The following is a 114,490-nucleotide window of genomic DNA, read 5'->3' as shown; positions in this document are numbered from 1 at the left end:
CCTTCGTCGATCGGCTGCGGCGCGAGCTGCACATGGGCGAGTTCGATCGTTTCCCGCTGACCTATATCATGGAGGCCGCCGACGATATCTCGTACTGCGTGGCCGATCTGGAAGACGCGGTGGAGAAGAGCATTTTCACCGTCGAGCAGCTGTATCAGCACCTGATTCAGGAGTGGGGCGAAGTGGCGCCGGGCGATCTGTTCGACAAGACCGTCGCCAGCGCGTTTCGCAAGATCGATCGCGGCGGCGCGCGGCGCAGCGCGGAAGATCAGTTCTTCATGTATCTGCGGGTGTTTACCGTGGCGCGGCTGGTGCCGCACGCGGCGCAGCGCTTTATCGACAATCTGGACGCGGTCTATCAGGGCAGTTTCAATCAGGCGCTGCTGGAGGATTCCAGCCCGGCGTACCGGCTGCTGAAAATATTTAAAAATGTGGCGTTCAAGCACGTGTTCAACCACCCGGAGGTCGAGCAGCTCGAGCTGCAAGGCTACCGGGTGATCAGCGGCCTGCTGGACATTTACAGCCCGCTGCTGGCGATGTCGCTGGCGGACTTCAGCCAGCTGGTGCGCGAGGACAGTCACCGCGCTTACCCGATCGAAACGCGCCTGTTCCACAAGCTGTCCACCAAGCATCGGCTGGCGTATGCGGAGGCGGTAGAGGGGCTGCAGCATTTATCGCCGGAGCAGCAAGCCATTCGGGAATATTATTTCCGCGCCCGTTTATTGCAGGACTATATCAGCGGAATGACCGACCTTTACGCCTATGATGAATATCGTCGATTAATGGCGGCGGAATAATTCAACTGAAGAATAATTGTCAGCAATTCCAACCGGTTGGCTGTCTCGACTTTTGTAAAGACGGACAATATTTGTTTACTATTGCCAATCATCTGTGCCGGAACTTCGGGCTATTAATTAACTCTGAATAAGCACGCAAGACGGCCATTCTTTTTGAACGACTTTATAAGAGACACACAGATGAAAAAAACCGCATTAGTTCTGAGCGCACTGGCATTCAGTATCGGTATGGCGATGGGCCCGGTCACGGCCAGCGCCGCTGAAACCGCCTCTTCCAACACCCAACAGCTGCCGAGCCTGGCGCCGATGCTGGAAAAGGTGATGCCTTCCGTGGTGAGCATTAACGTTGAGGGCAGCACCACGGTCAATACGCCGCGCATGCCGCAGCAGTTCCAACAGTTCTTCGGCGAAGATTCGCCGTTCTGCCAGGACGGTTCGCCATTCCAGGGCTCGCCGATGTGTCAGGGCGGCGAACAGCCAGGGCCGGATGGCCAGCCGCAGGGCACGCAGCAGAAATTCCAGGCGCTGGGCGCCGGGGTGGTCATCGATGCCGCCAAGGGCTATGTGGTGACCAATAACCACGTGGTGGACAACGCCAACAAGATCCAGGTGCAGCTGAGTGACGGCCGCCGTTTCGACGCCAAGGTGATCGGCAAGGATCCGCGTTCCGATATCGCGTTGATCCAGCTGAAAGACTTCAAGAATCTGACGGCGATCAAGATGGCGGATTCCGATCAGCTGCGCGTCGGCGATTACACCGTGGCGATCGGCAACCCGTACGGGCTGGGTGAAACCGCCACTTCGGGCATCGTATCCGCCCTGGGGCGCAGCGGCTTGAACATCGAAAACTACGAAAACTTCATCCAGACCGATGCGGCGATCAACCGCGGTAACTCCGGCGGCGCGCTGGTTAACCTGAACGGCGAGCTGATCGGCATCAACACCGCGATCCTGGCGCCGGACGGCGGCAACATCGGTATCGGCTTCGCCATTCCGAGCAACATGGTGAAAAACCTGACGGCGCAAATGGTCGAATATGGCCAGGTGAAACGCGGCGAGCTGGGCATCATGGGCACCGAGCTGAACTCTGAGCTGGCCAAGGCGATGAAGGTCGACGCGCAGCGCGGGGCCTTCGTCAGCCAGGTGATGCCGAAGTCTTCCGCCGCGAAGGCGGGCATCAAGGCCGGCGACGTGATCGTCACCATGAACGGCAAGGCCATCTCCAGCTTCGCCTCGTTCCGGGCGGAGATCGGCACGCTGCCGGTCGGCAGCAAGATGTCGCTGGGCATTATTCGCGACGGCAAACCGGTGACGATTGACGTCACGCTGGAGCAAAGCGCGCAGACTCAGGTGGCCTCGGGCAATATCTACACCGGCATCGAAGGCGCCGAGCTGAGCAACACCCAGGTCGGCAATGTGAAGGGCGTCAAGGTCGATAGCGTGAAAGCCGGCAGCGCCGCGGCGCGCATCGGCCTGAAAAAGGGCGATGTGATCCTGGGCGTGAACCAGCAGCCAATCCAGAACCTGGGCGAGCTGCGTAAAATCCTCGACAGCAAGCCGTCGGTGCTGGCGTTGAATATCCAGCGCGGCGAAAGCCAGCTGTACCTGCTGGCGCAGTGATAGGCGTCTGGCGTTAAAAAGAAAGGCACGCTGCGGCGTGCCTTTTTGCGTTACGGCCTGAGGATTCAGGCCGGTTGCGTCAGATGCGCACGCGCCGCGTGGATCACCAGTTCAATCTCATCCAACAGCTCCAGCCACTCCGGCTCCAGCTCGTCGTTGGTGACGCCCTGGCGCAGCTGCCGCTCGAGGTAGAAACACAGTTGCTTGAGGCGCGGCACGCCGCTGTAGCTGCAGCTGCCGTGCAGCTTATGGACCAGATCGAGGATCTCGTCGTCATGCTGGCCGTCGAGCAGCGCCTGTACCCGTTCGCGCACCTGCGGCAGGAAATCGAGCAGCATTTGCAGCAGATCGCGCGCCAGGTCCGGTTTGTTGGCCGCCTGACGCAGCGCCAGCGGCCAGTCGAGCGACAGCGGTGCGTCGTCGGCGATGGCGTTTTCCACGTCGCCGCTGTGGTAGCGCGACAGCACGCGGGTCAGCATTTTCTCGTCGATCGGTTTGGCCAGATAGTCGTCCATCCCGGCCTGCAGCAGGTGCTCGCGCTCGCCGCTGGCGGCATGGGCGGTAACGGCGACGATCGGCGTGGAGTTGTGATGCGGCAGCTGGCGGATCAGCTCGCTGGCGTGAATGCCGTCCATCTTCGGCATCTGAATGTCCATCAGGATCAGATCCAGCACGTTGTCGCGCGCCAGCGCCAGCGCTTCCTCACCGCTCTCGCACAGCAGGGTTTTTTCTACCTGTTCCCCCAGCAGCGTGCCGATCAGCTTCAGGTTGGCCGGGTTGTCGTCAACCGCCATCACCGTCAGCGGCAGGCGTTTACGCTCAGGCTGCGCGGTGAGGCGTGCCGGCGCTTCCATCCGGAGCAGAGGGAACAGTCGGGTGCTGGTGATCGGCTTGATCAGACAGCCGAGCGCGCCTTGTTGTTTAAGCAGCTCGGCGTCGATCTGCGCCTGGCACGGCAGCGCCAGAATCACCCGATCGGCCAGCTTCAGCGAGGCCAGCAATTTGTCCTCGTGCTGCGCCATGTTGTCGCGGAACGGGATGGGCACGCCGGCCAGCAGGAAGTCATAGTGGCCTGGCGGCAACTGGCCCAGCGTCGGCGAGTGGGTGATCACCAGCTGCGTGATGCTGAGCATGTTGAGCGTCGCCTGCGCCGCCGTCGGGTTGGACTCGATATAGGCGAGCGTTTTGCCGCTCAGATCCGGCAGGCTCGGCGCCAGCGACAGCATGCCCTCGTTCAGATCCAGCGTGATGTGGAACCAGAAGGTCGAGCCGCGGTTCAACTGGCTGTGGAAGCAGATATCGCCCCCCATTTCTTTCACCAGTTTTTGCGTGATCACCAGCCCCAGCCCGGTACCGCCGTGGCGGCGGGAGATGCTGGCGTCCGCCTGACGGAACGCCTGGAACAGCTGCGACTGCTGGCGTTCGGAGATGCCGATGCCGGTGTCGTGGATCTGCACTTCCACCTCAACCCTGCGATCCAGCTGTTTGCGCAGCTCGACGCGAATGTCGATATTGCCGGTTTCGGTGAACTTGATGGCGTTGCCCAGCAGGTTGGTGATGATTTGCTGCAGACGCAGCGAGTCGCCGATCACCTGCTCCGGCACGTCGTTGTGCACATCCAGCGTCAGCTCCAGCCCCTTGTCGTGGGCGCTGGGCGCCAGCAACACCACCACTTCGTCCAGCGTTTCACGCAGGGCGAAAGGAATATGCTCCAGCACCAGCTTACCGGCTTCCAGCTTGGAGAAGTCCAGCACATCGTTGATGATGGTCAGCAGGTTGTTGGCCGAGCGTTCGATGGTCTGCAAATAATCGGTCTGAGTCGCGCTCAGATCGGTTTTCAGCATCTGGCGGGTGAAGCCGATCACGCCGTTGAGCGGAGTACGCAGCTCGTGCGACATGTTGGCCAGGAATTCAGACTTGATGCGCGCCGCCTCCTGCGCGCGTTTTTTCGCCAGATCCAGCTCGACGTTCTGGATTTCCATCTGCTCCAGGGTTTCACGCAGGTCGGAGGTGGCCTGATCGATGTTCTGCTGCATCTCTTCGTGATAGGCGGTGAGCGACATCGCCATCGAGTTGATGCCGTTCTTCAGCATGTGCAGCTCGCCGAGCATGTAGCCCTCCACGCGGCTGTCGAGCTGGCCGCGGCGGATGCGGTCGACGGTGTTCACCATGTTGCGGATCGGGCCGGTCACGTCGCGCATCAGCCGGTAAGCGAACAGGATAGCGATGCACATGCACAGCAACAGCAGCAGGGTGGAGACGAACACCTCTTTATATTGCTGCAGCCGCACCGACTGCAGATCCAGCTCGATCGCCACATAGCCCAGGTTGTTGTCGGGGTGGCTGCCGCCGTCAGCGGTTTCATCCGGATACTGGCTTTCCGACAGGATCGGCGTTCGCAGGATCAGCGAATCGCCGCGTCGGGTGAGCATCAGCTCGGTGGGCAACGGCACGCCTTTCGGCAGCTGTAGCTGAGCGAAGTTGTGATGATAATTGGAGGTGACGAACAAATTGTTCTGCGCATCGAACACGGTGATCGAACGCACGATGTCCGAATGGCGGCGGTGCAACAGACTGACCAACTGCCTGACCGATTCGCGGCTGCGGAACGTCATGCCGTACTCGCTGGCCACCGCCAGCGGCTCGATGATGCTGGCGCCGGCGTCGACCAGTTGCTCCTGCAGCTCGTTATAGCGGTGCACCACGAAGAAGGTGCTGAGCAGCAAACCAATCAGCAAGGTCGGGGCCAGAATCAGGATCATCATGCGTGCACGCAGGCTGTATTTGGTCATGGGATTCCAATGTGGGAGAATTGACAGCTGACACTAGCTTAATGAACCAGCACACAATCGACAAATATGGCGCAATTCTACTCTCCCAAACGCCGCGTGACGACCCGGCAGAGCTCACAAATCTTCACCGTGACGGTGAGCGATCTCGATCCTTTCGGCCAGGGCGTGGCGCGCTACGACGGCAAAGCGGTGTTCGTGCCGGGCGTATTGCCGGGCGAGCAGGCGGAAATCCAGCTGACCGAAGATAAGCGCCAGTTCGCCAAAGGCAAGCTCAAGCGCCTGCTGAGCCGCAGCCCACAGCGGGTGGCACCGCGCTGCCCGCATTTCGGCGTGTGCGGCGGCTGCCAGCAGCAGCATGCGGATGAGGCGCTGCAACAGCAGAGCAAGGCGGCGGCGCTGGTGCGCATGATCGCGCGCGAAACCGGGGTGACCCCGCAGCAGGAGCCGGTGATCGCCGGCCCGGAATACGGTTATCGACGTCGCGCCCGCCTGAGCCTGGCGTGGCAGCCCAAGCCGCAGCGCCTGATGATGGGCTTTCGACAAGCGGCCTCCAGCGAGCTAGTGGCGGTGGATCACTGCCCGGTGCTGCGGCCGGAGCTGGAACGGCTGCTGGCGCCGGTGCGCGCCTGCCTGAGCGGGCTGCAGGCGGTACGGCGGCTGGGGCATGTAGAGCTGGTGCTGGCGGATAACGGCCCGCTGCTGGTGCTGCGCCATCTCGACGCGCTGAAAGAGGCGGATCGGCAGGCGCTGTTGGCGTTTGGCGAGCGGGAAAACCTCGCCGTTTACCTGGCGCCGGACAGCGATCGCGTGGAAAAACTGTGCGGTGACACGCCGTATTATCAGGTTGACGGGCTACGCTTAGACTTCAGTCCGCGCGACTTTATTCAGGTCAATGACGCCGTAAACCAACAAATGGTGGCGCAGGCCCTTGAATGGCTCGACATTCAACCCAATGATCGGGTGCTGGACCTGTTCTGCGGCATGGGCAATTTTACCCTGCCGCTGGCGCGCCGCGCCGCTGCGGTGGTGGGCATCGAAGGTGTTGCCACGCTGGTAGCGAATGGGCAATATAATGCACATAAGAATAAGCTGAATAATGCGTCGTTCTTCCACGAGAATCTGGAGGACGACGTTGCGCGGCAACCTTGGGCAGCACAAGGGTTTGATAAGGTGATGCTGGATCCCGCTCGCGCCGGTGCGGCCGGGGTGATGTCACACATTGTAAAACTGGCGCCGGCGCGGGTGGTGTATGTTTCCTGTAACCCCACCACGCTGGCTCGCGACAGCAAAGTGCTGTTGAGCGCCGGTTATCGTCTTGCGCGCGTGCGGATGTTGGATATGTTTCCGCACACGGGGCATCTTGAATCAATGGCGCTGTTTATCAACGAGCGCGCGCCAGAGGTCGCTGCAAAGTAGGGAGAAGTTATGGTTGCGGTAAGAAGTGCACATCTGAATACGGCGGGTGAGTTCGCTCTCGATGAGTGGATAGCCGGCTTGGGGCTACCTAACCCGCAGTCATGTGAGCGATTGGCCGCAACCTGGCGTTATTGTGAGCAGCAGACCCAGAATCACCCCGACGCCTCGCTGCTGCTGTGGCGTGGTCTGGAGATGGTGGAAATCCTCTCGACGCTGAGCATGGACAACGACAGCATGCGCGCTGCGCTGCTGTTCCCGCTGGTGGACGCCGGCATCGTGCAGGAAGAGACCCTGACCGAAGCGTTCGGCAAGGGCATCGTCGCCCTGGTGCACGGCGTGCGCGACATGGATGCCATTCGCCAACTGAAAGCCACCCAAAACGACTCGATGGCCTCCGAACAGGTCGACAACGTGCGCCGCATGCTGTTGGCGATGGTAGAGGATTTCCGCTGCGTGGTCATCAAGCTGGCGGAGCGCATCGCTCACCTGCGCGAGGTGAAAGACGCGCCGGAAGACGAGCGCGTGCTGGCGGCGAAAGAGTGTTCCAACATCTATGCCCCGCTGGCCAACCGGCTCGGCATCGGCCAGCTGAAGTGGGAACTGGAAGATTTCTGCTTCCGCTACCTGCATCCGGAAGAATACAAGCGCATCGCCAAGCTGTTGCATGAGCGCCGCATCGATCGCGAACAGTTCATCGACGATTTCGTCGCCGGGCTGCGCGCCGAAATGGCCAGCGAAGGCATTCGGGTGGAGATCTACGGCCGGCCAAAACACATCTACAGCATCTGGCGCAAGATGCAGAAAAAGCACCTGGCGTTCGACGAACTGTTCGACGTGCGCGCGGTGCGCATCGTGGCGGAGCGCCTGCAGGATTGCTATGCGGCGTTGGGCATCGTGCATACCCACTTCCGCCATCTGCCGGACGAGTTCGACGACTACGTCGCCAACCCGAAACCCAACGGCTACCAGTCTATCCACACCGTGGTGCTGGGGCCGCGCGGCAAAACCGTCGAGATTCAGATCCGCACCCGGCAAATGCATGAAGACGCCGAGCTGGGCGTGGCCGCGCACTGGAAGTACAAAGAGGGCGCGGGCGTGACCGTGCGCTCCGGCTACGAAGAACGCATCGCCTGGCTGCGCAAGCTCATCGCCTGGCAGGAAGAGATGGCGGACTCCGGCGAGATGCTCGACGAAGTGCGCAGCCAGGTGTTCGACGATCGGGTGTATGTGTTTACGCCGAAAGGCGACGTGGTGGATCTGCCGGCCGGCTCCACGCCGCTCGATTTCGCCTACCACATTCACAGCGACGTCGGCCACCGTTGCATCGGCGCCAAGATCGGCGGCCGCATCGTGCCGTTTACCTATCAGCTGAAGATGGGCGACCAGATTGAGATTATCACCCAGAAGCAGCCGAACCCGAGCCGCGACTGGCTGAACCCGAACCTGGGGTATGTCACCACCAGCCGCGGGCGCTCGAAGATCCACAACTGGTTCCGCAAGCAGGATCGCGACAAGAACATTCTCGCCGGCCGCCAGATGCTGGACAACGAACTGGAACACCTCGGCATCAGCCTGAAAGAGGCCGAGAAGCTGCTGATCCCGCGCTACAACATGAACTCGCTGGACGAGGTATTGGCGGCGATCGGCGGCGGGGACATTCGCCTGAACCAGATGGTGAATTACCTGCAGGGCAAGTTCAACAAGCCGAGCGCCGAAGAACAGGATCGCGAGGCGCTGCGCCAGCTGGTGCAGCAGAAAGCGCCGCCGCCGGCCCGCAACAAGGATAACGGCCGAGTGGTAGTGGAGGGCGTGGGCAACCTGATGCACCACATCGCCCGCTGCTGCCAGCCGATCCCGGGTGACGACATCGTCGGCTTTATCACCCAGGGGCGCGGTATTTCGATCCACCGGGCGGACTGCGATCAGCTGGTCGATCTGCAATCGCACGCGCCGGAGCGCATCGTCGACGCGGTATGGGGTGAAAGCTACTCCAGCGGTTATTCGCTGGTGGTGCGCGTGATGGCCAACGATCGCAGCGGGCTACTGCGCGACATTACCACCATTCTGGCCAACGAAAAGGTCAACGTACTGGGCGTCGCCAGCCGCAGTGACACCAAGAAACAGTTGGCCACCATCGACATGGATATCGAAATCTACAACCAGCAGGTGCTGAGCCGGGTGCTGGCGAAGCTGAACCAGCTGCCGGACGTGATAGACGCCAAGCGTCTGCACGGCAACTAAGCCCACATCGCCTTTCGGGCCGTATCAATAGTGGATGCGGCCCGAAATCCATGAATTCGGCGGGCGCTCCCCTGCGCCCCCATGCTTTCTCAGAGATTTTTTATGACCCAATCCACTCCGCTGCAGCGTCTGCTGAACATCATGAAAACGCTGCGCGACCCGCAGATCGGCTGCTCGTGGGACCGCAAGCAAACCTTCGCCACCATCGCGCCCTACACGCTGGAAGAGACTTACGAAGTGCTGGACGCCATCGAGCGGCAGGACTATGCCGATTTGCGCGACGAGCTGGGCGACTTGCTGTTTCAGGTGGTGTTTTACGCCCAGATGGGGCAGGAGCAGGGGCTGTTCGATTTTGATGAGGTGTGCACCGCCATCAGCGACAAGCTGGAGCGGCGTCACCCGCACATTTTCGGCGATGCCGAGGGCGGAGACAGCGAAGCCGTGGCGGCGCGCTGGGAGCAGCTGAAGGCCGGCGAGCGCGCCGAGAAAGCGCTGCACTCGGTGCTGGACGACATTCCGCAGGCGCTGCCGGCGTTGATGAAAGCGCACAAGATCCAAAAACGCTGCGCCTCGGTCGGCTTCGACTGGAACACCCTGGGCCCGGTGCTGGACAAAGTGTACGAAGAGATCGACGAAGTGATGCACGAAGCCCGCCAGGCGGTGGTCGACGAGAGCAAGCTGGAAGAGGAGATCGGCGATCTGCTGTTCGCCACGGTGAACCTGTCGCGCCATTTAGGCCACAAGGCGGAGAACGCATTGCAGGCGGCGAACCGCAAGTTCGAGCGCCGCTTCCGCCAGGTAGAAGCGATCGTCAAGCAAAGCGGGCTGCGGCTTGAAGACGCCACGCTGGAGCAGATGGAAGAGGCCTGGCAGCAGGTGAAACGTCAGGAAAGCTGAATCGCCGCGACAATGTTGATCGCCGACAAGGTTCGCTTGAGCTGAAACGGTTAAGCTTGCGGTCAGGTTAGAGGCGCATGGCTGCCGGCGGCAGCAAAAGGGCAACAAACTGAAATCTAAGGTGTTTTATCGCTCCTGAGGGGCGGTAAAAAGAAATTTTCTCTGCTAACTCTTTGTTTTACCTGGAGGGTTTATGCGGCGCCGGCGGAGTAAACCCTGATGAACACGGGAGGGCGGCCGAGATGATGGACAGCAAAACGATCGTTTGTAGGTCAGGAGAGGTTCGGGTATACTACTTTCCCGTCCTGGTTCTTCCATCGTCTTTAAACCTAAACTCTCAGGTTCAGCATGACAACTAATTATATTTTTGTGACCGGCGGGGTCGTATCCTCTCTGGGTAAAGGCATTGCCGCAGCCTCTCTGGCGGCTATTCTTGAAGCCCGTGGCCTCAACGTTACCATCATGAAACTGGACCCGTACATCAACGTGGATCCGGGCACCATGAGCCCGATTCAGCATGGGGAAGTTTTCGTCACCGAAGACGGCGCAGAAACCGATCTGGATTTGGGTCACTACGAGCGCTTCATCCGCACCAAAATGTCGCGTCGCAACAACTTCACCACCGGCCGCATCTACTCCGACGTGCTGCGTAAAGAACGCCGCGGCGACTATCTGGGTGCGACCGTGCAGGTCATTCCGCACATCACCAACGCGATCAAAGAGCGCATCATCGAAGGTGGCGAAGGCCACGATGTGGTGCTGGTGGAAATCGGCGGCACCGTCGGCGATATCGAATCGCTGCCGTTCCTCGAAGCTATCCGTCAGATGGCGGTGGAAGTGGGCCGCGAGCACACTCTGTACATGCACCTGACGCTGGTGCCGTACATGGCGGCGGCCGGCGAAGTGAAAACTAAGCCGACCCAGCATTCCGTAAAAGAGCTGCTTTCCATCGGTATTCAGCCGGATGTGCTGATTTGCCGTTCCGATCGCGCGGTTCCTGCTAACGAACGCGCTAAAATCGCGCTTTTCTGCAACGTGCCGGAAAAAGCGGTTATCTCTCTGAAAGACGTTGATTCTATTTATAAAATCCCAGGCCTATTGAAATCTCAGGGGCTGGACGATTATATTTGTAAACGATTCAGCTTGAACGCACCGGAAGCCAACCTGGCCGAATGGGAACAGGTGATCTACGAAGAAGCCAATCCGGGCGGCGAAGTGACCATCGGTATGGTCGGCAAATATGTTGAGCTGCCGGACGCCTACAAGTCGGTGATCGAAGCGTTGAAGCATGGCGGGCTGAAAAACCGTCTGACCGTGAACATCAAGCTGATCGATTCGCAGGACGTGGAAACCCGCGGCGTGGAAGTGCTGAAAGGGCTGGACGCGATCCTGATCCCGGGCGGCTTCGGTTACCGCGGCGTGGAAGGCAAAGTGATGACCGCACGCTATGCGCGCGAGAACAACATTCCTTACCTGGGCATTTGCCTGGGCATGCAGGTGGCGCTGATGGAGTTCGCTCGCAACGTGGCGGGCATGGAAAACGCCAACTCCACCGAGTTTATGCCAGACTGTAAGTACCCGGTGGTGGCGTTGATCACCGAATGGCGCGACGAAGACGGCAACGTCGAAGTGCGCAGCGAAGAAAGCGATTTGGGCGGCACGATGCGCGTAGGTGGCCAACAGTGCAACCTGATCGACAACAGCCTGGTGCGTCAGCTGTATGGCGAACCGACCATTGTCGAGCGTCACCGTCACCGTTACGAAGTTAACAACATGCTGTTGAAGCAGATCGAAGCCGCAGGGCTGCGTGTCGCCGGTCGTTCCGCCGACAACAAGCTGGTCGAGATCATTGAACTGCCGAATCACCCGTGGTTTGTAGCCTGTCAGTTCCACCCGGAATTTACGTCTACGCCGCGTGATGGGCATCCGCTGTTCGCCGGCTTCGTGAAAGCCGCAGGCGAGCATCAGAAGCGCCAGGTGAAATAAAATATTTGGTAGGCGGCGCGCGGTGAGAACCGCGCGCTGTTTGTCTGGAGTTTTAGTTTAACTTGTACTGAGGAAAACCTAATGTCCAAAATCGTTAAAGTCATCGGTCGTGAAATCATCGACTCCCGCGGTAACCCGACTGTTGAAGCCGAAGTTCATCTGGAAGGCGGTTTCGTCGGCCTGGCTGCTGCGCCGTCAGGTGCTTCTACCGGTTCCCGCGAAGCGCTGGAACTGCGTGACGGTGACAAGTCTCGTTTCCTGGGTAAAGGCGTACTGAAAGCCGTTGCTGCAGTAAACGGTCCGATTGCTCAGGCAGTACTGGGTAAAGATGCCAAAGACCAGGCGAACATCGACAAGATCATGATCGAGCTGGACGGCACCGAAAACAAATCCAACTTCGGCGCCAACGCCATTCTGGCGGTTTCCCTGGCAGCAGCGAAAGCGGCCGCAGCTTCTAAAGGCATGCCGCTGTACGAGCACATCGCTGAACTGAACGGCACCCCAGGCAAATTCTCCATGCCACTGCCGATGATGAACATCATCAACGGCGGCGAGCACGCTGACAACAACGTCGACATTCAGGAATTCATGATTCAGCCGGTTGGCGCGAAAACCCTGAAAGAAGCGGTGCGCATCGGTTCTGAAGTGTTCCACCACCTGGCGAAAGTCCTGAAAGCCAAAGGCATGAACACCGCCGTGGGCGACGAAGGCGGCTACGCGCCAAACCTGGGTTCCAACGCCGAAGCGCTGGCGGTTATCGCTGAAGCGGTAAAAGCGGCGGGCTACGAGCTGGGCAAAGACGTCACTCTGGCGATGGACTGCGCGGCTTCCGAATTCTACAAAGACGGTAAATACGTGCTGGCCGGCGAAGGCAACAAAGCCTTCACTTCCGAAGAGTTCACTCACTTCCTGGAAGATCTGACCAAACAGTACCCAATCGTGTCTATCGAAGACGGCCTGGATGAATCCGACTGGGCGGGCTTCGCTTACCAGACCAAAGTTCTGGGCGACAAAATCCAGCTGGTGGGCGACGATCTGTTCGTTACCAACACCAAGATCCTGAAAGAAGGCATCGAGAAAGGCATCGCTAACTCCATCCTGATCAAATTCAACCAGATCGGTTCTCTGACCGAAACTCTGGCGGCTATCAAGATGGCGAAAGACGCCGGCTACACCGCGGTGATCTCTCACCGTTCCGGTGAAACCGAAGACGCGACCATCGCCGACCTGGCGGTAGGGACTGCGGCTGGCCAGATCAAAACCGGTTCCATGAGCCGTTCTGACCGCGTTGCCAAGTACAACCAACTGATCCGTATCGAAGAAGCGCTGGGCGACCGTGCGCCGTTCAACGGCCTGAAAGAAGTTAAAGGCCAGTAAGTTCGACCGATTCGGTTGTTAAATAAAAACCCGCTGCGGCGGGTTTTTTTATGGCCGGCGTTTGGCCAAAAGCGCATTAAAAAACCCGCCGCAGCGGGTTTTATCAGAAGCGAGCGTTACATCTGCTGCGTTGCCGCGGTCACCGGCGAACCCCCGCCTTTCTTGCGCACCCACAGCCAGTAAGCCACGGTGAGTAAAGCGATCCACACCAGCCCGACGTACAGCGCGATGCGGCTCTCTTCGAAGTAGCCGAGCAGGCCGATGACGAATGCCATAAAGGCGGTCGCCAATGCCGGCGCCACCGGCCACCACGGCACCGGGAAGCTCAACTGACGAGTTTCTTCCGGCGACAGCGTGCGGCGCATGACGATCTGCGACAGCAGGATCATCAGCCACACCCAGACGGTGGCGAAGGTGGCGATCGAGGCGATGATCATGAAGACCTTCTCCGGGATCAGGTAGTTGAGCACCACCGCCAGCAGCAGGGCGACCGACATCACCAGCACCGTCATCCACGGCACGCCGCTGGCGGTCAGTTTGGTGAAGCTGCGCGGCGCCTGGCCGTCCTGCGCCATGCCGTACATCATGCGGCCGGCGCCGAAGATGTCGCTGTTGATGGCCGAGATGGCGGCGGTGATCACCACCACGTTCAGCACGTTGGCGGCGGAGCTGATGCCGAGGTTGCTGAAGATCTCAACGAACGGGCTGCCGTTCTGGCCGATGCTGTTCCACGGGTAGATCGCCATCAGCACCGTCAGCGTCAGCACGTAAAACAGCAGGATGCGCACCGGCACGGCGTTGATCGCTTTCGGCAGCACTTTGGCGGGGTCTTTCGCCTCGCTGGCGGTAATGCCGATGATCTCGATGCCGCCGAAGGCGAACATCACCACCGCCAATGACGCGACCACGCCGCCGATGCCGTTGGGCATAAAGCCGCCGTGCTGCCACAGGTTACTGATACCGGTAGCGTGCTGGGCTTGGCCGAAGCCGAACAGCATCACCGCCGCGCCGCCTACGATCATCGCCACGATGGCGGCGACCTTGACCAGCGACAGCCAGAATTCCAGCTCGCCGAACACCTTGACGCTGCACAAATTGAGCGCGCCGATAAACAGAATGATGCTGAGCACCCAGACCCACTGGGCGACGTCCGGGAACCACAGCCCCATATAAATGCCGAAGGCGGTGACGTCCGCCAGGGCGACGATCACCATTTCGAAGGTGTAGGTCCAACCGGTGAGGAACCCGGCCAGCGGGCCGAGATAGTGGCTGGCGTAGTGGCCGAACGAGCCGGAAACCGGCTGGTGCACCGCCATTTCACCCAGCGCGCGCATCACCATGAACACCGCTGCGCCCCCCACCAGGTAGGCCAGCAGCACGGCCGGGCCGGCCAGCTGGATGGCGCCGGCGGAGCCGTAGAACAGGCCGGTACCGATCGCCGAGCCGAGAGCCATGAAACGGATGTGCCGCGCGTTTAGTCCGCGTCTGAGTTGTGTTGTTTCGTTACGCATGTTGCTTCCCGTTAAGTGTTTGCCGAACAGGCACGCGCTGCCCGCGCCGGGTGGAACGCACCCGGCGGGGCAGAACAAACTGCGTGATTCAGTGTGTGATGATTATGCCTGGCTAGGCAGCAGCGCCGCAGGCAGCAGCGATGTCAGGTGACCGGCCGCCAAGAGTTGGCTGGCGGCTTCAATGTCGGGGGCGAAGAAACGATCCTTGTCGTAGAAACTGACATGCTCGCGCAGCAGACGGCGCGCCTGCTCCAGACCTTCCGAGGTCTTCAGGCCGTTGCGAAAATCCAGGCCCTGGCAGGCGGCCAGCCATTCGACCGCCAGAATGCCGCGCACGTTGTCCGCCATGATCCACAGGCGGCGACCGGCGGCCGGCGCCATGGAAACGTGGTCTTCCTGGTTGGCGGAGGTCGGAATGCTGTCGACGCTCGACGGGTGCGCCAGCGCTTTGTTTTCGCTGGCCAGCGCCGCGGCGGTCACCTGGGCGATCATGAAGCCGGAGTTCACGCCGCCGTTTTCCACCAGGAACGGTGGCAGTTGCGACATGTGTTTGTCCATCATCAGCGAGATGCGGCGCTCGGACAGCGAACCGATTTCGGCGAACGCCAGCGCCAGGTTATCGGCGGCCATCGCCACCGGCTCGGCGTGGAAGTTGCCGCCGGACAGCACGTCGCCCTGTTCGGCGAACACCAGCGGGTTATCCGAGACGGCGTTGGCTTCAATTTCCAGCACCTCGGCGGCCTGGCGGATCTGCGTCAGGCAGGCGCCCATCACCTGCGGCTGGCAGCGCAGGGAGTAAGGATCCTGCACTTTTTCGCAGTTGCGATGCGAGTCGGAGACTTCGCTGCGCGCGCCGAGCAGGTGGCGGTAGGCGAGGGCGGCGTCGATCTGGCCGCGCTGGCCGCGCACCTCGTGGATGCGCGCATCGAACGGGCTGCGAGAGCCCAGCGCCGCTTCCACCGTCAGGCTGCCCGCCACGGTCGCGGCGGCGAACAGGTCTTCGGCATCGAACAGGCCGCGCAGCGCGAAGGCGGCGGAGACCTGGGTGCCGTTCAGCAGCGCCAGGCCCTCTTTCGCCGCCAGCGTCAGCGGTTTCAGGCCGGCCTTAGCCAGCGCTTCGGTCGCCGGCAGCCATTGGCCCTGATGGCGCGCCTGGCCTTCGCCCAGCAGCACCAGGCTCATGTGCGCCAGCGGCGCCAGGTCGCCGGAGGCGCCGACCGAGCCCTTCAGCGGAATATGCGGATAAACTTCGGCGTTGACCAGCGCGATCAGCGCCTGGATGACTTCCAGACGAATGCCGGAGAAGCCGCGCGACAGGCTGTTGATCTTCAGCACCATGATCAGGCGCACCAGGTTGTCGTCGGTCGGCTCGCCCACGCCGGCGGCGTGCGACAGCACGATCGAACGCTGCAGGTTTTCCAGATCGTCGCGGGCGATGCGCGTCGAAGCCAGCAGGCCAAACCCGGTATTGATGCCGTAAGTGGTGCGGTTTTCTTCAACGATGCGTTCCACGCAGGCCACGCTCTGCTGGATTGGCGCGTAGGCGTTGTCGTCCAGCGTCAGCGTCACCGGGTGTTGATAGACGTCGCGTAGCTGGGCCAGCGTCAGTTTGCCTGGGCGAATAGTCAGCGCTTTCATGCTTTTTCTCCTTGGGTCGCGGCAACCATCGGCAGGTTCAGGCCTTGCTCACGGGCGCAGTCGATAGCGATATCGTAACCGGCGTCGGCGTGACGCATGACCCCGGTAGCCGGGTCATTGTGCAGGACGCGAGCGATGCGCTCGGCGGCTTCGTCGGTGCCGTCGCAGACGATCACCATGCCGGAGTGTTGGGAGAAGCCCATGCCGACGCCGCCGCCGTGGTGCAGGGAAACCCAGGTGGCGCCGCTGGCGGTGTTCAGCAGGGCGTTGAGCAACGGCCAGTCGGAAACCGCATCGGAGCCGTCTTTCATCGCTTCGGTTTCACGGTTCGGGCTGGAAACGGAGCCGGAATCCAGGTGGTCGCGGCCGATGACGATCGGGGCGGACAGTTCGCCGCGGCGCACCATCTCGTTGAACGCCAGGCCCAGCTTGGCGCGCTGGCCGAGGCCAACCCAGCAGATGCGCGCCGGCAGGCCCTGGAAGCTGATGCGCTCGCGCGCCATGTCCAGCCAGCGATGCAGGTGTTCGTCATCCGGGATCAGCTCTTTCACCATGGCATCGGTTTTGTAGATGTCCTGCGGATCGCCGGACAGCGCTGCCCAGCGGAATGGCCCGATGCCGCGGCAGAACAGCGGACGGATGTAGGCCGGCACGAAGCCCGGGAAGTCGAAGGCGTTGTCGACGCCGGTTTCTTTCGCCATCTGGCGAATGTTGTTGCCGTAGTCGAAGGTCGGCACGCCCATCTGCTGGAAGGCCAGCATGGCTTTGACGTGATCGGCCATCGACTGCTTGGCGGCGGCGACCACTTTGGCCGGTTCGGTCTGGGCGCGCTGGCGATATTCTTCCCAGCTCCAGCCTTTCGGCAGGTAGCCGTTCAGCGGATCGTGGGCGCTGGTCTGATCGGTGACCATGTCCGGGCGCACGCCGCGGCGAACCAGCTCAGGCAGGATTTCCGCCGCGTTGCCGCACAGGGCGATGGAGATGGCTTTGCCCTCCGAGGTGTATTTTTTGATGCGTGCCAGCGCGTCGTCCAAATCTTTAGCCTGCTCATCGACGTAGCGGGTTTTCAGGCGGAAATCGATGCGGCTCTGCTGACATTCGATGTTCAGCGAGCAGGCGCCCGCCAGCGTCGCGGCCAGCGGCTGCGCGCCACCCATGCCGCCCAGGCCGGCGGTCAGCACCCAGCGGCCCTGCAGGCTGCCGTCGTAATGCTGGCGGCCCGCTTCGACGAAGGTCTCATAGGTGCCCTGAACGATGCCCTGGCTGCCGATGTAGATCCAGCTGCCGGCGGTCATCTGGCCGTACATGGCCAGGCCTTTGGCGTCCAGTTCGTTGAAGTGTTCCCAGGTCGCCCAGTGCGGCACCAGGTTGGAGTTGGCGATCAGCACGCGCGGCGCGTTGCTGTGGGTTTTGAAGACGCCGACCGGCTTGCCGGACTGCACCAGCAGGGTTTCGTCTTCTTCCAGCGTTTTCAGCGTTTCGACGATCTTGTCGTAGCAATCCCAGTCGCGCGCGGCGCGGCCGATGCCGCCGTACACCACCAGCTCGTGTGGGTTCTCCGCAACTTCAGGATCGAGGTTGTTCATCAGCATGCGTAACGGCGCTTCGGTCAGCCAGCTTTTTGCGTTTAATTGTGTGCCGCGTGGCGCGCGTACATCGACATTGCGAACTTTGTTATTTGTAGTCACAGCAGTTTCCTCAAACAGTATCGGTGCAGATTCCATGCCGCGGTGGGGGATGAGTACCACGGCATAACAATGCGTAGGGTTTATTAACATATACTTGTATGTACAAGCATATGCAACACTGACCAGTTGCCGCTTAAAAGTGGCATAAGAAAAAGTTATTTTCTTTTTATATCAGTTTGATATGCGATTTTTTATCTCCGGCTTCATGTATGGAAAGCCGGAGAAAAGTGAGCTGTTCGGCAAAAATGAATTAAAAATGACTCATTTTTGGGCGGCTAGTCACAATATTTTTACAGACTGATTACAGTTGCGGCCAGGGGATAAACAAACCCTATCGCCGCAGGGAAAAAGCCCGCCGTCGGTGGCGGGCTTATCAGGGTCAGGCCGCCGGTTGCAGCGTCGGTTTGCGGCTCATTTTGCATACCGTGGCGATGGCGGCGATCAGCGCCGGCACGCACAGGAACATCAGGATGCTCTGCACCTCCCACTGCATCGCCAGCAGTTGGGCGCCCATCATGGTGCCGGCGACGCCGCCGAAGCGGCCGATGCCCTGCATCCAGGCGATGCCGGTGGCGCGGCTGTGGGTGGGGTAGAAGGTGGCCGCCAGCGTTTGCAGCCCGGACTGCGCGCCGTTCATGGTGACGCCCATCAGGAAGATGAAGGCGCCCAGCAGCACGATGTGTTTGTCCTCGGTCGCCATCGCCACGATCAGCAGGGCAGTGGCGACAAAGCCGCTCGAGACCACCTTATGCGCGTTCCAGCGATCCATCAGCCAGCCGGCCACCAGGATGCCAAGCGTGCCGCCGAAGGTGAACAGCGAGGTGAGCATCGCCGATTGCTCCAGCTGGTAACCCAGCCCCTGCATCAGGATCGGCATCCAGCTCAGCAACACGTAGTAGATTACCAGCCCCATAAAGTAGGTCAGCCACAGCATCAGCGTGCCGAGCAGGTAAGGGCGGCTGAACAGCAGGCCGACGCTGGTCTTGGTGTGCGTCAGCTTCTCTTCGTACAGGTAAAAACGCGTCACGCCGTCCAGGCTCTGGTTGACGAAGCGCTGTGCGATGCGCTTGATCTTCGCCGCATCCTGCCCGCGGTTGACCATGTATTTGACCGATTCCGGCAGCAGCAGGATCAGCAAAACCGTCAACGCCAGCGGCGCAATGGCGCCGAGCAGCAGCACGCTGTGCCAGCCGTAGCTCGGGATCAGCCACGATGAAATGGCGCCGCCGCCGGCCGCGCCCAGCGGGAAACCGCAGTACATGGTGTTGATCGCCAGCGAACGGCAGCGCTGCGGCGCGTATTCGGAGATCAGCGTGATGGCGTTGGGCATCGCCGCTCCCAGCCCGAGGCCGGTGAGAAAGCGCCACAGCGTCAGGCTGTTGAGCGAGCCGGCGTAGGCGGTGGCCAGGCTCGACAGGCCGAAGAACAGGCAGGAAAACACCAGCACGCGTTTGCGGCCGATGCGGTCGGAGATTGGTCCGGCGATCAGCGCGCCGAGCGACAGCCCCAGCAGCGCGGCGCTCAGCACCGGCCCCAGATCCTGTTTGACGATGCCCCAGTCTTTGGCGACCGAGGGGGCGATATAGCCCATGGCGGCGGTATCGAAACCGTCGATGGCGAGGATCAGGAATCCGAGAATGATCAGGGTCCAGTGAAACAGCGAAAACTTGCTGTCGTCGATGGCCTGCTGAATGTTCAACTCGCTGGTGGAATGAGTCATGGCACCCTCTAAACGCAGATGTAGTCGTGATGGATGGAACGTGGCCGAAACTGGCGCTCGGCTTGTGTTTGCTTGTATATACATCTGCGCGTCGGCGCTTTATGTCAAATATATTTATCTTATGCGTTAAATAAATGTTGTTTTTGCGAAGCAGGTTACACCGTGAATGAAAGGCCAAAGCCCGACTCACAAATTAAATGAACGCCATGGGTGGTGAGATATGCTGGCGGCGGCGCGGAGAATAAAATTTAATACAATGTTGGCCGTTTGGTCGCCGGGCCGGAATCTGCGATAATCGCTTTTTACTTTTCCAAATTGAGAAACCGATGCAGTACCCGATCAATGAGATGTTCCAAACCTTGCAGGGCGAAGGCTTTTTCACCGGCGTGCCGGCCATTTTTATCCGCTTGCAGGGCTGCCCGGTAGGGTGCAGTTGGTGCGACACCAAACATACCTGGGAAAAGGAAGCCAATCGGGAAGTCGACCTGCAACGGATCCTGGTCAAAACAGAAGAGAGCGACGCCTGGGGCAACGCCAGCGCCGAGCAGCTGCTGGCAGTGATGCGCCAACAAGGTTACACCGCGCGCCATGTGGTGATCACCGGCGGCGAACCCTGCATCTACGATCTGGCGCCGCTGACCGAGCTGTTCGAACAGCATGGCTACGGCTGCCAGATTGAGACTAGCGGCACCCACGACATTCGCTGTTCCGCCAACACCTGGGTGACGGTTTCGCCGAAGGTGAATATGCGCGGCGGCATGAAGGTGCTGGATCAGGCGCTGCGGCGCGCCGACGAGGTGAAGCATCCGGTGGCGCGCGAGCGCGACATCGAGGCGCTGGACGCGCTGCTGGCGACGCTGCAGGACGACAAGGCGCGCATTATCGCGCTGCAGCCGATCAGCCAGAAAGAAGAGGCGACCCGCCTGTGCATCGAAACCTGTATCGCGCGCAACTGGCGGCTGTCGATGCAGACCCACAAGTATCTGAACATCGCCTAAAATCAGGGCGCCCTTGGGCGCCCTTTCTTTTAACCTTTATATACGCATCCCGCAGTACAGGTCTCTTTCACCATCACCGCAGTCAGTTCCGGCAACTGGGGCTTGAGCTGCTGCCAAATCCAGGCGGCGAGCACTTCGCTGGTGGGATTTTCCAATCCTGGAATATCGTTCAGATAATGGTGATCCAGCCGCTCCCAGATCGGGGAAAACACAGCCTTGAGCTCGGCGAAATCCATCACCCAACCGGTGTGGGGATCCACTTCACCGGTCACTTCCAGACGCACCATAAACGAATGCCCATGCAGACGGCCGCACTTATGGCCCTCCGGCACGTGGGGCAAACGGTGTGCGGCTTCAAACTGAAAATCTTTAAACAGCGTGGTTGCCATTATTACGGCCTCATTGACTCAAAAACCGCCGCATAGTACCGGAAAGCGCGTCTGCTTGCCATTTATACCGTTATGGTCTACCGCCACGGCAAACGCATCCGGTTAACACTTTTTTTGTTTGGTGTTTGCGGCACCTATCGGCTGGGGTAATGAGCCGAAATGTTGAACGGTGAAAAAACGATGAAAAAAAGCGCTTTAATTTCATCTGGATAAAAAACTTTGTTTAACGGTTTAAGCGTTATCCCTTACCGGAAAAACAGCTTAGTCATTTTGGTTATGATTTATTGCTATCCCTTATTTAATCGTTGCTATTCTGCTCGGTAACCTTACAAACTCTCCTGATCTTTTCCGCACACCCGACGCAGCGAAGAGACAGCGACTGACACTGGCGCGCGCCTGGCAGGAAAGGCGCTAAGTATAGGAAATAAGTACAGCAATGACGACTCAGGCTCCTCCAACATCTTTGCTCCCGCTGACGCCCGAACAGCTGGCGCGCTTGCAGGCGACGATCGGCGACTATTCGCCGACGCAGCTGGCGTGGCTGTCCGGCTATTTTTGGGGCATGGTCAATCAACAGCCCGGAGCCGTGGCCATTGCGCCTGTCGCCCCTGCGGCTGCCGCCGGCATCACCATCATTTCCGCTTCGCAGACCGGCAATGCGCGCCGCCTGGCGGAGCAGCTGCGCGACGATCTGCTGGCCGCCAATCTGAGCGCCACGCTGATCAGCGCCGGCGACTACAAGTTCAAGCAGATAGCTCAAGAGCGCCTGCTGGTGATCGTCGCCTCTACGCAGGGGGAAGGCGAGCCGGCGGAAGAAGCGGTGGCGCTGCATAAATTCCTGTTCTCGAAGAAGGCGCCGAAGCTGAATGACACCGCTTTTGCGGTGTTCGGGCTGGGCGACACCTCTTATGAGAATTTCTGCCAGTCTGGTAAGGATTTCGACGGCAAGCTGGCCGAGCTGGGCGCCGAGCGCCTGGTGGAGCGCGTGGACGCCGACGTGGAGTACCAGGAACTGGCCGCCGCCTGGCGCAAACAGGTGGTGTCGGTGCTGAAGGCGCGCGCGCCGGCGGAAAGCGCCGCACCGGGCGTGTTGGCCAGCGGCGCGGTCGATCTGATCGACAGCAGCCCGTACAGCAAGGAACAACCGCTTACCGCCCAGCTTGCGGTCAATCAGAAAATTACCGGCCGCGCGTCGGATAAAGACGTGCGCCATATTGAAATCGATCTGGGCGACTCCGGTTTGCGCTATCAGCCGGGCGATGCGCTCGGCGTATGGTTCGACAACGATCCGGCGCTGGTGGACGAACTGGTGCAGCTGTTGTGGCTGAAAGGCGACGAGCCGGTCGAGGTGGAAGGGCAAACCCTGCCGCTGGCGCAGGCGCTGCGCAGCCATTTCGAACTGACGCAGAACACCACGCCGATCGTCGATAAATACGCCGCGCTGTCGCGCGACGAAACGCTGATCGGCCTGCTGGCGGATAAAGCCGCACTGCAGCAGTACGCGCACAACACGCCGATCGTCGACATGGTGCGTCAGGCGCCGGCGGATCTGAGCGCCGAACAGCTGGTCGGCCTGCTGCGCCCGCTGACGCCGCGTCTGTACTCCATCGCCTCTTCGCAGGCGGAGAACGAAAGCGAAGTCCACATCACCGTGGGCGTGGTGCGTTACGACATCGACGGGCGCGCCCGCAGCGGCGGCGCCTCCGGCTTCCTGGCGGATCGCCTGGAGGAAGACGGCGACGTGCGGGTGTTTATCGAACACAACGACAACTTCCGCCTGCCGGCCAACCCGGAAACGCCGGTGATCATGATTGGCCCGGGCACCGGCATCGCGCCGTTCCGCGCCTTTATGCAGCAGCGCGACGCCGACGGCGCCGGCGGCAAAAACTGGCTGTTCTTCGGCAACCCGCACTTCACCGAAGATTTCCTGTATCAGGTCGAATGGCAGCGCTACGTGAAAGATGGCCTGCTGACCCGCATCGATCTGGCCTGGTCCCGCGACCAGCAACATAAAATATACGTACAAGACAAACTGCGCGAACAGGGCGCGGAAGTGTGGCGCTGGATTCAGGAAGGCGCGCACATTTACGTCTGCGGCGATGCCAATCGCATGGCGAAAGACGTGGAAAACACATTACTGGAACTGGTGGCCGAGCACGGTGGCATGGATACCGAGCAGGCGGATGAATTTTTAAGTGAGCTGCGCCTTGAGCGCCGTTATCAGCGAGATGTTTACTGATGAGTGATAAACACCCCGGGCCTTTGGTAGTCGAAGGCAAACTGGCCGATGCGGAGCGCATGAAGAAGGAGAGCCACTTCCTGCGCGGCACCATCGCCGAAGATTTGAACGACGGCCTGACCGGCGGCTTCAACGGCGACAACTTCCTGCTGATCCGTTTTCACGGCATGTATCAGCAGGATGACCGCGACATTCGCGCCGAACGCGCCGAGCAGAAGCTGGAGCCGCGCCACGCCATGATGCTGCGCTGCCGCCTGCCGGGCGGCATCATCAGCCCTCAGCAGTGGCTGGGCATCGACAAGTTCGCGCAGGAGAGCACGCTGTACGGCAGCATTCGCATCACCAACCGCCAGACGTTCCAGTTTCACGGCATTCTGAAAGGCAACGTCAAACCGGTGCACCAGCTGCTGAACCGCCTGGGGCTGGACGCGTTGGCGACCGCCAACGACGTTAACCGCAACGTGCTGTGCACCTCCAACCCGGTGGAATCCGAGCTGCATCAGGAAGCCTACGAGTGGGCGAAGAAGATCTCCGAACACCTGCTGCCGCGCACCCGTGCCTACGCTGAGGTGTGGCTGGATCAGGAGAAGGTGGCCACCACCGACGAAGAGCCGATTCTGGGGCCGACCTACCTGCCGCGCAAATTCAAAACCACGGTGGTGATCCCGCCGCAGAACGACGTCGATCTGCACGCCAACGACATGAACTTCGTGGCGATCGCCGAAAACGGCAAGCTGGTAGGCTTCAACCTGCTGGTGGGCGGCGGGCTGTCCATCGAACACGGCAACAAGAAGACCTACGCGCGGCAGGCCAGCGAATTCGGCTACATTCCGCTCGAGCATACGCTGGCGGTGGCGGAAGCGGTGGTGACCACGCAGCGCGACTGGGGCAACCGCACCGATCGCAAGAACGCCAAAACCAAATACACGCTGGAGCGCGTCGGGGTGGACGTTTTCCGCGCCGAAGTGGAAAAGCGCGCCGGTATCACCTTCGCGCCGGTCCGGCCGTATGAATTCACCGGCCGCGGCGATCGCATCGGTTGGGTGAAGGGCATCGACGATCAATGGCACCTGACGCTGTTTATCGAGAACGGCCGCCTACTGGACTATCCGGGGCGTCCGCTGAAGACCGGCATGGCGGAGATCGCCAAGATCCATAAAGGCGACTTCCGTCTGACGGCGAACCAAAACGTGATCATCGCCGGCGTGCCGGCAAGCGAGAAGGCGAAGATCGAAGCCCTGGCGCGCGATCATGGCCTGATCGACGACGAGATCAGCGAGCAACGCAAGAACTCGATGGCCTGCGTATCGTTCCCGACCTGCCCGTTGGCGATGGCGGAGGCCGAGCGCTTCCTGCCGCAGTTCGTCACCAAGGTGGAAGGGATCATGCATCGGCACGGGGTGGGCGACGAGCATATCGTGCTGCGCATCACCGGCTGCCCGAACGGCTGCGGCCGCGCGCTGCTGGCGGAGCTGGGGCTGGTGGGCAAGGCGGTCGGCCGCTATAACCTGCATTTGGGCGGCAACCGCGAAGGCACGCGCATTCCGCGCATGTACCGCGAGAACATCAGCGAAGACGAGATCCTGAACGAGATCGACCTGCTGGTGGGGCGCTGGGCGAAGGAGCGCAACGCCGGCGAAGGCTTCGGCGACTTCACCGTTCGCGCGGGCATCGTCAAACCGGTGCTGGATCCGGCGCGAGATTTCTGGGAGTGAGGCCGGGCGGCCCCTGGGGCAGAGGGGCCGCACAGGTAATTTCAAGTAGCAGGAGAGACAACATGGCTGAATTCGATCTGGCGGCGCTGAACGCGTTGCCCAAATCCGGGCAGGCGCTGGCATTGGCGGTGGTCAACGGCCAACTGGAGACCCTCAGCGCCGAACAGCGCGTTGCATGGGCGCTGGAGCATCTGCCCGGCGAGTTCGTACTCTCGTCCAGTTTCGGCATTCAGGCGGCGGTATGCCTGCACCTGGTAACGCGCATCCGGCCGGATATCCCGGTGATCCTGACCGACACCGGTTACCTGTTCCCGGAAACCTACCGCTTTATCGATCAACTGACCGACCAGCTGAAGCTGAATCTGCAGGTGTTCCGCGCCGAACAGTCTCCCGCCTGGCAAGAGGCGCGCTACGGCAAACTGTGGGAGCAGGGCGTGGAAGGGATTGAGAAGTACAACCAGATCAACAAGGTCGAGCCGATGAACCGCGCGCTGGAGACGCTGGGGGCGCAGAGCTGGTTCGCCGGCCTGCGGCGCGAGCAGTCCGGCAGCCGCGCCAATCTGCCGGTGCTGGCGGTGCAGCGCGGGGTGTTCAAGATCCTGCCGATCATCGACTGGGACAACCGCAAGATTTACCAGTACCTGACCGAACATGGGCTGAGCTATCACCCGCTGTGGGAGCAGGGCTACCTGTCGGTAGGCGATACCCACACCACCCAGAAGTGGGAGCCGGGCATGAGCGAGGAAGAGACGCGTTTCTTCGGCCTGAAGCGCGAGTGCGGCCTGCACGAAGGCTAAACGGCGCGATCAACATGACGGGGCTCAGCAGTGCTGAGCCCTGTTTTTTTGCGGACTACTTTTTCTTCTGTGCTTTCGGCGGGTGCGCCTGCGCCAGCTCTTTGATCAGCGGCAGCAGGATCTGCACGCTTTCGCGGCTGCGTTTGTCGATCCGCCCCGGCAGATAGCGATCCAGATACTGCAGGTTGTCATACTGCGGGCGGTGCCAGGTGATGCCCTGCGGGAAGTGCGGGCTGACGGCGCGCTGCTGGTAGCCGTCCTTGTCGCCCAGCGACCAGTTGGTGGCCTCCACTGACAGCACCGGGATGCCTGCGGCGTCGAACACCTCTTGATCGGAGCAGCAGCCGGTGCCCTTCGGATGCTGGGCGCTACCCGGATTGCTGGCGGCGGCGATGCCGTAGCGGTGGGCGATATCCAGCGCGCGATCGCGGGAGCGTTTCGCCATTTGCGGCGGCGTGTTGCGCCCGGCGTTGAAGTACAGACGATCGCCGGTGATCAGGCTGTCGAGGTTGATCACCAGCACGGTGTTGCTTTTCTCTTCCGCGCTCATGCGTTGCAGGTAGTTTTGTGCGCCCAGCGAGCCGATCTCTTCGGCACTGGTGGCGACGAAGCGCAGGCCGTAGGCGGTGGGGATGCTTTTCAGGCGCTCCGCCAGTTCCAGCATCACGCCGATGCCGGAGGCGTTGTCGTCGACGCCCTGCAGCGTCAGGCCGCCGAGGTTGTTATCCAGGTCTTCGTCGCTCTGCGGCGTGTAGGTGTCGAAGTGGGCGACAATCACTATTTGTTTCGGGCTGTCGCCGTTGCGGGCGGCGATCACCGAGCTGGCGGTGACGTTGTTCCAATTCTTCTTGCCGTCTTTGCTGGTGTAGAGATAGCGCGTGTTGACGCTGCGAATATCGCTTTGATAACCCATCTTGCTGAACTGCTGCTTCAGGTAGTCGGCGGTGAGCAATTCGGCCGGGCTGCCCGCCATGCGGCCGGGGAAGTAAGTGGCGATGTGGCGGGTCTGTTCGGCGGCGAAACGGCCCATTGGCGCGTCTTTTGCGGGCTGTGCGGCACAAACGCTGAAGACGCCGCCGAGTGCGAGGGCCAGCAGGCTGGTCTTCAGGTAAAAACGGGAAAACATACCGAAAAATCCTTCTTTGCTATCGGCGCTGCCGATCATTTTTCTTCGGCACCCAGTATGAGACGCCGGGCGGCATTACACAATTTCCCCGTCTCTTAATTTTCGCGCGAATGCGCAAACCGTCGCCGCAGTTATCACCGTTTGCCTCTGGCGTTGCGGCCTATATTCCATAAAGGAACTAATCATTCCTTTTCGTCATTTCAGAGGCTAAATCTCAGCCCGTATAGTCACACTATCTTTCTGTTATATGAAAAGGCTGTTGTGGACTATCTACCAATATTTGCCGACCTGAAACAACGTCCGGTGCTGGTCGTTGGCGGCGGTGACGTGGCTGCGCGCAAAGTCGATCTGCTTCAGCGCGCCGGGGCTGAAATACGGATAGTTGCGCAGTCGCTCTCACCGGAACTGGAACAACAACGTCAGCAAGGGCAACTGCTCTGGCTGGGGAAAACCTTTGACCCGCAACAGCTGGACGACGTGTTTCTGGCGATCGCCGCCACGGACGACAACGCGCTGAATGCCGCGGTGTTCGCCGAGGCGGATAAACGCCGGGTGTTGGCCAACGTGGTGGACGATCAGCCGCGCTGTTCGTTCATCTTCCCGTCGATCATCGATCGCTCGCCGCTGGTGGTGGCGGTGTCGTCCAGCGGCCAGGCTCCGGTGCTGGCGCGGTTGCTGCGCGAAAAGCTGGAGGCGTTGCTGCCCGCCAGTTTGGGGCAGATGGCGCAGGTGGCGGGCCGCTGGCGCGGCCAGGCCAAACAGCGGCTGGCCTCGATCGGCGAACGTCGTCGTTTCTGGGAGAAAGCCTTCGGCGGCCGTTTCGCCACGCTGGTGGCCAACGGCCAGACGGCGCAGGCGGAGCGGCAGCTGGAGCAGGATTTGCAAAGCTTCGCCGCAGGCGATGAAGGCGCGCAGGGCGAGATAGCCCTGGTGGGCGCCGGGCCGGGCGACGTGGGGCTGTTGACCCTGCGCGGGCTGCAGGTGATGCAGCAGGCGGACGTGGTGCTGTATGACCACCTGGTCAGCGGCGAGATCCTCGATCTGGTGCGCCGCGACGCCGAACGCATCTGCGTGGGCAAGCGCGCCGGCGCGCACTCGGTGATCCAGGAAGAGACCAACCGGCTGCTGGTGGAGCTGGCGCAGCAGGGCAAACGCGTGGTGCGTCTCAAGGGCGGGGATCCGTTCATCTTTGGCCGCGGCGGCGAAGAGCTGCAGGTGGCCGCCGCCGCCGGCATTCCGTTTCAGGTGGTGCCGGGTGTCACGGCCGCCGCGGGGGCGACCGCCTACGCCGGCATTCCGCTGACGCACCGCGACCACGCGCAGAGCGTGACCTTTATCACCGGCCACTGCCGCCCCGACGGCGATGGTCTGGACTGGGCCGATCTGGCCCGGGCGCGGCAGACGCTGGCTATCTACATGGGCACCATGAAGGCGGCGGACATCAGCCAACGCCTGATCGCCCACGGCCGCGCTGCCGATACGCCGGTGGCGGTGATCAGCCGCGGCACGCGCGCCGATCAGCAGGTGCAGATCGGCACGCTGGATCAACTGGAACATCTGGCCCAACGGGCGCCGCTGCCGGCGCTGCTGGTGATTGGCGAAGTGGTGGAACTGCACCATCAAATCGCCTGGTTCGGGCATCAATCGCAGACGGAAGGGGCCGCGCGCCCGGCCGTCGTGAATTTGGCATAGGCAAGGCTTTTAAGGATCTGTTATGGACGAAAAACGACTCACTCATTTGCGGCAATTGGAGGCGGAGAGTATCCATATCATCCGTGAAGTCGCCGCTGAATTCGCCAATCCGGTGATGCTGTATTCCATCGGTAAAGACTCTTCCGTGATGCTGCATCTGGCGCGCAAGGCGTTCTTCCCCGGCACGTTGCCGTTCCCGCTGCTGCACGTCGATACCGGCTGGAAGTTCCGCGAAATGTACGAATTCCGCGATCGCACCGCGAAGGAGTACGGCTTCGAGCTGCTGGTGCATAAAAACCCGGAAGGGGTGGCGATGGGCATCAACCCGTTCGTGCACGGCAGCGCCAAGCATACCGACATCATGAAGACCGAGGGCCTGAAGCAGGCGTTGAACAAGTATGGTTTCGACGCCGCCTTCGGCGGTGCGCGGCGCGACGAGGAGAAATCGCGCGCTAAAGAACGCATCTATTCGTTCCGCGATCGCTTCCACCGCTGGGATCCGAAAAACCAGCGGCCGGAGCTGTGGCACAACTACAACGGCCAGATCAACAAAGGGGAGAGCATCCGCGTCTTCCCGCTGTCGAACTGGACCGAGCTGGATATCTGGCAGTACATCTTCCTGGAAAAGATCGACATCGTGCCGCTGTACCTGGCGAAACCTCGCCCGGTGGTGGAGCGCGACGGCATGCTGATGATGGTGGACGACGATCGCATCGATCTGCAGCCGGGTGAAGTGATCAGCCAGCGCATGGTGCGTTTCCGCACCCTGGGGTGCTGGCCGCTGACCGGCGCGGTGGACTCGCAGGCGCAAACCCTGCCGGAGATCATCGAAGAGATGCTGGTCTCCACCACCAGTGAACGCCAGGGGCGGATGATCGATCGCGATCAGTCCGGCTCGATGGAGCTGAAAAAGCGTCAAGGGTATTTCTAAGGAGCCGCCGGATGAACAACGCAATCGCACAACAAATCGCCGAGCAGGGCGGCGTCGAATCCTATCTGCACGCGCAGCAGCACAAGAGCCTGCTGCGCTTTCTGACCTGCGGCAGCGTCGATGACGGCAAAAGCACCCTGATTGGCCGCCTGCTGCACGATACCCGCCAGATCTACGAGGATCAGCTGTCGACGCTGCACAGCGACAGCAAACGCATCGGCACCCAGGGCGAGAAGCTCGATCTGGCGCTGCTGGTGGACGGCCTGCAGGCCGAGCGCGAGCAGGGCATCACCATCGACGTGGCCTATCGCTATTTCTCGACCGAAAAACGCAAATTTATCATCGCTGATACCCCGGGGCATGAGCAGTACACCCGCAACATGGCCACCGGTGCCTCCACCTGCGATCTGGCGATCCTGTTGATCGACGCGCGCAAAGGGGTATTGGACCAGACTCGCCGCCACAGCTTTATCGCGACCCTGCTGGGCATTCGCCATCTGGTGGTGGCGGTGAACAAGATGGATCTGGTGGACTACCAGGAAGCGGTGTTTGAGCAGTTCAAACAGGATTACCTGACCTTCGCCCAGCAGCTGCCAGGCGATCTGGACATCAAATTCGTGCCGCTGTCGGCGCTGGACGGCGACAACGTGGCGAGCGAAAGCGCCCATATGCCGTGGTACAGCGGCCCGACGCTGCTGGAAGTGCTGGAGAGCGTGGACGTGGTCAGCGAGCGAGAAAACCAGCCGCTGCGCTTCCCGGTGCAGTACGTCAACCGCCCGAACCTCGATTTTCGCGGCTATGCCGGCACGCTGTCCGCCGGCGTGGTGCGGGTGGGGCAACGGGTCAAGGTGCTGCCTTCCGGCGTGGAGTCCAGCGTGGCGCGCATCGTGACCTTCGACGGCGATCTGCAAGAGGCGGTGCCGGGCGAGGCGATTACGCTGGTGCTGAAGGATGAGGTGGACATCAGCCGCGGCGATCTGCTGGTCGACGCCGGCGAAAGCCTGCAGGCGGCGCAGAGCGCGCTGGTGGACGTGGTATGGATGGCCGAGCAGCCGCTGGTGCCGGGCCAGAGCTACGACATCAAGATCGCCGGTAAAAAGACCCGCGCCCGCGTGGAGAGTATCCGCCATCAGGTGGAGATCAATACGCTGGCGCAGCACCCGGCAGACACGTTGCCGCTTAACGGCATCGGCCTGGTGGAGCTGACCTTCGACGAGCCGCTGGTGCTGGACAGCTATCAGAGCAATCACGACACCGGCGGGCTGATCTTTATCGATCGCATGAGCAACGTCACGGTGGGTGCCGGTCTGGTGCGTGAAACGCTGCAGGCCACCCCGGCGGCGCACGGCGAGTTCAGCGCTTTCGAGCTGGAGTTGAATGCGCTGGTGCGCAAGCACTTCCCGCACTGGGGCGCGCGCGATCTGCTCGGTGGCCGATAAGGTGGCCGCTGAACTGAGGGCGACCGGGCCGGACGATGAGAACGTGGTTTGGCATCCGCACGCGGTGACGCGCGCGGATCGCGAAGCGCGCAACGGCCACCGCGGCGCGGTGCTGTGGTTTACCGGGCTGTCCGGCTCGGGCAAATCCACCGTCGCCGGCGCGCTGGAGCAGGCGCTGCACGGGCTCGGCGTCAGCACCTATCTGCTGGACGGCGATAACGTGCGCCACGGCCTGTGCCGCGATCTCGGCTTCTCGGACGAAGATCGGCGCGAGAACATCCGCCGGGTGGGGGAAGTGGCCAAACTGATGGTGGATGCCGGGCTGGTGGTGCTGACCGCGTTCATTTCGCCGCACCGCGCCGAGCGGCAGATGGTGCGCGAAATGCTCGGCGACGATCGCTTTATCGAAGTGTTCGTCGACACGCCGTTGGCGATCTGCGAGGCGCGCGATCCGAAGGGATTGTATAAAAAAGCGCGCGCCGGCGAGCTGCGCAATTTCACCGGCATCGACGCGGTTTACGAGGCGCCGCAGCAGCCGGAAATCCACCTCGATGGCCAACAATTGGTAACAAATTTGATTGCGCAATTGTTAGACGTGTTGCGTGGTCAGGCTATTATCAAACCCTGAATTCAAAAAAAGCGTGTGGCGTTTTTCGCCATGCGCTTTTTACTCTAAGCCGCCGCAGAGCGAGCCGAATAACCAGGGATCACTATGCAAAATGTCACGCCTATCTTGATCGACTCCAAGCAGTCAAAACAGGAGAGAGAGGAGCCTTCTTATTCTTTCCTGGGCGGCGTCAGCGGCTTTGTTTTCTACTGGCTGGCGTTTGCGTTGCCGTTCCTGGTTTACGGTTCCAACACGCTGTTTTTCCTGCTCTATACCTGGCCGTTCTTCCTGGCGCTGATGCCGCTGTCGGTGCTGATCGGCATCACCCTCAGCATGCTGTTGCGCGGTCGTCTGATCCTGACGCTGCTGCTGACCGGCGCCATCGTGCTGTGCCTGTTCTGGCTGGTGTTCAGCTTCTTGACCGGGTGGTGAGAGAGCGGGCGCCGCTGCCGGCGCCCGAAGGATTGCAAAGCGGTGCCGAAGGTTACAAAACTTTGCTCAGAAACGCCTGTGTGCGCGGATTGGCCGGATGGCTGAAGATCTGCTGCGGCGCACCTTCCTCCTGAATGATCCCCTGATCGATAAACAGCACCCGATCGGCCACCTCGCGGGCAAAGCCCATCTCATGCGTGACCACCACCATGGTCATGCCCTCGTGGGCCAGCGATTTCATCACCGCCAACACTTCGCCCACCAGCTCCGGATCGAGCGCGGAGGTGGGTTCGTCGAACAGCATGATCTTCGGTTCCATCGCCAGCGCGCGGGCGATGGCCACCCGCTGCTGCTGGCCGCCGGACAGGCTGTTGGGGTAGGCGTCGATCTTGTCGAGCAGCCCGACCTTGCGCAGCAGCTGTTCGGCTTGTGCGATGGCTTCGGCGCGCGGCCGTTTCTTCACGCTCACCGGCGCCATGATGATGTTTTCCAACACCGTCATGTGCGGGAACAGGTTGAAGCGCTGGAACACCATGCCCACGCTTTCACGCATCTTGTTCAGGTCGGTTTTCTGATCGTGGACGGCGAAGCCGTTGACCTCGATCTCGCCGCCGGAGAGCGTTTCCAGCGCGTTGATGCAGCGCAGGAAGGTGCTCTTCCCGGAGCCGGAAGGGCCGATGACGCACACCACTTCGTTGGCGGCGATCCGGCAGGAAATGCCGCGCAGCACGTGGCTCTCGCCGAACTGTTTTTGCAGGTTATGTACGCGAATCACTTTTACCGAACCTCTTTTCCATGTGTTGCACCAGCAGCGAGAGCAGGAAGGTGATGACCCAATAGACCAGCGAAATGGTCAGGTAGGGCTCCCAGTAGGTGGCGTAGGCGCCGGAGACGGTGCGGGCGGCATAGGCCAGATCCGCCAGGCCGATGGCGGAGGCCAGCGACGAATCCTTGACGATGGCGATGGCGTTGTTGCCCAGCGGCGGCAGCATGCGGCGGAAGGCCTGCGGCAGGATCACCTGGCGCATGGTCTTGCCGTAGCTCATGCCCAGCGAACGCGAAGCTTCCATTTGGCCGCGGTCGATAGACTGGATCCCGGCGCGGAAGATTTCCGACACATAGGCGCCGGCGTTGAGCGTGATCGCCACCACGCAGGAGAGAAAGGCGCCGTAGTCGGCGCGCAGCGCGCGGGCGAAATCGACGCTCATCAGGCCGCTGGTGACCAGCAGGCCGTCGCGCGGGTTGATGAACAGCGGCACCAGCGCGAAGTGCACGACCATGATTTGTACGAACAGCGGCGTGCCGCGAAAGGCGCTGATGTAGATGCGCACAGGCCACTGAACGCCGTAATGCAGTATGGGTTTCCAGATGCCGTGCGGCGCCTGCGCCAAACGACCCAGCCCGAGGATCAATCCCCAGGTGGTGCCCAGCAGCACGCAGATAATGGTGCATTTGATGGTCATCCAGGCGCCTTCCATAAACAGCGGCGCGTATTCCTGGATAATCTCCCAGCGGAAGTTCAAGATCAGATCCTTATTTAAGCGTGTTAAGGCTACTGCGCGTTGTCATCTTGGGATTGGGCAGTGCTCGCCATCCTCATGGACTGCGTGTCCACTCCGGTGGCTGTGCGCTGGCCGCACCCAATATGACTTAGCTCGCTACGCCTGTTTATTTACTGGCCGACTGCGCTGAGGCGCGCCAGTTGATTATTCCGCCGGCAGCGTCGGTACGTTGCTGTCGAACCAGGTTTGGTAGATCTTGGCGTAGGTGCCGTCGGCGACGATCTTCTTCAGGCCGGCGTTAATCTTGTTACGCAGTTCGTCGTTGCCTTTGGCGACGGCGATGCCGAAATACTGGCGCTCGAACTTGGCGTCGGGCACCAGCTTGAAGGCTTTCTCAGGGTGGGTTTTGATATAGAACTTGGCCACGCCGACGTCGCCGACCGCCGCGCCGATGCCGTCTTCATACAGCTCTTGCAGCATCAGCGGCGTATTGTCGAAGCGCTTGATGGCGGTGCTGTTTTTGCCCAGCACATCGGACACCACGATGTCGCCGGTGCTGGAGTTCACCACGCCGACCTTCAGCGCTTTCAGCGCGGCGATGGAATCGACCGTCGAGTCTTGCGGCACGACGATGGCCTGTTCGGCCGGGAAATAAGGCGCAGAGAAATCAACCATTTGTTTGCGCTTGTCGGTGATGGTGATGCCGGAAATGATGATGTCGCGATCGCCGGAATTCAGCGTGGCGAAGATCCCTTCCCACGGCGTATTGATCAGTTTGATTTGGAAGCCTTCGGCCTTGGCCACCGCTTCGATGATGTCGATGTCGAACCCTTCCAGCTGTTTTTGGCTGTTTTCAAATTCGAACGGTCGATAGGTGCCGCCGGAGCCGACGACGTAGGTAGGTTCAGCCGCCAACGCGGCGGTGGAGAAGGTGGCGGCCAGGCAGGCGCCGATCAGAACTAAACGTTTTAACATCGCGATCCCCGATAATGAAAGGTTATACATTGGAATTATTTATGCACTAGTAGTGCATAAAAATAAGATTCAATGAATGAAAGTGCAACCGCTGCATGAGGATTATTCTTTCTATGGTGGTAAATATTCATTTTTTGCATTGCTGTGGCGTAAGCGATGGGCCGGTAAGCGGCGGTGCAGTGATTCTTGCTGCATAATGGAGGAAGGGCAGTGTGTGCCTCATCGGAAAATGCGCCACGCGTGCCGGGCAAAAGGGGCTTTTTTTGCCGCTTTCGCCGCGGATTTGGGTTATAAACTCGGGAACCCTTCATCCGTATTCTGAATTTGGCGTTGAAATGCCGCTCTCAGTGTGGAGTCCAACGAGAAGTTGTGGGATGATTGGTCGGTTTTTCAGGGGGCGGAGATGGGAAAACTTACGCTGCTATTGCTGGCATTGCTCGGTTGGTTACAGTATTCACTGTGGCTGGGCAAAAATGGTATTCACGATTACGTGCGGGTCAATGAAGACGTTGCGGTCCAGCAGGGCAACAACGCCAAGTTGAAAGCGCGTAACGATCAGCTGTTTGCCGAAATCGACGATTTGAACGGCGGACAGGAAGCGATCGAAGAGCGTGCGCGTAATGAGCTGGGCATGATCAAGCCCGGTGAGACTTTCTATCGTCTGGTTCCTGACCAATCCAGACGCAACGCGGCGTCTTCCTCGCAAAACAACGCACAAAAATAACGCATGAATCACTCCGCAGGCACCTTTCCCTCGGTGATTGCCGTCCTGCCCGCTGCCGGTATCGGCAGCCGCATGCAGGCGGAATGCCCGAAGCAATATTTAACTATCGGCCGGCATAGTATCGTCGAACACGCCATCCATGCCCTGTTGCGCCACCCGCGTATCGAGCGGGTGATCGTGGCGATCGGCCCCGAAGATCGCCAGTTCGAACAGTTGCCGATCGCCCAGGATCCGCGGGTGATCGTCACCGAGGGCGGTAAGCAGCGCGCGGATTCGGTGATGGCCGGGCTGAATCTGGCGGGCGATGCGGACTGGGTGTTGGTGCACGACGCCGCGCGCCCCTGCCTGCACGCCGACGATCTCGAGCGCCTGCTGGCGATTACCGCACACAGTAAGGTCGGCGGCATTCTCGCCGCGCCGGTGCGCGACACCATGAAACGCGCCGAGCCCGGCCGCGAAACCATCGCCCATACCGTCGATCGGCAGGATCTGTGGCACGCGCTGACGCCGCAGCTGTTTCCGCTGCCGTTGCTCAAGCAGTGCCTGCAGCGCGCGCTGGATGAAGGCGCAAACGTCACCGACGAAGCCTCGGCGCTGGAGCATTGCGGTTACCATCCGCTGCTGATCGCCGGCCGGGCGGACAACATTAAAGTAACGCGGCCGGAGGATTTGGCGCTGGCGGCGTTCTATTTGACTCAGTTGGACAATTAAGGAGCGCATCATGCGTATCGGTCACGGTTTTGACGTACATAAATTCGGCGGCGAAGGCCCGTTGGTGATCGGCGGTGTTCGCATCCCTTACGACAAAGGTTTGCTGGCCCACTCCGACGGTGACGTCGCGCTGCACGCCGCGACCGATGCCCTGCTGGGCGCGGCGGCGCTGGGCGATATCGGCAAGCTGTTCCCCGATACCGATCCGGCGTTCAAAGGCGCCGACAGCCGCGAACTGCTGCGCGAAGCCTGGAAACGCATTCGCGCCAAAGGGTATCGCCTCGGCAACCTCGATATCACCATTATCGCCCAGGCGCCGAAAATGGCGCCGCACATCCCGCAGATGCGCGTTTTCCTGGCGGAAGATCTGCAGTGCCATATGGATGACGTCAACGTGAAGGCCACTACCACCGAGCAGCTCGGCTTCACCGGGCGCGGTGAGGGCATCGCCTGCGAAGCGGTTGCCTTGCTGATCAAGGAATAACCGCATGGATATGGCGAATCTGACCTGGCTGCATGGCCGGCCGCAGAGCACCGGGGTGTTGAAAGCCAATCCGGAAGATTTCGTGGTGGTGGAAGATCTGGGCTTTGCACCGGACGGTGAAGGCGAGCACGTGCTGGTGAACATCCGCAAAAACGGCTGCAATACCCAGTTCGTGGCCGACTATCTGGCGCGCTTCGCCGGTATTCACGCCCGTTCCGTCAGCTATGCCGGCTTGAAGGATCGCCACGCGGTGACCGAACAGTGGTTCTGCCTGCATATGCCGGGCAAGGACACGCCGGATTTCTCCCGGTTTGCGCTGGAAGGCTGCGAGGTGCTCTCGTATGCCCGCCACCTGCGTAAAATGCGCATCGGCAACCTGAAGGGCAACCACTTTACGCTGGTGCTGCGCCAGATTTCAGATCGTCAGGACGTTGAGCGCCGTCTGCAGGCCATCGCCGCGCAGGGCGTGCCGAACTACTTCGGCAGCCAGCGTTTCGGCCGTGGCGGCAACAACCTGGTGATGGCGCGCCGCTGGGCGAATGATGAAATTCGCGTCAAAGAGCGCAGCAAGCGCAGTTTTTACCTCTCTGCCAGCCGCAGTGCGCTGTTTAATCTGGTCACGAGCAGGCGCCTGGCGGACGGCCTGCAGCGCACCGTGCTGGAAGGTGACGCCCTGCAGCTGAGCGGCCGCGGCAGCTGGTTTGTCGCCAAAGCCGATGAGCTGGAGACGTTGCAACAGCGCTTGGATGCCGGTGAGCTGGTTGTCACTGCGACGTTGCCGGGCGACGGCGAGCCGGGCACCGCCGGCAGCGCGTTGGCATTTGAACAACAATGCTTGGCGGAGCAGCCGGAATTGCTTACGCTTTTAAAGCGCGAGCGTGTCGACCCCGCTCGTCGGGCCCTGCTGCTGCTGCCGCAAAATATGCGGTGGAGCTGGTGGGATGACGTTACCGTGGAACTGCGCTTTTGGCTGCCGGCAGGCAGCTTCGCCACCAGCGTGGTTCGCGAGATCATGCAGCAGGATGACAGCGATGCGGATATTGCTGAGTAACGATGACGGCGTCAGCGCTCCGGGCATTCAGGTGCTGGCGGCGGCGCTGCGGGAATTCGCCGAAGTGCAGGTTGTGGCGCCGGATCGTAACCGCAGCGGCTCTTCCAATGCCTTAACGCTGGAGTCGCCGCTGCGCACGCAGACGCTGGCCAACGGGGATATTGCGGTGCTGCAGGGGACGCCGACCGACTGCGTTTACCTTGGCGTCAACGCCTTGATGCGCCCGGCGCCCGATATCGTGGTCTCCGGCATCAACGCCGGGCCGAATTTAGGCGACGACGTCATCTATTCCGGCACCGTCGCGGCGGCGATGGAGGGCCGGCACCTGGGGCTGCCGGCGTTGGCGGTGTCGCTGAACGGCCACCGGCACTACGCGACCGCCGCCGTCATTACCTGCCGTATCCTGCGCGCGCTGCAGCGCGAACCGTTGCGAACCGGAAAAATCCTGAATATCAACGTACCGGATCTGCCGCTGGCGGAGATCAAAGGCTTGCGCGTGACCCGCTGCGGCAGCCGCCATCCAGCCGACAAGGTCTTCTGCCAGCAGGATCCGCGCGGACAAAATATCTACTGGATCGGGCCGCCTGGTGATAAATTTGATGCCGGGCCGGATACCGACTTTGCGGCGGTGGAACAAGGCTATGTGGCGATAACGCCGCTGCAGGTGGATTTAACCGCCTACGCGGCGCAAGAAGTCGTGAAAACATGGTTAACCAAAGCAGAGGTTAGCGGGGAATGGTGAACAAGCGCATGCAAACATTGCTGACGCAGCTGCGGCAGCAGGGGATCCGGGACGAAAAGCTGCTGCGGGCGATCGAGGCGGTGCCGCGCGAGCGTTTTGTCGACGAAGCGCTGGATCATAAGGCCTACGAAAACACCGCATTGCCGATCGGCTCCGGCCAGACCATTTCCCAGCCTTATATGGTGGCGCGGATGACCGAACTGCTGAATCTGACGCCCACCTCGCGGGTGCTGGAGATCGGCACCGGTTCCGGCTATCAGACCGCCATCCTGGCGCATCTGGTGCAACACGTTTGTTCCGTCGAACGTATTAAGGGGTTGCAGTGGCAGGCCAAGCGCCGCCTGAAGCAGCTCGATCTCCACAATGTTTCCACCCGCCACGGCGATGGCTGGCAGGGCTGGGCGTCGCGCGGCCCGTTCGATGCGATCATCGTCACTGCCGCGCCGCCGGAGATCCCGCAGGCGCTGGTGGAGCAGTTGGACGATGGCGGTATTCTGGTGTTGCCGGTGGGGGAGCAGGCTCAAACTCTCAAACGCATTCAGCGTCATGGCAACGAGTTCGTTGTCGATGCGGTAGAAGCGGTGCGCTTTGTGCCGCTGGTGAAAGGCGAATTGGCCTAGCGATCGTCTGATTTTTCGACCGTCGGCAAAATCTATTGCACTTTCATCATGCCCGGATAAGGTTTTCTCGTTCCAATCAGGTTAATTTTCACTAGAATTGGCCTTTCTACGTAGTTGTCTTATGGTGCGGCAACGCCAATCTGGTTAGCATTGGCGCGCGTTTTGATGCTCCGGCGCGAGATGACCTGGCATTCAGGGATCGGCCGGCGGCGCCTTTACATCGCAGAAACTGGGAAGTGGCAAAAGCTCGGCTACGATGTAAAGGGTATTTTGGATATATCACTGATATTGCTGTCATGGGGGAAGCATGAGCACGGGAAGCCCAATGATTACGTTACGCCGGGTTGCGGTGTGTACGATGGTAAGTTTGTGGTTGGCGGGTTGTACGAACAATGCCTCAACGTCGGCCCCTATCAGCAGTGTGGGGGGCGGCGGCGCCGTTCCATCCGGCAATAATAATGGCGGGGCGCAGCAGGCCAGCCCAGAGGGCCGCATTGTCTATAACCGCAGTTATAACGCCATTCCTAAAGGGAGTTACAGCGGCGGCGAAACTTATACGGTCAAGCGCGGCGACACGCTGTTTTATATTGCCTGGATCACCGGCAACGATTTCCGCGACCTGGCGCAGCGCAACAATATTCCCGAGCCATACAGCCTGAATGTTGGCCAAACCATTCAGCTTGGTAATAGTTCCGCTAACGGCGGCGGCGGTATGTTGGCGACGACTGACGCGACCCAAGGCGGCGTTCCGAAGCCACCTTCCACCTCCCAGATCCAGACGGCAACGGTTGATTCTCAATCAACTAACGCGTATTCTGAAAACTCGGGTAAACAGAATGTAGGTAAGATGTTACCTGCAGCAGGGGTCGCAGCGGTTGGGACCGCGGCTGCGCCTGTTACCGCGCCGGAAGCCGCTCCACCAGTGAGCAGCACCGTCAGCAACAGCGCTCCGGTCAGTACCTGGAGATGGCCGACTGACGGTAAGGTTATTGATAACTTTTCCTCATCAGAAGGTGGGAATAAGGGTGTCGATATCGCCGGCTCCCGTGGGCAGCCGATCTTCGCTACCGCCGATGGCCGCGTAGTGTATGCAGGCAACGCTTTACGGGGTTACGGTAATCTAATCATCATCAAACATAATGATGATTACCTGAGCGCCTACGCTCATAACGACACAATGCTGGTCCGGGAACAACAAGAAGTGAAGGCGGGTCAAAAAATAGCCACCATGGGTAGCACCGGTACCAGTTCAGTACGTTTGCATTTTGAAATTCGTTACAAGGGGAAATCCGTAAACCCGCTGCGTTATCTTCCGCAGCGATAGATTGGGCAGAATACGCTGAGATTCTGCTCGCGGTATCACGGGTAGGAGCAGCATATGAGCCAAAATACGCTGAAAGTTAACGAGTTACATGATGATGCGGATTTCGACGAGAATGGAGCTGAGGCCGAGTCGTTTGATGAAAAAGCGCTGGTAGAAGAAGAGACCAGCGAGAACGATTTAGCGGAAGAAGAGCTGTTGTCTCAAGGCGTTACGCAACGCGTATTGGATGCGACGCAGCTCTATCTGGGTGAGATCGGTTATTCACCTCTGCTGACCGCAGAGGAAGAAGTCTATTTTGCGCGGCGTGCTCTGCGCGGTGACGTGCCGTCCCGCCGCCGCATGATTGAAAGCAACCTGCGGCTGGTGGTGAAAATCGCCCGCCGCTACAGCAACCGCGGTCTGGCACTGCTGGATTTGATCGAAGAGGGTAACCTCGGTCTGATTCGCGCAGTGGAAAAATTCGACCCGGAACGCGGTTTCCGCTTCTCCACTTACGCAACCTGGTGGATCCGTCAGACGATTGAACGGGCGATCATGAACCAAACCCGTACCATTCGTTTGCCTATCCATATCGTCAAAGAACTGAATGTCTATCTGCGCACCGCGCGCGAGCTTTCCCACAAGCTGGATCATGAACCGAGCGCTGAAGAGATTGCCGAGCAACTCGACAAGCCGGTGGATGACGTCAGCCGCATGCTGCGTTTGAATGAGCGCATCACCTCGGTGGATACGCCGCTGGGCGGGGATTCGGAGAAAGCGCTGCTGGACATTCTGGCCGACGAGAAGGACAACGGGCCTGAAGACACCACGCAAGACGACGATATGAAGCAAAGCATCGTCAAATGGCTGTTCGAACTGAACGCCAAACAGCGTGAAGTGTTGGCGCGTCGTTTCGGCCTGCTGGGCTATGAAGCGGCGACGCTGGAAGACGTAGGCCGGGAGATTGGCCTGACGCGCGAGCGCGTCCGTCAGATTCAGGTTGAAGGTCTGCGCCGTCTGCGTGAGATTCTGCAGATGCAGGGCCTGAGCATTGAGGCGCTGTTCCGCGAATAACGCCGGTTGTTGAACCGCATCAAATAAAAACGGTGAGCGTCATGCTCACCGTTTTTTTATGCCCGCGTTTGGCGCCAGACTACACCATATTTTTCAGCCGGTAGATCCATTCCAGCGCCTGGCGCGGCGACAGGGAATCCGGATCCAGCGCTTCCAGGGCTTCAACCGCCGGCGAGGTTTCTTCCTGCAGCAGCGTCATCTGGGTGGCATCGACGCTGCCCGAGGCGGTGTGGCTGGAGATAGACTCCAGCTCGCGCAGCTTCTGGCGGGCGCGCTTGATGACGTCGCGCGGTACGCCGGCCAATGCGGCGACCGCCAGGCCATAGCTTTTGCTGGCGGCACCGTCCTGCACGCTGTGCATGAAGGCGATGGTATCGCCATGTTCGAGCGCGTCCAGATGCACGTTGACCACGCCTTCCATTTTCTCCGGCAGGGTCGTCAGCTCGAAGTAGTGGGTGGCGAACAGCGTCATCGCCTTGATGCGGTTGGCCAGGTTCTCGGCGCAGGCCCAGGCCAGCGACAGGCCGTCGTAGGTGGAGGTGCCGCGGCCGATTTCATCCATCAACACCAGGCTATGCTCGGTGGCGTTGTGCAGGATGTTGGCGGTTTCGGTCATCTCCACCATGAAGGTGGAGCGGCCGGAAGCCAGATCGTCCGCCGCGCCGACGCGGGTGAAGATGCGATCCACCGGGCCGATGGTGGCCTTGGTGGCCGGCACGTAACTGCCGATGTGCGCCATCAGCACGATCAGCGCCGTTTGCCGCATATAAGTGCTTTTACCGCCCATGTTCGGGCCGGTAATGATCAGCATACGGCGCTGTGGCGACAGGGTGAGCGGGTTGGAGATAAACGGCTCGCTCAGCACCTGCTCCACCACCGGGTGACGGCCTTCGGTAATGCGGATCCCCGGCTGCTCGCTCATGGCCGGGCAAGCGTAGTTCAGGGTATCGGCGCGCTCGGCCAGGTTGGCCAGCACGTCCAGTTCGGCCAGTGCGGCGGCGCTTTGCTGCAGTTCCGCCAGGTGTGGCAGCAACAGATCGAACAACTCGTCGTACAGGCTTTTCTCGATCGCCAGCGCCTTGCCCTTGGAGGTGAGCACTTTGTCTTCGTACTCTTTCAATTCCGGGATGATGTAGCGCTCGGCGTTTTTCAGCGTCTGACGGCGCACATAGTGGATCGGCACCAGGTGGCTTTGGCCGCGGCTGACCTGAATGTAGTAGCCGTGTACGCCGTTGAAGCCGACCTTGAGCGTATCCAGCCCCAGCTTTTCACGCTCGCGGATCTCCAGCCGATCGAGGTAATCGCTGGCGCCGTCGGCCAGTGCGCGCCACTCGTCCAGCTCGCTGTTATAACCGGGGGCGATCACGCCGCCGTCGCGCACCAGCACCGGCGGGGATTCAATGACCGCGCGCTCCAGCAGCTCGCGCAGCTCGTCGAACTGGCCCACCTGAGACAGCAGCTGCTGCACGTGCGGGGTATCCACATCTTGCAGCAGCGCGCGGATGTCCGGCAGTTGCTGGAAAGCATGGCGCATGCGCGCCAGATCGCGCGGCCGGGCGGTGCGCAGCGCCAGACGCGCCAAAATTCGCTCCTGATCGCCCACCTGACGCAGTGAAGGCTGCAGATCGGTGAACAGCTCCTGCAATGCGCCGATCGCCTGTTGGCGGGCGGTGAGAACCTTGATATCGCGGGTCGGCATGTGCAGCCAGCGTTTCAGCATGCGGCTGCCCATCGGCGTGACCGTGCGATCGAGGATCGCCGCCAGCGTGTTGTCGCTGCCGCCGGACAGGCTCTGCGTCAGTTCCAGGTTGCGGCGGGTGGCGGCGTCCATGATGATGCCGTCCTGCTGGCGCTCCATGGTGATGCCGCGAATGTGCGGCAGTGAAGTGCGCTGAGTATCTTTGACGTACTGCAGCAGGCAGCCGGCGGCGCGCAGCGCCTGGTGCGCCTGTTCGACGCCGAAACCGGTCAAATCGCGGGTGCCGAACTGCAGGTTGAGCTGCTGACGCGCGGTCTCAAGCTCGAATTCCCACAGCGGGCGGCGGCGCAGGCCGTGGCGCTGTTCGATCAGCGCCATTTGTTCGAAGGTTTCCGGGTAGAGCAGCTCGGCCGGATTGGTGCGCTGCAGCTCGGCGGCCATGGTTTCCAGATCCTGCGGCTCGGCGACGCGAAAGCGGCCGGAGCTCACGTCCAGCGTGGCGTAGCCGAAGCCGCGCGCGTCCTGCCAGATCGCCGCCAGCAGGTTGTCCTGGCGCTCTTGCAGCAGCGCTTCGTCGGTGATGGTGCCGGGCGTGACGATACGCACCACTTTGCGCTCGACTGGCCCTTTACTGGTGGCCGGATCGCCGATCTGCTCGCAGATGGCGACGGACTCGCCGAGCTGCACCAGCTTGGCCAGGTAGTTCTCTACAGCGTGGTGCGGCACGCCGGCCATCGGGATCGGTTCACCCGCCGAGGCGCCGCGTTTGGTCAGCGAGATATCCAGCAGCTGGGAAGCGCGCTTGGCGTCGTCGTAAAACAGCTCGTAGAAGTCGCCCATGCGGTAGAACAGCAGGATTTCAGGATGCTGGGCCTTGAGGCGCAGGTACTGCTGCATCATGGGCGTATGGTCTGAGAGATCCTTGTCGATAGACTCTTGCATATTGATTTTACTCATTTTTTAAGTCTTGCGATTACCCATGTGGCCCCATGTGAAACCGCTTTAAACCCATATAAATCGATAAATTTGTATACCAGAAGTATACCGATTAGTGTCGGGTATACACTCTGACTTGCTGGTATACATTTATGAAAATGACACTTACTCAGTCGATTATAATCAATAAGTTATCTATCGACGTGAAACCAGATCTCGACCAGCAAGGGCGAGTAGTCTACTTACCCAATCCTGAACGAAAGCCGTATATTATCACTGACAACCACAGGGATTCACCCGTAGGTTTCGGTGTCAAAATCAGTGCCACCAAAAAAACCTATATCATTCAACGACGGGTGGCGTCAGCAGACAAGCGACCCTCGACGGGTGGCAAGGCACCGAAACAGGTTATCAGATCTACGATTGGTAATGTTTCAGATTTTGCCAACATTGATCAGGCACGCGATGCTGCTCGCAAATTCGTTGAAACTATGAAGTTGACCAGACGAAATCCGAATGCAGTAAAGCGAGAAGCAGAGGCTTCTGAGCTAACGATCAGTGAAGTTTTTGCGCAATACAGAAGTCATCTTATGGGCAGATCGAAACCGGCAAAGCCCAACACATTAAATGTGCTGAATAAAGCCGAAAACCGCCTGAAAGAGTGGGAAAATCTTAGAGTAAAAGATCTGACAGGCAACGAGATATTGCGCAAGTTTGATGAGATCGCTTCAAGAGCCAGAACTGCGGCAGAGCAGACTTTTCGCTGGGTGAATGTGGCGGTAAGACATGCGATTGAGATCGAAGCGGGAAATGCTCAGACACAACAACGACAACCGACACTAAGCTACAACCCTTTCTCAATTCTGACGATACAGAAAAAATTCAGAATCCGTTCACAGCTTGAAGAAAGCTATCGCGCAAAAGGTGTACGAAACCCACTGTCGCCAAAAGACATCTTGGGGCGATTTTTAACGGCATTGCACAACAAGAGAAGCTTCAACCGCCTGGGATGCGATTATCTTTTGCTGACTGTTCTGACAGGAGCCAGGAAAGAAGAAACAGCTTCATTGTGCTGGCGAGAAGCTCTGACAGAAGAAGAAGCCAGAACGACCAGCTATGTTGATCTTGAAAATAGGATAATTCGATTTTACGACACTAAAAACCGCAACGACCATGAACTTCCAATTTGTGATGCTACGAAGCGAATTCTTGAAGACCGAAGAGATTTAGTCAACGAGACTGAAAAGCGAGCAGATAAACGCAAATGGGTTTTTCCTGCCCGGTCGTCGCGAAGCAAAGTTGGGCACTATTCAGACAGCAAAAGCCTACGCGAGTATATCTGCCAGGAAGCAGGAATATCGAAGCTGGGGATGCACGACCTGCGAAGAACCTTTGGTCGTGTTGCAGAAGGGCTCACTTCATATTCTGTGGTGAAAAGGTTGCTCAACCATCGCAATACCACTGATCCTACTGAACGGTATGCAATGCCTGATAATGATCGAATTTATGAGGCACTTCAAAGTATTGAGCTCCATATGCTTATGACTGCACCAGAGTTGTATAATACACTTCTGGCTTCGGCGAAATATCAACCATTGCCAACAAATTAGGGGAACAGGGAATGAGTGCAATCGATACTTTAAGGGAGTATGCCGAAGTATGGCGGCTATTTGGTAGTATGCCAGATGATGCAACCCTGAGTGCTGAGGTTTCGGCTCTTTATCTTGGTGTAAGTGTCAAAACATTGGCTCGTTATCGCCAGACTGGTAATGGCCCTGCTTATATCCAATATCAGGCAGAAGACAGCAAAGCAAGGAATCAACGAGTAAATTATCTTTTAGGTGATTTAAGAACATGGCGTGATCGTCATAAGGTCAGCAGCACAATGGAGGCTGCACAGGTCCGTGGACTGGCTTTTACTTCGTTGGTTGACTTTATCGAACCGGAACCTTTCTGGACTATTGATAATAAAATTTATTCACATGTTCTTACTGTTTCTGACGAAATATTCAAGGAACTATTAAATACAAGCCGTGCAGAAGTTATCTGGATCTCTGTGGAAAAAGTTTTGTCTGAGGACTGGCATACTGCGAGAGAACGGCAGAGATGGAATGATTTGTTTGTTGGGGTTATGACAGGATTGGTAGATGCTTGTGTGGCTGAGCAGGAGAGGCATGTATTGTATGAAGAATTTTTGCAATCATAATTTAATTTCTATTTTTTTGTTATTTTGAATAAGTTTATTATTGGTTATGCTCAGTGTAATAATATTCAGTTAATTATGGATTACAAAGAGTAAATAATTTTAAAATTCAATATCGTAGCACATATATCTTTTAATCTTTTATCATTCCGGAGTTAACTATGAGTATTGACTCACGATTTGAAAAATTCATGCTTTCATTAACTTCAATAGAAAGCATAGATTCAATAGAATTGAGTGAGGAACTCAGAAAAGAGAAAAAGGCTGATTATTTGGGAATGGGAAGGAAGATCATTTTTGAACAAAAATGTATAACACAAGAGCAATCTCAAAAAATCGAACTTGAGTTAGAGCAATATGTCAATGACGAAAACTATCCTGTTTTCTATGGTGAAAGGGATTTCAATTTAGTCATAAAAGATCTTCCTAATAGTGAAGATATCAAAAACAGAGTATTTGTTCGAATTACAAAATTACTTGAGTCATATTTGAGTCAGGCATGTAAACAAATAGAATCATCTAAAAATATTTTTAATTTAGATAATTCAGTTGGTGTGCTTGTCATTTTAAATGAGAAAATAAAAATATTATCACCAGATTTAGTTGTTTACCGATTACAACAAAGAATGAAAGAAAAAAAAGATGGAGAGTATAGATTTAACTCTATTGACTATATAATATTTATATCTGAAACACATGAGATAAACGGTAATCCAGTTGTGATTATTATAGAAGGTTCTAATGCGGCTAAGAACCCTGCAGAAATTAATGAATATTTGAATTATATTGCTAATGGGTGGTCTCAATTTAATGGTCGTAATACTATAAAAATTGACAATGCCAGAGATTTATTCATTAATTTAGAAGAGAAAGAAGAGCCTAAATCAAATAGTTTAACTCGCACTGATGAAAGAAAACTATGGTATCGTAAAAACCGATATATGAAAGATTGGTCAGATGATAAAGTTTTACAGGCGGCGGTTGATCATATGAACAAAATAATGCCATTTATTTTGAAAAATGGACCAAAATTACCAGTGGATAAGTTAGGTGAGCTAATGTTGGCATTTGGTGATTTTATTGAAGAGTCCAACATGCGTGGCTTAGATCTAAAAGGACTTAATAACCTTTTCACGGATAAGTGATTTTTAAAGATATCAAATATAATATATTATAATCGTTGCCATTTTTTGTAACTAATTAAAAATGGCAACCTTTTTAGTATTGTTTTTATCATTCTAGATATATATATTTTAGTACTGTGAGATTTATTCACGATTGTTTTTTTCTAACACTATAAAAACTAAATGAGTTATCAAAGTCCTCTGTTTCTGCTTTGGATCTCTTGAATTTACCCATTTGCTCCTCATTAAATTTATGAGGAATCCCTTTTACACATAAATTAGAGTTCAAATAAACATGATCGTCTTCTGCATTTCGAATCAATATTTTCTTTTCGAATAATTCTTTGAATGCTCTTGAAACATTAGATTTTTGTAGTCCTAAATCTTTTGCTACCCTTGATTGAGAGAAATTAACAAGAATATTACCATAATCAATGATTGAAAAAAGATAAATAATTATCCGAAAAGAAGTTGGTGTTAGCTTCATTTTTGCCAGAGTGCCGATATTTGTTTTAAAGATCATGGAAAAATCATCCTTAAAGGAGGTTTTCCTTTTATTACTGGCTTTAATTCTAAGTTCTTCTAAATCGTCTAATGATACGTCTAATGCTTCTGCAATCGCGGATTTTTGTTCTCTGGTTAGAATAACATTTGTATTTATCATATTATCTCCTTTTGTTGTTTATCTGATAATATATATTGCATATTTTATTTAATTGTCAAATTTTTATTCACAAAAACACAAATTATTTTATCTATATTGATATATGGAGTATTAAAATAAATACTATGGGTGGTAGATTTAATGTTTCAGGTTATAAAATAAATAAATTTACTTCATGGAAGTCATTACCGCTCATCTGATGTAATATTATGATTTACTTAGTTTTATTTTGTTTGTCTTTCGCAAGATTAAAGACAAATAAAGAAATAAGAAACCATAGCATTACAATACTAATTGGATCTGCCATATTGTCTTGCTTGATTCAATATCGAATATATCCATTATGCTTATGTGTATAAATGTAATGAAGTCTGCGCAACTTCAGTGTTGCGCCATTGGACTTCGGTCATCATTATTTTTTTTGGACTAAATGTAAATAATCACGCTATATACAGATATCTGGAGTTAAATGAATGAGCAAGGTTGTCGCAGAAGAGCTTAGATATCAGAATAACTGAAAATCATTGTATTACATGATTATAAAAACCGGCTTTCGCCGAAAACCTCTGGAAAATTATTTCTACTTCAGCGAGTGAGTGCTTTGTGCACTCAGCGGTGCTGCAAGAAAGTCCGTAGAGAAGTATAAACCAATATCTTCGTATCAGTATACGGGGCGTAAGCCAGTGCGAAGCACTTTGTCATAAATATCCGTCGAAGGTTTTTTATTAATTGGTTTTAAATTCGATTGAAGGAGCATCGTTTTTAACTTAAATATATTATTCTTTTGTTTTCCATAAGCGAGATAAAAATCATTTCTCATTAGTAATGACACAAAAATATTTTGTTTTAGATGTTGATTTTTTATGTTGGCATGATAGTACTTGATTATAAAACTGAAAAAAGGATCAAACTATGTGCAATAATATTACTCTTTCTCAGGAAGAAAAATTTATCAAGTTGATTGATAAATATATCACCCAGCATCGTGATAATACTATTAATACTGTTTTTTACCGAAAGCTGTATGTGCTTTTCGTCGGATATCATCTTAAATATTATTACTCAAGTAAGCAATACTGCAACTCGTGTTTTCATGTGGATAATATTATGCAGATGTTCACAGGTGTAGTTTCTTCACTCAAGGCTAATGTGCTAATAAAGCTCAACAACAGTCATACAATGCTTCATTGCTTGAACGGACTTGTGGATTACATTTCCACTAACCTCATGGAGGTTGAACAACTCTATGCAGATTTACTGGCGCAATATGAAAGGAAAAGTATTTCTCATTCGTTGGATTTTATACCACCACCCATGGGTGGCAGAAAAAGACTGTGAGAATACGGAAATAACAGTTATGCGGAACTTTCAGTTCAAATTAATTAGCGGGTAAGAAAAGCAGGAGTTGGTTATCCAAGCTCCTGCCTGAATGAAGAATTTGCTGAAATTTTACTTATTATGGGATTTATTTTATCGAATAAACAAAACCCTGTCTGCATAGATTTTTTAAGTATATATATAAGAACAATACAGCTTACGAAAAACGTAATGACCGAGACTGGAGTGCTTCCGGTCAATGAAAATGCTAACCATGCGAGACCGAACGCCACGAATTGAAACAGAAATGCCACTATGACCGGGCTTTCGCCATAGACCACTTTTGCATGGCATCCAATGCATATTTTTACACCGTGGGGACTTTCCTTAAAGCAGAAGGGGCATCGAACTGTCTGGTTACTCATTGTGACTCCGTGGCCTAAATTAAGTTGATGTCTTTTTGACCATTCTCGATGAATAATTCTCTTTAGTAAAATTGCTTGTACCGATCGATGATTATCATGTGATAGATTTTAGCTATCATAATCAAAATAATGATCTGTATAAACGATCAATAATTTATTGACTAAATTACATTTATGAACTAATTGTGGTGTGGCTTGTAGCTGTGAGTTTTACTAACTGATTGTTCTGAAAACTGTTTGTCAAAAGACTCAGGGTTGTGTGCAAGTAAGTGAAGATGATAAATTTGTCTAAAGGGACGAGCGGTCGCATACAACAGAGAACTATCCAACTGTCTGAGCAGTTGTATGAGCTTGCTAAGAAATGGAAGCCACATCTGGAAGTGGGATTGGTGTTGTCTGGATATCTGATGGGCCGTAAAGCGTAGTTTTTGGTTCAACTGGATGGTTTGGGCAAGTTCATTCTCCCTTTCATTTCTGACTTGCTCGTCGAGTTGTAGTAGTTTATCGAGAATAGTTTCTCTGCTGGGATGTTGTGCTTCTTGCTGTTTACAAGGAGCTGGAGCAAATTTAGATCTTGTATTAAGTAGTTTTACATGTCCAGGCGAGTAATCAATAAGTGTCTGAATATTTGACCAGGCATACCTTTTCCCAAGCTGCGAAGCTTTGAAGGCAATTCCCTGAAATTCAAATGAAAAACCATTCATTTTGCCCGTCGAAGCAATGTTGGGCTGGCAGGTTACACCCACTTGTTCCAGTTGCTGAATGAACGATAACAAATCTGGGCGATTGGCTAACACATTATCGATGCAAGTTTGCAAAGCGGCTTTTGGGCAGGGAGTTGCCGTTCGTTCAGAGAGCATCTTTTCGTTGCGCGAAAGCTTCTTTATGCTCTGAGATCGTCGGTTTGAAGTAGTTGCTGTTTCTGTGAGACCATGTATTCTTTCAAGCTCACTGATAATACGAGTGCTGATAAGGTTCTCATTTTTTCCAAGATACAACTTTCCATCAGTAATATCGATACGACTGGCAATAATGTGAATATGCTGTCCCACCTCATCATTATGAAGAACATAACAACGAAGATGTGTATCATTAAAACCCATACGGGACATATAGTCGTCGGCTACGGTTGCCCATTGTGCTTCTGACAATTTTTCTCCATGCGGTAAGCGAAGAGAGTTGTGCCATACCGGTTTTTTGATATCAGGTCGTAAAAGTTTTGTTTGTCCAAACTCGCGAATAAGGTCAACGATATGGTTGCCAGCCATATTGCCACCAATAACCTTGGGATCAGTTTTATGGTGTGAAGCCGGTTCAAGTACATAGACAACTACTCCTGTAAATTGCTTACCTCTCTTGATTTTCTGCATACCTTTCATTTGTATTACTCCAAAAAGTTGAGGGAAGTAGAAGAGTGCGAAGTGTCTGCACCTGCCGTTTGATTACATGCATTTCTGTCAGGGTTGGATCGCTGTCAGGACTTTTACCATCGAGGTATGTCAGCAGGCGATTTAAATCTTGTGAAAGGCGACCAAGCTCTACCCATGCACTTTTATTAATCTCTGGTAATACCAAAGGAAGTTTATTCAGCGAAGCCATCCTGAGCCATTCTCCTTTTTTATAGGAACCTCTTTTTTCTTCCAGAATAGATAATTCATTTTCATTTAATCTGACACTTATACAGTATGATCTGATTTCATTTTCTGGTAACCGTTCAGTATGGAATTTTCCTCTTCTCGATGTTTTTGTTAAATCAGGCTGTTGTTTTTGAGGATTATAATGCATATAAATACCTAAATTTTAATCGTGTCATGAACCATATATAAATGATAATAATAAAACGTCAAGTGTGTAATCGTGAAAAAACAAACACCGGATAAAGGAGTGTCTTAAAATAATTTAAGACTTACCCGGTTTAGCTTTAGATATATAGTCTTGAGTCTGTTATGGACATTTCACATTGAATTCATATTTCTAATATACCTCCATTACCTATACTGTATCCTTTTGAACCGTTTAGGTAACCTGGATTTAGTTGTAATGATCTTTATTGTTTTTCTTATTGATTTAGTTTTTTTCATTGTTGCTTATCCCCTGTTATGCTGTTTTTCTATAAATATTGTTATTAAATTGATATTCTTTTATCCCTAAAACTTCGTCATATATTCGTGAAAAGGTAAACCATGATATTTCTTTTTGTTCTCGCTTTTTGTCCAAATAAATAACATTGCAACCACGGAAGGAGAATGATTTCCAGAAAACAACTGAGTTAATATTTTTAAGAAACAGTATGAAATCTTTGATCGTTTCATTCTTGGTCATGCCATAAGAGAAGTGTGCGTAAATTGAGAATATAGTTAGAATGTTTCTCTCTGTAATCATATGACGAGAGAAATAGGTAAGATAGAAATCATGGTCATAAGTGTAGCTTTTGCAGAAGCTTGAAAAATGTGGGTTGTACAATCTATAGAGATCTACATTTTTGTGCGTTTTAGAAAGATAACTTGTGAAGGTTGAGTAGTTTTGTTTTTTCATTTTTATTCTCCTTTATTGTTTTTGTTAAAGAGAATATATATTAAGAAATAAATAAAATTCAAATTTATTTTTATAATAAAGAGATATAAACGCTTCCGTTCTTGTGAAAAACAAATAACATATTTGTTTAATTGTAAAATTTTTCATTTAATGAATGGCTTAGTCTAAATTGCTGCAATTATTATTCGGATTTATGATTTGATAGAGGTCAGTGAACAATCAGATACGGCATACCCATCTGATCTATAAACACTCAAAGTATCATGCCATGGCGTATTAATTATCTTTATTAAAAAATTTTTTTGGGGTAGAATGGATGATTAAATAATAAATTTGAGAGTCTATTATGAAAATATTTACTAAGCATGACAGTAAAATTAAAGATAAAAACTTTCTACTTTTAACTGAAAATAACTGGGACGATTATTCTTATAAGTCTACTTTTGATCTTAAGATTTATATTAATGGTATAGAGCATCATATAGGTGAAGTTAAGATTATCGATAACACTATCGAAATTGGAAGGGTTGTTGTTGATAATGGAATTGATAATCTGGATGAACGTTTTTGTTCATTGGGACAAAATAAAGATTATTATGTTTCATTACGTAGACTTGGACAAGAAATAGAGAAAAGGGTGTTAGAGTCATTGAATGACTGCGCATATAATAATATTATTTATGAAAGTTTTTCTGATTTGACCCAATTCAAAACATCGGCAGTAAGATTTAGTACTGCTGAGCAGGCACTTATTTTTGCCAGAGAACTCTATACAAGAAATAATGAACAGGAAACTTTAAATGAGTGCCATTCATTTGTTTTTCAGAGTAAACTTAAAGGTTTTGAAGAGCCTTATGAGTTAAAGTTTTCCTTTGTTGAGCAACGTGATTCATTAATACCATCGAATATAAATATTATCATAGGGCGAAATGGCACAGGAAAAACGCAATTATTATCAGATTTAGCAAAAACAATATCTGGCTACGGCTATGATGATAAAAATGAATTGGTTAGTGCAAGGAAAAATAAATTCAAAAATACTACACATGGATTTGGTAATGTGATAGTTGTATCTTATTCCGCATTTGATAATTTTGAAATCCCAGGGAAAAATGATGAAGAAATAAAAGAATTGGATTCTCAGGGGCATATATTTGGTTATAAGTACTGTGGTTTAAGAGAAAGAATAGATGGCATTAATGAGTATAAGCTTAAAAATGTAGATGAAGTGGCAGATGAATTCAAAAAGAATTATGAAAAAATTAAAGAAGATGGGGCATTAAGCGATTGGAATGAAAAAATCAAACCTGTAATTAATGACCCTTCTTTTAGATTTTTAGATAAGAGGCAGTTTATAAAAAGTTTTGACAAATTAAGTTCAGGTCAAAAAATTGTTCTTTCTATTTTAAGTAGTATTTATGAGCATATCGAAGATAACAGTCTCGTCATTATAGATGAACCTGAAACTCATCTTCATCCATCTCTGATTGCGTCTTTCATGCATTCAGTTCGAGCTATGCTCACTAAGTTTAATTCATACGCAATAATTGCAACTCATTCACCTGTTATATTACAAGAAACACCTTCTAAATTCGTACAGGTATTAGATGGTACAATATTATCTCCGAAAGTAAAAAAACTAAAAAAAGAATGTTTTGGTGAGGAAATTTCAACTCTTACAGAAGATGTGTTTAAAGTTTCAATAGAAGACTCTAATTTCTATCAAACACTAACTACATTAGCTGGAGATGGATATTCTGCAGATGATGCTGATAAATTATTTGGGAAACGTTTAGGTATGACTGCAAGATCTTTCTTAAGTTCATTCGGTAAATAAAAGGTACTTAATGATGAGAAATTTGCCGATCCCAGCGACAGACGATAAAATTTCTTTAGATACTATTATAAGTGAAAAACGTGGTATCAATAAAACAAACCTTACTGCGATATCTCAAAATGTAAAAAATGCATATGACATGCATTTAGCTAATAGTACGGCACAAGAGAATCTTGTTCCGATTGTATTAAGTAGCGACCAAAAGGTTAGTTTGCATCATGCGTACACATCCAAAACTAAGACTTTTAAAACAATAAGTAGTAATATTCTTTTTCCTCCAAATATAGATGATTTTGATGAGTGTCCATATTGTGGCATCGGAGATCCATCAACACTCGATCACTATATCCCAAAAGAATTATTCCCAGAATTTTCAGTTTTTTCAAAAAACCTTATCCCCATTTGTGCAACATGTAATAGTTCTTATAAAAAAACGAAGTTTAAAATGCGAAATGGAAAGCGAATTTTTATTCATACATATTATGATGGATTTCCCGATCTATATTTTTTAACTGCTAACATTATCGTTAATCAAAAGATTAAAATTGATTTTACAATTAATTCTCAAATTTTAGAACCTGATTTTTCAGAGTTAATTCATAATCACTTCACTCATTTAGGATTGAATAAACGCTTTAAAATTAAAGCTGTTGCTGAGATATCGCGTAAAAAAGCAACTTTTCAAAGGATATTTAACACAAATCACTCTGCACAGGAATTGTCTGGCTTCTTACATGAAGAGGCCATTAGTTTGGAGAGGAGTTACTCAAAAAACCATTGGAAAACAGCTTTATATATAGCTCTTAGTAATTGCATGGATTTTTGTAATAATGGCTTTCTCAAACCATTAAAATAGAATGATTGGCAGGTGGTTTATCTATCCTGCCTTTTTTATGTTGATAACTTAATGTTTATTCTTTTCCAACCAAAGGGCGGAAAAGCAAGGTCAACCTGAAGAAGCATACGCAGTAGCTTCGTAAGGTTAGCCCTTGCTTGTCTTATAATTGGCATTACTCATTAAAGAACAATAAGATCTTCGCTTGCACAAGCGAAGCTATAATATAAATCTGGTGATTAATTATTATAAAAATATTTAACCAAAACCTATTGACATAAATAAAAAATAAGTTATTTATTAAGTATGCCATAAATAAAAGAGTTTTTATGTCATACGTCTCCTGCACCATGTGCAGTTAATATACTACTTGCCCTATATATGGGGATATTGGAAAGGTTACTTTGTTTTTGAAGTAGCCTTTCGTCCTTCAAGGCTCACCATCGCTTCTTGCTCCTACCGAAGCCAGTCAAGTCGAAGAACCTTTTCTATCTGAAGCGACTTCGAACACCCGGTTAAAGTCCAAAAAATGTATCCCATACGTAGACCAAAGAAAAATATACGATAATTACTGTATATTTTTCATTATGCTAGGTTGGTTACTCCGATACTGCTGCATCATCGGCGTATGCGAATCGAGTTTATCGGTGCTATTCATGCGATTATTTTTCCAATCCATTGAATGTAAAGGGAACTGTGATTTTCATTGTCGTCATTCGCTATCACATTGTTTCAGCAGGCGCCGCCCCATTCAGCGCTTGGCGGGCGGCGCAAATCAAATCATCAAAACGCCAAACGGCGCGCTCAAACCCGAGGTTTGCACAGACGCTTATACTAGCCCAGCGGGCAATCGGCTGTCACAGGTAAAAATGGGAAGCGCTGCGCAAGGAGGAGTTGTAACGAAGCGAGATTGTCGTTCGCCTGCGGGCAACAACGCAAGTCGCCGCCCGCTGAGGCGGCGTGGAGTTTATTGCGCGGCGGTGAGGGGCATGAAGTTATGTACAATCCTTGATATAATCTCATCAATGAATTTTCTGATCGGGGGGCGTCATGAGTAATACTAAAAAAGTGCCGGTGGGTTATGTTAAGCCATCTCGTACGGACATTGCCCGCTCAGTGGCGACATCAACGGCGGTTGAAACAGGTCAACCTTCAGCCAGAATTGAAGCTTCTTTAGAAGAAGTGCGTAAAAAATTCGCTCATCTGCGCCTTGCCTAATACTTTCTTAGTGCTTGGTTGACCCAGTGTTTCATCGGCTCGTAGTTCATGTTCATACCCGAGTGAATAGCCGAGATATATTGGGCTCTGTTTTGTTCCCAGCTTTGATAATCCAACGGTTTATGCCCACCCTGAACCGCCATCACATCGGCCAGCAGCCGTGACAAACGGCCATTCCCTTCTCTAAAAGGGTGTATGAGTATCAGTTCAACATGGATTATCGCGATCGCTTCTATCAGCTGTTCTTCGCTCATGTCTGAGCAAGGTGTGTAACTTGCCAGGTATTTCACTTCGAAATCGTCCAGTAGTTTGGGCAATCGCGTCGAAGGGGCAAACATGAAGCCTCCTTTGCTGATATTGACGGTTCTTGCTTGTCCAGCCCACGCATAAATATTGCCTAACCAGCGGTGATGCCATCCCTTAAGCATCTCGACGGTGATTCTTCCTAATGGAAAGTGCTGTTCGAAAACGGAACGGTAGAGCTGCTCCAGCAACACCAACTCGGCGCCGTCGAGTTCGTCGCTATCGGTGATGCCCAGCTTATTGGCTAGAACTTGCTCGCCGGATTCTTTCTCATATTGACCTTCGCTGCTGGAAACATGGTATCGGCTCATGAATACGCTCGATGATAATGAGGTGGGGGATAAGGCAAGTATAATCAGCGATGTGTAGTGGAACAATTTAATTAAAATCAGTTTGTTAAGTTAGAATTAATCATAGTTCTGATTAATACCATCGAAATAAAGATTTTCAATTCATTGGATGTTAACGGTACAACGCAAGTCGCCGCCCGCTGAGGCGGCGTGGAGTTTATTGCGCGGCGGTGAGGGGCAGGGGCAGTTGATAGAGACGGAAGCTGTCGGGCACTTCGGATTCATGGCCGGGCAGCAGGCGGTGGCGAATGCGCGATTCGCTGACGAAGGCGCAGCCTTGTGGGGTGATAGTCAGATTGACCGGCGATTCCATGCCTTCGCGCAAGACCTCAATCCGGTGCATGCCTGCCGCCTTGGGAGACGGGATCCGCAGGATCCGCCCCTGGCCGCTCTGGATCCCGTTTTCCAGCACGATCAGCGCGCCGTCCGGTGCCAACCCCATCCCGTCCGGGTTTTCAATCAGGCGCGGCAGCTGCATTTCCGTCAGCTGCGGCTTTGGATCGTTATAGCTGAGGGTGTAGAGCTTACCGGTGCCGAAATTGGCGACTGCCATCAGCCGGTCGTCGAGCAGCACGATCCCGGCGGCGCCCAGCCCGCTGGGGGCCGCTAAGCGTGGATCCTGATACAGCGTACTGAATGCCGCTTCGCCCGGCCGCAGGCGCAGGATGCCGCCGCCGCGGGTTTCCGTCACGTACACCGTACCGTCTGCGCCGAGCACGATATCGTTGCCCATTTCTCCCGCCGGCAGCGCCAGGCTGCGGTTGAGCGTGCCATCCGCGACGTTCAGCGCGTAGATGCGGTTGGCGCGCGTTTTGCCGCCGGAGAGGAAGTCCGGCGAATTGCCCCACAGCAGCCCGCGCCGTTCGTCCAGCCGCAGCGCGTTTGAGGCGAACACCGTGTCAGCGCCGGGGAAAAAGGTTTCCCACGCTTTACCCGGCCGTTTGCGCAGCACGTTGCCGCTGGTGATCAGGCCGACATACAGCGTGCCGTCCGCCGCGCGGGCGATGCCGTTGGGGTAAAGCGCGCCGGGCGGCAGCGTCATACTGCTTTCCGTACAGTGTGCATCGACGGCGGCCTGCGCCGGCGTGCTGAGGGTGAGTGCAGTAGCGAGGGTGAATAACGCCGCTCGCGCGGTCACAGCGTATGCCATGTCTTTCTCCTGGAATGAAGGAAAAGGGGTTACCAGCGCTCGGGGCGGGCAGCGTGCGCCATGGGCGCCTCCAGCGCGGCCACGTCTTCTTGCGATAGCCTGAGGTCGAGCGCCGCCAGCGCATCCTGCAGATGGTGTGGCTTGGACATGCCCACCAGCGGCGATGCCACGCCGGGTTTGGCCAACAGCCAGGCCAGCGCAATCTGCGCCGGGGGAACGCCGCGCGCGGCCGCCACCTCCGCTACCGCAGCGACGGTGCGTTCGACCTCGTTTCTGCCGCCGTACCAACGGGGGGCCTGCTCGTCGGTGGCGGCGCGCAGCGTGCCGCCACTGCCGGAGCCGGCCAGCACGCCGCGGGCCAGCGGCGACCAGGGCGTCAGGCCAAGACCTTCCTCCAGGCACAGCGGGATCAGCTCTTCTTCGTCTTCACGCGTCACCAGGTTGTATTGGCTTTGCAACGAAATAAACGGCGCCAGGCGGTGCTGACGTTGAAAGGCCAGCATTTTCATCAGGCGCCAGGCGTGCAGTGAAGACGCGCCGAGATAGCGGATCTTGCCCGCCCGCACCAGGCCATCGAGGGTGTCGGCGGTTTCTTCGATCGGCGTTTCGGTGTCGAAGCGGTGCAGCACGAACAGATCGAGGTAATCCGTTCCCAACCGCTGCAAGGAGGCGTCAATGCTGTGCAGCAGGTGCTTGCGCGATAGCCCCCGGCTGTTCGGCTGCGCGTCCATCGGAAAGTAAGCCTTGGTGGCGATCACCACGTCATCTCGACGGGCGAACGCCTTCAGCGCACGGCCGAGAATGCGTTCGCTTTCTCCGCCGGAGTAAATGTTGGCGGTATCGAAAAAGTTGATGCCCGCTTCCAGCGCCTCGCGGATAAAGGGGCGTGCATCCTCCTCCTTCAGCACCCAGGGGCGCCAGGCCGGATCGCCGTAGGTCATGCCGCCCAGGCAGAGGCGGGACACCATCAGGCCGCTGTCGCCAAGCCGAACGTAGTTCATGGCATCGTCTCCTCAGCGCATGCCGGCGATGGTGTAACCGCCGTCCACCAGCAGGCTTTGGCCGGTGATGAAGCGGGCTTCGTCCGTCGCCAGCCACAGCGCCACATCGCCGATGTCTTCCGATTCGCCCAGGCGGCCGGCGGGCGTGTGGGCGATAAAGGGCGCGAACGCCGCGCTGTCGGCCACGCTGCTGCGCGCCATCGGCGTGTCGATGATGCCGGGGTTGATGTTGTTGACGCGGATGCCCTGGCCGCTGTATTCGAGCGCCACCGCGCGGATCATCGCATCGAGCGCGCCTTTGCTGGCGGAGTAGCTGGATGAACCGGCCAGCGCGCCGTGGGTCAGCCAGGAGGAAGTGTTAACGATCACGCCGCCCGAGCGCTGAGCCAGGAAGGTTTCAATCTCGTATTTCATCGCCAGCCAGACGCCTCTGAGGTTAATGGCGATCACCCGGTCAAAATCTTCGCTGGTCTGTTCGGTGATGGGGGCGAAGTTGCCGATGATGCCGGCGTTGTTGAAGGCGATGTCGAGCCGGCCGTAGTGGGCGGTCACCGTGGCGAGCAGCCTGCGGATGTCGTCTTCCTGGGAGACGTCGGCCACGATGGGCAGGGCATCGCCGCCGGCGAGCGCGATGTCGCGCGCCGTGGCTTCGATTTCCGCCGCGCGTCGGCCGGCCAGCGCCACTTTGGCGCCTTCGCGGGCATAGGCCAGCGCGGCGGCGCGGCCGATGCCTGTGCCGCCGCCGCTCACCAGCACGACTTTGTCCGCCAGACGGCGCGGCGTTTCATGAGTTGGAGCTGTAGCATTAATCATCGCATCGATACCTGGTAATGGGTTCGATCGTAATGCTATGTTGTTAGATAACGGATAACTATCCGCTAAAAATTCATCTCACTATTAGATAATTTATATTAATAGCATGAAGAAACCCGAATTGTCCGGCCTGGCGGCCTTCGTGGCTATCGCCAGTGAACGCAGCTTCCGCCGCGCCGCCGCCCGATTGGGCGTGACGCCGCCGACGCTGACCCACACCCTGCGCGAACTGGAAGCGCAGGTGGGCATTCGCCTGCTGAACCGCACCACCCGCAACGTTTCGCCGACGGAGGCCGGTGAGCATCTGTTGGCACAGCTGGTGCCGGCCTTTACCGACATCGACGCCGCGCTGGAGAGCCTGAATGCGTTTCGCGAAGGGCCGCGCGGCCTGGTGCGCATCAACGCGCCGCGTTCGGCGATCGATCTCGCCATCGTGCCGCATCTGGGGCGGTTGGCCAGCGAATATCCCGGCATTACGCTGGAGGTGGTGGCGGACGAAGGGTTCGCCAACATCGTCGAGCAAGGCTTTGACGCCGGTATTCGGCTCGGCGAGGATCTGCACAACGATATGCGCGCGGTGCGCCTGACGCCGGATCTGCGTTTTGCCATCGTCGCCACGCCGGACTATTTTCAACGGCACGGCGAACCGACGCACCCGCAGGATTTGCTGCAGCACCGCTGCATCGGTTGGCGCAAGGCCTCTTCGGGCGAGCGCTACAAATGGGCATTTCAGCAGGGCGAGCAGCGATTTTCCGTGGCGGTCAACAGCCCGCTGATCGTGGATGACGCCAGGCTGCTGCTGCAGGCGGCGCTGGCGCACGTCGGCATCGCCTTCGCCATTGAACAGGAGGTGGAAGAACACCTCGCGAGCGGGCGGCTGCGGCGAGTGTTGGCCGACTGGTGCGCGCCGTTTCCCGGTTTTTACCTCTATTACCCCAACCGCAGGAACCATTCCGTGGCGCTGGCCACGGTGATCGAGTTGCTGCGTCTGCCCACCTAATCCTCTTCGCCTGCCATCGCGTTCGGAGAGCAGCAGGCGAATCAAGCTTGAACTATTTTTATTCCCTTTTCGTTTGTTCAGGCGCAAATAAATCCTTAAATTCTCGGTGTGTTTATAACTATCTGTTTATAATTGTTATTTGAGTATTTATTGCGAATATTCTGAGTTTACATCGGTTATTTGAGAGCCCGGTCACACTATTTTTTTATGCGAAATGTGAAGGGGGTCAAGCCATCAGGTCAAGGAGAGACGGTTATTCTCCCCCCTGGCTTACCGATCCGTTTTCATGCTCCGTATACTGTCTGCAACCAGGGCAACGTGACGGAAATTTTCATAAGGAATGTGCGTGAAGCAATCGTGATTGCATCTGGCATACAAATAACACAGGGTTTTTTTGATTATCTGAGGTGCTTGGTATGGAAAAGAAAAAAATCTATCTGTTTTGTTCTGCCGGTATGTCCACTTCCCTGTTGGTTTCAAAAATGAAGGCGCAGGCCGAGAAATACGAAGTGCCGGTGATCATCGCCGCCTACCCGGAAGCGCTGGCTGCGGAGAAAGGCGTTGAAGCGGATCTGATCCTGCTGGGGCCGCAGATTGCCTACACCTTGCCGGAAGTGCAAAAACAGCTGCCCAACAAACCCGTTGAAGTCATCGATCCGCTGCTGTACGGCAAGGTCGATGGGCTGGGCGTGCTGAAGGCCGCGGTGGCCGCCATCAAGAAAGCCAACCAATAACAGGAGGCCGCCGTGAATACCCTCATTGCCTCGCTCGAGAAGGTTATCCTGCCTTTCGCCGTAAAAATCGGCAAGCAGCCCCACGTCAACGCCATCAAGAACGGCTTTATCCGCCTGATGCCGCTGACCTTGACCGGGGCGATGTTCGTGTTGATCAACAACGTGTTCCTGAGCTTCGGCGAAGGATCGTTCTTCTATTCGCTGGGCGTGCGCCTGGACGCCTCCACCATCGAGACGCTCAATAGCCTGAAGAGCATTGGCGGCAGCGTGTACAACGGCACGTTGGGGATCATGTCCCTGATGACGCCGTTCTTTATCAGCATGGCGTTGGCCGAAGAGCGCAAGGTCGATCCGCTCGCCTCGGCGCTGCTGGCGGTGGCGGCCTTTATGACCGTCACGCCGTTCAACGTCGGCGAGGCCTATGCGGTGGGCGCCAACTGGCTGGGCGGCGCCAACATCATTTCCGGTATGGTGATCGGGCTGGTGGTGGCCGAGATGTTTGCTTTCATCGTGCGGCGCAACTGGGTGATCAGCCTGCCGGACAGCGTGCCGGCTTCGGTGTCGCGCTCCTTCTCGGCGCTGATCCCCGGTTTCATCATCCTCTCCATCATGGGGCTGGTGGCGTTCGCGCTGGCGCACTGGGGCACCAACTTCCACCAGATCATCATGGACGGCATTTCGGCGCCGCTGGCCAAGATGGGCAGCGTGGTGGGCTGGGTGTACGTGCTGTTCTCCTCGCTGCTGTGGTTCTTTGGGGTGCACGGCTCCATGGCGCTGGCGGCGCTGGACAGCGGCATCATGACGCCGTTTGCACTCGAAAACGTGGAGCTGTACAACAAATACGGTTCGGTCGAAGCGGCAGTGGCCGCCGGGAAAGAGTTCCACATGTGGGCGAAGCCGTTCGTCGACTCCTACATTTACCTCGGCGGCACCGGCTCGACGCTGGGCCTGATCATCGCCATCTTCATCGCCTCGCGCCGCGAGGATTACCGCCAGGTCGCCAAGCTGGCGACGCCGTCCGGCATTTTTCAGATCAACGAACCGATTCTGTTCGGCCTGCCGGTGATCATGAACCCGGTGATGTTCATTCCGTTCATCCTGGTGCAGCCGGTGCTGACCATTATCACCTCGCTGGCTTATTACTCCGGGCTGATCCCGCCTATCACCAACATCGCGCCCTGGACCATGCCGGTCGGCCTGGGGGCGTTCTTCAACACCAACGGCAGCATCATGGCCATGTTGTTGAGCCTGTTTAACCTGGCGGTCGCCACCGTGATTTATCTGCCGTTCGTGGCGATCTCCAACAAGGCGCAGAGCCAGATCGACGCGGCGACGGAAAGCGAAGAAGACATCGCCAAGGCGCTGAAATTCTAACTGTGGAACGGGGCGGCGCGGCCGCCCTGCGAGGGACGCGAGTATGGAATATCAATTTGCCGACGGGTTCTGGTGGGGGAGCGCCACCTCCGCGCCGCAGTCTGAAGGGGCGGCCGCGCGCGACGGCAAGAGCCGCAACATCTTCGACTATTGGTTCGAGATCGCGCCCGAGCGCTTTCACGATCGGGTGGGGCCGGCCGAGGCCTCGACCTTTTACGACCATTTCCGCGCCGATATCGGGCTGCTCAAAACGCTGGGCCACAATACCTTCAGAACGTCTATCTCGTGGTCGCGGCTGATCCCGGACGGTGACGGCGAGGTGAACCCGCAGGCGGTGGCGTTCTATAACGCGATGATCGACGAGCTGCTGGCGCAGGGCATCACCCCGTTTATCAATCTCTACCACTTCGATATGCCGCTGTGCATGCAGCAGCGCGGCGGCTGGGAAAGCCGGGCGGTGGTCGAAGCCTATGCGCGTTACGCCGATATCTGCTTCGGCCTGTTTGGCGATCGGGTCACCCACTGGTTCACCTTCAACGAGCCGATCGTGCCGGTGGAGGCCGGTTACCTGAATGACCTGCATTACCCTTGCGTGGTGGACTTCAAACGGGCGGTCACCGTGGCGTATCACAGCGTACTGGCGCACGCCATGGCGGTGCAGCGTTTCAGAGCGCGGGAGCTGCCGGGGAGCATCGGCATCATTCTGAATCTGAGCCCGACCTATCCGCGTTCCGACGCGCCGGCGGATCGGCAGGCCGCGCACGACGCCGATCTGCTGCTCAACCGCAGTTTCCTCGATCCGGTCGCCAAAGGGCGTTATCCGGCGGCGTTGCTGCAGCTGCTGGAGCGGCATGGGCTGATGCCCCACTGCGAGCCGCAGGATGCGCAGCTGATTGAAGGCGGCGTGGTGGACATCCTCGGCGTCAACTATTACCAACCGCGCAGGGTGCAGGCGAAAGAGGGGCGTCGTGCCGAGGGGCCGATCGCATCGCCGGAGGATTTGTTCAGTTACTATGCAATGCCGGGCCGCAAAATCAATCCGCACCGCGGCTGGGAGATCTACGAAAAGGGGCTGTACGACATCCTGATGGATCTGAAAGAGAACTACGGCAACCTGCCTTGTTATATTTCGGAAAACGGCATGGGCGTTGAGGGCGAAGAGGCGTTTATCGGCGCCAATGGGCGGGTGGAGGACGATTACCGCATCGACTTTATTCGCGAGCACCTGAAGTGGCTGCACCGCGCGCTGGCGGAAGGCTCGCAGTGCAAAGGCTATCATCTGTGGACCTTTATCGACTGCTGGTCCTGGCTGAACGCCTACAAGAATCGTTATGGGCTGGTGCGGCTGGATCGGGCGGATCAGCGCCGCACCATCAAGAAAAGCGGCTACTGGTTTGCCGAGGCGGCCAGACGCAACGGATTTGACTAACGGGAGGCCGGCGCCGTGTCCGACAACCGAATTTCGCTGAGTGCCAACGACGTGAAGCTGATTCGCGAGCAGGATTTTTTTAACTGCAAAGATTTTCACCTGTTTATCTACAACAAGGTGGAAAGCGCCACCGGGCTGCATCAGCACGACTATTACGAGTTCACCATCGTGCTGAGCGGCAAATGCTATCAGGAGATCAACGGCAAGCGGGTGCTGCTGGAGCGCGGGGATTTCGTCTTTATCCCCATCGGCTCCTACCACCAGAGCTTTTACGAGTTCGGCGCGACGAAAATCTTCAACGTGGCGGTCAGCAAAGCGTTCTTTGAAGAGCACTATTTGCAGCAGCTGCCGCGCTGCTTCGTCGCCTCGCAGGCCTACAGCCTGAGAAACGAGTTTTTGGCCTATATCGAATCGGTGGTGAGTTCGCCGCAGTTTCGCGAGGACGACTTCGCCGAATTTCTCGAAACGCTGACCTTCTATGTGATCAGCCGTATTCGTCACCATAATGAAGAAAACGATGGCGGCGATGATATCCCGCAGTGGCTGAAGAACACCCTGGCCGGCATGCATGACAAGGCGATGTTCGGCGAAAGGGCGTTGGCTAACATGGTGGCGCTGTCGGGGAAAACCCAGGAATATCTGACCCGGGCGATGCGGCGTTACTACCACAAGACGCCGATGCAGGTGATCAATGAGATCCGCATCAACTTCGCCAAGACGCAGCTGGAGGTCACCAACTATTCGGTTTCCGATATCGCCTTCGATTCCGGCTATGGCGATGTCAGCCTGTTCATTAAAAACTTCAAGCGGCTCACCGATGTGACCCCAGGCAACTACCGAAAAAAGTGCTACGGCCCTCTTTAGGGCCGCTCCCGATCAGTATCAACGCCGATATGCCGATGAGCTTCAGGCCGCCGGCCGGTTAATCATTCGATTTTTACCTTAGCGAAGGGGAATGCCGCGCCGGTCGGTCGGGCTTCCCTTGCCAAAAATTCATCCCGCGGGAGCCACTATGGAAAAACTACTGATCGTGAATGCCGATGACTTCGGCCTGAGCAAGGGACAAAACTACGGTGTTATCGAGGCGTATCAGCATGGCGTCGTTTCCTCTACCACGGCGATGGTGAACGGCGGCGGCGCACAGCACGCGGCGGCGCTCAGCCGGCAATATCCGGGGCTACCGATCGGGCTGCATTTCGTTTTGACCCATGGCAGGCCGCTGGGCGCCATGCCCTCGCTGGTCAACGAGCATGGCGAATTGGGTAAATGGCTGTGGCGCCGCGCCGAGGCCGGCGAGCTGCAGCTGGACGAGATCCAGGAGGAGCTGCAGCGCCAGTTCACGCGGTTTGTGACGCTGTTCGGCAAGCCGCCGACGCACATCGACAGCCACCACCATGTACATATGCAGCCGCAGATTTACCCGCTGGTGGAGGCGTTTGCGCAGGCGCAGGGTCTGCCGCTGCGCCTCGATCGCGAAGAGGCGAAACGGCGCGATATTGCGTTGCAGACGCCCTGCAGCACCGACGCGTTTGACGCGGGATTCTACGGCGAAACGATTTCCGAAGCCTTGTTCCTGCAGCGGTTGGCGCGCGCCGACGAGCAGGGCGCCGAGTCATTGGAAATGATGTGCCACCCGGCGTTCCTCGACGCGACGATCCTGCAGAGCAAATACTGCCACCCGCGCCTCGTCGAGCTGGATGTGTTGACCGCACCGACGCTGAAAGCGGCGATCGCCGAACGCGGTTTTATGCTGGGCTCCTTCCAGGATCTGTAGCGCCGCCGTTTACAGCATGGCGTGCGCCTTTTTCAGACCGGTATCCTCTTGCGGATCGGCCCCCTGAGGCAGGGGATCCGCCTCCTGTTCCTCGGGCTGTGGCTCGTCGACATCGGGCGCCGCTTCCGGCGGCGGCATGGTGTCGTGAATGATCTGCTCATCGAAGGTCGGATTGAGCGCCGGCGACAGCGGCGAACTGGCGAGGCTGTCCGGCAGCGGAATATGCGGCACCGGTGCGTCCTGCGCCAGCTGAGGTTCCTCCGCTTTCGCCGTGCGGCTGAGGGCCGCCAGCAGCACGCCGCACAGGGCGAAGAAGGCGTACAGGATATTACCGCCAAGCGGCTCGATCAGCGCGCCGACCGCCAGCGGCCCGATGCTGGCGCCGACGCCGAACGCCATCAACAGGCAGGCGGCCAGCGAGACGCGGCGCTCCGGCTCGATCAGATCGTTGGCCAATGCCACCACCAGCGGGTAGAGCGTAAACTGCAGCATGCTGACGACGAACCCCACCGCCAGCAGCAGCGGGAAATCGATGTGCGGCAGCAGCGCCAGCGGCAGCGCCGCCACGATCAGAAAAATGGCGTTGAGGCGCATCAGCAAGGGGCGGTTATAGCGATCCGACAGCCAACTGAGCGGGAATTGCGCCACCAGCCCGGCGAAGATGGCCAGCGCCATGAACAGGCCGGTTTGCTGCGTGGTTAAGGATTGCAGGCTGGCGTAGACCGGCGCCAGGCCGTAAAACGAACCTACCACCATGCCGATCACCAGCGTGGTGGCCAGCACCTTGGGAATGGCGCCGACAAAGTAACGCAGTTCCATCGGCGCCGGCGACATGTGGCGCGCATTGGTGCGGGTGGTGAGAGCGATCGGCACCAGGCAGAGCGCGAAGCACAGTGCGATCACCAGCAGCGTGGCGATGCCCAGATTGCTTTGCAGCATCAGCACGATCTGGCCCAGCGACATGCCGAGATAGGTCGCCGCCATATAGAAACCGAACACCATGCCGCGCTGGTTGGATTCCGCCTGGTCGTTCAGCCAGCTTTCCAGCACCATGAACTGACACATCATGCACAGCCCGATCACCAGGCGCAGCGCAACCCAGGCGGGAATGAACGCCGTCAGGCCGTGCCCCAGCACCGCGGCGGTAATGATGCCGGCGCAGGCCACGTAGGCGCGGATATGCCCGACGCGGGCGATGAGAAAGTGGCCGACCTTGCCGCCGATCACCAACCCGATGTAGTTGGCGGCGATGATGGCGCCGATCAGCGCGCTGCTGACGTGGATGGAGGCCAGCCGCAGCGAGACGTAGGTGGTGAGCAGGCCCGAGCCCAACAGCAGCAGCAGGGTGGTGGTGTACAACGGCAAGAATACGCCCAACGTTTTTTTCACACTATCGTCCTAATCTCTTCTGGTGCGCCCTGAGGCCGCCGCCGCAGCGTGCCGCCTCCGTGATGTTCCTTGTGCTGGTGCGCCGCCGCTCGCTGGGGCGCTTCTTTTGATACTAGCAGCTTGGCCGGGCGCTTAAAACCGCACCTCCTGCGAGGCGTTGCGCATTTCTGCGCGCCAGACGTCGCGCCGCCTTGATAAATGCTACTATCGGGCGCATATACCTGAATTCGCGAGGGAGGGGTTATGAGTGACGACCAACTGCGCCGGCTCAGCGTGCTGGCGGGGGAAAAACTGAAGGCTCAGGGCCGCTGGATCACCTGCGCGGAATCCTGCACCGGCGGCGGCATCGCCAAGGCCATTACCGATATCGCGGGGAGCTCCGCCTATTTCGATCGCGGTTTCGTCACCTACAGCAATGCGGCGAAGCACGACCTGCTGGGGGTGAGCGAAGCCACGTTGGCGGCGCACGGCGCGGTCAGCGAAGAGGTGGTGCGCGAGATGGCGATAGGGGCGCTGCGTGCGGCGCGGGCCGATCTGGCGCTCTCGGTAAGCGGCATCGCCGGCCCGGACGGCGGCAGCGCGGAAAAGCCGGTCGGCACCGTGTGGTTCGGCTTCGCCGGCAGCGATGGCCGGGGGCTGTCACGCAAGATGCAATTCGAGGGCGATCGCGATGCGGTGCGGCTGCAGGCGACGATTTTCGCGCTGCAAACCGCCATCGACGAATTTTTGTAAATTAGGCTTGATACTGTATGACCATACAGTATAATTAGTGACATTTCCTGCACAACATACATTCAGTGGCAGTGTGGGGTAACACCGGCATTGCGAAACGAAGGAGCAAAAATGGCTATTGATGAGAACAAGCAAAAGGCGTTAGCTGCGGCACTGGGCCAGATTGAGAAACAGTTCGGCAAAGGCTCCATCATGCGCCTGGGTGAAGACCGCTCCATGGACGTGGAAACGATCTCCACCGGCTCACTGTCACTCGATATCGCTCTGGGCGCCGGTGGCCTGCCGATGGGCCGCATCGTCGAAATCTACGGCCCGGAATCCTCCGGTAAAACCACCCTGACGCTGCAGGTGATCGCCGCTGCGCAGCGCGAAGGCAAAACCTGTGCGTTCATCGACGCCGAGCACGCGCTGGATCCTATCTATGCGAAAAAGCTGGGCGTCGATATCGACAACCTGCTGTGCTCCCAGCCGGACACCGGCGAGCAGGCGCTGGAAATCTGTGACGCGCTGACCCGCTCCGGCGCGGTTGACGTCATCATCGTCGACTCCGTGGCGGCGCTGACGCCGAAGGCGGAAATCGAAGGTGAAATCGGCGATTCGCACATGGGTCTGGCGGCACGCATGATGAGCCAGGCGATGCGTAAGCTGGCCGGCAACTTGAAAAACGCCAATACCCTGCTGATCTTCATCAACCAGATCCGTATGAAAATTGGCGTGATGTTCGGCAACCCGGAAACCACGACCGGCGGTAACGCCCTGAAGTTCTACGCTTCGGTGCGTCTGGATATCCGCCGCATCGGCGCCATTAAAGAGGGCGACGAAGTGGTGGGCAGCGAAACCCGCGTGAAAGTGGTGAAGAACAAAATCGCTGCGCCGTTCAAACAGGCTGAATTCCAAATCATGTACGGCGAAGGCATCAACAGCCGTGGTGAGCTGGTCGATCTGGGCGTGAAGCACAAGATGATCGAAAAAGCCGGCGCCTGGTACAGCTATAACGGCGAGAAGATCGGTCAGGGCAAGGCGAATGCCTGTAACTTCCTGAAAGAAAACCCGGCTATCGCCGCCGAGCTGGATAAGAAGCTGCGCGATTTGCTGCTGCACAGCGGCGGTGAGCTGGTGGCCGCTTCCGGTGACGACTTCGAAGACGACGAAGCGGAAACCAGCGAGCAGTTCTAATCGCTGAAGATGTGCGCCGCCGTTCGTGTGGCGCATATCCCATAAATTCAGGCTTGAATGATGAATGACTTGCTAAGCCGCGCCATGCGCCTGCTGTCGCAACGCGATCATAGTGAAGCTGAACTGCGCCGCAAACTTGCGGCGCAGCCGTTTGTGGCGAAAGCCCGTTTTGGCAGCAAGGGGCCACATGCGCCGGCATCACCGCCGGTGGTTGAAGAGCCGGTGGATCCTGCGCTGATCGAGCAGGTTATCGCCTACTGTTATCAGCATAACTGGCTGGACGATAAGCGTTTCGCTCACAGCTACATCGGTAGCCGCAGCCGTAAAGGTTACGGTGCGCAGCGCATCCGCAGCGAACTGATGCAAAAGGGCGTCGACAAAGCGCTGGTGCAGGACGCGCTGGCGGAATGCGATATCGACTGGTGCGAACAGGCAAAACAGGTGGCGCAGCGAAAATTTGGCGATGCGTTGCCAACCGACTGGAAAGAGAAAGCCAAAGTGCAGCGTTATCTGCTCTATCGCGGCTTCTTCCAGGAAGAAATTCAGTCAATTTACCGTGATTTTGCGCAATGAGCGCACACGGGGTTTTACTTCCCTCTGAAGAAAATTTATCTTATCCCCACTTTTTGTTCGTGAGCTGGTTGTCATCGTCGGGATGACGCGTCACCGGCTCACGTGTCGTTATTCTAGCCTTTCCAGGAAAATTATGAGCAAGAGCACCGCTGAGATCCGTCAAGCGTTTCTCGATTTCTTTCATAGTAAGGGTCATCAGGTTGTAGCGAGCAGCTCCCTGGTGCCTAACAATGATCCGACATTGCTGTTTACCAATGCCGGCATGAACCAATTTAAGGATGTTTTCCTGGGGCTCGACAAACGCGCCTATTCCCGCGCCACCACCTCGCAGCGCTGCGTGCGCGCAGGCGGCAAGCATAACGACCTGGAAAACGTCGGTTATACCGCGCGTCACCACACCTTCTTTGAAATGCTGGGCAACTTCAGCTTCGGCGATTACTTCAAGCACGACGCGATCGGCTACGCATGGGAACTGCTGACCGGTGAAAACTGGTTCAACCTGCCGAAAGAGCGACTGTGGGTCACCGTGTATGAAACCGATGACGAAGCGTTCGACATCTGGCAGAAGCAAATCGGCGTACCGGCCGAGCGCATCATCCGCATCGGCGACAACAAGGGTGCGCCTTTCGCTTCCGACAACTTCTGGCAGATGGGCGACACCGGCCCATGCGGCCCGTGCACCGAGATTTTCTACGATCACGGCGATCACATCTGGGGCGGCCCTCCAGGCAGCCCGGAAGAAGACGGCGACCGCTACATCGAGATCTGGAACATCGTTTTCATGCAGTTCAACCGTCAGTCCGACGGCACCATGCTGCCGCTGCCGAAACCTTCTGTGGATACCGGTATGGGTCTGGAGCGCATTGCGGCGGTGTTGCAGCATGTGAACTCCAACTATGAAATCGATATGTTCCGTACCCTGATCGCCGCCGTGGCTAAAGTGACCGGCGCAACCGATCTGGACAACAAATCCCTGCGCGTTATCGCCGACCACATTCGTTCCTGCGCCTTCCTGGTGTCGGACGGCGTGATCCCGTCTAACGAAAACCGCGGCTATGTGCTGCGCCGAATCATTCGTCGCGCGATCCGCCATGGCAACATGCTGGGCGCGAAAGACACCTTCTTCTACAAACTGGTGGCGCCGTTGATCGAAGTGATGGGCCCGGCGGCCGACGAACTGAAACGCCAGCAATCGCTGGTGGAGCAGGTGCTGAAAACCGAAGAAGAGCAGTTTGCCCGCACGCTGGAGCGTGGCCTGGCGCTGTTGGACGAAGAGCTGGCCAAGCTGCAGGGCGATACCCTGGACGGCGAAACCGCTTTCCGTCTGTACGATACCTACGGTTTCCCGATCGATCTGACCGCTGACGTCTGCCGCGAGCGCGGTTTGAAAGTCGACGAAGCGGGCTTTGAAGAAGCGATGGAAGCGCAGCGCCGCCGTGCGCGCGAATCCAGCGGCTTTGGCGCCGACTATAACAGCCTGATCCGCGTGGACGGCAGCAGCCAGTTCAGCGGTTACGATCACGACGAGCAGCAGGCGACGGTCATCGCGCTGTTCCGCGACGGCCAGCCGGTCGATCAGATCAACGCCGGCGAAGAGGCGGTGGTGGTGCTGGATGAGACGCCGTTCTATGGCGAATCCGGCGGCCAGGTCGGCGATAAAGGCGTGCTGAAAGCCGCCGGCGCTGAGTTTACGGTCAACGATACCCAGAAATACGGTCAGGCTATCGGCCATCAGGGCAAACTGGCGCAGGGTTCGCTGAAGCTGAACGATCGCGTGGACGCGCAGATCGACGCTGAGCGCCGCAACAGCATTCGTCTGAACCACTCCGCAACTCACCTGCTGCACGCCGCGCTGCGTCAAACTTTGGGCGACCACGTCGCGCAGAAAGGCTCGCTGGTTAACGACAAATACCTGCGTTTCGACTTCTCGCACTTCGAAGCGATGAAGCCGGAGCAAATCCGCGCGGTGGAAGATCTGGTGAACCAGCAGGTGCGTCGTAACCTGCCGGTGCAGACCGAGCTGATGGCCTTGGAAGATGCCAAAGAGAAGGGCGCGATGGCGCTGTTCGGTGAGAAGTATGATGACAACGTGCGCGTGCTGACCATGGGCGACTTCTCCACCGAGCTGTGCGGCGGCACCCATGCCAGCCGCACCGGCGATATCGGCCTGTTCCGCATTCTGAGCGAGTCGGGCACCGCGGCGGGCATCCGCCGTATTGAAGCGGTGACCGGCGCTGGCGCTATCGCTACGCTGCATCAGCAAAGCGATTTGTTGCAAGACGTTGCTCAGTTGGTCAAAGGCGACAGTAACACCCTGACCGATAAAGTGCGCTCGGTGCTCGATCGCACGCGCGCGCTGGAAAAAGAACTGCAGCAGTTGAAAGATCAGCAGGCGGCGCAGGAGAGCGCTTCGTTGTCCAGCCAGGCAAAAGTGGTTAACGGCGTGAAGCTGTTGGTCAGCCAGTTGGACAATGCCGAAGCCAAAATGCTGCGCACCATGGTAGATGACCTGAAAAATCAATTGGGTTCGGCCATCATCGTGTTGGCAACGACGGCTGATGACAAAGTCAGCCTGGTTGCTGGTGTGACCAAGGATCTGACTGACCGCGTGAAAGCCGGCGAGTTGATCGGCAACGTGGCGCAGCAGGTCGGCGGCAAGGGCGGTGGTCGCCCGGATATGGCGATGGCGGGGGGGACGGATATCAACGCCCTGCCAGCGGCGTTAAACAGCGTAGAAGCCTGGGTGGCCTCGAAGCTGTGAATATAAATAAATAGCACGCACAAACGCCATAATACTTTGTTGATTATGGCGTTTTCATACTGTGCTAACACAATTTAGTTACAATTGCGGGAACAAAGTTTTTCAGGTCGGCTAAACTTACCATTATCTGAGGTGGGACCAAGTCTGCTTACACTTATTGTGGGTTGCGTGGCTTACGTTTTCACCACATATGATGGATAATGACGGGGAAACTGAGAGACCCGACTCTTTTAATCTTTCAAGGAGCAAAGAATGTTAATTCTGACTCGTCGAGTTGGTGAAACCCTCATGATTGGCGATGAGGTTACGGTTACTGTGCTAGGGGTAAAAGGCAACCAGGTGCGTATTGGTGTGAACGCCCCCAAAGAGGTTTCGGTTCACCGTGAAGAAATCTATCAGCGCATTCAGGCAGAGAAGTCTCAGCAGACGACTTACTGATTCCGAAGCAGCGTCTCGTTGCCAGACGAGACGCTACTGCATCGTTTTACCCACTTCCTTCGCCCTCCCTCTTCTTTTTCGTGATTATTTTTCCGGTTAGTTTCCTGCTTAGTTGCTACAGACGCTACGGTTGCCTGTTGATAAAACGCCCTTTTTGCCGTGAAATCGCCCATGTTGGGTGCGAATTGTGCAAACGCGCATGACTTGGGAAAAATTGTTTGACTTAAAAGTCGGAGAAAGTAATATGTGCGCCACGCAGTGCCGATGAGCTTATCTAAAGCGAGTTAGGCACAATTCGAAAGAAGCGTTTGGTGAGGTGGCCGAGAGGCTGAAGGCGCTCCCCTGCTAAGGGAGTATGCGGTCAAAAGCTGCATCCGGGGTTCGAATCCCCGCCTCACCGCCATTTGCATCCGTAGCTCAGCTGGATAGAGTACTCGGCTACGAACCGAGCGGTCGGAGGTTCGAATCCTCCCGGATGCACCATATTAGCCGTATGGTAGAGTTGGGAACAAAGTACCATAGGGTATCAAAGAATTACTGTGCATCCGTAGCTCAGCTGGATAGAGTACTCGGCTACGAACCGAGCGGTCGGAGGTTCGAATCCTCCCGGATGCACCATTCTTCACTTCCCGTACAGCGAAGAGAAATCTTCAGGTGGGCAGTAAAAAAGAAAGTGTCCCTTAGGGAGGATAACGTTGCTTCAGCAACGGCCCGCAGGGTGAGGCGCAAACGCCGAATCATCCTCCCGGATGCACCATTCTTTAAGTCTGGCTTCATTAGCGAAGCAGGCAAGCAGTAAAAACAGTAATGCATCCGTAGCTCAGCTGGATAGAGTACTCGGCTACGAACCGAGCGGTCGGAGGTTCGAATCCTCCCGGATGCACCATATAAGAGAAACCCGCTTTGGCGGGTTTTTCGCTTTTCAGCATTTAACCATTCTCTCTTCACCCCTGTCCTCCTTTGCGCCCGATAGGGCACAGCACATTCCGTTATGACGCAGTCAGCGACAACCCAACGGCTTTACGCTAAAGTAGTTTTCTTTCCTCAACGATCATGGAGTAACGATGTACGACCGCTATCAGGGTCTTATTTTCGACATGGACGGCACGATTCTGGACACCGAGCCAACGCACCGTAAAGCGTGGCGTGAAGTGCTGTCCCGTTATGGCATGACGTTTGATGAAGCGGCCATGGTGGCGCTGAGCGGTTCGCCGACCTGGCGCATCGCGCAGGCGATTATCGCCAGCCATCAGGCCGATCTCGATCCTCATCACCTGGCCGCGGAGAAAACCCGCGCGGTGGAAGCGATGCTGCTGGACAGCGTGCGTCCATTGCCGCTGATCGAGGTGGTGAAGTCCTATCATGGCCGCCGTCCGATGGCGGTCGGCACCGGCAGCGAGCACCGCATGGCGGAAATGCTGCTGCGTCATCTCGGCCTGTTCAACTGCTTCGACGCGATCGTCGGTGCGGACGACGTGCAGCGCCACAAACCGGAGCCGGACACCTTCCTGCGCTGCGCCGAACTGATCGGCGTGCGGCCGGAAAAATGCGTGGTGTTTGAAGACGCTGATTTCGGCATTCAGGCGGCGAAAAGCGCCGGTATGGCGGTGGTAGACGTCCGTACGCTGTGAGTAGTACGCTAGCCGTAATATCGTTATTTGGCAGTAGCTTCCTCAGTGCGACGCTGCTGCCGGGAAATTCAGAAATCGTTCTGGTCGCCTTGCTGACCCAGAGTCGCGTCTCGCCGGAGTTGCTGGTGCTGGCCGCGACCCTGGGCAACACGCTGGGTGGCTTGACCAATGTCATTATCGGGCGCCTGTTACCGGCGTTGAAACCACAGCGGGGGCTGGCAACGGCGCTCGGGTGGCTGCAACGCTTCGGCCCGGCTGCGCTGTTGCTCAGCTGGGTGCCGGTGGTGGGCGATTTGTTGTGCGTGTTGGCAGGTTGGCTGCGCATGCCCTGGGGCTCTGTCGCGCTGTTTCTGTGTATCGGAAAGGCGCTGCGTTACATCGTTTTGGCTATGATAACGGTACAGGGCATCGCCTGGTGGCAGTAACCAAGTGAATATAACTCAATATTCTCTCGGGTGCGGATTCAGTATGCTTACGAGTTATTGTTTTTAGAAGCGGGAGGTCAATTTGATCCCGGACGTATCACAGGCGCTTTCTTGGTTGGAAGCCCATCCCCAGGCATTAAAAGGCATTCGTCGCGGCATCGAGCGTGAAACGCTGCGGGTCACGCCGAACGGCACCTTGGCGACCACCGGGCATCCGGAAAAGCTGGGCGCGGCATTGACGCACCACTGGATCACCACGGATTTCGCCGAAGCGCTGTTAGAGTTCATTACGCCGGTTGATGACAATATCGATCACCTGCTGACGTTCCTGCGCGATATTCATCGCTACGTGGCGCGCAATATCGGCGAAGAGCGCATGTGGCCGCTCAGCATGCCGTGCTTTATCGAAGCCGAGCAGGATATCGAGCTGGCGCAGTTCGGCTCGTCGAACATCGGCCGCATGAAGACGCTGTACCGCGAAGGGTTGAAGAATCGCTACGGCGCGCTGATGCAGACCATTTCCGGCGTGCACTACAACTTCTCGCTGCCGCTGGAGTTTTGGCAGGCCTGGGCCGGCGTGCAGGACGCAGAAAGCGGTAAAGAGCAGATCTCGGCGGGCTATTTCCGCCTGATCCGCAACTATTATCGTTTCGGCTGGGTGATCCCGTATCTGTTCGGCGCATCGCCGGCCATTTGTTCTTCGTTCCTCAAGGGGCGCGAGACCAATCTGCCGTTCGAGCGCACCGAGCAGGGGATGTGCTACCTGCCGTACGCCACTTCGCTGCGCCTGAGCGACCTGGGTTATACCAACAAGTCGCAGAGCAATCTGGGCATCACCTTTAACGATCTGCACAGCTATGTGGCCGGTCTGAAGCGGGCGATCGCGACGCCTTCCGAAGAGTTCGCCAAGCTGGGCGTGAAAGAGGGTGACCGTTACCTGCAGCTGAACAGCAACGTGCTGCAAATCGAGAACGAGCTGTATGCGCCGATCCGGCCGAAGCGCGTGACCAAAAGCGGCGAGACGCCGTCGGACGCGCTGCTGCGCGGTGGTATCGAATACATCGAAGTGCGTTCGCTGGACATCAACCCGTTCTCGCCGATTGGCGTGGATGCGGTGCAGGCGCGTTTCCTGGATCTGTTCCTGGTGTGGTGCGCGCTGGCCGATGCGCCGGAGATGAGCAGCGATGAACTGCTGTGCACGCGCAAGAACTGGAACCGGGTGATCCTGGAGGGCCGCAAGCCGGGCCAGACCATCGGCATCGGCTGTGGCGCCAGCCATGAACCGCTCGAAAAAGTGGGCAAGGCGTTGTTCGCCGATCTGCGTCGAGTGGCGGAAGTGTTGGACGGCGAAGCCGGCGATCGCCAATACCAGCAGGTGTGCGATGAGCTGGTCGCCGCGTTCGACGACCCTGAGCTGACCTTCTCCGCGCGCATCCTGAAAGCGATGCAAGCGGAAGGCACCGGGCGCGTCGGCCTGCAATTGGCGGAGCAATATCGCAAGATGCTGCTGGAAGAGCCGTTGGAAATCCTGAACGAGGCCGAGCTGGATAAAGAGCGGGAAGCCTCGTGGCAACGCCAACGCGACATAGAAGCCAATGATACGCTAAGCTTTGAAGCGTTCCTGAAGCAAAACGGCGGAAGCTGAAAAAGAAAAAGGCCACATCAATGTGGCCAAATATGCATCTCTGATGACAGGGATGATGATAACAAATGCGCGTCTTTCAGATACTGAGACTCGCAGGGTTGGAAAAGGTTTCCCGGTTAGGAAAAAAAGTTTCGAAATAAATGCTCTTTTACGAGGAGGTAGCGAAATGCCATTGCTGGATAGCTTTACCGTCGATCATACCCGTATGGCAGCCCCGGCTGTCCGCGTTGCGAAAACCATGAAGACGCCTCACGGCGATACCATCACGGTGTTTGATCTGCGCTTTTGCCGCCCGAACCTGGAAGTGATGCCCGAGCGCGGCATTCACACGCTGGAGCACCTGTTCGCCGGCTTTATGCGTGACCACCTGAACGGCCAGGGCGTGGAGATTATCGACATCTCCCCGATGGGCTGTCGTACCGGTTTCTACATGAGCCTGATCGGCGTGCCGGAAGAGCAGCGCGTAGCCGATGCGTGGAAAGCGGCGATGGCCGACGTGCTGAAAGTGACCGACCAGCGCAAAATCCCTGAGCTGAACGAATACCAGTGCGGCACTTACCATATGCACTCGCTGGAAGAAGCGCAGGAGATCGCCAAGCACATCCTGGATAACGACGTGGTGGTGAACCACAACGACGAGCTGGCGCTGCCGAAAGAGAAGCTGCAGGAACTGCATATCTAGCCGCGAGTTCCCGCAGAGAAAAAAAGACGCGATTTCGCGTCTTTTTTACGTTCTGGCCAGCGGTCAGTGATGGCCGACGCTGGACTGCAGCGAGGTGATCGGCGTGACCCGCACCTGTTTTATCATGTTGCCCTGCACGTCGAGAATGTCGATATCGTAATGGCCGATACGCAACCGGGTGCCGATTTCGGGGATCTCTTCCAGCTCTTCGAGCAGCATGCCGTTGACGGTGCGCGCCTCGTTGGCCGGCAAGGTCCAGTTGAAGGCCTTGTTCAGCTCGCGCACGTTGGCGGTGCCGTCGATCAAGACCGAGCCGTCGCTCTGCGGCGTGACCTCTTCCGCCAGCGTGGGTGACATCGAGGTGGTGAAGTCGCCGACGATCTCTTCGAGAATGTCCTCTACCGTGACCAGGCCCTGAATGTCACCGTACTCGTCGACCACGATGCCGACCTTCTCTTTGTTGCGCTGGAACTTCACCAGCTGCACGTTGAGCGGCGTGCCTTCCGGCACGAAGTAAATCTCGTCGGCGGCGCGCAGCAGGTTCTCTTTGTTGAACTCTTTTTTCTCGGTCATCAGGCGGTAGGCTTCGCGCACGCGCAGCATGCCGATGGCGTCGTCCAGCGAACTGCGGTACAGCACGATGCGGCCGTGCGGCGAGTGGGTCAACTGGCGCATGATCGACTTCCAGTCGTCGTTGACGTCGATGCCGACAATCTCGGTGCGCGGCACCATGATGTCGTTAACCGTCACCTTTTCCAGATCCAGCACCGAGATCAGCATGTCCTGATTGCGCCGGGAGATTTGCGACTGGGATTCGCGCACGATGGTGCGCAGCTCATCCTTGCTGACGGCATCGCTGATGCGCACGTTGGTGCGAATGCCGAACAGGCGCAGCGTCATACTGGTAATGCCGTTGAGCAGCCAGACCAGCGGGAACATCACTTTTTGCAGCGGCGCCAGCAGGAAGCTGCTGGGGAAGGCGATGCGTTCCGGGTAGAGCGCGGCGAAGGTTTTCGGCAGCACTTCGGCGAACAGCAGCACGGCGAAGGTCAGTATGCCGGTGGCGATCGCCACGCCGAGGTCGCCATACAGCCGCATGCCGACGATGGTCGCCAGCGCCGAGGCGAGGATGTTGACCAGGTTGTTGCCGATCAGCACCAGGCCGATCAGCCGATCCGGTTTTTGCAGCAGCTTCTCCACACGGCGCGCCGAGCGATTGCCCTGTTTGGACAGGTGACGCAGGCGATAACGGTTGAGCGTCATCATGCCGGTTTCGGAGGCGGAGAAGTAAGCGGAGACCACGATCATGATCACCAGGATAATGATGAGGGTCCCCGTCGACACATGCTCCAATGCAGTATTCCTTATAGAGAGGGAAAGTTGAGGCGGCCGGCTTAGCGCACCATCACTTGCTGAATCAGACGGCTGCCGAAGTAGGCGAGCGTCAGCAGGAAGGCGCCGGCGAAGCTGAACCAGACGACGCGGCGGCCGCGCCAGCCTTCATGGTAATGGCCCCACAACAGCACGATATACACGAACCAGGCCATGATCGACAGCACCGCTTTATGCACGTTTTCTTTGCTGAACAGGTTATCCATGTACAGCAGGCCGGTGCACAGAGTGAGCGTCAGCAGCACCACGCCGATCTGGGTGATATGGAACATCTTGCGCTCGATGCTCATCAGCGGCGGCATGTCGGCGCTAAAGGTCAACTTCTTGTTTTTCAGAAGGTAGTCGAGCCAGGCAAGCTGCAAGGCGTAGAGCGCGGCGATGATCAGGGTGGCGTAAGAGAACAGCGCCAGGCCGATATGCACCATCAATTCCGGGCTGGACTCCAGGTGAGTGATGAACTCGCCGGGCATGAAGCTGGCGAAGGCCAGATTGATCATCGCGAAGCTGTAGACGATCGGCAGCAGGAACCAGCCGCGGTCGCGCGAGGCGACGAAGGTCATGACCGAACAGATGATCAGGCTGACGATCGAGCCAATGTTCAGCAGGCTGAGATTCTGCCCGGCGCTGACGTCGAAGATGCGCTGCTGCAGCGCGATAGCGTGGCAAATCAGCGCCACCACCGCCGAGACGAGGGCAAGCCGACGGTATGCGCTGTTCTTCCGCAACAAGCTGGGAATGATCAGTCCAAGGCTGAGCAGGTAGGCCATCAAAGCCACAATGGAGAAAACTGGCATAGCGTTTAATTTTGCTTCGGCGTGGTTAATTGGAGTGTCAGTATAACGTTGCGCGCGTTTCACTCCAACCTATCTCCAACGCTGAGGCAGAGATCCGGCGCGCTTCGTGTTATCATCGGCGCAATTGTGTCGCCGGAGCGGCCTGTCATCACACGTTGAGCATGAGACGATGTTTGAAAATTTAACCGATCGATTGTCGCGCACGTTGCGCAATATCAGCGGCCGCGGGCGGCTGACCGAAGAGAATATCAAGGAAACCCTGCGTGAAGTGCGTATGGCGTTGCTGGAAGCGGACGTCGCGCTGCCGGTGGTGCGCGACTTCATCAACCGCGTCAAAGAGAGCGCGGTCGGCCATGAAGTCAACAAGAGCCTGACGCCGGGGCAGGAGTTCGTCAAGATCGTCAAGGGCGAGCTGATCGCCGCGATGGGCGAAGTCAACACCGAGCTGAATCTGGCGGCTCAACCGCCGGCGGTGGTGCTGATGGCGGGCCTGCAGGGCGCCGGTAAAACCACCAGCGTCGGTAAGCTCGGCAAATTCCTGAAAGAAAAACAGAAGAAGAAAGTGTTGGTGGTTTCCGCGGACGTTTATCGCCCGGCGGCGATCAAACAGCTGGAAACGCTGGCGGAAGGCGTCGGCATCGACTTCTTCCCGTCTGACGTCAAAGAAAAACCGATCGACATCGTCAATCGCGCGCTGCAACAGGCCAAGCTGAAATTCTACGACGTACTGATCGTCGATACCGCCGGCCGTTTGCACGTTGACGAAGCGATGATGGACGAGATCAAACAGGTGCACGCGGCGATCAAGCCGGTGGAAACCCTGTTCGTGGTCGACGCCATGACCGGCCAGGACGCCGCCAATACCGCCAAGGCGTTTAACGAAGCGCTGCCGCTGACCGGTGTGGTGCTGACCAAGGTCGACGGCGACGCGCGCGGCGGTGCCGCGCTGTCCATCCGCCACATTACCGGCAAGCCGATCAAGTTCCTCGGCGTAGGCGAGAAGACCGAAGCGCTGGAGCCGTTCTACCCGGATCGCGTGGCATCGCGCATCCTGGGCATGGGCGACGTGCTGTCGCTGATCGAAGATATCGAAAGCAAGGTCGACCGCGAGCAGGCGGAGAAGTTGGCCAACAAGCTGAAGAAGGGCGACGGTTTCGATCTGACCGATTTCCTGGAGCAGCTCAAGCAGATGCGCAACATGGGCGGCATGGCCAACATGCTGAGCAAGCTGCCGGGTGCCGGCCAGCTGCCGGACAACGTCAAGTCGCAGATGGACGATAAAGTGCTGGTACGCATGGAGGCGATCATCAACTCGATGACGCTGAAAGAGCGCGCCAAACCGGAAATCATCAAGGGCTCGCGCAAGCGCCGCATCGCGATGGGGGCCGGCATGCAGGTGCAGGACGTCAACCGCTTGCTGAAGCAGTTCGACGAAATGCAGCGTATGATGAAGAAGATGAAGAAAGGCGGCATGGCGAAGATGATGCGCGGCATGAAAGGTATGATGCCGCCGGGCTTCCCAGGCCGCTGATAGGCCTCCGCACGCCGAGTGCGGGCGCTTTCAGCATTCGCCGTTCGCGGTGAAAACCGCCCGAAATTTGACAGGCTGCAAAAGTTGTCTCCTGCGATCGATGCTTTAGATTGCTTTTTGCGCCAAAATGAGTAAAATTTTCGGGCTTTTTATATTGCAACCGGGCCCCGTCCCTCAATGGGGCCCGGCTGTTTTATTAACTAAAGAGGATGTTATGGTAACAATTCGTTTGGCACGTGGCGGCGCTAAAAAGCGTCCGTTCTATCAAGTAGTAGTGACCGACAGCCGCAACGCTCGTGATGGTCGTTTCATCGAGCGCGTAGGCTTCTTCAACCCGATCGCTTCCGGTCAGGCTGAAGCACTGCGTCTGGACCTGGACCGCATCGAGCACTGGGTCGGTCTGGGTGCAACCGTTTCTGATCGCGTTCACGCGCTGATCAAAGACGCTAAGAAAGCAGCTTAATCTGTCGCGGTGGTGGCAATGAGCAAGCAACTCAAACCGATAGCGCCGATCGCGCCGATTGTACTCGGTAAAATGGGGTCCGCTTACGGCATTCGTGGTTGGCTCAGAGTGTTTTCATCCACCGAGAACGCCGAAAGCATTTTTGACTATCAGCCGTGGTTTATCCAGCAGGCGGGTCAGTGGCAGCATATCGAGTTGGAAGACTGGAAGCGCCACAGTCAGGATCTGATCATCAAGGTCAAAGGCATTGACGATCGGGACGCGGCGAATCTGCTGACTAATCGCGAGATTATGGTGGATTCCGATCAACTTCCTCCGCTGGAGGGTGATGATTACTACTGGAAAGACCTGATGGGCTGCCAGGTAGTCACCACCGCCGGCTACGAGCTGGGTAAAGTCATCGATATGATGGAAACCGGCTCGAACGATGTGATGGTTGTGAAAGCGAACCTGAAAGATGCGTTCGGCATGAAGGAGCGGTTGATTCCGTTTCTTCATGGGCAGGTTATCAAGAAAGTCGATCTCACTGCCCGCGTGATTGAGGCAGATTGGGATCCTGGTTTTTGACCCCCGGATCAAACGGTCGAAGCAAGTGGAATAACGGTAAGGGGATTGGCTTGTGTTCATCGGTATTGTAAGCCTGTTTCCTGAGATGTTCCGCGCTATCACCGATTACGGGGTGACTGGCCGGGCAGTAAAAAATGGCCTGCTGAGCGTGCAGTGTTGGAGTCCTCGCGACTTCACCTACGACCGGCATCGCACCGTGGACGATCGCCCTTACGGCGGTGGCCCGGGAATGCTGATGATGGTGCAACCTTTACGGGAAGCCATTCATGCGGCGAAAGCAGCGGCAGGCGAGGGAGCAAAGGTGATTTATCTGTCACCTCAGGGGCGCAAGCTGGATCAAACCGGCGTGTGCGAACTGGCGGCCAATCAGAAGATGATTCTGGTGTGCGGCCGCTACGAAGGGATAGACGAGCGCGTAATCCAAACCGAAATTGACGAAGAATGGTCAATCGGCGATTACGTTCTCAGCGGCGGGGAACTGCCGGCGATGACCCTGATTGATTCAGTCGCCCGTTTCATACCGGGTGTGCTGGGCCATCAGGCCTCAGCGGAGGAAGACTCCTTCGCCGACGGATTGCTGGACTGCCCGCACTATACCCGCCCCGAGGTGTTGGAAGGGATGGAAGTGCCGCCGGTTCTGCTGTCGGGCAACCATGCCGAGATACGTCGCTGGCGCTTAAAGCAGTCGCTGGGCCGAACCTGGCTTAGAAGACCTGAACTTCTAGAAAGCCTAGCTCTGACTGACGAGCAAGCGGTGTTGCTGGCTGATTTCCAACGGGAACATCAGGCCAGGCAACAGGACTATGAAGGAAACGTCTGACATCAGACGGGACCGATATATCAGTTTACCTAGGGTAAGAGACATATTATGAGCAACATTATTAAGCAACTTGAACAAGAGCAGATGAAACAAGACGTACCTGCATTCCGTCCGGGTGATTCCGTGGAAGTGAAGGTATGGGTCGTTGAAGGTAGCAAAAAACGTCTGCAGGCATTCGAGGGCGTGGTTATCGCTATCCGTAACCGCGGTCTGCACTCTGCATTCACTGTTCGTAAGATTTCCAACGGCGAAGGTGTTGAGCGCGTATTCCAGACTCACTCCCCAGTAATCGACAGCATTGCTGTGAAACGTCGTGGTGCCGTTCGTAAAGCTAAACTGTACTACCTGCGTGAGCGTACTGGTAAGGCTGCTCGTATCAAAGAGCGTCTGAACCGCGTTGGCTAACGCTGCATCCAAAAGTTAATAGTTATCAGGGGTTGGCATTATGCCAACCCCTTTTTTTATCTGGAAAATCTATCACCTCGCATTTGCGAGACCTGGCCGCCTGGCAGCGACATTAAAAAGCCTGCATAAGCAGGCTTTTTGCATTACAGCGCGGCGGCGCTTTGTTTATGCTGACTCTCCGGCGGGTGCGGCTGCGCCGGGACAATGTCATCGCCAGGTTTGACGATCACCCGCGCGACGGACTCGTGCGTGGCGAACGTGCAGCTGCAATTGATGTTGCGGCATTGATGGTAACGCTCTTTGGTAGACTCGCTCAGATAGCGGCTGGAGCGAGTGTGGGCCACGTGACCGCATAATGGACAGTGCATCATAGTTGAATCCCTCGTTCTGCTACATCAGGTTATATGACTTATAATAGCTCATTGACTCGCAAAAGCAAGATTAAGATGCAAATGAATTATCACCCCTCCGTGATTGCAAACTCCATGCGTTGAGTCAGTACATCCAATGCGAGGCTGGTGGAGAAACCTCGATCATTAAGCGTGTGAACGACTTGACTTATGATCCACGCTTGTTTGTCGATAACCTCTTTGAATCCACTCAGGTGGATCGGCGTTTCTGGACTGAGCTCAGGGCGGCCAACGGCGAGGTTTATGGATAATTGCACATTCCCTTGTTGAATGTTTGCCCACCTGGCTTTTGCCGCACGCATTGCGCTTTCTTTATTCGCGTAGAGCGTCGGCAGGGTAAAAACGTTATTGCTTTCACCTGCCAGATAGCTTGAAGCCGCATTTTCATCTGTGGTATTCCCTTCCTCACGTTGTACTGTCATCTGCTGTTGCCTGGCATGCTGAGTATCTTGCCATTTGGCAATAACGCCGGTGTAAGCGTTCCGATCGGCCACATTGAAGTAGTGCTGGTCGCCATCGCTGCGTTCCAAAGTCAGTGACGGCAGCGGTTTGCCCGAGATGCTTAGACCAGAACCTGGGACCAGAAACAGCAGGCGTTCATTTTTAATGGCGGCGACTGCACCATTCATGGTCGCCAGCCGGGTAAGAAAGGCGACATCCGTTTCCTGAGACTGATCGATATGCGTGATTTTGATCTCTGCCAGTCCTGCCGCCAGCGTATGCCTCATCCGGTTACGGTTGGCCACTTCGTTGACGATGTCACCAAGGGGGCGATCGTGATAGGAATGATCTCGCGCCACGTTCATCGAGTTTCGAAAGTCGACGCTGCGGGCCCGAATGACGAGTTTATCCGGTGCGCCACGATGTTCGATTTCATCAACGATAAACTTGCCTTTGTCGATCAAGGCGTGTCCTTTCCAGCCGAGCTTCACAGTGAGCGTTTGGCCGCGTTTGGGCATGGCGATTTGCCCATCCGCATCGTCGAGCTCAAGATCCAATCGATCCGCGGTAAAACCGCGATTATCGGTTAACGTCAATGAGAGCAGACGGTGGCGGAAAGCCTCCGTGATGTCTGCTTGCTGCAAAAACAAGGCGTAGTCTGGCGCAATGAGCGCGCCAATAGGGACGGGGGTTTGCGTGATCACGGCAGCATCTCCCTGAGCCGCGCCGCAGCCTGACCTGCTTTATCGGCAAGGTCAGAGGCTTGTTGGCGCAGATCGCCGAACATGGCGATCAGCGATTCATCAACGCGCATCAGATTGATCGTAAATTCTATCTGTCGCGCGCTGCCGTTCGAAAAAAGCTGGGTTTTCGTGTCGACTATGCTTTCAATGACATACATCCCATGAATAGTTCCATTGCCCTCGATCAGTGGCCAGGCTCTGCCTTGGGTAGCCATGAGCTGAAGCGCCATCAATGACAATGTCCCTCCGGTCACTTCCGGTACCAAGACTCCCGTCAGCGTTATTTTCTCATTGTCTACTCCCAGAAACTGCGCGGCAGGGCGCTGGCCGATGCGCGGCAGAGTCGGCCAGCGGTAATTGGCGCTGCGTTGCATGCTTTGATAAGGCACGGTTTTCAACATAAAAACGAACATGCCGAGGGTCAGCATCATCATATTTCTCCTATTCGCATGATTAACTCATCCGGCTGCGAGCATTTGCCGCCTGGCGATGAGCAAGTAATTCAAATTGCCGCGCGACTTCGCGGCCGATGTCTTGTTCATTCTGACCGGCGCCGGCAGTGATGTTGATAGTGACCGACGGAACCTGGATTTGGGTTACCGGCGAATCTGCTACCGGCGAGGCCGGCATTACAGGCGCGCTGAGCGACAGTAAAGCCGCCGACATGGCGGCCGTATGGCGGCGGCCGGTCACCTGAACGGGGCCGCTGACCAACTCAGGACCGTTTTCGCCTACAATGCCGAATTGTCCGGCAGGAATGTCTCCCCCGCGATCGAACTTGCCGGCAAACCAGGCGCTGCCGTTTTCGGCATTGCCAGAGGTGCCGCTCTTATCGCCAAATTGCATCCAGTCGGGAAGATATTCGGTCAATGACGTCAGTTGTTTTATCCAGCCATCAATGGTGTCTGAAATGTAATTCTTCAGCGCCTCACACCCTGCCGATATCTGCTCCCAGAGATGGCTAAAGAAGGGGCCGACCTTGTCCCAGTTTTCAATCAGGGTAAAAGCGGCAAGCGCAACCAGGCCGACAATGGCCAGCAGCGGGTTGGCCATCGCTATCCGCCCTAGCCACATCATGGCTTGCCCTGCCTTTAGGATCGCGCCGCTGATAATAGAGAACCCTGAGAGTACCTGGGTGGCGACCAGGCTGACGCCGCTAAGGCCGCCGAGCAATAACGTGAGCCCACCGGCGACCTGCAGCAAGGTGCCGGCCAACGCCGGATTATTGGTTATCCACATATTCAGTTTCACCAGCCACTCTGTCGCCGTTTGGGTCAGTTCCCGCAGGGCAGCGTTTTGGCCGCTAAACAGGTTGATTCTCAGGCTATCCCATGAGGCAAAAAGCTTTTGGATATCACCATCCATATTGTCGCCTTTGACGGTGACCAAGTGCTGCGCTGAGCCGGCAACCTGGTTGGCCTGGAGCTTCTCTCTGCCCGAAGGCGCAATCTGTTGCGCCGCACTGACGATATCGACACCTGTTGTGGCTTTGCTTTTCATGGCCGCACCAACGGCCCGAATATCCATGCCATATTGATTGCTGGCCAGCGCCAATACATCGGCAATGCGGTCGAATTGATCGGAGCCCATATTGAAGCTGTGCAGCATTTCCGTCATCGTTGCGGTGGCTTCGTTGACGCTGCTGCCCGTCGCGGCGGAGAGTGTCAGTGCGGCGGGCGAAGCCGTTAAAATTTCCTTGGCATTCAACCCTTGTTTTGCCAGCGCTGTTTGCGCTTGTAGGGCTTGATCCGGGGTATAACCGGATTGGCTCATACCGCGAGCCTGCTGCTCGAGAGCCGTGAGCTGCGGATCAGATTTGCCCAGATTCAGCTGCGCCCGCAGTTGAGAAAGCTGTTTTTCAAATTCGATTCCCGGCGCCAGCAGGTTAGCTCCCCCTATGGTGGCACTTTTGGCGACAGAAAAGCCTGCGCTGCTGGTGTTGCGTAATTTTTCCAGCTTGTCGAGGCGCGCTTGATTGCCTGCCTGTGCGGATCGATAGCGCTCCTGCGCTATCGATTGCCGTTGTTCTTTTAGGGTAACGATAGCGGCGCCGGCATTAATTCTGCCGTCACGCAGATTTTTGCGCTCATTGCCGAGCGATTTTAGATTAATCCCTTGCTGGGTAAGATGATGGCGCTGGCTTTTATCGATTGCGGCGAGGAGATCACGTTTCTTTTCCAGGGCATTTATCGTCTCCGCGACCTGCGCAATCTCTTTGTTCATAAATCGGGAACGCTGGCTTGGCTCGCGATCTTTCGTCAGCATTGCCAGCGCGGCGGATTTTTTGCGCGACGCTGCCAGCAACTTATTGGTCTCAGCCAGCGACTGGTTCGTCTTTTGGAAAGCGTCGATGTCATTTTCCTGCTGGCGCAGATGTTTGACTTTTTTCTCTGCTCGTTGGATATCCTGTCCCAGACTGTTGTACAGGTTTTTATCCCCGGTGGGCCTGCGCAACTGCCTCATCAGTTCTTTGCTCTGCTTGGCTATCGCTTGAAGCCCGATGACAATCTCGTTTTGTGACTCCAGCTCCTGTCTGCTGTTACTCATCTATTTTTACTCCACTACGTTGCAGCGCTCTGTGGCGCCAGCCGATCAGCTCCGCCAACGTCATGCCGTTCATTTCTGACGGCGGCCAGTGGAAAATCACCGCGATATCCGCCATCAGGTCATCTACTGTCAGAGTAGGCTCGACCGTTACTCGGCCGATGTCGGCGACAAAAAACCGATCACCTGGCCGGCCAGCGCAATCAGGTCAGGCAGTTCCAAACGGGTACACTCTTCCTTGGTCAGGTTCGGGTAGGTGACCCGAGGCAGAATAGTGATTAACGCGTCGACATCGGCGTTGGCCAGCGCGGCCAGACCGATGCCGCGCAGGCTGCCGGCATTCGGCTTGGTCACTTGCACGCGAGTGATTTCACTGTCGCCACGTTTAATCGGAGTATTCAGGACGACGGTGTTCTCCGGGGATGCATTCAGTTCCATGGGGTATCCAGTTTTCAGTCGGAAAAAGAGGGCCAGCGCGGGGCTGGCCGTTTGAGGTGAAAAATTACAGGCCGATGGCGCGGCGGTGCGCAGCCAGCAGATCTACGCCGTCGACTTTTTCGATCATGTTGACGGTATCGATCTCGATCAGCTCTTTGCCGTCGATGCTCAACTTGAAGTAGGTGCAGTCGGTGGAAACTTTGGTTTCGGTATCTTCACCCTGCTTGAAGTCGCCGCTGTCGATCTCTTTATGACGGCCGCGCATCACCACTTCGAGCGCAGAGACGTCGCCGGTATCGTCGCGTTGGAAAGAGCCGGTAAAGCGCAGCGGTACCGCATCGACGCGGCCCCATTGCTTGAGCACCAGTTCGTCAATGCCGCCCATGGTCCATTCCACCACCAGCGCATCGTCATCCAGGCCGAAGTCCACCGAGGCTGCGCCGCTCATGCCGCCGCCGCGGAATTTTTCCAGCTTGCGTGTCAGTTTCGGCAGCGTCATTGAGGAAACCACGCCCATGTAGTTGAAGCCGTCGTTAAACAGGTTCAGGTATTTCAGTTTTTTTGGCAGTGCCATGCTTCAGTCTCCTTAGCTGTTCACGGATGCGGCGAAGTTCGCCAGGTAGCGATCGGTAATGCGCTGACGCAGAGTCAGATCCTCCAGAGGAGGTACCGGGGTGTAGTCGTAATCGATAAACAGCTTGCCGGCCTTCAGGGTCTCTTTGTCGTTGGCGCTTTCGTCATACCAGCAGTCACCGTCGATGATCAGACCTGCGGATTTAAGTTCGCGGAACTTGGCCTTGATGCCGTCGATCATGTCGCGGATCAGCGTCGGGGTGAGCGGACGATCAATCGCCCACAAATGAGCTTCGGCCAAGGTGTCGGCCAATACCTGCGCGGTGCGGGTATAGTTTTCAAACTGGAACAGCGGCTCGTCGGAGCAGGTGCGAGATCCCCAGAACTTGAAGCCATCTTTGCGGATCAGGGTGGTGACGCAACCTTCATTCAGCAGATCGGCGTCGGTGCCTGCGGTTTGCAGATCCCAAAATACGCTGGCCGAGATGCCGCTCACGCCGTTGACGCCGACGTTGGATAAGGTTTTATGCCAGCCGGTCTCCTGGTCGATCTTGGCACGCAGCCCCAGCGCACGAGCGGTGGCGAAGGCGATGTCGCTGCTGTTGGTGGTGGTATTCCAGTTGATGAAGTCCGGCCAAATCAGCATCAGTTCGCGCTGGCTGAAGTTGGCGCGATATTTGATGGCGTCGGACACGGTTTTACAGCAGTAAGCGCTGATATAGCCGAAAGCGCGCAGCTGCTGGCAGATGCCGGCCAACGCGGTCGCCACTTCCTGATTATCATGGCCCGGTACGCCCAGAATGCGCGGTTTCACGCCCAGCTCGGCCTGAGCGGCCAGCAGCGCTTTCATGCCAGTGTACTTACCGTTTTCATCGGCGCCACCGATGATATTGGACGTGGTTTCGGCCTCGTCTTTCCCTTCCGCCACGCGTACCACGACGGTTACCGGCTTAGTCTGCTCGGCGATCGCCAGCAGCGAACGCGCCAGCGTCCCTTTTTTACCTGCTTTGCCGCTGGCGGCCAGGACGTCGGTAATCAGCACCGGGGTGTTGAGAGGAAACAGGGTTGCATCGGCATCTTCTGCGGTACAAACCATGCCGACAATGGCCGTCGAGACGGTGGAAATTACGCGGGTGCCTTCGTTGATTTCGAGGACACGCACGCCGTGGTGATAGTCACCCATAGCATTACTCCGTTTGTGGTTGGTGATGACAGCATGCCTGTTGGCAGGCGGCGCCGCATCTCATTCGGGGTGTGGGATAACTGGTACAACAGCAGGAAAAATAAAGAAAAAAAACGCCCCAAGCGGGGCGTTGAACGACGTTATTGCGGCGGTTGCGGCCAATCGATATCAGGGGCCGCTTCGGGATCGACCCGATTAAGCAATACGCGGTAGGTTTTCCAGCGGGTCAGCAGCAGCAGTTCCTCTTCGCTCGCCATTCCCAGGTCAGAAGCGTCGTTAAGCGTTTCTATCTGCAGCGAACTTTGCTTAATCAACTCTTGTTTTTTATTAGCAGCCTGTTGCCGTAGCTCTTGAGTTGAATACGATCTTGGTATGATTTTTTCTCCATCAAAAATCCAGCGGCCGTTAATATCAGCGCCTTCCGGCAAGTTTCCGACCTCTGCCACGCTCATATTTTCCGGGAAAAATCCGGAAACGTCATAATGGCCTTCGGCATTCGGTTTCGTGGTGATTGAACGAATGATCCCGTCCTTGTCATACATCAGTTTTACCGTTTCAGGACGGAAGCTTTTTTGACATTCATACCAGTCTTCCCCAGCATCGGATTTTAAAAACAAAACACCGTGCGAGGCGGCCAGTTGTTTCTGCTCTACCGTTTCCGGCGCGGCGAGGGTAAAGTTCTTCATGTTATTCATCACTAAACGCTCCAGACGGTAACCCAATTGCCACCAATGTGTTTTTGCAGCGGACGACGGAAAATTACGTCGATGTATTCATCCACGTTGTTATTTGCTGCGCCGGTCAGGACATAACCCGCACTATCCGAATAGCCGGGGCCTCGCCAGGTAGCGATACTTTCCACATTACCCAGGCGAACATCGCGCACAAAGTTTTGATTGAGATAGTTGCTTAAATAGCCACCCCAAATGCTGCCGTTGATATTGCCGTCATTAAAGTAGGTTGCTTCACCTAACATCAGGCGCGGCCATGGGCCATTGCTGCGAATATCGCCTTGATGACCAAATTGGAACCAGCCATCAGAGCCGCCAGATGAAACATGCATTGCGCCAAATGCACGCTTACCTATCTCCTCATAAAAGTAATGATCAACATACTGATTACCTGCACCTTGTATGTGCAGCCCTTGAGTATTGCGATTACCACTGGTTTCGGTTATTACCCCTTTTTTAGTAATAAAATCTTGGCCATTGATATAAAGAGTTCTATCAACGTGGGCGTCTAAGCCAACGGTAAGGTTTTCATTGGCCCGAACGTTTTTTGCACCCAGACTTAATTGACCCTGGCTATCATTAATGATGCGAACATCATAATCCGCGTTCGTATTGCCATAATGGAAATCTATATAGGGCGAGGTTCCGAATAATTCGACGCCGCCTTTGGTGGTTAACGACCCCATCACTGTGGCGTAAGGTGTGGTCAATCCCGATTTCGTTTCAATTGAGCCGTTGACCGTCAAGCTGCCGGTAATGGTATCGCCGCTCTGTTTGACGAATTTGCCGTCGGCTTCCGCCTTGCTGTAAGCACCGACGTCCGCAGCAGTCGGTTTAAAACCGGTGGTGTAAATTCGGTACCAGTTCAGGGGTTTGTCAGGGGTGGTGGATGTGCCGACGTAAGATGATCCATTAGTCTGAACCGCCAGATAGCCACTGGAAGGGCCGCCGTCGATTGGCAGGTTCAGCACGCCGTAGACGCCGCCGCCCGGCGCGTTTTTCGATGCGCTGGTGACACGGTAGATCTCGCCAAGATTGCTGATGGTCTCCTCGCGATGTTTCGGGCCAGAGCCTAGACCAAAGGCGCCCACCTCCATCAATTGGCTGGCTTGCGTACCGACGTTACACGTGGCGGCAGTACCCAATTCCAAGTTGCGGCGCGCGATGGACTTGTTTGGCAGATCTTTCAGGTTAGCGGCAATTTTCAGAGAGGCGTCGCTGACCGTTTTCACCGCTTTTGGGGTGGCGGCCTGCGTTTCGCTGGCGCTATTGCTGTCGTTGCTCAATTGAGTGAAACCCTTTGCCAGCAAGGTGGCGTCAGGATGATTGCGCGAGCGGGCATGTTCGTCGATAGCGGCATTCAGCATATCGCGCGAGACCAGTAAGGCGGTTTTGTCTGCGACGATCGTCGCATTGGCGTCGCCTTTTACCAGAAGCACCATGCGCACGACCTGGGTGCGGCCGGCACCTTCGGTCAACTGCGGCTTGTAGGTGTCGGGCGTATTGGCGATCGCCACCAGCACGCCGTTTTTGTCATACAGCCCCAGCTCGCGGATCCACCAACCACCAACGTCCTCCGGGATCACTTGTTCGGCGATCACTTGGTTGCTGTTGCCGGTATCTATCTGCAGTGAATTCAATGCTGCGCGGCGTTTTTCGTTCACCAGCTTGGTCTGGCTTTCATCGGGCTGCGTTGGCGAACCGCCGCCGTCGCCGACCGCCATATGCGTAATTTCCAGCTTTTGGCCGGTTGCTGCAGCGTTAGCCAGCAGCGTTTTGCCCTGTTCGGTGAGCAGGGCGCGGTATTTTGCTGTCATGGTGTGGTTCTCTTCTGTTTGCCGGCCGGGTAGGTAAGGCCGTTTTTATACATCACATACAGGCTCAATCCGCGCAGGATCTCGCCTGACCAAAAGCCGAAGAACATGCCGTTATCGGTGCCGAGACGCGGCGCGGGCGACCAGCCGCCGTCCATCACGTCACCGGTGGAGAGGTAATGCCTTTGTAATTCCGTAACGCATTGTTCGATAAAGTGTTCGAGGCCCTCAATTTCACTGCCGGCCATTTTTGCCAGCACCGCGCCAGCCAGCCACAGGCCGCACATGTGGCCGGTAAAATCCTGTGCATCGGGCTGCGGCAGGCTGGCCATCGGGAAATCGGTTGGCGTGACACCGTCGGCGTCATTGGTAAAATCAATCAGCCAGCGCAGCCAGTTTTCGACATATTCCACCAGCTTGAGCGGTGGCGTTTTGCCCGCCTGCTGTAACTCGAGCCAGGCGCGCGCGGCACCGAAGAAGGCGCGTGGCTGATAGCCGGACCAGGCCGTGCCGTCACCCCAGTGATACATGGTCCAGGTATCCGCCGGACCGTAACTCCGATTGTCCCAACGGTTCCAGATATAGGCCGATGCGCCGGGGCCCAGCACGCCGAATTGCTGCTGATACCACTGCTGCGACTGCCACAGAAACTCGACCATGTTGTTGAGCATCACTCCGTCGGGATCGGCGGCGGCGTGCACGAAAATGAACGGGTACTGGTAGCCCGGATAAGGCATGCCGTGCCAACCATCGAACTGTTGGCCGTCCGCCTGATAAATGTTGGAGAACGGCATGACGCCCGGCGTACAGAACAGGCCGTCGTGGCGGTGATTCAGGAGGGTGCAGTCTCCCAACAGCGCGGTGTAGGGGTGTGCCGCCTGGAACGTGATGCGATAGCGGATCGTGTAGCCGTCATCGGCGTTGAGCGTCGGTGGAATGTCGTTCAGTACGTAGTAGCTGAATGTGGCGTCCGGTACATTGCCGTCTTGCAGAATGGTTACTTGCTTGACGCGGCTGAAACGAGGTGCGGCCGGTTTAGGCTCGACATCCTGATGATCCGGCTGATAGCCGCTCAGCGTAGCCGCTTGCGGGGCGAAATTTGCGATTTGCCATTTGCCGCCGGTGGCGGGCAGCATCCAATACCAGCGCCATTTGTCATCATCTTCGAGCCGCAGGTTGAAGTCGGCGTCCGCGCGATAGACCAACTGCGTAACGGGGAAACTTTCCTCCGCGGTCAACCAGGCGCCGATCACCATGCCAGCGTCATCATTGGGGAAACGGGCTTGGATCACCGTCGCGCTGCGGCTGTCGTAAACCTGTTCCTCAAACTGGCTGGCGATCGCGCAACCGCCGTAGTCGGTCACTGTGCGCAGATCGGCCAGCAGATAGTCGCTGCCGTCTTCTTTCGTCAGCGCCGCCAGGCTGCTGAGCGCGATGTCGTATGTTTTTACCTGAGGTTGGAACGACTGCGGCAGAGCGACGCCCCATTCCGTGGTGCTCGCCGCGTTTTTTTCCGGTGCTATAGACAGCTGTATTTTGCAGGAGATCGGCTGATTCTGATCGTCGACGCCACCAAAGCAAGTGCGGATTTTTGACTGGCGATTAATGCGGAACCAGATTGCCTGTTGTTCCAGCGATTGTTGCGATGCTATCTCTTTGCGAATGGTGATCATGCCTTCGGCGCTACGGCCGTAGCTTACCGGCTCACCGGAAGGGTATGACCAATCGTAGGAGATGCCGTCGGTAAACGGCGTATTGGCGCTGCGGCTCTGGCGAAAGAACTTATCCTGCGCATCAATATCGGTATATTCCATCGCGGTGAATTCAACGCTTTTCCAGGCGTTGAAATAGCGCTGATCGCCGGTGATGCTGTGCAGCAGATAGCAGGCGTCGGCAAACCACAGCTCGGCATCGGCCGCGTTACCCATGGCGTTGTGCGGGACCGGCACATGCAGCGGACGGTTATGCTGTACCTGATTACGCTTGATTAACACGCCGCCGTGTTCGACTGGTTGGCGATTGGCGAAATTCAGCTTGTGATTGCCGCCGAGCGTGACGTCTTTTAACTGCACCGTACCGATTTGTTCAGCGGGCAGTCCTTTGACCAGGATCTCGCCGTCGGCATCGATCTGGTAACCCTGCCAATTGATGATCCAGTCCACGTCATAGCGTTTACCGTCGTTATTCCAGTCGATTTCACCGGCGGCATTGACCGCGCGCACCTGGGCGTTGACGGCATTCCAGGCCAGCGAGCCGTCGAAGGCGAAAGTAGCGATGTCGAGATATTCACCCCAGTAGGGGGCGCCGTGAGGGATCAGAGTACGGCCCTTGTTGAAAGTTAGAGGAATACCTTTGAAGCCGCTATGCGTCGGTTCCCTCGTATCGACCGGCCAATTGGCGGGCACCGGCTCTTTGGCGTTGACGATCCAGTTGGCGATCCAGCGTTGAGGGCTGTCAGGGATCGGCGCACCGTCGTAAAAGTAGGTCACATAGGCGTCAAAACAGGCGATGGCCTGTTCCAAATATTTTTGTTCTCCGGTCGCCAGATACGCATGGGCATAGCCAAGGATCTGCAGAGCCTGTCCTTCGGTGGTGGCGTCATTCGGCAGCCCCGCCATGCGCGACAACTCGCGTTCATGGCGCGAATCGGCCAAGACATGCTCGTCGTTAAGCACGAAGTGTTGTTGAGTCGAGTCCAGCGTGATGCCGGTATTGCGTTGCAAGAATTGGTAATGTCCCTCCAGCATTTGCAGGGCGAGACTGGCATAGTCGGGGTACACGGTAGTAAGCTCTCCATCATATTGACCGCTGGCGACGTCGATTGCGCCAGCGGCTTCGAGGTTCAGCGCCAGGCCTGTCAGATGGCGGCTGACCGGCTTGGCATCGGCGATCATCCGCTCCATTTCCAGATACATCTCTTCGGTGATACCGTTCTCCAACACGCCGATATCCAACGTGAAGGTGCCGGGCTCACCGTTGGTTTCCCACCACTCGCGCAGTTTGATCAGGTAACCCAACGGTTCCACCACGCGGCGAATAGCGCCGATGGTGCCCTTGTGACGGTGGATGAAGAAAGCGGCGGCTACGACGCTGCGTTTGGCATCTTCCGTCCAGGTTTCATCCCAATGATCGACCGAGAAGGCCCAGGCCAGGTACGGCAGCAGATTGACCGGACAGGTGGCTGGATCCCACAGATCGCGCAGCGGCACCGGCATGGCGGCCAGTTCGGCACAGGCGGCCGCAGCCGCGACCTCCAGCGGGGAAGAGCCGACCGGCAGCAGACGGTTACTCATCGGAGCCTCCCACCGTCAGACGATAAGAAGCACAATGCGACGCCTGGGTTTTATCCAATACGATGTCGGCCTGCGGGGTCTTCAATTCAACGCGTTGCACCCCTTCGGCATGCAGTGCGGCGTAGATTGCCGACAAGCGAATGTCACGGCCTAAACGGTGCTGGGCGCTGATGTAATTTTTCAGTTTGGCTTCGGCAGCGCGACGCACCGGTTCTGCTTCAGGGCCAGGGTAGAGGTACAGTACGGCATCGATGTTGTAGCTGATGATGTTGGCAGAGCGGACGGTGACGCGATCGGCCACCGGGCGCACATCTTCATCGTTCAACGCTTTATCGACGATCGCCACCAGTTCGGCGCTGGCGGTGCCGTCTCCTTCGCGTGACAGTACGGAAATCAGCACGTTGGCCGGACTGGGACTGATCGCGGAAACGTCGGCGACCCGACCATCGGCGGAACGGCCGTGATACTCGTAAGAGCCACTGGATCCAGCCACGCTTAAACCTTCGAATGCCTGCTGGATGCGCACACGGAAATCGCTATCCGATTCCATGACCGCCGGCAACGGCGGGATGACGCTGTCATCCGGCTGTTGCACCACCAGGCGTAGCACCTGGAAGTTTGCTCCCAGTTGGTCGAGGTCGCTGCCGCTGGCATAACCCAGCATCACTGCCTGTGCGGCTTCATTCACACGCTGGCGTAACAGCAGTTCGCGGTAAGCATTTTCTTGCAGCAGTTTGACGATTGGCTCCGATTCCAGCGTCAATGTACGGGCGATGGCTTCACGCTGCTCTTCCGGGTAAAGGGAAATCAGCGTGGCCTTGCGATCCGCCAGCAGCGATTCGTAATCGAGAGGATCCACCACCGTCGGGGCGGGTAATAAACTAAGGTCAATGGTTGCCATGGTGTCAGCTCACTGAAATAGAAAGAGAAAAGGCATCCGGCGTATCTGTGCGGTTGCCGGTAATGTCGACCACCATTTTTCCGTCAAAGGTGGTGTTGCAACTGATGCCCGTCAGCCGAATGCGTGGTTCCCACTGCAGCATTGCGCTGTAGCAGGCCGCCATCATTTGCAATCGCAGTACGTCGTTTTGCGGCTGATCCAGCAACTCGGATAGCAACGAACCGTAGCTGCGGCGCATGACGCGTGAGCCGATAGGCGTAATCAGGATGTCGCTCACCGACTGGCGAATGTGCTCGAGATCGGCGATTGCGCGGCCGTTGCCGCGATTCATGCCAAGAAATTTCGCGTTGTTCATGCTGGTTTGTCCGTTTGGCCTCTGCCGTTTTGCACTCCACCGTGAGTGTGGGTATGCACCACAATGCCGTTAGAGCTGATGCTGCCACCGGTGTGATTGAGATCGCCGGTCATCGAGCCGCCCTGATGGATGGCGATGGTGCCGGTAGTGAGTTGCTGGGTACACTCCACTTCGGGAGCGTCCAGCGTAATTTTTCCGCTGGCGATACAGGTGATATTTGGCGCCGTCAGTGTGATCCGCTCGGCGGCTTCAATGGTGGCGCTTTTTATGCCGACGGCCTTAAGCGCCCCGGTAGCCGGCTCGTATTCGAGCACTGCACCGTCAGGAAAAGCGATATGCGCCGCCTGTGCTGAGGCCGACGGTGCGGGGTGAGCATCGGAAAATACGCCGGGCAACACGAAAGCGGTTTCAAGTTCCCCGCCAAGTGACAGCACCAAGACCTGTTCACCAATGCTGGGCGCCCACCAGCTGCGTGCGTCGCCGGCCCGTCCGGTCAGCCAGTTGAGCCAGTCGGTAAGATTGCCGCCGGTGGCTATGCGACAGCGCCCGCGTTCCAGGTCGAGCTCGCTGACGGTCCCGATCCGTATCAGGTTGCGCACTAGGCGCTGAATATCGAAGTTGTCTGTGTTCATGTCTCAAGAATGCCGCTGGATGAAAAGGGGGACAACGCGACGGCGTTTGGCTGCCGCCGGCACAACCGAAGCTGCCTGTAGGGCGCTACGGCTGACTAAATTCGCTGAGTAACTCTCCGTGCAGATAAATCTGGGTGAAGCGAACGACGTTCTCTGGTTCGGGAGGTTCAGCCAGCGGGGTGATATGCAATGCGCCGTCGCGCGGTTCCACCCGGATTCGTTCGGTAAGTTGCAGCTGCAATATCAACTGGTTGGGAGTGTCTATATCTCTTTGAAACGAAAAATCATTTTTACGCTTATCCGGATTGGCAAGAAGGTCTGGTTGGTGGCTGCGCAGCCAGGCCAGTACGGTGACCATGACCCGGTCATCGTCAGCTGACGGCCCATCCAGCGCCAGATTGAGCTGATAGCGATATTCGAAGGACAGCGAGGGGGCGAGCGTTGAGACCACGCGGCCGTTAACAATGCCAAGGCGCAACCGTTCGGGGTTTTGCTGCAACAAGGGAATGGCATTGAGCAGTGCTGCACGTAGCTGTTCGGGTTTTAACATGGTGTATCTCCTGAAAAGGAAGCGGTTTGAGTGGGCGTTTGTTGAAAACGGTCAGTGTGAGATGCCGTTCAGACATAGCGCACGTTCGGCCGTGCGGCGGCGCTCCAATCCTTTATTTTTGACGCCGTTGACATAAATCCAACGAGACAGTTGATCGCAAGCCGCCTGCCACTGACGGCGTTTGACAAAGGTGGCCAGCGTTGAATTGCAGGTGGCGTTGACGCCGACGTTGAAAGCGAAAGCGCTGACGGCGTCGTAAACCGGCTGTGGCATCTTGACGTCCATACAGCGCGCGATGCCGCGCTCTACGGAGCGCACATCGTCGACCAAATGGGTAGCCGCCTGGCGTTCGTTGATGACTGCACCCGGCTTCACGCCGGCGGTGTGGCCGATGCCGTTGGTCCAGACGCCGGCGCTGCATTGGTAGGGGGACAGCCGACAGCCTTCGAAATCGGCGATCAGGCGCAAACCTTGCTCAGAGGTTTTCAGCGTATTGAACTGAGGCAGCAGGGCGGCGAGCGTTAAAATAGCCGCCACGCTGCAGCGTTTAGCGAGTGAGCTCATCGTAGACTCCGCGTTTCAGGCCGTTTTTTTTTAGCGATTTCAGCAGCTGGTAGCTTTTACGCCGGTAGTACCAATTCACTGCAAAGGTACCGACGCCGACTGCGGCGCCGACCAGGATGGCAATGTCCTGTGCAGAGTGGCTCCCTAACCAGGCCAGGCAAGCCGCGACGAAATAGGCAAGGGTTGAAGTGAGTTTCTCCATCGCTTAATCCCACAATTTGACGGTTTCGCGTTGGGCTGCCGCAGGCAGGTCCGGCAATTCAACCGGTTGACCGTGCGGCAGCAGTGGCCCCAGATCGGCCAGGCCACGGTTAGCCAGATAGACTTGTTCCACCTGGCGTTGCGTGCTGCCGTAGTAGCGCCAGCAAATCGCATCAATGGTGTCACCTTGTTGTGCATAAATTTTCATCATTACCATCCTGCGATAGCGTTGGGAGAGAGGGCTGTGGCCCCGGATATCTTCAGTTTCGCGCGCGTGGGAGGGAGGGGCAACGCGAGGGGGTTGTGGATGAGATGGCACAACTGAGGAGCAAAAGTGCCGTCGGCAGAAATAAAAACCCCGCCGGCGGCGGGGGGATGAAAAACGTTTGGCTGGAGGGATTAGCAGGGGGGGTGTTCGTCAGCGGGATAAAATATTTCTTGATAATCATTGTTCGGCAGCACCTGACTGGCCAAATCGGAGATCAGCGACATGGCGATCAGAAACTCGGAGGCACTGCATTGCGCAGCCTGTGAAACATCGGCGATGAATTGGATGCGGGACAGTGTTACTTGTTGTTTATCCATAATTTCCACTGTTTTTGCCCTCTCTTGATTATACTGTGCATTTATACAGTATTAAGCAAAACGCTAAAGGCGTCAATGGTTGGGCTTATCATTTGTGCAGTAAAAATACGGCCAATCATTGATTAGCGGAAATTGTACAAGGAGGCCGTCAAAATGAATTTTGCCGCCGCGTGCGAGAACCTCCAACTGCCAGCATTGCGGTTCTATGCCAATACCTCGAAGTTTGCGGGCAATATTCAGACAATGCTGCCGCTGTGGCGGCGTCAAACGAGCCGACGGCGCGGGTGCCGGCGGCAGGTGAAGAGCGCGCGTTCCACAGTTATTGCCAGAACTCCAAGGCGTCGCGGCGGCGAGTGTTTTAGCGACGATCCGCCATTGCACGGTGCGCGTTCGGTATACCCGTTCAATTCCCAAATGCGGTGCATAAATGCCGACAACTTTTGTGACGGGCTCGTCATAAGCGTTCCGGGTTTCTGAGGCTTCGCGCGCGACCCGCACCCATTGGTGGCTGCGTGGCACATTGGCGCCGCCTTGCGCCTGTATGTAACCGGCAAAGTCGCCGGCGTCGGCAGCGGCGCGCACGGCTTCGGTGCCGGCGTCAAACTGCGGCGTCAGGTTTTGGCCGCGAATACGTCGACATTCGCGGTAGACCCCGAGACCGGGCAGGCCGAAGGGATGAAACTGAGGGATGCGCCAGGTGGCGGCCCAGGCGCTGACCGCGCGGGCGGTATCGCTCAGCGGGGCGCCGGTTTCGCGATCGAGCTCTTCCTCCAATGCATACCCATCGAGGTTTTTTGCGACATATTTGGCCAGATAGGCGGTTGCGCCACCCCGGTTGAGGTGTTTGCTCTGGAAACGATGTTGTTGGGCACCGGGTTCTGCTGCATCCTGTTGCAGCGCATAACGCTGTATGATGTCAAGCACTGCCTGACGTTGCATTTGTGGAGTGAACATCATCAGATGCCAGTGCGGCGTGCCGTCATGATGAGGCTCAACCACTCGCATACCGTAGACCTGCAGACGGCGATCCTTGAAGGCGGTTCGCATTTTCCCCCACTGGGCAACCAGATAACGTTGGCCATCCTTCGGTGTTAGGGCTTGTCCTTGCCAGCGTGTATTGAAACGCATTTTTCCTCGTGCGCCGACATGCTGGATAGGGTGAAAGCGTGCCGGCGTCGTCAACGTGATAAACAACCCGCAGTGGCCGTTGCGAGTGGCGTAGGTTTCTATACCGGCGAGGGTATTCATCAACTCCATACGACGAATGGCGGGATTGGCGATGCTGCCGAGCACTTTATCCATAAGATCGGCGCGCTCGCCCGTGGCGACGTTTTCCAGCTCGCAACGGTGAAGATAATCGAGGTTCGATTGACGCCGAGCCTTGACATCGTGAAGGGCCTGTCTGCTGGCATAAGGTGACGTGTTGTTGCGGACGTTGCCTATCGCGATTTGCAACGCCTCGCGCCACTGCATGCGCTGCATTTTGAGACGCCGCAGCCACCAGCGATCGTCGGTCAGGCGCGACAGCGCCGCAATCGCCCGCTCGCTGTCCAACTTGCCTTTACGATAACAGCGCCAGTGCATGGGCTGGATATTGAAGGCGCGGGCCATCGTGGCGATTTGGCGATAGAGGCGGCGCTGTATATCCGCATGTAGCAGGATCTCGGCATTATTGCCATGCTTCGCCAGCAAGGCGTCACATTCACTCTGGTAGAGCGCAGAAAGTTGGCCCCCGATACGCCGCGCCAACTGCTCCAGCGCTTTATCGCCCAGCGCGGGCAGTGCGCTATAGCTGTCCGCTTCGCTGCCAAAGTGCAGTGATTTGCGTTGATCCAAACCGAAATTATTATTTACCTGCTGAATGCGTGGCCATATCCGCCGATGGAAAACTCGCACCAGATAATGCCAGGCTGCGTGGGCTCCCTTCTGGCTGAGCAGTTGGCGGTGGCGCTCAAGGAACGGCGTGCGCAGATAATAAGGCAGGTCATGAATGCACTGCAGTATCGCTTGCCATTGGCGCAGTTGGTCGCGATTCAGCGCCGCTTCGCGCCCTATCGCACGGCGTGGGGCATTCCATGGATAGGCGTAATCACCGTACGCTGCGTGTTGTATGGCAGAGGCGTTGACCGGCAGATGTTCCGCCGGCCTATTTTTAACGGCGAGCGACATGACGTTGCTTGGCTTCTGATAGCTGCTGGCAGGTCACGCAGCGGCTGACGCCGGGAATCGCGATGCGTCTCGCCACAGGAATCGCCGCGTCACAATCGGCACAGCAGAACGCCGAGGGCGCAGTGGCAACCGGCCTGGCGTACGCAATTTGTTTCTCGAGCATCAATGCCTGGCGCTCTTGCGCCATATCAATAGTATCAGCCATAACATTTTCCAGTATTTAATAGGGAGAATTTGGGCCGAGCGATGCCCGGCGGGTTGCACGCCAGCTTTATTCGAAAGGTTATTTTTTTGGGGTTAACAGACAGTCTGTTTCGCTGATATAGCGCGGCAACGATTGACTGAGCGAGATGAGTTCATTGAGTGCCGCGACGATTTTCCGCCGTTCGGCATAACCCATTTCGTGAAACTTTAACCACACATAGCGTTCAGTCAGCCCGGCGTGGAAGCAAAACGTATGGCGCAGGTGCAGCGGCGCCGTGTCGTAAATCTCTTCGGCATGGTTGGTTTGCCGGGCAAACAGTGTGCGGCGGATTTCAGCAATACGCCGCAGGCCGATAGCCCGTTGCTCCTCGCTGGCTAGAAGCATGACAATCTCCTTATCTGAATCTGATGATGGATGAATACTCGCAAAAGCAAGGCTCGGTTATCCGTCGATCAAGGTCGAAAATTTGAGTAAACACGGTGTAAACAAAGTGCTTACGCAAGATCGTCGTCGCCTTACGGTATTTGCATTTTCATCAACCATGTCGCATCATCTTAACTAAAGCGATCGATATGCCGAGTGACGGCGAATTGATGTTACTTTAAATCGCATAATGCGACTTGTAAATGCAAATTTTATTTTAATCGGTGATGATATGCGTGAAGAAGCAACAAACAACAACACCTCCGTGGGAGCGGTGATTGAAAGAGTTCTTTCATCTTATGGCGTTGGCACGCAGAAGGAATTGAGTGAAATCCTCGGGATAGCGCCGAATAACATCAGTAGTTGGCAACAACGGGGGAGTGTTCCCGGATACGTCATCATCAACTGCGCGTTAACCACGGGGGCAGACTTGGCCTGGCTGATGACCGGCGAACTTGTAAAATCAAAAAGTAATCGCAAGCCTGCGTCACCTGCGCAAGGTAAAGCGCTTTACGATCGCGTTTTGGCTTCCGGCGGGAAAGGGGTATTGCGCCGCATTTTGGATGCTTACGGTTTCAATCTGCAAAAAGAGTTGGGTGACCTGCTGGGTATATCTTCAGGCACGATGAGCACCTGGGTCCGCCGCAACTACTTCCCCGGCGATATCGTGGTGACCTGTGCTCTGGATACAGGCGTCTCGCTGCTGTGGTTGGCGACGGGACAGGGGGAAATGTGGGGTGATGCCGCACCGGCGGTACCGGTTCCCGGAGGGCGCACGATACCGAAATATCGCCTGCTCGCCGGGCAGTTGAAAGAGGTGGGGCAGTGGTCGGCAGACTGTTCTTTGATTCCTGACGGCGTGGCTCAGCCGGCTTATGTTGATGGCGGGCGCGTATCCTGGCTGGTGGATCTGGCCGTTACGCATATCGCCAATGGCCGCTGGCTGGTGGACATAGACGGTAACCTGGACGTTTACGATATAGCGCGTTTACCGGGTAACCAAGTGCGGGTCAGCGGCGGCAACGTCGACTTTCAATGTTCTCCGGATGCGTTGAAAGCGCTTGGTATGGTCTGGTTAACGTTGACGCCGCAGGCATAAAAAAGCCCATCGATGATGGGCTTCGAGAGATTCTGGAAGGGAGATTACAGGCCGTAGACCAGCGTGACCGAGGTGGTGGTGTCGGTGTTTTTCGGTGCCGAGGCCGGCGGTTTGCTGTTGTAGGTCACGGTGTAGGCTACGCGCAGTGAGAAGCGATCGTTGATCGCCACGTTCAACGCGCTTTCCGAGTTCAGCGTGGTTTCCTCGTTCGCCAGCGCGGAAACGCCCTGAATGAACTTGGTGTTGTCGGTCAGCTGATAGGAATAGTTGGCCGCACCGTAGGCCAGCCCTTTGGTCGAGCGGCCGCCGCCGTGGTATTCGTCATGGCGCACGCCGGGACCGAATTCCACCCGCAGGTCGCTGAGCGGCCCGTTGAGGAGTTGACGGCCGTAGCCACCGGTCAATGTGGAGCGTGAATCGTAACCGTTGAAACGGTCGCTCAGCCAGCTGGCTTGGCCGAACAGGTAGTTGCGGTCGGTCAGGTTATAGCGCGTACGGCCACCGGCCTGGTATTTTTCGGAGGAGCGCACGTTGGAGGAAGTGGTGTTGTTGGCCGCCCCCCACAGGCTGTACGCCGCGTCGCTGTTGAACCAGGTCATGTTGGTGTTGGCCAGCAGGGTGGAACTCTGCGAGTTGCCTGACTGGGCGTTGTAGCCCGCCTGCACGTTGCCTTCAAACGGTTTCTTGGCGGTGGCCGGATCGTCCATCGCGGTGAAAAGCGTATTGTCGGCGAGAGCTGAAACACTGGTGAAAGTCGTTAAGCAGCAGATATACAGCGGAAAAGCGCGACGAGCGCGAGAAGAGAGCATTTTGGATCCAGTTGTTAAGGGTGGTTATTGTTGATGACGGTCACATTATATCGGTTCATTTCGGCGACAAAAATAGCCGCCATTAGCTTAAGTTTTTAATTTTTATTCCTTATTTATTCGCTTTTCTTCTACTGAAATTCATCGCTTTCAGCAGCGCTTCGTGCTGAGTCTGGCGGATGCCTGTCTCAGCCCATTCGTTGGCGCTGAGGTGGGGGGCGCGTCTTCCTTGTAAAATCAAATGTACATTTATGTTTACGATGCCCATCTATTGCCAGGCAAGCGGGTAGAGAGGCACTGGCAATCCTTTTGTTTGCATATCTTATTAAATTTATTGCATTTATTGTATTTGTTGAAGTGCATTTTCCAATGGTTTTTCTTAGGGGTAATTACGGTAATTTTTTATTTACGGAAATTGGATTGAAAACTTTACATTGCGTGATAAGGTAGAGCCCTGAAACGCTCAAGGTTCCACTTCAACGCATAACGCCAAACGACAGGAATAGCATCATGCAAAAAGACGCGCTCAATAACGTACACATCAGTGCAGAACAGGTTCTCATCACGCCGGAGGAGCTGAAGAACCAGTTCCCGCTCAGCGCCGACGACGAAAATGAAATCGCCACCGCGCGCAACACCATCGCCAACATTTTGCAGGGGCGCGATCATCGCCTGTTGGTAGTGTGCGGGCCTTGTTCGATCCACGATCCGGATGCGGCGCTGGACTACGCCCGTCGTTTGAAAACCCTGGCGGCTGACTTGAGCGATCAGCTGTATATCGTTATGCGCGTCTATTTTGAAAAACCCAGAACCACTGTCGGCTGGAAAGGTTTGATCAACGATCCGTACATGGACGGTTCGTTTGACGTTGAAGCAGGCTTGCATATCGCGCGTCGCCTGTTGCTGGATCTGGTGGGCATGGGCTTGCCGTTGGCTACCGAAGCATTAGATCCGAACAGCCCGCAGTACCTGGGGGACTTGTTCAGCTGGTCGGCGATCGGTGCGCGCACCACCGAGTCGCAGACCCACCGCGAAATGGCTTCCGGCCTGTCGATGCCGGTCGGCTTCAAAAACGGCACCGACGGCAGTCTGGGCACCGCCATCAACGCCATGCGCGCCGCCGCCATGCCGCACCGTTTCGTCGGCATCAACCAGGCGGGCCAGGTTTGCCTGCTGCAGACCCAGGGCAACCCGGACGGGCATGTGATCCTGCGCGGCGGTAAAACCCCGAACTACAGCGCCGAGCACGTTGCGGCCTGTGAAAAACAGATGCTCGAGGCGGGACTCCATCCGTCCTTGATGATAGATTGCAGCCATGGCAACTCGAATAAAGACTATCGCCGTCAGCCGGCGGTGGCCGAGTCCGTGGTGGAGCAGATTAAGGCGGGCAACCGTTCGATCACCGGCATCATGCTGGAGAGCCATCTGCATGAGGGCAACCAGTCTTCCGAGCAGCCGCGTGCAGACATGCGTTACGGTGTGTCCGTCACCGACGCCTGCATTAACTGGGAAAGCACGGAAACGCTGCTGCGTCATATGCATCAGGAACTCGGCGCTGCGCTGACGGCACGCACGGGAGAAAAGTAAGTTATGGTGGCAGAACTGACCGCGTTGCGCGATCAAATTGACGAGGTGGACAAAGCGCTGCTGGATCTGCTGGCGAAACGCCTGCATCTGGTAGCGGAAGTCGGCGAGGTGAAAAGCCGCCACGGTTTACCGGTTTATGTGCCGGAGCGCGAAGCGGCGATGCTGGCCTCGCGCCGTCAAGAGGCGGAAAACCTCGGCGTGCCACCGGATTTGATCGAGGATGTCTTGCGCCGTGTGATGCGCGAATCGTACGTCAGCGAGAACGATAAAGGCTTTAAAACCCTGTGCCCGCAGCTGCGGCCGATCGTCATCATTGGCGGCAACGGCCAGATGGGCCGGCTGTTCAACCGTCTGCTGACGTTGTCGGGTTATCAGGTCAGGGTATTGGATCAGGAAGATTGGCCGCAGGCGGAACAGCTGTTGGCAGACGCCGGCATGGTGATCGTCAGCGTGCCGATCCATGTGACCGAACAGGTGATAAGCCGCCTGCCGCCGTTGCCCGACGACTGTATTTTGGTGGATTTGGCGTCGGTGAAGAACCGTCCGCTGCATGCGATGCTGGCGGTGCACAGTGGCCCGGTGGTGGGGTTGCACCCGATGTTCGGCCCGGACGTGGGCAGCGTGGCGAAGCAGGTCGTGGTTTACTGCGACGGCCGCCGGCCAGAGGCTTACCAGTGGTTGCTTGAACAGCTGCAGGTGTGGGGGGCGCGGCTGCACCGCATCAGTGCGGTCGAACACGATCAGAACATGGCGTTTATTCAGGCGCTGCGGCACTTTGCCACCTTCGCCTACGGGTTGCATCTGGCGGAAGAGAACGTGCAACTGGAGCAGTTGCTGGCGCTCTCTTCGCCGATCTACCGGCTGGAGCTGGCGATGGTTGGCCGCCTGTTTGCGCAGGATCCGCAGCTGTACGCCGACATTATCATGTCGTCGGAGGAAAACGTGGCGTTGATCAAACGCTACTACCAGCGCTTCGGCGAGGCGATCAAGCTGTTGGAGCACGGCGACAAACAGGCGTTTATCGATAGCTTCCGCAAGGTGGAGCACTGGTTTGGCGATTACGCCCAGCGCTTCCTGGTGGAAAGCCGCACGCTGTTGCGGCAGGCTAACGACAGCCGGCAGTAAAATACCGGCGGTAAATAAAAATGAAGGGTTCGGCTTGGCCGAACCTTTTTTTATCGCGTCAGGATGGGTTGACCGGTACCACGGTGTCGCTGGGATAACAGCCCAGCACCTTCAGCGAGCGGGTGATGGGCGCCAGATCGCGCAGCGCTTTTTGCATTGCGTCGGCACGCAGGTTGGCCTGCACATCGATGTAAAACATCTCTTCCCACGGATTGCCGTTGATCGGGCGTGACTCCAGTTTGGTCATGATGATGCCGTTGTCGCGCAATACCAGCAGCGCTTCGACCAGCGCGCCGGATTGCTGGCCGGTCGCCATGATCAGCGTGGTTTTGGCCGGCACCTGTTCGGAGACGTCGATCGCTTTACGCGCCAGGACGATAAAGCGGGTGATGTTCTGCTGTTGATTGGCGAGGTTGTGTTCCAGCACTTGCAGCCCGTACAGCGCGCCGCCGGCCTCGCTGCCCAGCGCCGCCACCTTCGGCGAATTCAACTTGGCGACTTTCTCCATTGCGGCGGCCGTGCTTTCGGTGTATTCGATTTTCCAGTGCGGGAATCGATTCAGGAACTGGCTGCACTGCTGGAACGGCTGCGGGTGGCTGTAGACGGTTTCAATCTGGCTCAAATCGCTGTCGCCGACCACCAGAACACAGTGGTTGATCGGGTTGGTCAGTTCGCCGACGATCGACAGACTGGTGTGTTGCAGCAGGTCGTACACCTCATTAATCGAGCCGGAGCTGGTGTTCTCGATCGGCAGAATGGCGTAGTCCGCCTGGCCGGTTTCCACCTGGGCGAAGATATCCTGAAACTTCTGGCAGCCACATTCGATCAACCGATCGAAATGGCGGGCGGCGTATTGGCGCGCCGCCAGATGTGAATAAGAGCCTTTCGGGCCGAGAAAGGCGATGCGGGCGGAGTGTTGGCTGACGGGATTGAGCTGGTGCTGCAGCAGCGCCTGCTGGGTCAGGACGGAGTCTTCAATGATCAGTTGGAACAGGCGGGTGACGTAGAAACCGTCCAGGTCGTAAGGCTTGGCGGCGGCGATCAGCGCATCCAGCAGATCGCGCTCGCGCTCTTTGTCGCGGATCGGACGGTGAGAGTGCAGTTTGGTCTTGCCGACTTCGATCGCCAGTTCACGGCGTTCCGCCAGCAGGGCCAACAGTTTCAAATCCAGTGCGCTGATGCGCTCGCGCAGCACCAATAACGGGTTGTCAGTCATAATCAGCTTCCGCCTTCAGTTCTTATTCGTTGTATAACAGCCATAAAAAAAGCCTCCTGTTTCCAGGAGGCCTTGTTGTTCGTCTTCGCATTCTTTCTCACACGACGAAACGCCTCCCAGTCAGGGGAAGGTAAAAAAGAATGCGAAGAAAAACGGTGTGCGTGGCATGGTCTACCTAAGGTTAATGCGAACAGGTTTTAAAGTAACCGCTGGCTTTTACCCCGTCAACAAAAATACCCGACAAAAAACGCGCCCTCGGGCGCGTTTGATGCGGCAACCGCAGTCGGACGGTTATTCCTGTTCCTGCGTCACTTCCGGCACGATGTCTTTCACGCTGGCATTGCAGCGGCGCGCTTCGCCTTTGTGCTGCACCTTGTTCAACTGGCGCTCCAGCTTGGCGATCAGCTCGTTAACGGCGGTATACATGTCATCATGTTTGGCGCTGGCGACCAGCGGGCCGTTCGGCGTGGTAATGGTAGCGTCGGCGACAAACCCCTGCGGTTCTTTGGATAAGACGATATGCGGGTTTATCAGCTGGGTCTGCCATTTTTCCAGTTTGGTGAGACGGTCTTCGACGTGATTGCGGATTGCGGGAGTGATATCCATTTGTTTGCTGGTAATGTTCAATGTCATATAACTTACCTCTCTGTCTTTCCGTCTTGGTGAACCCAGCATACCCCGCTTTTTGTTTAAATGCGTGATGTAAATCACGATTTTTTGTCACTTTTTGCAAAGTTAGTTCAATCTGTGATTCAGCATTTGAATTGGTTATCTAATGCTTGAGAGTTGCCGCCGGATGGCGCATTATCGATGAGTTGACCGGTGAGGAGCGCTAGCTAACACCGTGTTTTTACTTGTGTATTCTTCCAGTGAAAACCAGGTCCACGCCAATGAAAACGGCAGCCGAGGCTGCCGTTTTGTTTTTTTGCCGTTGCCGACGCGCGCTTATTGCGGGTTGGCGGCGATCACTTTGGCCACTTTGTCAGCCTGGCCGTTCAGCTGCAGTTGCTTGTAGGCATTTTCCATCAGCGGCAACACGTCGTGCGTCGCTTTGGTATCCGGGAATTCACGCAACATCTGCTCGGCGCGATTAACGACCGCGACGTAAGCACCGCGTTTAGTGTAGTATTCCGCCACCGAAAGCTCATACTTGGCCAAGCGGTCTTTCAGATACACCAAACGCTTGTTGGCGTCGGTCGCGTATTGGCTGTTCGGGTATTGCTGAATCAACTGGCTGAAGTCGCGGAACGCAGCGCGAGCGTGCTGAGGATCGCGGTCCGAACGGTCAACCCCGAAGAAGCCCTGCAGCGCGCTGTCATCGAGCGCCATGTCGGTCAGACCGCGCATGTACATCACGTAATCGATGTTCGGGTGCGTCGGGTTCAGGCGCATGAAGCGATCGATGGATGCCTGCGCCATCGGCAAGTCGGCGGCCTTATAGTAGGCGTAAATCAAATCCAGCTGGACCTGCTGGGAATACGGCCCGAAAGGATAGCGGTTATCTAACGCTTCGAGTTGCGTAATCGCGCCCTTGAAGTTACCGTCCTGCAGCTTTTGCTGCGCGGTGGCATAGATTTCCGAAGGTGGGTTGTCGGGAACCGCATCCTTGGATGTGGAGCAACCTGCCAGCGCCAGGCTCAACGTGGCTGCCGCCACCAGATATTTCATACGCGTCATGACGTTTTGATTATCCTCAGGGTGTTATTCCGGGAGACTGTCCGTTAAGCTCCCGACAAAGACCAGGTACAATAGCACATTATATTAAACGGCATCGCCGTGAAAACCCAACGTTAACGAAGAAGCTGCATATGGCACAACAAGTACAACTCACCGCAACGGTGGCCGAATCTCAACTCGGACAACGTTTAGATCAGGCTTTGGCCGAATTGTTCCCTGATTATTCACGATCTCGCATAAAAGAGTGGATCCTGGGCGATCGGGTGAAGGTCAATGGCAAAACGTCAAACAAACCGAAAGAGAAGGTGCTGGGCGGAGAGACGGTCGCCATCGATGCACAGATAGAAGAAGAGGCGCGTTGGGAGCCGCAGGATATCGCGTTGGATATCGTCTATGAAGACAGCGACATCCTGGTGATCAACAAGCCGCGCGATTTGGTGGTGCACCCTGGCGCCGGTAACCCGGACGGCACGGTGCTCAATGCGCTGCTGCATCACTACCCGGAAATCGCCGACGTGCCGCGCGCCGGCATCGTGCACCGTCTGGATAAAGACACCACCGGCCTGATGGTGGTGGCGAAAACCGTGCCGGCGCAAACCCGGCTGGTGGAAGCGCTGCAGGCGCGTGAAATCACCCGCGAATACGAAGCGGTAGCGATTGGCACCATGACCGCCGGCGGCACGGTAGAAGAGCCCATTGCGCGCCATTCCACCAAGCGTACCCACATGGCGGTGCACCCGATGGGTAAACCGGCGGTGACGCACTACCGCATCATGGAACACTTCCGCGCGCACACCCGTCTGCGTCTGCGCCTGGAAACCGGCCGTACTCACCAGATCCGCGTGCACATGGCTTACATCAGCCATCCGCTGGTGGGCGATCCGCTGTACGGCGGCCGTCCACGTCCGCCGAAGGGGGCTTCGGAAGCTTTCATCAACACGCTGCGCGGTTTTGACCGCCAGGCGCTGCACGCCACCATGCTGCGTTTGTACCATCCGATCAGCGGCATCCAGATGGAGTGGCATGCGCCGCTGCCGCAGGACATGGTCGATCTGATTAACGCGCTGAAGGCGGATACCGAAGAATTCAAAGATCAGATGGACTGGTAATGAACCCGCTCATTCTGCCCGACTGGCCGTTGCCTCCCGGCGTTAAAGCTTGCAGCACCACGCGCGGCGGCGGCGTCAGCCTGCCGCCTTATGACTCGCTGAACCTCGGCGCCCACGTCGGTGACGAGGAGCAAGCGGTGAAGTGCAATCGGGAAAGGTTGGTTACCGCCGCCGGCTTGCCACAGATGCCGGTATGGCTCGAGCAGGTACACGGCACCCGCGTGGTGCCGTTGACGGGACAAGCGCCCGCCGATCTGCGGGCGGATGCGGTGTACAGCAACGTGCCGGGGCAGGTGTGTGCCGTGATGACGGCGGATTGTCTGCCGGTGCTGTTCTGTTCGCAGCACGGCGATGAAGTGGCCGCCGCTCACGCCGGCTGGCGTGGGTTATGCCATGGCGTGCTGGAGCAAACCGTGGCGGCGTTCAGCGCCGCGCCGAGCCAGATCAGCGCCTGGCTGGGGCCGGCGATCGGCCCGCAGCAGTTTGAGGTCGGGCCGGAGGTGCGCGCTGCCTTTATCGCGGAAGACGCCGAAGCCGCGGCGGCGTTTACGCCGCACGGCGATAAGTTTTTGGCTAATATCTACTTGCTGGCCCGCCAACGTTTGTTGCGGGCAGGCGTGCAGGCCATCTACGGCGGCGACCGCTGCACGGTTAACGAAAAGAGTCATTTTTTCTCCTATCGACGCGATGGAATAACTGGACGTCTGGCAAGTTTAATCTGGCTGATATAACCTATTGAATTAGGACGATCCAACGACGCATGGCGTTGTACCGAAAATTTAGCGTCGAGATAACCTTGAAAATTTGAGGGATGACCTCATTTAATCTCCAGTAGCAATTTCGACCCATCTTGGAGGTGTTATGCGTCTGGATCGTCTTACCAACAAATTCCAGCTTGCCCTCGCCGATGCCCAGTCACTAGCCCTTGGGCACGACAACCAGTTTATTGAACCGCTACATCTGATGAGCGCCCTGCTCAATCAGGAAGGGGGCACGGTTCGTCCACTATTAACTTCCGCAGGTATCGATGCCGGGCGCGTGCGCACCGAGATCGAACAGGCGCTGTCCCGTTTGCCGCAGGTAGAAGGTACCGGTGGCGACGTTCAACCGTCCCACGAGTTGGTGCGCGTCCTGAACCTGTGCGACAAGTTGGCGCAGAAGCGCGCGGACAAATTCATTTCTTCCGAGCTGTTTGTGCTGGCGGTGCTGGAAGACCGCGGCTCGTTGACCGACTTGTTGAAAGCGGCCGGCGCAACGGCCGACAAAATCAGCAAAGCCATTGAACAAATGAGAGGCGGTGACAGCGTGGAAGATCAAGGTGCCGAAGACCAGCGGCAAGCATTGAAGAAATACACGATCGATCTGACCGAACGCGCCGAGCAGGGCAAACTTGACCCGGTGATCGGCCGTGACGAAGAGATCCGCCGCACCATTCAGGTGCTGCAACGCCGTACCAAAAACAACCCGGTGCTGATCGGCGAACCTGGCGTGGGTAAAACCGCCATCGTCGAAGGCCTGGCGCAGCGCATCATCAACGGTGAAGTGCCGGAAGGGCTGAAGCACAAGCGCGTATTGTCCCTCGATATGGGCGCTTTGATCGCCGGCGCCAAATACCGCGGCGAGTTTGAAGAGCGCCTGAAAGGCGTGCTCAACGATCTGGCCAAGCAGGAAGGCAGCGTTATCCTGTTTATCGACGAACTGCACACCATGGTCGGCGCCGGTAAGGCGGATGGCGCGATGGATGCGGGCAACATGCTTAAGCCGGCGCTGGCGCGCGGCGAACTGCACTGCGTCGGTGCTACAACGCTGGATGAGTACCGCCAATATATAGAGAAAGACGCGGCGCTCGAACGTCGTTTCCAGAAAGTGTATGTGGCGGAGCCGAGCGTGGAAGACACCATCGCTATCCTGCGCGGCCTGAAAGAGCGTTACGAATTGCACCACCACGTGCAGATCACCGACCCGGCCATCGTGGCGGCGGCGACGCTTTCTCACCGTTATATCGCCGATCGTCAATTGCCGGACAAGGCTATCGACCTGATCGACGAAGCGGCGTCCAGCATTCGCATGCAGATGGATTCCAAGCCGGAATCGCTCGACAGGCTTGAACGCCGCATCATTCAGTTGAAGCTGGAACAGCAGGCGCTGAATAAAGAGTCTGACGACGCCAGCAAGAAACGCCTGGACATGCTCAGCGATGAGCTGGGGCAGAAAGAGCGAGAATATTCGGAGCTGGAAGAAGAGTGGAAAGCGGAAAAAGCCTCGCTCTCCGGCACCCAGAACATCAAGGCTGAACTCGAGCAGGCCAAAATCACCCTGGAGCAGGCGCGCCGCGTCGGCGATCTGGGGCGGATGTCGGAACTGCAATACGGCAAAATCCCTGAGCTGGAGAAACAGCTCGCCGCCGCAACGCAGGCCGAAGGCAAAAGCATGAAACTGCTGCGCAATCGGGTGACCGATGCGGAGATTGCCGAAGTGCTGGCGCGTGCCACCGGCATCCCGGTGGCCAGAATGCTGGAAGGTGAACGCGACAAACTGCTGCGCCTGGAGCAAGAGTTGCATTCGCGGGTGATCGGCCAGGACGAAGCGGTCAGCGCGGTCTCTAATGCTATCCGCCGCAGCCGCGCCGGGTTGTCCGATCCTAACCGGCCGATCGGTTCGTTCCTGTTCCTCGGCCCGACCGGGGTGGGGAAAACTGAGCTCTGCAAGGCACTGGCTTCGTTCCTGTTCGACAGTGATGACGCCATGGTGCGTATCGACATGTCCGAATTTATGGAGAAACACTCCGTTTCGCGTCTGGTCGGCGCGCCTCCAGGCTATGTGGGTTATGAAGAGGGCGGCTATCTGACGGAAGCCGTGCGCCGCCGGCCTTACTCGGTGATTCTGCTGGATGAAGTCGAGAAAGCGCACCCGGACGTATTCAACATTCTGCTGCAGGTGTTGGATGACGGCCGACTGACCGATGGCCAGGGCCGTACCGTCGATTTCCGCAATACCGTGGTGATCATGACTTCCAACCTGGGCTCCGATCTGATCCAGGAGCACTTCGGTCAGATGAACTACGCGCAGATGAAAGAGTCGGTGATGGAGATGGTGAGTCACCACTTCCGTCCTGAGTTCATCAACCGTATCGACGAAGTGGTGGTGTTCCATCCGCTGGGCGAGAAACACATTGCTGCAATCGCCAAAATTCAGCTGTCGCGTTTGTACAAACGTTTGGAAGAACGCGGTTACGAAGTGACCATGACCGAACCGGCCCTGGCTTTGTTGAGCAAAACCGGTTACGACCCTGTGTATGGTGCGCGTCCGTTGAAACGCGCGATTCAGCAGGAGATCGAGAACCCGCTGGCGCAGCAAATCCTGTCCGGCAAGCTGATTCCCGGCAAGCTGGTGACGCTGGATGTGGAAAACGACCATATCGTTGCACGCCAATAACGGCAACTAAGCGTCATGAAGATGAAAGGGAGCGGGTGACCGCTCCCTTTTCTTTATCTTCATTTGTCTCTATTTACAGGGTTTGCCGCTATTGCTGCGCTAAAACCGGTGTTTTTTGACTAATAAACATCCTAAAAAGGCATTTTGGGCGATTATTTGAGCGCTTGAAAAGTTTTTTGCATTTAGGGGTTGCGGCCTGCCGAGAACTCCCTATAATGCGCCTCCACTGACCGGGAACAACGACTGACAAGCCGCCGGGTCAGCGAGAAGACAGCGAAATAAACGCTTGACTCTCCGGGCTA

General features: G+C 56.4%; 105 protein-coding genes, 4 tRNA genes, 2 pseudogenes and 1 other annotated feature (1 of these 112 cut by a window edge). Of the genes and pseudogenes, 61 read left to right on the top strand and 50 right to left on the bottom strand.

Annotation, left to right across the window (positions count from 1 at the left end):
* Positions 1-797, top strand: partial view of a dGTPase gene (gene dgt, locus ACJ8HB_RS10140; RefSeq protein WP_033649226.1) — the 3' portion only. It extends 721 nt beyond the left edge of the window; only the last 797 of its 1,518 coding nucleotides appear in the window; its start codon lies off the left edge, out of view; it ends in the stop codon at positions 795-797.
* Positions 798-977: 180 nt separating this feature from the next.
* Entirely contained in the window at positions 978-2,417 is a 1,440-nt protein-coding gene (gene degP, locus ACJ8HB_RS10135; RefSeq protein ID WP_033649228.1) for a serine endoprotease DegP, read from the top strand.
* 65 nt (positions 2,418-2,482) lie between these two features.
* Here the strand turns inward: degP and barA are convergent, their stop codons facing one another.
* Entirely contained in the window at positions 2,483-5,209 is a 2,727-nt protein-coding gene (gene barA / locus ACJ8HB_RS10130; RefSeq protein ID WP_047569309.1) for a two-component sensor histidine kinase BarA, read from the bottom strand.
* A 66-nt stretch (positions 5,210-5,275) separates the two neighbouring features.
* Between barA and rlmD the strand changes: the two genes are divergently transcribed.
* The 5 genes from rlmD (at position 5,276) to eno (ending at position 13,126) form a co-directional block, all read left to right on the top strand.
* Positions 5,276-6,625 (top strand): 23S rRNA (uracil(1939)-C(5))-methyltransferase RlmD, encoded by a 1,350-nt coding sequence (gene rlmD / locus ACJ8HB_RS10125; protein ID WP_047569307.1) that lies wholly within the window; start codon positions 5,276-5,278, stop codon positions 6,623-6,625.
* A gap of 9 nt (positions 6,626-6,634) precedes the next feature.
* Complete coding sequence (gene relA / locus ACJ8HB_RS10120; protein ID WP_033637137.1) at positions 6,635-8,866, top strand: GTP diphosphokinase; 2,232 nt, start codon at positions 6,635-6,637, stop codon at positions 8,864-8,866.
* Between the two features lie 102 nt (positions 8,867-8,968).
* Positions 8,969-9,763, top strand: a complete 795-nt coding sequence (gene mazG / locus ACJ8HB_RS10115) for a nucleoside triphosphate pyrophosphohydrolase (protein ID WP_039568862.1) — start codon at positions 8,969-8,971, stop codon at positions 9,761-9,763.
* 348 nt (positions 9,764-10,111) lie between these two features.
* Positions 10,112-11,749, top strand: a complete 1,638-nt coding sequence (pyrG, locus tag ACJ8HB_RS10110) for a glutamine hydrolyzing CTP synthase (protein ID WP_033637139.1) — start codon at positions 10,112-10,114, stop codon at positions 11,747-11,749.
* A gap of 81 nt (positions 11,750-11,830) precedes the next feature.
* Positions 11,831-13,126: a phosphopyruvate hydratase gene (eno, locus tag ACJ8HB_RS10105; RefSeq protein ID WP_033637140.1), complete on the top strand. Its 1,296-nt coding sequence runs from the start codon at positions 11,831-11,833 to the stop codon at positions 13,124-13,126.
* 116 nt (positions 13,127-13,242) lie between these two features.
* Here the strand turns inward: eno and ACJ8HB_RS10100 are convergent, their stop codons facing one another.
* The 4 genes from ACJ8HB_RS10100 to ACJ8HB_RS10085 form a co-directional block, all read right to left on the bottom strand.
* Positions 13,243-14,637: an amino acid permease gene (locus ACJ8HB_RS10100; RefSeq protein ID WP_033652933.1), complete on the bottom strand. Its 1,395-nt coding sequence runs from the start codon at positions 14,635-14,637 to the stop codon at positions 13,243-13,245.
* Positions 14,638-14,739: 102 nt separating this feature from the next.
* On the bottom strand, positions 14,740-16,275 hold the full coding sequence (gene hutH, locus ACJ8HB_RS10095) for a histidine ammonia-lyase (RefSeq protein ID WP_033637148.1): 1,536 nt from the start codon (positions 16,273-16,275) through the stop codon (positions 14,740-14,742).
* Entirely contained in the window at positions 16,272-17,963 is a 1,692-nt protein-coding gene (gene hutU, locus ACJ8HB_RS10090; RefSeq protein WP_025159649.1) for a urocanate hydratase, read from the bottom strand. Before hutU ends, hutH begins: the two co-directional genes overlap by 4 nt.
* 379 nt (positions 17,964-18,342) lie before the next feature.
* Entirely contained in the window at positions 18,343-19,683 is a 1,341-nt protein-coding gene (locus tag ACJ8HB_RS10085; RefSeq protein WP_047569306.1) for an MFS transporter, read from the bottom strand.
* Positions 19,684-20,009: 326 nt separating this feature from the next.
* Between ACJ8HB_RS10085 and queE the strand changes: the two genes are divergently transcribed.
* Positions 20,010-20,681 (top strand): 7-carboxy-7-deazaguanine synthase QueE, encoded by a 672-nt coding sequence (gene queE / locus ACJ8HB_RS10080; protein ID WP_033637150.1) that lies wholly within the window; start codon positions 20,010-20,012, stop codon positions 20,679-20,681.
* 29 nt (positions 20,682-20,710) lie between these two features.
* Here the strand turns inward: queE and queD are convergent, their stop codons facing one another.
* Positions 20,711-21,070, bottom strand: coding sequence for a 6-carboxytetrahydropterin synthase QueD (gene queD, locus ACJ8HB_RS10075; RefSeq protein WP_004932638.1), 360 nt, complete (start codon positions 21,068-21,070; stop codon positions 20,711-20,713).
* Between the two features lie 436 nt (positions 21,071-21,506).
* On the opposite strand from queD, the gene cysJ reads away from it, so the two are divergent.
* The 3 genes from cysJ to ACJ8HB_RS10060 all read left to right on the top strand — a co-directional run bounded on the left by cysJ (position 21,507) and on the right by ACJ8HB_RS10060 (position 25,821).
* Complete coding sequence (cysJ, locus tag ACJ8HB_RS10070) at positions 21,507-23,309, top strand: NADPH-dependent assimilatory sulfite reductase flavoprotein subunit (protein WP_033649245.1); 1,803 nt, start codon at positions 21,507-21,509, stop codon at positions 23,307-23,309.
* Positions 23,309-25,024 (top strand): assimilatory sulfite reductase (NADPH) hemoprotein subunit, encoded by a 1,716-nt coding sequence (gene cysI, locus ACJ8HB_RS10065; RefSeq protein WP_047569305.1) that lies wholly within the window; start codon positions 23,309-23,311, stop codon positions 25,022-25,024. Before cysJ ends, cysI begins: the two co-directional genes overlap by 1 nt.
* Positions 25,025-25,086: 62 nt before the next feature.
* Complete coding sequence (locus tag ACJ8HB_RS10060; protein WP_016929052.1) at positions 25,087-25,821, top strand: phosphoadenylyl-sulfate reductase; 735 nt, start codon at positions 25,087-25,089, stop codon at positions 25,819-25,821.
* Positions 25,822-25,876: 55 nt separating this feature from the next.
* On the opposite strand, the gene ACJ8HB_RS10055 is transcribed toward ACJ8HB_RS10060, so the two are convergent.
* On the bottom strand, positions 25,877-26,947 hold the full coding sequence (locus ACJ8HB_RS10055) for an aminopeptidase (protein ID WP_033649282.1): 1,071 nt from the start codon (positions 26,945-26,947) through the stop codon (positions 25,877-25,879).
* Positions 26,948-27,208: 261 nt separating this feature from the next.
* Here ACJ8HB_RS10055 and cysG point away from each other — a divergent pair, with 261 nt between their 5' ends.
* The 5 genes from cysG (at position 27,209) to ACJ8HB_RS10030 (ending at position 32,048) form a co-directional block, all read left to right on the top strand.
* On the top strand, positions 27,209-28,639 hold the full coding sequence (gene cysG, locus ACJ8HB_RS10050) for a siroheme synthase CysG (RefSeq protein WP_047569303.1): 1,431 nt from the start codon (positions 27,209-27,211) through the stop codon (positions 28,637-28,639).
* Positions 28,640-28,661: 22 nt separating this feature from the next.
* Positions 28,662-29,570, top strand: a complete 909-nt coding sequence (gene cysD / locus ACJ8HB_RS10045) for a sulfate adenylyltransferase subunit CysD (RefSeq protein WP_004932620.1) — start codon at positions 28,662-28,664, stop codon at positions 29,568-29,570.
* 11 nt (positions 29,571-29,581) lie between these two features.
* Positions 29,582-31,009, top strand: a complete 1,428-nt coding sequence (gene cysN, locus ACJ8HB_RS10040; RefSeq protein WP_047569302.1) for a sulfate adenylyltransferase subunit CysN — start codon at positions 29,582-29,584, stop codon at positions 31,007-31,009.
* Complete coding sequence (gene cysC, locus ACJ8HB_RS10035; protein WP_079656228.1) at positions 30,948-31,637, top strand: adenylyl-sulfate kinase; 690 nt, start codon at positions 30,948-30,950, stop codon at positions 31,635-31,637. Before cysN ends, cysC begins: the two co-directional genes overlap by 62 nt.
* An 84-nt stretch (positions 31,638-31,721) precedes the next feature.
* Positions 31,722-32,048: a DUF3561 family protein gene (locus tag ACJ8HB_RS10030; protein ID WP_004932611.1), complete on the top strand. Its 327-nt coding sequence runs from the start codon at positions 31,722-31,724 to the stop codon at positions 32,046-32,048.
* Between the two features lie 52 nt (positions 32,049-32,100).
* On the opposite strand, the gene ACJ8HB_RS10025 is transcribed toward ACJ8HB_RS10030, so the two are convergent.
* The 3 genes from ACJ8HB_RS10025 to ACJ8HB_RS10015 all read right to left on the bottom strand — a co-directional run bounded on the left by ACJ8HB_RS10025 (position 32,101) and on the right by ACJ8HB_RS10015 (position 34,525).
* Complete coding sequence (locus ACJ8HB_RS10025) at positions 32,101-32,823, bottom strand: amino acid ABC transporter ATP-binding protein (protein WP_039568894.1); 723 nt, start codon at positions 32,821-32,823, stop codon at positions 32,101-32,103.
* On the bottom strand, positions 32,807-33,574 hold the full coding sequence (locus ACJ8HB_RS10020; protein ID WP_086556831.1) for an amino acid ABC transporter permease: 768 nt from the start codon (positions 33,572-33,574) through the stop codon (positions 32,807-32,809). Before ACJ8HB_RS10020 ends, ACJ8HB_RS10025 begins: the two co-directional genes overlap by 17 nt.
* 180 nt (positions 33,575-33,754) lie before the next feature.
* Positions 33,755-34,525 (bottom strand): basic amino acid ABC transporter substrate-binding protein, encoded by a 771-nt coding sequence (locus ACJ8HB_RS10015; RefSeq protein ID WP_047569299.1) that lies wholly within the window; start codon positions 34,523-34,525, stop codon positions 33,755-33,757.
* A gap of 403 nt (positions 34,526-34,928) precedes the next feature.
* Here ACJ8HB_RS10015 and ftsB point away from each other — a divergent pair, with 403 nt between their 5' ends.
* The 8 genes from ftsB (at position 34,929) to rpoS (ending at position 41,234) form a co-directional block, all read left to right on the top strand.
* The gene (gene ftsB, locus ACJ8HB_RS10010) at positions 34,929-35,249 is read left to right on the top strand and encodes a cell division protein FtsB (RefSeq protein ID WP_016929043.1); all 321 of its coding nucleotides are present in this window, start codon (positions 34,929-34,931) and stop codon (positions 35,247-35,249) included.
* Between the two features lie 3 nt (positions 35,250-35,252).
* On the top strand, positions 35,253-35,960 hold the full coding sequence (gene ispD / locus ACJ8HB_RS10005; protein ID WP_033649254.1) for a 2-C-methyl-D-erythritol 4-phosphate cytidylyltransferase: 708 nt from the start codon (positions 35,253-35,255) through the stop codon (positions 35,958-35,960).
* Between the two features lie 10 nt (positions 35,961-35,970).
* A complete protein-coding gene (ispF, locus tag ACJ8HB_RS10000) occupies positions 35,971-36,444 on the top strand; it encodes a 2-C-methyl-D-erythritol 2,4-cyclodiphosphate synthase (protein ID WP_004932594.1) in 474 nt (157 codons plus the stop codon).
* A 4-nt stretch (positions 36,445-36,448) separates the two neighbouring features.
* Positions 36,449-37,495: a tRNA pseudouridine(13) synthase TruD gene (gene truD, locus ACJ8HB_RS09995; protein ID WP_047569296.1), complete on the top strand. Its 1,047-nt coding sequence runs from the start codon at positions 36,449-36,451 to the stop codon at positions 37,493-37,495.
* Positions 37,476-38,237: a 5'/3'-nucleotidase SurE gene (surE, locus tag ACJ8HB_RS09990; RefSeq protein ID WP_033637163.1), complete on the top strand. Its 762-nt coding sequence runs from the start codon at positions 37,476-37,478 to the stop codon at positions 38,235-38,237. Before truD ends, surE begins: the two co-directional genes overlap by 20 nt.
* The gene (locus ACJ8HB_RS09985; protein ID WP_033637164.1) at positions 38,231-38,857 is read left to right on the top strand and encodes a protein-L-isoaspartate(D-aspartate) O-methyltransferase; all 627 of its coding nucleotides are present in this window, start codon (positions 38,231-38,233) and stop codon (positions 38,855-38,857) included. The genes surE and ACJ8HB_RS09985 overlap by 7 nt, the downstream gene beginning before the upstream one ends.
* 325 nt (positions 38,858-39,182) lie before the next feature.
* Complete coding sequence (gene nlpD / locus ACJ8HB_RS09980; protein ID WP_047569294.1) at positions 39,183-40,181, top strand: murein hydrolase activator NlpD; 999 nt, start codon at positions 39,183-39,185, stop codon at positions 40,179-40,181.
* Positions 40,182-40,235: 54 nt separating this feature from the next.
* Complete coding sequence (gene rpoS, locus ACJ8HB_RS09975) at positions 40,236-41,234, top strand: RNA polymerase sigma factor RpoS (protein ID WP_004932578.1); 999 nt, start codon at positions 40,236-40,238, stop codon at positions 41,232-41,234.
* 79 nt (positions 41,235-41,313) lie between these two features.
* On the opposite strand, the gene mutS is transcribed toward rpoS, so the two are convergent.
* Positions 41,314-43,875, bottom strand: coding sequence for a DNA mismatch repair protein MutS (gene mutS / locus ACJ8HB_RS09970; protein WP_094859820.1), 2,562 nt, complete (start codon positions 43,873-43,875; stop codon positions 41,314-41,316).
* A gap of 146 nt (positions 43,876-44,021) precedes the next feature.
* Between mutS and ACJ8HB_RS09965 the strand changes: the two genes are divergently transcribed.
* From ACJ8HB_RS09965 to ACJ8HB_RS09955, 3 genes are all read left to right on the top strand, one after another.
* Positions 44,022-45,479, top strand: a complete 1,458-nt coding sequence (locus ACJ8HB_RS09965; protein WP_072021588.1) for a tyrosine-type recombinase/integrase — start codon at positions 44,022-44,024, stop codon at positions 45,477-45,479.
* Between the two features lie 11 nt (positions 45,480-45,490).
* Positions 45,491-46,075 (top strand): hypothetical protein, encoded by a 585-nt coding sequence (locus tag ACJ8HB_RS09960; protein ID WP_001272879.1) that lies wholly within the window; start codon positions 45,491-45,493, stop codon positions 46,073-46,075.
* A gap of 158 nt (positions 46,076-46,233) precedes the next feature.
* On the top strand, positions 46,234-47,217 hold the full coding sequence (locus ACJ8HB_RS09955) for a hypothetical protein (RefSeq protein ID WP_047569290.1): 984 nt from the start codon (positions 46,234-46,236) through the stop codon (positions 47,215-47,217).
* Positions 47,218-47,344: 127 nt separating this feature from the next.
* On the opposite strand, the gene ACJ8HB_RS09950 is transcribed toward ACJ8HB_RS09955, so the two are convergent.
* The gene (locus ACJ8HB_RS09950) at positions 47,345-47,860 is read right to left on the bottom strand and encodes a helix-turn-helix domain-containing protein (RefSeq protein WP_000611155.1); all 516 of its coding nucleotides are present in this window, start codon (positions 47,858-47,860) and stop codon (positions 47,345-47,347) included.
* Positions 47,861-48,772: 912 nt separating this feature from the next.
* Here ACJ8HB_RS09950 and ACJ8HB_RS09945 point away from each other — a divergent pair.
* On the top strand, positions 48,773-49,198 hold the full coding sequence (locus ACJ8HB_RS09945) for a hypothetical protein (RefSeq protein WP_047569287.1): 426 nt from the start codon (positions 48,773-48,775) through the stop codon (positions 49,196-49,198).
* 132 nt (positions 49,199-49,330) lie between these two features.
* Here the strand turns inward: ACJ8HB_RS09945 and ACJ8HB_RS09940 are convergent.
* From ACJ8HB_RS09940 to ACJ8HB_RS09925, 4 genes and pseudogenes are all read right to left on the bottom strand, one after another.
* Positions 49,331-49,602 (bottom strand): annotated as a pseudogene (locus ACJ8HB_RS09940) (hypothetical protein).
* Between the two features lie 179 nt (positions 49,603-49,781).
* Positions 49,782-50,981 (bottom strand): relaxase/mobilization nuclease domain-containing protein, encoded by a 1,200-nt coding sequence (locus ACJ8HB_RS09935; protein WP_072021587.1) that lies wholly within the window; start codon positions 50,979-50,981, stop codon positions 49,782-49,784.
* Positions 50,950-51,387: an ATP-binding protein gene (locus ACJ8HB_RS09930; RefSeq protein ID WP_072021586.1), complete on the bottom strand. Its 438-nt coding sequence runs from the start codon at positions 51,385-51,387 to the stop codon at positions 50,950-50,952. Before ACJ8HB_RS09930 ends, ACJ8HB_RS09935 begins: the two co-directional genes overlap by 32 nt.
* A gap of 312 nt (positions 51,388-51,699) precedes the next feature.
* Positions 51,700-52,137: a hypothetical protein gene (locus tag ACJ8HB_RS09925; RefSeq protein WP_072021585.1), complete on the bottom strand. Its 438-nt coding sequence runs from the start codon at positions 52,135-52,137 to the stop codon at positions 51,700-51,702.
* 346 nt (positions 52,138-52,483) lie between these two features.
* Here ACJ8HB_RS09925 and ACJ8HB_RS09920 point away from each other — a divergent pair, with 346 nt between their 5' ends.
* The 3 genes from ACJ8HB_RS09920 (at position 52,484) to ACJ8HB_RS09910 (ending at position 56,027) form a co-directional block, all read left to right on the top strand.
* Positions 52,484-53,974, top strand: coding sequence for an AAA family ATPase (locus ACJ8HB_RS09920; protein ID WP_072021584.1), 1,491 nt, complete (start codon positions 52,484-52,486; stop codon positions 53,972-53,974).
* Positions 53,975-53,984: 10 nt separating this feature from the next.
* Entirely contained in the window at positions 53,985-54,830 is an 846-nt protein-coding gene (locus ACJ8HB_RS09915; protein WP_141240905.1) for an HNH endonuclease, read from the top strand.
* 1,029 nt (positions 54,831-55,859) lie between these two features.
* A complete protein-coding gene (locus tag ACJ8HB_RS09910; RefSeq protein ID WP_162846236.1) occupies positions 55,860-56,027 on the top strand; it encodes a hypothetical protein in 168 nt (55 codons plus the stop codon).
* Here ACJ8HB_RS09910 and ACJ8HB_RS09905 read toward each other — a convergent pair.
* The 4 genes from ACJ8HB_RS09905 to ACJ8HB_RS09890 form a co-directional block, all read right to left on the bottom strand.
* On the bottom strand, positions 56,024-56,641 hold the full coding sequence (locus tag ACJ8HB_RS09905) for a Fic/DOC family protein (protein WP_047569276.1): 618 nt from the start codon (positions 56,639-56,641) through the stop codon (positions 56,024-56,026). The genes ACJ8HB_RS09910 and ACJ8HB_RS09905 overlap by 4 nt on opposite strands.
* Positions 56,642-56,837: 196 nt before the next feature.
* Positions 56,838-57,830, bottom strand: a complete 993-nt coding sequence (locus ACJ8HB_RS09900; protein ID WP_223307175.1) for a Vgb family protein — start codon at positions 57,828-57,830, stop codon at positions 56,838-56,840.
* 29 nt (positions 57,831-57,859) lie between these two features.
* A complete protein-coding gene (locus ACJ8HB_RS09895; protein WP_047569270.1) occupies positions 57,860-58,831 on the bottom strand; it encodes an aldo/keto reductase in 972 nt (323 codons plus the stop codon).
* Positions 58,832-58,843: 12 nt separating this feature from the next.
* A complete protein-coding gene (locus tag ACJ8HB_RS09890) occupies positions 58,844-59,644 on the bottom strand; it encodes an SDR family NAD(P)-dependent oxidoreductase (RefSeq protein WP_052133462.1) in 801 nt (266 codons plus the stop codon).
* Positions 59,645-59,750: 106 nt separating this feature from the next.
* Between ACJ8HB_RS09890 and ACJ8HB_RS09885 the strand changes: the two genes are divergently transcribed.
* The 6 genes from ACJ8HB_RS09885 (at position 59,751) to chbG (ending at position 65,955) form a co-directional block, all read left to right on the top strand.
* A complete protein-coding gene (locus tag ACJ8HB_RS09885) occupies positions 59,751-60,644 on the top strand; it encodes a LysR family transcriptional regulator (RefSeq protein ID WP_047569268.1) in 894 nt (297 codons plus the stop codon).
* Positions 60,645-61,060: 416 nt separating this feature from the next.
* Positions 61,061-61,378, top strand: a complete 318-nt coding sequence (locus tag ACJ8HB_RS09880) for a PTS sugar transporter subunit IIB (RefSeq protein ID WP_004932561.1) — start codon at positions 61,061-61,063, stop codon at positions 61,376-61,378.
* Between the two features lie 12 nt (positions 61,379-61,390).
* On the top strand, positions 61,391-62,752 hold the full coding sequence (gene chbC / locus ACJ8HB_RS09875; RefSeq protein WP_004932557.1) for a PTS N,N'-diacetylchitobiose transporter subunit IIC: 1,362 nt from the start codon (positions 61,391-61,393) through the stop codon (positions 62,750-62,752).
* A 43-nt stretch (positions 62,753-62,795) separates the two neighbouring features.
* Positions 62,796-64,181 (top strand): glycoside hydrolase family 1 protein, encoded by a 1,386-nt coding sequence (locus ACJ8HB_RS09870; protein WP_049233625.1) that lies wholly within the window; start codon positions 62,796-62,798, stop codon positions 64,179-64,181.
* Positions 64,182-64,196: 15 nt separating this feature from the next.
* Positions 64,197-65,045 carry a transcriptional regulator ChbR gene (chbR, locus tag ACJ8HB_RS09865; RefSeq protein WP_047569264.1) on the top strand — a complete coding sequence of 283 codons (849 nt, stop codon included), beginning with the start codon at positions 64,197-64,199 and terminating at the stop codon, positions 65,043-65,045.
* A gap of 148 nt (positions 65,046-65,193) precedes the next feature.
* Positions 65,194-65,955, top strand: coding sequence for a chitin disaccharide deacetylase (chbG, locus tag ACJ8HB_RS09860; protein ID WP_047569262.1), 762 nt, complete (start codon positions 65,194-65,196; stop codon positions 65,953-65,955).
* A gap of 9 nt (positions 65,956-65,964) precedes the next feature.
* Here the strand turns inward: chbG and ACJ8HB_RS09855 are convergent, their stop codons facing one another.
* Complete coding sequence (locus ACJ8HB_RS09855) at positions 65,965-67,344, bottom strand: MFS transporter (RefSeq protein WP_047569260.1); 1,380 nt, start codon at positions 67,342-67,344, stop codon at positions 65,965-65,967.
* 243 nt (positions 67,345-67,587) lie between these two features.
* Here ACJ8HB_RS09855 and pncC point away from each other — a divergent pair, with 243 nt between their 5' ends.
* The 13 genes from pncC to luxS all read left to right on the top strand — a co-directional run bounded on the left by pncC (position 67,588) and on the right by luxS (position 77,407).
* Entirely contained in the window at positions 67,588-68,076 is a 489-nt protein-coding gene (gene pncC, locus ACJ8HB_RS09850; RefSeq protein WP_041033341.1) for a nicotinamide-nucleotide amidase, read from the top strand.
* Positions 68,077-68,187: 111 nt separating this feature from the next.
* Positions 68,188-69,252, top strand: a complete 1,065-nt coding sequence (gene recA / locus ACJ8HB_RS09845; RefSeq protein WP_004932541.1) for a recombinase RecA — start codon at positions 68,188-68,190, stop codon at positions 69,250-69,252.
* 60 nt (positions 69,253-69,312) lie between these two features.
* Entirely contained in the window at positions 69,313-69,825 is a 513-nt protein-coding gene (gene recX, locus ACJ8HB_RS09840; protein ID WP_047569255.1) for a recombination regulator RecX, read from the top strand.
* 133 nt (positions 69,826-69,958) lie between these two features.
* Positions 69,959-72,586: an alanine--tRNA ligase gene (alaS, locus tag ACJ8HB_RS09835; RefSeq protein WP_094859819.1), complete on the top strand. Its 2,628-nt coding sequence runs from the start codon at positions 69,959-69,961 to the stop codon at positions 72,584-72,586.
* Between the two features lie 252 nt (positions 72,587-72,838).
* Complete coding sequence (csrA, locus tag ACJ8HB_RS09830; RefSeq protein ID WP_004091602.1) at positions 72,839-73,024, top strand: carbon storage regulator CsrA; 186 nt, start codon at positions 72,839-72,841, stop codon at positions 73,022-73,024.
* A 310-nt stretch (positions 73,025-73,334) separates the two neighbouring features.
* Positions 73,335-73,427: transfer RNA gene (locus ACJ8HB_RS09825), tRNA-Ser, on the top strand.
* A gap of 3 nt (positions 73,428-73,430) precedes the next feature.
* Positions 73,431-73,507: transfer RNA gene (locus ACJ8HB_RS09820), tRNA-Arg, on the top strand.
* A gap of 58 nt (positions 73,508-73,565) precedes the next feature.
* Positions 73,566-73,642 (top strand) — tRNA-Arg (locus ACJ8HB_RS09815).
* Between the two features lie 191 nt (positions 73,643-73,833).
* Positions 73,834-73,910 (top strand) — tRNA-Arg (locus ACJ8HB_RS09810).
* A gap of 178 nt (positions 73,911-74,088) precedes the next feature.
* Positions 74,089-74,655 carry a fructose-1-phosphate/6-phosphogluconate phosphatase gene (gene yqaB / locus ACJ8HB_RS09805; protein WP_033650025.1) on the top strand — a complete coding sequence of 189 codons (567 nt, stop codon included), beginning with the start codon at positions 74,089-74,091 and terminating at the stop codon, positions 74,653-74,655.
* Positions 74,652-75,080, top strand: a complete 429-nt coding sequence (locus ACJ8HB_RS09800; protein WP_004932520.1) for a YqaA family protein — start codon at positions 74,652-74,654, stop codon at positions 75,078-75,080. The genes yqaB and ACJ8HB_RS09800 overlap by 4 nt, the downstream gene beginning before the upstream one ends.
* An 82-nt stretch (positions 75,081-75,162) precedes the next feature.
* Positions 75,163-76,725, top strand: a complete 1,563-nt coding sequence (gene gshA, locus ACJ8HB_RS09795; RefSeq protein WP_047569248.1) for a glutamate--cysteine ligase — start codon at positions 75,163-75,165, stop codon at positions 76,723-76,725.
* Between the two features lie 166 nt (positions 76,726-76,891).
* Positions 76,892-77,407 carry an S-ribosylhomocysteine lyase gene (gene luxS, locus ACJ8HB_RS09790; RefSeq protein ID WP_019455133.1) on the top strand — a complete coding sequence of 172 codons (516 nt, stop codon included), beginning with the start codon at positions 76,892-76,894 and terminating at the stop codon, positions 77,405-77,407.
* A 63-nt stretch (positions 77,408-77,470) separates the two neighbouring features.
* On the opposite strand, the gene ACJ8HB_RS09785 is transcribed toward luxS, so the two are convergent.
* Complete coding sequence (locus ACJ8HB_RS09785; protein WP_033637180.1) at positions 77,471-78,760, bottom strand: HlyC/CorC family transporter; 1,290 nt, start codon at positions 78,758-78,760, stop codon at positions 77,471-77,473.
* 41 nt (positions 78,761-78,801) lie between these two features.
* Positions 78,802-79,593 (bottom strand): cytochrome C assembly family protein, encoded by a 792-nt coding sequence (locus ACJ8HB_RS09780; protein WP_033637181.1) that lies wholly within the window; start codon positions 79,591-79,593, stop codon positions 78,802-78,804.
* A 169-nt stretch (positions 79,594-79,762) separates the two neighbouring features.
* Here ACJ8HB_RS09780 and ffh point away from each other — a divergent pair, with 169 nt between their 5' ends.
* The 5 genes from ffh (at position 79,763) to rplS (ending at position 83,379) form a co-directional block, all read left to right on the top strand.
* The gene (gene ffh / locus ACJ8HB_RS09775) at positions 79,763-81,124 is read left to right on the top strand and encodes a signal recognition particle protein (RefSeq protein WP_004932504.1); all 1,362 of its coding nucleotides are present in this window, start codon (positions 79,763-79,765) and stop codon (positions 81,122-81,124) included.
* Positions 81,125-81,338: 214 nt separating this feature from the next.
* Positions 81,339-81,587, top strand: coding sequence for a 30S ribosomal protein S16 (gene rpsP / locus ACJ8HB_RS09770; protein ID WP_004932501.1), 249 nt, complete (start codon positions 81,339-81,341; stop codon positions 81,585-81,587).
* Positions 81,588-81,605: 18 nt separating this feature from the next.
* Positions 81,606-82,154 (top strand): ribosome maturation factor RimM, encoded by a 549-nt coding sequence (gene rimM, locus ACJ8HB_RS09765; RefSeq protein ID WP_047569240.1) that lies wholly within the window; start codon positions 81,606-81,608, stop codon positions 82,152-82,154.
* 52 nt (positions 82,155-82,206) lie between these two features.
* Positions 82,207-82,974: a tRNA (guanosine(37)-N1)-methyltransferase TrmD gene (gene trmD / locus ACJ8HB_RS09760; RefSeq protein WP_047569238.1), complete on the top strand. Its 768-nt coding sequence runs from the start codon at positions 82,207-82,209 to the stop codon at positions 82,972-82,974.
* A 48-nt stretch (positions 82,975-83,022) separates the two neighbouring features.
* Complete coding sequence (rplS, locus tag ACJ8HB_RS09755) at positions 83,023-83,379, top strand: 50S ribosomal protein L19 (protein WP_025301638.1); 357 nt, start codon at positions 83,023-83,025, stop codon at positions 83,377-83,379.
* A 143-nt stretch (positions 83,380-83,522) separates the two neighbouring features.
* Here the strand turns inward: rplS and ACJ8HB_RS09750 are convergent, their stop codons facing one another.
* The 22 genes and pseudogenes from ACJ8HB_RS09750 to ACJ8HB_RS09645 form a co-directional block, all read right to left on the bottom strand.
* Complete coding sequence (locus ACJ8HB_RS09750; RefSeq protein ID WP_033637183.1) at positions 83,523-83,750, bottom strand: ogr/Delta-like zinc finger family protein; 228 nt, start codon at positions 83,748-83,750, stop codon at positions 83,523-83,525.
* An 89-nt stretch (positions 83,751-83,839) separates the two neighbouring features.
* Positions 83,840-84,934 carry a phage late control D family protein gene (locus ACJ8HB_RS09745; RefSeq protein ID WP_047569236.1) on the bottom strand — a complete coding sequence of 365 codons (1,095 nt, stop codon included), beginning with the start codon at positions 84,932-84,934 and terminating at the stop codon, positions 83,840-83,842.
* Positions 84,931-85,404, bottom strand: a complete 474-nt coding sequence (locus ACJ8HB_RS09740) for a phage tail protein (RefSeq protein ID WP_033652990.1) — start codon at positions 85,402-85,404, stop codon at positions 84,931-84,933. Before ACJ8HB_RS09740 ends, ACJ8HB_RS09745 begins: the two co-directional genes overlap by 4 nt.
* 22 nt (positions 85,405-85,426) lie before the next feature.
* On the bottom strand, positions 85,427-87,520 hold the full coding sequence (locus ACJ8HB_RS09735) for a phage tail tape measure protein (protein WP_094859818.1): 2,094 nt from the start codon (positions 87,518-87,520) through the stop codon (positions 85,427-85,429).
* The gene (locus ACJ8HB_RS09730) at positions 87,513-87,635 is read right to left on the bottom strand and encodes a GpE family phage tail protein (protein WP_072021583.1); all 123 of its coding nucleotides are present in this window, start codon (positions 87,633-87,635) and stop codon (positions 87,513-87,515) included. The genes ACJ8HB_RS09735 and ACJ8HB_RS09730 overlap by 8 nt, the downstream gene beginning before the upstream one ends.
* A 32-nt stretch (positions 87,636-87,667) precedes the next feature.
* On the bottom strand, positions 87,668-87,955 hold the full coding sequence (locus tag ACJ8HB_RS09725; RefSeq protein ID WP_033652960.1) for a phage tail assembly protein: 288 nt from the start codon (positions 87,953-87,955) through the stop codon (positions 87,668-87,670).
* A gap of 64 nt (positions 87,956-88,019) precedes the next feature.
* Entirely contained in the window at positions 88,020-88,529 is a 510-nt protein-coding gene (locus ACJ8HB_RS09720) for a phage major tail tube protein (protein WP_033641919.1), read from the bottom strand.
* A gap of 12 nt (positions 88,530-88,541) precedes the next feature.
* Entirely contained in the window at positions 88,542-89,711 is a 1,170-nt protein-coding gene (locus tag ACJ8HB_RS09715) for a phage tail sheath protein (RefSeq protein ID WP_047569231.1), read from the bottom strand.
* 140 nt (positions 89,712-89,851) lie between these two features.
* Entirely contained in the window at positions 89,852-90,406 is a 555-nt protein-coding gene (locus ACJ8HB_RS09710) for a tail fiber assembly protein (RefSeq protein WP_033652963.1), read from the bottom strand.
* Between the two features lie 2 nt (positions 90,407-90,408).
* Positions 90,409-92,259, bottom strand: a complete 1,851-nt coding sequence (locus ACJ8HB_RS09705) for a phage tail protein (protein ID WP_060427199.1) — start codon at positions 92,257-92,259, stop codon at positions 90,409-90,411.
* A gap of 2,768 nt (positions 92,260-95,027) precedes the next feature.
* Positions 95,028-95,549, bottom strand: a pseudogene (locus ACJ8HB_RS09700) (phage tail protein I); the annotation flags it as partial.
* The gene (locus ACJ8HB_RS09695; protein ID WP_033652967.1) at positions 95,542-96,450 is read right to left on the bottom strand and encodes a baseplate assembly protein; all 909 of its coding nucleotides are present in this window, start codon (positions 96,448-96,450) and stop codon (positions 95,542-95,544) included. The gene ACJ8HB_RS09695 and the pseudogene ACJ8HB_RS09700, both read right to left, overlap by 8 nt.
* A 4-nt stretch (positions 96,451-96,454) precedes the next feature.
* Positions 96,455-96,805 (bottom strand): GPW/gp25 family protein, encoded by a 351-nt coding sequence (locus tag ACJ8HB_RS09690; RefSeq protein WP_033652968.1) that lies wholly within the window; start codon positions 96,803-96,805, stop codon positions 96,455-96,457.
* Positions 96,802-97,437, bottom strand: coding sequence for a phage baseplate assembly protein V (locus tag ACJ8HB_RS09685; RefSeq protein ID WP_033652969.1), 636 nt, complete (start codon positions 97,435-97,437; stop codon positions 96,802-96,804). Before ACJ8HB_RS09685 ends, ACJ8HB_RS09690 begins: the two co-directional genes overlap by 4 nt.
* Positions 97,438-97,522: 85 nt before the next feature.
* Entirely contained in the window at positions 97,523-97,987 is a 465-nt protein-coding gene (locus tag ACJ8HB_RS09680; RefSeq protein WP_060423425.1) for a phage tail protein, read from the bottom strand.
* Between the two features lie 51 nt (positions 97,988-98,038).
* The gene (locus ACJ8HB_RS09675) at positions 98,039-98,551 is read right to left on the bottom strand and encodes a lysozyme (protein WP_033652971.1); all 513 of its coding nucleotides are present in this window, start codon (positions 98,549-98,551) and stop codon (positions 98,039-98,041) included.
* Entirely contained in the window at positions 98,535-98,753 is a 219-nt protein-coding gene (locus ACJ8HB_RS09670; protein WP_033641928.1) for an HP1 family phage holin, read from the bottom strand. Before ACJ8HB_RS09670 ends, ACJ8HB_RS09675 begins: the two co-directional genes overlap by 17 nt.
* Positions 98,754-98,756: 3 nt before the next feature.
* Complete coding sequence (locus ACJ8HB_RS09665) at positions 98,757-98,960, bottom strand: tail protein X (protein ID WP_033641929.1); 204 nt, start codon at positions 98,958-98,960, stop codon at positions 98,757-98,759.
* 191 nt (positions 98,961-99,151) lie between these two features.
* Entirely contained in the window at positions 99,152-99,346 is a 195-nt protein-coding gene (locus tag ACJ8HB_RS09660; RefSeq protein ID WP_033641930.1) for a hypothetical protein, read from the bottom strand.
* 63 nt (positions 99,347-99,409) lie between these two features.
* On the bottom strand, positions 99,410-101,506 hold the full coding sequence (locus ACJ8HB_RS09655) for a replication endonuclease (protein WP_080298842.1): 2,097 nt from the start codon (positions 101,504-101,506) through the stop codon (positions 99,410-99,412).
* Positions 101,490-101,711: a TraR/DksA C4-type zinc finger protein gene (locus ACJ8HB_RS09650; RefSeq protein ID WP_033641931.1), complete on the bottom strand. Its 222-nt coding sequence runs from the start codon at positions 101,709-101,711 to the stop codon at positions 101,490-101,492. The genes ACJ8HB_RS09655 and ACJ8HB_RS09650 overlap by 17 nt, the downstream gene beginning before the upstream one ends.
* Positions 101,712-101,789: 78 nt before the next feature.
* Positions 101,790-102,095, bottom strand: a complete 306-nt coding sequence (locus ACJ8HB_RS09645; protein WP_033652973.1) for a hypothetical protein — start codon at positions 102,093-102,095, stop codon at positions 101,790-101,792.
* Positions 102,096-102,366: 271 nt separating this feature from the next.
* On the opposite strand from ACJ8HB_RS09645, the gene ACJ8HB_RS09640 reads away from it, so the two are divergent.
* Positions 102,367-103,233: a helix-turn-helix domain-containing protein gene (locus ACJ8HB_RS09640; RefSeq protein WP_370739129.1), complete on the top strand. Its 867-nt coding sequence runs from the start codon at positions 102,367-102,369 to the stop codon at positions 103,231-103,233.
* A 44-nt stretch (positions 103,234-103,277) separates the two neighbouring features.
* Here the strand turns inward: ACJ8HB_RS09640 and ACJ8HB_RS09635 are convergent, their stop codons facing one another.
* The gene (locus ACJ8HB_RS09635; protein ID WP_004932469.1) at positions 103,278-104,042 is read right to left on the bottom strand and encodes a DUF481 domain-containing protein; all 765 of its coding nucleotides are present in this window, start codon (positions 104,040-104,042) and stop codon (positions 103,278-103,280) included.
* A gap of 507 nt (positions 104,043-104,549) precedes the next feature.
* On the opposite strand from ACJ8HB_RS09635, the gene ACJ8HB_RS09630 reads away from it, so the two are divergent.
* Positions 104,550-105,626: a 3-deoxy-7-phosphoheptulonate synthase gene (locus ACJ8HB_RS09630; RefSeq protein WP_016929016.1), complete on the top strand. Its 1,077-nt coding sequence runs from the start codon at positions 104,550-104,552 to the stop codon at positions 105,624-105,626.
* A gap of 3 nt (positions 105,627-105,629) precedes the next feature.
* Positions 105,630-106,751, top strand: a complete 1,122-nt coding sequence (gene tyrA, locus ACJ8HB_RS09625) for a bifunctional chorismate mutase/prephenate dehydrogenase (protein ID WP_033637185.1) — start codon at positions 105,630-105,632, stop codon at positions 106,749-106,751.
* 58 nt (positions 106,752-106,809) lie between these two features.
* On the opposite strand, the gene pheA is transcribed toward tyrA, so the two are convergent.
* From pheA to bamD, 4 genes are all read right to left on the bottom strand, one after another.
* Complete coding sequence (pheA, locus tag ACJ8HB_RS09620) at positions 106,810-107,967, bottom strand: bifunctional chorismate mutase/prephenate dehydratase (RefSeq protein ID WP_047569218.1); 1,158 nt, start codon at positions 107,965-107,967, stop codon at positions 106,810-106,812.
* Positions 107,968-108,009: 42 nt separating this feature from the next.
* Positions 108,010-108,136, bottom strand: a sequence feature (Phe leader region).
* Positions 108,088-108,135 carry a hypothetical protein gene (locus ACJ8HB_RS09615; RefSeq protein ID WP_101428074.1) on the bottom strand — a complete coding sequence of 16 codons (48 nt, stop codon included), beginning with the start codon at positions 108,133-108,135 and terminating at the stop codon, positions 108,088-108,090. Its footprint overlaps the feature before it by 48 nt.
* Before the next feature lie 122 nt (positions 108,137-108,258).
* Positions 108,259-108,600, bottom strand: coding sequence for a ribosome-associated translation inhibitor RaiA (gene raiA, locus ACJ8HB_RS09610; RefSeq protein WP_004932457.1), 342 nt, complete (start codon positions 108,598-108,600; stop codon positions 108,259-108,261).
* Between the two features lie 312 nt (positions 108,601-108,912).
* A complete protein-coding gene (bamD, locus tag ACJ8HB_RS09605) occupies positions 108,913-109,644 on the bottom strand; it encodes an outer membrane protein assembly factor BamD (RefSeq protein ID WP_004932456.1) in 732 nt (243 codons plus the stop codon).
* Positions 109,645-109,775: 131 nt separating this feature from the next.
* On the opposite strand from bamD, the gene rluD reads away from it, so the two are divergent.
* The 3 genes from rluD to clpB all read left to right on the top strand — a co-directional run bounded on the left by rluD (position 109,776) and on the right by clpB (position 114,188).
* On the top strand, positions 109,776-110,753 hold the full coding sequence (gene rluD, locus ACJ8HB_RS09600) for a 23S rRNA pseudouridine(1911/1915/1917) synthase RluD (protein ID WP_004932452.1): 978 nt from the start codon (positions 109,776-109,778) through the stop codon (positions 110,751-110,753).
* Positions 110,753-111,484, top strand: a complete 732-nt coding sequence (yfiH, locus tag ACJ8HB_RS09595) for a purine nucleoside phosphorylase YfiH (RefSeq protein WP_047569216.1) — start codon at positions 110,753-110,755, stop codon at positions 111,482-111,484. Before rluD ends, yfiH begins: the two co-directional genes overlap by 1 nt.
* A gap of 130 nt (positions 111,485-111,614) precedes the next feature.
* The gene (gene clpB, locus ACJ8HB_RS09590) at positions 111,615-114,188 is read left to right on the top strand and encodes an ATP-dependent chaperone ClpB (protein WP_025301647.1); all 2,574 of its coding nucleotides are present in this window, start codon (positions 111,615-111,617) and stop codon (positions 114,186-114,188) included.
* Positions 114,189-114,490 lie beyond the last annotated feature (302 nt).

Origin of the sequence: Serratia sp. CY27727 (assembly GCF_052169275.1) — a bacterium.
GTDB lineage: Bacteria > Pseudomonadota > Gammaproteobacteria > Enterobacterales > Enterobacteriaceae > Serratia > Serratia sarumanii.
The sequence above is the reverse complement of the archived record's forward strand: the minus strand, read 5'-3'. Positions and strand labels throughout refer to the sequence as shown.

What these genes read in the sequence shown, in the direction of transcription:
- ACJ8HB_RS09645 (WP_033652973.1), bottom strand. Translation starts at nt 102,095, where the DNA reads ATGCTTCTAGCCAGCGAGGAGCAACGGGCTATCGGCCTGCGGCGTATT.
- pyrG (WP_033637139.1), top strand. Translation starts at nt 10,112, where the DNA reads ATGACAACTAATTATATTTTTGTGACCGGCGGGGTCGTATCCTCTCTG.
- ACJ8HB_RS09955 (WP_047569290.1), top strand. Translation starts at nt 46,234, where the DNA reads ATGAGTATTGACTCACGATTTGAAAAATTCATGCTTTCATTAACTTCA.
- rimM (WP_047569240.1), top strand. Translation starts at nt 81,606, where the DNA reads ATGAGCAAGCAACTCAAACCGATAGCGCCGATCGCGCCGATTGTACTC.
- nlpD (WP_047569294.1), top strand. Translation starts at nt 39,183, where the DNA reads ATGATTACGTTACGCCGGGTTGCGGTGTGTACGATGGTAAGTTTGTGG.
- rplS (WP_025301638.1), top strand. Translation starts at nt 83,023, where the DNA reads ATGAGCAACATTATTAAGCAACTTGAACAAGAGCAGATGAAACAAGAC.
- ACJ8HB_RS09965 (WP_072021588.1), top strand. Translation starts at nt 44,022, where the DNA reads ATGAAAATGACACTTACTCAGTCGATTATAATCAATAAGTTATCTATC.
- truD (WP_047569296.1), top strand. Translation starts at nt 36,449, where the DNA reads ATGGATATGGCGAATCTGACCTGGCTGCATGGCCGGCCGCAGAGCACC.
- ACJ8HB_RS10100 (WP_033652933.1), bottom strand. Translation starts at nt 14,637, where the DNA reads ATGCGTAACGAAACAACACAACTCAGACGCGGACTAAACGCGCGGCAC.
- ACJ8HB_RS09630 (WP_016929016.1), top strand. Translation starts at nt 104,550, where the DNA reads ATGCAAAAAGACGCGCTCAATAACGTACACATCAGTGCAGAACAGGTT.
- ACJ8HB_RS10015 (WP_047569299.1), bottom strand. Translation starts at nt 34,525, where the DNA reads ATGTTAAAACGTTTAGTTCTGATCGGCGCCTGCCTGGCCGCCACCTTC.
- ACJ8HB_RS10060 (WP_016929052.1), top strand. Translation starts at nt 25,087, where the DNA reads ATGGCTGAATTCGATCTGGCGGCGCTGAACGCGTTGCCCAAATCCGGG.
- rpoS (WP_004932578.1), top strand. Translation starts at nt 40,236, where the DNA reads ATGAGCCAAAATACGCTGAAAGTTAACGAGTTACATGATGATGCGGAT.
- alaS (WP_094859819.1), top strand. Translation starts at nt 69,959, where the DNA reads ATGAGCAAGAGCACCGCTGAGATCCGTCAAGCGTTTCTCGATTTCTTT.
- pncC (WP_041033341.1), top strand. Translation starts at nt 67,588, where the DNA reads ATGAGTGACGACCAACTGCGCCGGCTCAGCGTGCTGGCGGGGGAAAAA.
- ACJ8HB_RS09870 (WP_049233625.1), top strand. Translation starts at nt 62,796, where the DNA reads ATGGAATATCAATTTGCCGACGGGTTCTGGTGGGGGAGCGCCACCTCC.
- ACJ8HB_RS09655 (WP_080298842.1), bottom strand. Translation starts at nt 101,506, where the DNA reads ATGTCGCTCGCCGTTAAAAATAGGCCGGCGGAACATCTGCCGGTCAAC.
- rpsP (WP_004932501.1), top strand. Translation starts at nt 81,339, where the DNA reads ATGGTAACAATTCGTTTGGCACGTGGCGGCGCTAAAAAGCGTCCGTTC.
- ACJ8HB_RS09960 (WP_001272879.1), top strand. Translation starts at nt 45,491, where the DNA reads ATGAGTGCAATCGATACTTTAAGGGAGTATGCCGAAGTATGGCGGCTA.
- csrA (WP_004091602.1), top strand. Translation starts at nt 72,839, where the DNA reads ATGTTAATTCTGACTCGTCGAGTTGGTGAAACCCTCATGATTGGCGAT.
- tyrA (WP_033637185.1), top strand. Translation starts at nt 105,630, where the DNA reads ATGGTGGCAGAACTGACCGCGTTGCGCGATCAAATTGACGAGGTGGAC.
- ACJ8HB_RS09735 (WP_094859818.1), bottom strand. Translation starts at nt 87,520, where the DNA reads ATGAGTAACAGCAGACAGGAGCTGGAGTCACAAAACGAGATTGTCATC.
- ACJ8HB_RS09730 (WP_072021583.1), bottom strand. Translation starts at nt 87,635, where the DNA reads ATGGCGGATATCGCGGTGATTTTCCACTGGCCGCCGTCAGAAATGAAC.
- ACJ8HB_RS09780 (WP_033637181.1), bottom strand. Translation starts at nt 79,593, where the DNA reads ATGCCAGTTTTCTCCATTGTGGCTTTGATGGCCTACCTGCTCAGCCTT.
- luxS (WP_019455133.1), top strand. Translation starts at nt 76,892, where the DNA reads ATGCCATTGCTGGATAGCTTTACCGTCGATCATACCCGTATGGCAGCC.
- rlmD (WP_047569307.1), top strand. Translation starts at nt 5,276, where the DNA reads ATGGCGCAATTCTACTCTCCCAAACGCCGCGTGACGACCCGGCAGAGC.
- ACJ8HB_RS09670 (WP_033641928.1), bottom strand. Translation starts at nt 98,753, where the DNA reads ATGGAGAAACTCACTTCAACCCTTGCCTATTTCGTCGCGGCTTGCCTG.
- ACJ8HB_RS09720 (WP_033641919.1), bottom strand. Translation starts at nt 88,529, where the DNA reads ATGGCACTGCCAAAAAAACTGAAATACCTGAACCTGTTTAACGACGGC.
- ACJ8HB_RS09725 (WP_033652960.1), bottom strand. Translation starts at nt 87,955, where the DNA reads ATGGAACTGAATGCATCCCCGGAGAACACCGTCGTCCTGAATACTCCG.
- cysI (WP_047569305.1), top strand. Translation starts at nt 23,309, where the DNA reads ATGAGTGATAAACACCCCGGGCCTTTGGTAGTCGAAGGCAAACTGGCC.
- ACJ8HB_RS09905 (WP_047569276.1), bottom strand. Translation starts at nt 56,641, where the DNA reads ATGAGCCGATACCATGTTTCCAGCAGCGAAGGTCAATATGAGAAAGAA.
- recX (WP_047569255.1), top strand. Translation starts at nt 69,313, where the DNA reads ATGAATGACTTGCTAAGCCGCGCCATGCGCCTGCTGTCGCAACGCGAT.
- ACJ8HB_RS09950 (WP_000611155.1), bottom strand. Translation starts at nt 47,860, where the DNA reads ATGATAAATACAAATGTTATTCTAACCAGAGAACAAAAATCCGCGATT.
- ACJ8HB_RS10055 (WP_033649282.1), bottom strand. Translation starts at nt 26,947, where the DNA reads ATGTTTTCCCGTTTTTACCTGAAGACCAGCCTGCTGGCCCTCGCACTC.
- ACJ8HB_RS09740 (WP_033652990.1), bottom strand. Translation starts at nt 85,404, where the DNA reads ATGATGCTGACCCTCGGCATGTTCGTTTTTATGTTGAAAACCGTGCCT.
- ispD (WP_033649254.1), top strand. Translation starts at nt 35,253, where the DNA reads ATGAATCACTCCGCAGGCACCTTTCCCTCGGTGATTGCCGTCCTGCCC.
- ACJ8HB_RS09685 (WP_033652969.1), bottom strand. Translation starts at nt 97,437, where the DNA reads ATGAACACAGACAACTTCGATATTCAGCGCCTAGTGCGCAACCTGATA.
- rluD (WP_004932452.1), top strand. Translation starts at nt 109,776, where the DNA reads ATGGCACAACAAGTACAACTCACCGCAACGGTGGCCGAATCTCAACTC.
- ACJ8HB_RS10030 (WP_004932611.1), top strand. Translation starts at nt 31,722, where the DNA reads ATGCAAAATGTCACGCCTATCTTGATCGACTCCAAGCAGTCAAAACAG.
- ACJ8HB_RS09930 (WP_072021586.1), bottom strand. Translation starts at nt 51,387, where the DNA reads ATGCATTATAATCCTCAAAAACAACAGCCTGATTTAACAAAAACATCG.
- ftsB (WP_016929043.1), top strand. Translation starts at nt 34,929, where the DNA reads ATGGGAAAACTTACGCTGCTATTGCTGGCATTGCTCGGTTGGTTACAG.
- recA (WP_004932541.1), top strand. Translation starts at nt 68,188, where the DNA reads ATGGCTATTGATGAGAACAAGCAAAAGGCGTTAGCTGCGGCACTGGGC.
- ACJ8HB_RS09680 (WP_060423425.1), bottom strand. Translation starts at nt 97,987, where the DNA reads ATGTTAAAACCCGAACAGCTACGTGCAGCACTGCTCAATGCCATTCCC.
- ACJ8HB_RS09910 (WP_162846236.1), top strand. Translation starts at nt 55,860, where the DNA reads ATGAGTAATACTAAAAAAGTGCCGGTGGGTTATGTTAAGCCATCTCGT.
- ACJ8HB_RS09635 (WP_004932469.1), bottom strand. Translation starts at nt 104,042, where the DNA reads ATGCTCTCTTCTCGCGCTCGTCGCGCTTTTCCGCTGTATATCTGCTGC.
- ispF (WP_004932594.1), top strand. Translation starts at nt 35,971, where the DNA reads ATGCGTATCGGTCACGGTTTTGACGTACATAAATTCGGCGGCGAAGGC.
- ACJ8HB_RS09900 (WP_223307175.1), bottom strand. Translation starts at nt 57,830, where the DNA reads ATGGCATACGCTGTGACCGCGCGAGCGGCGTTATTCACCCTCGCTACT.
- cysN (WP_047569302.1), top strand. Translation starts at nt 29,582, where the DNA reads ATGAACAACGCAATCGCACAACAAATCGCCGAGCAGGGCGGCGTCGAA.
- yqaB (WP_033650025.1), top strand. Translation starts at nt 74,089, where the DNA reads ATGTACGACCGCTATCAGGGTCTTATTTTCGACATGGACGGCACGATT.
- cysC (WP_079656228.1), top strand. Translation starts at nt 30,948, where the DNA reads ATGCGCTGGTGCGCAAGCACTTCCCGCACTGGGGCGCGCGCGATCTGC.
- ACJ8HB_RS10085 (WP_047569306.1), bottom strand. Translation starts at nt 19,683, where the DNA reads ATGACTCATTCCACCAGCGAGTTGAACATTCAGCAGGCCATCGACGAC.
- relA (WP_033637137.1), top strand. Translation starts at nt 6,635, where the DNA reads ATGGTTGCGGTAAGAAGTGCACATCTGAATACGGCGGGTGAGTTCGCT.
- ACJ8HB_RS09690 (WP_033652968.1), bottom strand. Translation starts at nt 96,805, where the DNA reads ATGAACAACGCGAAATTTCTTGGCATGAATCGCGGCAACGGCCGCGCA.
- ACJ8HB_RS09640 (WP_370739129.1), top strand. Translation starts at nt 102,367, where the DNA reads ATGCGTGAAGAAGCAACAAACAACAACACCTCCGTGGGAGCGGTGATT.
- ACJ8HB_RS09985 (WP_033637164.1), top strand. Translation starts at nt 38,231, where the DNA reads ATGGTGAACAAGCGCATGCAAACATTGCTGACGCAGCTGCGGCAGCAG.
- hutH (WP_033637148.1), bottom strand. Translation starts at nt 16,275, where the DNA reads ATGAAAGCGCTGACTATTCGCCCAGGCAAACTGACGCTGGCCCAGCTA.
- ACJ8HB_RS09920 (WP_072021584.1), top strand. Translation starts at nt 52,484, where the DNA reads ATGAAAATATTTACTAAGCATGACAGTAAAATTAAAGATAAAAACTTT.
- ACJ8HB_RS09675 (WP_033652971.1), bottom strand. Translation starts at nt 98,551, where the DNA reads ATGAGCTCACTCGCTAAACGCTGCAGCGTGGCGGCTATTTTAACGCTC.
- yfiH (WP_047569216.1), top strand. Translation starts at nt 110,753, where the DNA reads ATGAACCCGCTCATTCTGCCCGACTGGCCGTTGCCTCCCGGCGTTAAA.
- ACJ8HB_RS09710 (WP_033652963.1), bottom strand. Translation starts at nt 90,406, where the DNA reads ATGAATAACATGAAGAACTTTACCCTCGCCGCGCCGGAAACGGTAGAG.
- barA (WP_047569309.1), bottom strand. Translation starts at nt 5,209, where the DNA reads ATGACCAAATACAGCCTGCGTGCACGCATGATGATCCTGATTCTGGCC.
- surE (WP_033637163.1), top strand. Translation starts at nt 37,476, where the DNA reads ATGCGGATATTGCTGAGTAACGATGACGGCGTCAGCGCTCCGGGCATT.
- ffh (WP_004932504.1), top strand. Translation starts at nt 79,763, where the DNA reads ATGTTTGAAAATTTAACCGATCGATTGTCGCGCACGTTGCGCAATATC.
- clpB (WP_025301647.1), top strand. Translation starts at nt 111,615, where the DNA reads ATGCGTCTGGATCGTCTTACCAACAAATTCCAGCTTGCCCTCGCCGAT.
- ACJ8HB_RS09945 (WP_047569287.1), top strand. Translation starts at nt 48,773, where the DNA reads ATGTGCAATAATATTACTCTTTCTCAGGAAGAAAAATTTATCAAGTTG.
- ACJ8HB_RS09935 (WP_072021587.1), bottom strand. Translation starts at nt 50,981, where the DNA reads ATGAAAGGTATGCAGAAAATCAAGAGAGGTAAGCAATTTACAGGAGTA.
- ACJ8HB_RS09915 (WP_141240905.1), top strand. Translation starts at nt 53,985, where the DNA reads ATGATGAGAAATTTGCCGATCCCAGCGACAGACGATAAAATTTCTTTA.
- ACJ8HB_RS09885 (WP_047569268.1), top strand. Translation starts at nt 59,751, where the DNA reads ATGAAGAAACCCGAATTGTCCGGCCTGGCGGCCTTCGTGGCTATCGCC.
- queD (WP_004932638.1), bottom strand. Translation starts at nt 21,070, where the DNA reads ATGGCAACCACGCTGTTTAAAGATTTTCAGTTTGAAGCCGCACACCGT.
- mutS (WP_094859820.1), bottom strand. Translation starts at nt 43,875, where the DNA reads ATGCAAGAGTCTATCGACAAGGATCTCTCAGACCATACGCCCATGATG.
- cysD (WP_004932620.1), top strand. Translation starts at nt 28,662, where the DNA reads ATGGACGAAAAACGACTCACTCATTTGCGGCAATTGGAGGCGGAGAGT.
- ACJ8HB_RS09650 (WP_033641931.1), bottom strand. Translation starts at nt 101,711, where the DNA reads ATGGCTGATACTATTGATATGGCGCAAGAGCGCCAGGCATTGATGCTC.
- mazG (WP_039568862.1), top strand. Translation starts at nt 8,969, where the DNA reads ATGACCCAATCCACTCCGCTGCAGCGTCTGCTGAACATCATGAAAACG.
- ACJ8HB_RS09895 (WP_047569270.1), bottom strand. Translation starts at nt 58,831, where the DNA reads ATGAACTACGTTCGGCTTGGCGACAGCGGCCTGATGGTGTCCCGCCTC.
- ACJ8HB_RS09695 (WP_033652967.1), bottom strand. Translation starts at nt 96,450, where the DNA reads ATGGCAACCATTGACCTTAGTTTATTACCCGCCCCGACGGTGGTGGAT.
- ACJ8HB_RS09880 (WP_004932561.1), top strand. Translation starts at nt 61,061, where the DNA reads ATGGAAAAGAAAAAAATCTATCTGTTTTGTTCTGCCGGTATGTCCACT.
- cysJ (WP_033649245.1), top strand. Translation starts at nt 21,507, where the DNA reads ATGACGACTCAGGCTCCTCCAACATCTTTGCTCCCGCTGACGCCCGAA.
- ACJ8HB_RS09925 (WP_072021585.1), bottom strand. Translation starts at nt 52,137, where the DNA reads ATGAAAAAACAAAACTACTCAACCTTCACAAGTTATCTTTCTAAAACG.
- eno (WP_033637140.1), top strand. Translation starts at nt 11,831, where the DNA reads ATGTCCAAAATCGTTAAAGTCATCGGTCGTGAAATCATCGACTCCCGC.
- pheA (WP_047569218.1), bottom strand. Translation starts at nt 107,967, where the DNA reads ATGACTGACAACCCGTTATTGGTGCTGCGCGAGCGCATCAGCGCACTG.
- bamD (WP_004932456.1), bottom strand. Translation starts at nt 109,644, where the DNA reads ATGACGCGTATGAAATATCTGGTGGCGGCAGCCACGTTGAGCCTGGCG.
- degP (WP_033649228.1), top strand. Translation starts at nt 978, where the DNA reads ATGAAAAAAACCGCATTAGTTCTGAGCGCACTGGCATTCAGTATCGGT.
- raiA (WP_004932457.1), bottom strand. Translation starts at nt 108,600, where the DNA reads ATGACATTGAACATTACCAGCAAACAAATGGATATCACTCCCGCAATC.
- queE (WP_033637150.1), top strand. Translation starts at nt 20,010, where the DNA reads ATGCAGTACCCGATCAATGAGATGTTCCAAACCTTGCAGGGCGAAGGC.
- ACJ8HB_RS09750 (WP_033637183.1), bottom strand. Translation starts at nt 83,750, where the DNA reads ATGATGCACTGTCCATTATGCGGTCACGTGGCCCACACTCGCTCCAGC.
- ACJ8HB_RS09890 (WP_052133462.1), bottom strand. Translation starts at nt 59,644, where the DNA reads ATGATTAATGCTACAGCTCCAACTCATGAAACGCCGCGCCGTCTGGCG.
- ACJ8HB_RS09665 (WP_033641929.1), bottom strand. Translation starts at nt 98,960, where the DNA reads ATGAAAATTTATGCACAACAAGGTGACACCATTGATGCGATTTGCTGG.
- ACJ8HB_RS09715 (WP_047569231.1), bottom strand. Translation starts at nt 89,711, where the DNA reads ATGGGTGACTATCACCACGGCGTGCGTGTCCTCGAAATCAACGAAGGC.
- chbG (WP_047569262.1), top strand. Translation starts at nt 65,194, where the DNA reads ATGGAAAAACTACTGATCGTGAATGCCGATGACTTCGGCCTGAGCAAG.
- ACJ8HB_RS09705 (WP_060427199.1), bottom strand. Translation starts at nt 92,259, where the DNA reads ATGACAGCAAAATACCGCGCCCTGCTCACCGAACAGGGCAAAACGCTG.